Source organism: Exiguobacterium sp. s78 (genome assembly GCF_018618985.1).
Classification (GTDB): domain Bacteria; phylum Bacillota; class Bacilli; order Exiguobacteriales; family Exiguobacteriaceae; genus Exiguobacterium_A; species Exiguobacterium_A abrahamii.
On the sequence record NZ_JACSNB010000001.1, the window covers coordinates 980418 to 1095760 of the forward strand.

Annotated in this window: 118 protein-coding genes and 2 tRNA genes (2 of these 120 cut by a window edge); 99 read left to right on the forward strand and 21 right to left on the reverse strand. The window is 46.3% G+C overall.

From position 1 onward, the window contains the following. The 3 genes in view from KNQ18_RS04840 to KNQ18_RS04850 are tightly spaced (each overlapping or abutting the next) and all read left to right on the forward strand, a layout consistent with a single transcriptional unit that may run on beyond the window. Window positions 1-466, forward strand: partial view of an ABC transporter ATP-binding protein gene (locus KNQ18_RS04840; RefSeq protein ID WP_029342029.1) — the 3' end only. The gene continues 1064 nt to the left of window position 1, outside the view; the window shows 466 of its 1530 coding nt (coding positions 1065-1530); its start codon lies beyond the left edge, outside the window; its stop codon occupies window positions 464-466. Then, window positions 463-1533 (forward strand): ABC transporter permease, encoded by a 1071-nt coding sequence (locus KNQ18_RS04845; RefSeq protein WP_029342028.1) that lies wholly within the window; start codon window positions 463-465, stop codon window positions 1531-1533. Before KNQ18_RS04840 ends, KNQ18_RS04845 begins: the two co-directional genes overlap by 4 nt. After that, window positions 1533-2492: an ABC transporter permease gene (locus KNQ18_RS04850; RefSeq protein ID WP_023468662.1), complete on the forward strand. Its 960-nt coding sequence runs from the start codon at window positions 1533-1535 to the stop codon at window positions 2490-2492. The genes KNQ18_RS04845 and KNQ18_RS04850 overlap by 1 nt, the downstream gene beginning before the upstream one ends. A gap of 129 nt (window positions 2493-2621) precedes the next feature. Here the strand turns inward: KNQ18_RS04850 and KNQ18_RS04855 are convergent, their stop codons facing one another. Then, entirely contained in the window at window positions 2622-2870 is a 249-nt protein-coding gene (locus KNQ18_RS04855) for a ferredoxin (protein ID WP_029342027.1), read from the reverse strand. 228 nt (window positions 2871-3098) lie between these two features. Here KNQ18_RS04855 and KNQ18_RS04860 point away from each other — a divergent pair, with 228 nt between their 5' ends. From KNQ18_RS04860 to KNQ18_RS04895, 8 genes are all read left to right on the forward strand, one after another. Then, the gene (locus KNQ18_RS04860) at window positions 3099-4121 is read left to right on the forward strand and encodes a YpbB family protein (protein WP_214805144.1); all 1023 of its coding nucleotides are present in this window, start codon (window positions 3099-3101) and stop codon (window positions 4119-4121) included. Beyond that, window positions 4121-5551 (forward strand): RecQ family ATP-dependent DNA helicase, encoded by a 1431-nt coding sequence (locus KNQ18_RS04865; RefSeq protein ID WP_251133295.1) that lies wholly within the window; start codon window positions 4121-4123, stop codon window positions 5549-5551. Before KNQ18_RS04860 ends, KNQ18_RS04865 begins: the two co-directional genes overlap by 1 nt. Before the next feature lie 43 nt (window positions 5552-5594). Next, entirely contained in the window at window positions 5595-5789 is a 195-nt protein-coding gene (locus KNQ18_RS04870) for a hypothetical protein (RefSeq protein WP_023468658.1), read from the forward strand. A 71-nt stretch (window positions 5790-5860) separates the two neighbouring features. Then, entirely contained in the window at window positions 5861-6745 is an 885-nt protein-coding gene (locus tag KNQ18_RS04875; RefSeq protein WP_195864802.1) for a MerR family transcriptional regulator, read from the forward strand. Between the two features lie 56 nt (window positions 6746-6801). Next, on the forward strand, window positions 6802-7392 hold the full coding sequence (locus KNQ18_RS04880) for an adaptor protein MecA (RefSeq protein ID WP_195864803.1): 591 nt from the start codon (window positions 6802-6804) through the stop codon (window positions 7390-7392). A gap of 139 nt (window positions 7393-7531) precedes the next feature. Beyond that, window positions 7532-8476 (forward strand): D-alanine--D-alanine ligase, encoded by a 945-nt coding sequence (locus KNQ18_RS04885; RefSeq protein ID WP_214723570.1) that lies wholly within the window; start codon window positions 7532-7534, stop codon window positions 8474-8476. A 134-nt stretch (window positions 8477-8610) separates the two neighbouring features. Beyond that, on the forward strand, window positions 8611-9876 hold the full coding sequence (locus KNQ18_RS04890) for a Glu/Leu/Phe/Val family dehydrogenase (RefSeq protein WP_023468654.1): 1266 nt from the start codon (window positions 8611-8613) through the stop codon (window positions 9874-9876). 121 nt (window positions 9877-9997) lie between these two features. Next, entirely contained in the window at window positions 9998-10987 is a 990-nt protein-coding gene (locus KNQ18_RS04895) for a YpdA family putative bacillithiol disulfide reductase (protein ID WP_214723568.1), read from the forward strand. 53 nt (window positions 10988-11040) lie between these two features. On the opposite strand, the gene KNQ18_RS04900 is transcribed toward KNQ18_RS04895, so the two are convergent. Continuing rightward, window positions 11041-12009 (reverse strand): asparaginase, encoded by a 969-nt coding sequence (locus KNQ18_RS04900; RefSeq protein WP_214723566.1) that lies wholly within the window; start codon window positions 12007-12009, stop codon window positions 11041-11043. A gap of 168 nt (window positions 12010-12177) precedes the next feature. On the opposite strand from KNQ18_RS04900, the gene prsW reads away from it, so the two are divergent. The 26 genes from prsW to KNQ18_RS05030 all read left to right on the forward strand — a co-directional run bounded on the left by prsW (window position 12178) and on the right by KNQ18_RS05030 (window position 33244). After that, window positions 12178-12855 carry a glutamic-type intramembrane protease PrsW gene (gene prsW / locus KNQ18_RS04905; RefSeq protein WP_023468651.1) on the forward strand — a complete coding sequence of 226 codons (678 nt, stop codon included), beginning with the start codon at window positions 12178-12180 and terminating at the stop codon, window positions 12853-12855. A gap of 19 nt (window positions 12856-12874) precedes the next feature. Then, entirely contained in the window at window positions 12875-13531 is a 657-nt protein-coding gene (locus KNQ18_RS04910) for a flagellar brake protein (protein ID WP_214723564.1), read from the forward strand. Between the two features lie 76 nt (window positions 13532-13607). Then, window positions 13608-14282, forward strand: coding sequence for a (d)CMP kinase (gene cmk, locus KNQ18_RS04915; RefSeq protein ID WP_214723562.1), 675 nt, complete (start codon window positions 13608-13610; stop codon window positions 14280-14282). Next, a complete protein-coding gene (locus KNQ18_RS04920; protein ID WP_214723560.1) occupies window positions 14279-14878 on the forward strand; it encodes a lysophospholipid acyltransferase family protein in 600 nt (199 codons plus the stop codon). The genes cmk and KNQ18_RS04920 overlap by 4 nt, the downstream gene beginning before the upstream one ends. A 102-nt stretch (window positions 14879-14980) precedes the next feature. Then, on the forward strand, window positions 14981-16114 hold the full coding sequence (gene rpsA / locus KNQ18_RS04925; RefSeq protein WP_050677442.1) for a 30S ribosomal protein S1: 1134 nt from the start codon (window positions 14981-14983) through the stop codon (window positions 16112-16114). A 123-nt stretch (window positions 16115-16237) separates the two neighbouring features. Beyond that, window positions 16238-17548 (forward strand): ribosome biogenesis GTPase Der, encoded by a 1311-nt coding sequence (gene der / locus KNQ18_RS04930; protein ID WP_029342014.1) that lies wholly within the window; start codon window positions 16238-16240, stop codon window positions 17546-17548. Window positions 17549-17562: 14 nt separating this feature from the next. Next, window positions 17563-18588 carry an NAD(P)H-dependent glycerol-3-phosphate dehydrogenase gene (locus tag KNQ18_RS04935; protein ID WP_058704888.1) on the forward strand — a complete coding sequence of 342 codons (1026 nt, stop codon included), beginning with the start codon at window positions 17563-17565 and terminating at the stop codon, window positions 18586-18588. Between the two features lie 39 nt (window positions 18589-18627). After that, a complete protein-coding gene (locus KNQ18_RS04940; protein ID WP_034786022.1) occupies window positions 18628-18804 on the forward strand; it encodes a DUF2768 domain-containing protein in 177 nt (58 codons plus the stop codon). Next, window positions 18801-19535 carry a hypothetical protein gene (locus KNQ18_RS04945; RefSeq protein ID WP_029342012.1) on the forward strand — a complete coding sequence of 245 codons (735 nt, stop codon included), beginning with the start codon at window positions 18801-18803 and terminating at the stop codon, window positions 19533-19535. Before KNQ18_RS04940 ends, KNQ18_RS04945 begins: the two co-directional genes overlap by 4 nt. Window positions 19536-19620: 85 nt before the next feature. Then, on the forward strand, window positions 19621-19893 hold the full coding sequence (locus KNQ18_RS04950; protein WP_012370671.1) for an HU family DNA-binding protein: 273 nt from the start codon (window positions 19621-19623) through the stop codon (window positions 19891-19893). 140 nt (window positions 19894-20033) lie between these two features. Further along, window positions 20034-20612, forward strand: a complete 579-nt coding sequence (locus KNQ18_RS04955; protein ID WP_023468642.1) for a heptaprenyl diphosphate synthase component 1 — start codon at window positions 20034-20036, stop codon at window positions 20610-20612. 22 nt (window positions 20613-20634) lie between these two features. Further along, window positions 20635-21342 carry a demethylmenaquinone methyltransferase gene (locus KNQ18_RS04960; RefSeq protein ID WP_050677440.1) on the forward strand — a complete coding sequence of 236 codons (708 nt, stop codon included), beginning with the start codon at window positions 20635-20637 and terminating at the stop codon, window positions 21340-21342. Between the two features lies 1 nt (window position 21343). Continuing rightward, window positions 21344-22306 carry a polyprenyl synthetase family protein gene (locus KNQ18_RS04965; protein WP_023468640.1) on the forward strand — a complete coding sequence of 321 codons (963 nt, stop codon included), beginning with the start codon at window positions 21344-21346 and terminating at the stop codon, window positions 22304-22306. A 93-nt stretch (window positions 22307-22399) separates the two neighbouring features. Next, the gene (ndk, locus tag KNQ18_RS04970; protein WP_058704890.1) at window positions 22400-22816 is read left to right on the forward strand and encodes a nucleoside-diphosphate kinase; all 417 of its coding nucleotides are present in this window, start codon (window positions 22400-22402) and stop codon (window positions 22814-22816) included. A 192-nt stretch (window positions 22817-23008) separates the two neighbouring features. Beyond that, window positions 23009-23785, forward strand: a complete 777-nt coding sequence (locus tag KNQ18_RS04975; RefSeq protein WP_023468638.1) for a CheR family methyltransferase — start codon at window positions 23009-23011, stop codon at window positions 23783-23785. A 19-nt stretch (window positions 23786-23804) separates the two neighbouring features. Continuing rightward, window positions 23805-24959 carry a chorismate synthase gene (gene aroC / locus KNQ18_RS04980; protein ID WP_035396818.1) on the forward strand — a complete coding sequence of 385 codons (1155 nt, stop codon included), beginning with the start codon at window positions 23805-23807 and terminating at the stop codon, window positions 24957-24959. Further along, window positions 24956-26017, forward strand: coding sequence for a 3-dehydroquinate synthase (gene aroB / locus KNQ18_RS04985; RefSeq protein WP_215083959.1), 1062 nt, complete (start codon window positions 24956-24958; stop codon window positions 26015-26017). Before aroC ends, aroB begins: the two co-directional genes overlap by 4 nt. Beyond that, window positions 26008-27264 carry a 3-phosphoshikimate 1-carboxyvinyltransferase gene (gene aroA, locus KNQ18_RS04990; RefSeq protein ID WP_215083960.1) on the forward strand — a complete coding sequence of 419 codons (1257 nt, stop codon included), beginning with the start codon at window positions 26008-26010 and terminating at the stop codon, window positions 27262-27264. Before aroB ends, aroA begins: the two co-directional genes overlap by 10 nt. Window positions 27265-27299: 35 nt before the next feature. Continuing rightward, window positions 27300-28562, forward strand: coding sequence for a tetratricopeptide repeat protein (locus KNQ18_RS04995; protein WP_214723552.1), 1263 nt, complete (start codon window positions 27300-27302; stop codon window positions 28560-28562). Between the two features lie 28 nt (window positions 28563-28590). After that, window positions 28591-29121 carry a ReoY family proteolytic degradation factor gene (locus tag KNQ18_RS05000; RefSeq protein ID WP_214723550.1) on the forward strand — a complete coding sequence of 177 codons (531 nt, stop codon included), beginning with the start codon at window positions 28591-28593 and terminating at the stop codon, window positions 29119-29121. A 181-nt stretch (window positions 29122-29302) separates the two neighbouring features. After that, window positions 29303-29743, forward strand: a complete 441-nt coding sequence (locus tag KNQ18_RS05005; protein ID WP_058704895.1) for a DUF2487 family protein — start codon at window positions 29303-29305, stop codon at window positions 29741-29743. 104 nt (window positions 29744-29847) lie between these two features. Beyond that, window positions 29848-30354: a ubiquinol-cytochrome c reductase iron-sulfur subunit gene (locus tag KNQ18_RS05010; RefSeq protein ID WP_023468631.1), complete on the forward strand. Its 507-nt coding sequence runs from the start codon at window positions 29848-29850 to the stop codon at window positions 30352-30354. A 3-nt stretch (window positions 30355-30357) separates the two neighbouring features. Continuing rightward, window positions 30358-31029, forward strand: a complete 672-nt coding sequence (gene qcrB / locus KNQ18_RS05015; protein ID WP_012370658.1) for a menaquinol-cytochrome c reductase cytochrome b subunit — start codon at window positions 30358-30360, stop codon at window positions 31027-31029. A gap of 40 nt (window positions 31030-31069) precedes the next feature. Further along, window positions 31070-31861, forward strand: coding sequence for a menaquinol-cytochrome c reductase cytochrome b/c subunit (locus KNQ18_RS05020; protein ID WP_058704896.1), 792 nt, complete (start codon window positions 31070-31072; stop codon window positions 31859-31861). A 54-nt stretch (window positions 31862-31915) separates the two neighbouring features. After that, the gene (locus KNQ18_RS05025) at window positions 31916-32518 is read left to right on the forward strand and encodes a DUF1405 domain-containing protein (protein WP_251133297.1); all 603 of its coding nucleotides are present in this window, start codon (window positions 31916-31918) and stop codon (window positions 32516-32518) included. Window positions 32519-32563: 45 nt separating this feature from the next. Further along, the gene (locus KNQ18_RS05030; protein ID WP_023468628.1) at window positions 32564-33244 is read left to right on the forward strand and encodes a zinc metallopeptidase; all 681 of its coding nucleotides are present in this window, start codon (window positions 32564-32566) and stop codon (window positions 33242-33244) included. Window positions 33245-33286: 42 nt separating this feature from the next. Here the strand turns inward: KNQ18_RS05030 and KNQ18_RS05035 are convergent, their stop codons facing one another. Further along, window positions 33287-34174, reverse strand: coding sequence for a YitT family protein (locus KNQ18_RS05035; RefSeq protein ID WP_064299676.1), 888 nt, complete (start codon window positions 34172-34174; stop codon window positions 33287-33289). Window positions 34175-34344: 170 nt separating this feature from the next. Here KNQ18_RS05035 and bshA point away from each other — a divergent pair, with 170 nt between their 5' ends. From bshA to KNQ18_RS05050, 3 genes are read left to right on the forward strand one after another with little or no spacing between them, the layout of a single operon-like run. Further along, on the forward strand, window positions 34345-35487 hold the full coding sequence (gene bshA, locus KNQ18_RS05040) for an N-acetyl-alpha-D-glucosaminyl L-malate synthase BshA (RefSeq protein WP_050677434.1): 1143 nt from the start codon (window positions 34345-34347) through the stop codon (window positions 35485-35487). Beyond that, the gene (locus tag KNQ18_RS05045) at window positions 35474-36607 is read left to right on the forward strand and encodes a CCA tRNA nucleotidyltransferase (RefSeq protein ID WP_251133298.1); all 1134 of its coding nucleotides are present in this window, start codon (window positions 35474-35476) and stop codon (window positions 36605-36607) included. Before bshA ends, KNQ18_RS05045 begins: the two co-directional genes overlap by 14 nt. Further along, a complete protein-coding gene (locus KNQ18_RS05050; RefSeq protein ID WP_149427577.1) occupies window positions 36577-37548 on the forward strand; it encodes a biotin--[acetyl-CoA-carboxylase] ligase in 972 nt (323 codons plus the stop codon). Before KNQ18_RS05045 ends, KNQ18_RS05050 begins: the two co-directional genes overlap by 31 nt. A gap of 37 nt (window positions 37549-37585) precedes the next feature. Here the strand turns inward: KNQ18_RS05050 and KNQ18_RS17400 are convergent, their stop codons facing one another. Next, window positions 37586-37708: a hypothetical protein gene (locus tag KNQ18_RS17400; protein WP_256429275.1), complete on the reverse strand. Its 123-nt coding sequence runs from the start codon at window positions 37706-37708 to the stop codon at window positions 37586-37588. A gap of 88 nt (window positions 37709-37796) precedes the next feature. Between KNQ18_RS17400 and panB the strand changes: the two genes are divergently transcribed. The 10 genes from panB to nth all read left to right on the forward strand — a co-directional run bounded on the left by panB (window position 37797) and on the right by nth (window position 47295). Beyond that, window positions 37797-38636 carry a 3-methyl-2-oxobutanoate hydroxymethyltransferase gene (gene panB, locus KNQ18_RS05055; protein ID WP_050677432.1) on the forward strand — a complete coding sequence of 280 codons (840 nt, stop codon included), beginning with the start codon at window positions 37797-37799 and terminating at the stop codon, window positions 38634-38636. Next, window positions 38633-39463, forward strand: coding sequence for a pantoate--beta-alanine ligase (gene panC, locus KNQ18_RS05060; RefSeq protein ID WP_149427576.1), 831 nt, complete (start codon window positions 38633-38635; stop codon window positions 39461-39463). The genes panB and panC overlap by 4 nt, the downstream gene beginning before the upstream one ends. 2 nt (window positions 39464-39465) lie before the next feature. Continuing rightward, window positions 39466-39849, forward strand: a complete 384-nt coding sequence (gene panD, locus KNQ18_RS05065; RefSeq protein WP_029341994.1) for an aspartate 1-decarboxylase — start codon at window positions 39466-39468, stop codon at window positions 39847-39849. 102 nt (window positions 39850-39951) lie between these two features. Beyond that, window positions 39952-42768 (forward strand): ATP-dependent DNA helicase DinG, encoded by a 2817-nt coding sequence (gene dinG / locus KNQ18_RS05070; protein ID WP_353049767.1) that lies wholly within the window; start codon window positions 39952-39954, stop codon window positions 42766-42768. 62 nt (window positions 42769-42830) lie between these two features. Next, complete coding sequence (locus tag KNQ18_RS05075) at window positions 42831-43001, forward strand: YpmA family protein (RefSeq protein ID WP_012370646.1); 171 nt, start codon at window positions 42831-42833, stop codon at window positions 42999-43001. After that, window positions 42998-43465, forward strand: coding sequence for a hypothetical protein (locus tag KNQ18_RS05080; RefSeq protein ID WP_075642522.1), 468 nt, complete (start codon window positions 42998-43000; stop codon window positions 43463-43465). Before KNQ18_RS05075 ends, KNQ18_RS05080 begins: the two co-directional genes overlap by 4 nt. Before the next feature lie 14 nt (window positions 43466-43479). Beyond that, entirely contained in the window at window positions 43480-44661 is a 1182-nt protein-coding gene (locus tag KNQ18_RS05085) for a pyridoxal phosphate-dependent aminotransferase (RefSeq protein WP_058704903.1), read from the forward strand. Between the two features lie 29 nt (window positions 44662-44690). Further along, a complete protein-coding gene (asnS, locus tag KNQ18_RS05090; RefSeq protein WP_174316766.1) occupies window positions 44691-45980 on the forward strand; it encodes an asparagine--tRNA ligase in 1290 nt (429 codons plus the stop codon). Between the two features lie 75 nt (window positions 45981-46055). Further along, on the forward strand, window positions 46056-46634 hold the full coding sequence (locus tag KNQ18_RS05095) for a DnaD domain-containing protein (RefSeq protein WP_023468616.1): 579 nt from the start codon (window positions 46056-46058) through the stop codon (window positions 46632-46634). A gap of 4 nt (window positions 46635-46638) precedes the next feature. Beyond that, the gene (nth, locus tag KNQ18_RS05100; protein WP_214805137.1) at window positions 46639-47295 is read left to right on the forward strand and encodes an endonuclease III; all 657 of its coding nucleotides are present in this window, start codon (window positions 46639-46641) and stop codon (window positions 47293-47295) included. A gap of 187 nt (window positions 47296-47482) precedes the next feature. On the opposite strand, the gene KNQ18_RS05105 is transcribed toward nth, so the two are convergent. Together KNQ18_RS05105 and KNQ18_RS05110 are read right to left on the reverse strand one after the other, a co-directional pair. Continuing rightward, a complete protein-coding gene (locus tag KNQ18_RS05105; RefSeq protein WP_023468614.1) occupies window positions 47483-48397 on the reverse strand; it encodes a DUF3800 domain-containing protein in 915 nt (304 codons plus the stop codon). Window positions 48398-48572: 175 nt separating this feature from the next. Continuing rightward, window positions 48573-48875 carry a DUF1798 family protein gene (locus KNQ18_RS05110; RefSeq protein WP_023468613.1) on the reverse strand — a complete coding sequence of 101 codons (303 nt, stop codon included), beginning with the start codon at window positions 48873-48875 and terminating at the stop codon, window positions 48573-48575. Window positions 48876-48949: 74 nt separating this feature from the next. On the opposite strand from KNQ18_RS05110, the gene recU reads away from it, so the two are divergent. The 7 genes from recU to KNQ18_RS05145 all read left to right on the forward strand — a co-directional run bounded on the left by recU (window position 48950) and on the right by KNQ18_RS05145 (window position 57395). After that, window positions 48950-49576, forward strand: coding sequence for a Holliday junction resolvase RecU (recU, locus tag KNQ18_RS05115; RefSeq protein ID WP_035396916.1), 627 nt, complete (start codon window positions 48950-48952; stop codon window positions 49574-49576). A gap of 20 nt (window positions 49577-49596) precedes the next feature. Next, window positions 49597-52263, forward strand: a complete 2667-nt coding sequence (locus KNQ18_RS05120) for a PBP1A family penicillin-binding protein (protein ID WP_214723544.1) — start codon at window positions 49597-49599, stop codon at window positions 52261-52263. A gap of 103 nt (window positions 52264-52366) precedes the next feature. Beyond that, a complete protein-coding gene (locus KNQ18_RS05125) occupies window positions 52367-54631 on the forward strand; it encodes a DEAD/DEAH box helicase (RefSeq protein WP_050677424.1) in 2265 nt (754 codons plus the stop codon). Beyond that, window positions 54628-55833: a ribonuclease H-like domain-containing protein gene (locus tag KNQ18_RS05130; protein ID WP_064299683.1), complete on the forward strand. Its 1206-nt coding sequence runs from the start codon at window positions 54628-54630 to the stop codon at window positions 55831-55833. The genes KNQ18_RS05125 and KNQ18_RS05130 overlap by 4 nt, the downstream gene beginning before the upstream one ends. Beyond that, window positions 55830-56390 carry an SLOG family protein gene (locus tag KNQ18_RS05135; protein ID WP_215083961.1) on the forward strand — a complete coding sequence of 187 codons (561 nt, stop codon included), beginning with the start codon at window positions 55830-55832 and terminating at the stop codon, window positions 56388-56390. The genes KNQ18_RS05130 and KNQ18_RS05135 overlap by 4 nt, the downstream gene beginning before the upstream one ends. A 5-nt stretch (window positions 56391-56395) precedes the next feature. Continuing rightward, window positions 56396-56710, forward strand: coding sequence for a cell division regulator GpsB (gpsB, locus tag KNQ18_RS05140; RefSeq protein ID WP_023468607.1), 315 nt, complete (start codon window positions 56396-56398; stop codon window positions 56708-56710). 130 nt (window positions 56711-56840) lie between these two features. After that, entirely contained in the window at window positions 56841-57395 is a 555-nt protein-coding gene (locus tag KNQ18_RS05145; RefSeq protein ID WP_214770637.1) for a hypothetical protein, read from the forward strand. Window positions 57396-57439: 44 nt separating this feature from the next. Here KNQ18_RS05145 and KNQ18_RS05150 read toward each other — a convergent pair whose 3' ends face one another. Next, complete coding sequence (locus KNQ18_RS05150; protein ID WP_023468605.1) at window positions 57440-57757, reverse strand: hypothetical protein; 318 nt, start codon at window positions 57755-57757, stop codon at window positions 57440-57442. Between the two features lie 33 nt (window positions 57758-57790). Next, a complete protein-coding gene (locus KNQ18_RS05155) occupies window positions 57791-59365 on the reverse strand; it encodes an FAD-dependent monooxygenase (RefSeq protein ID WP_214805129.1) in 1575 nt (524 codons plus the stop codon). A 79-nt stretch (window positions 59366-59444) separates the two neighbouring features. Between KNQ18_RS05155 and yvfG the strand changes: the two genes are divergently transcribed. The 11 genes from yvfG to KNQ18_RS05210 all read left to right on the forward strand — a co-directional run bounded on the left by yvfG (window position 59445) and on the right by KNQ18_RS05210 (window position 69490). Beyond that, window positions 59445-59675, forward strand: a complete 231-nt coding sequence (gene yvfG, locus KNQ18_RS05160; protein WP_217448908.1) for a protein YvfG — start codon at window positions 59445-59447, stop codon at window positions 59673-59675. Then, the gene (locus KNQ18_RS05165; protein WP_133207477.1) at window positions 59672-60283 is read left to right on the forward strand and encodes an NUDIX hydrolase; all 612 of its coding nucleotides are present in this window, start codon (window positions 59672-59674) and stop codon (window positions 60281-60283) included. The genes yvfG and KNQ18_RS05165 overlap by 4 nt, the downstream gene beginning before the upstream one ends. A gap of 60 nt (window positions 60284-60343) precedes the next feature. Next, window positions 60344-60553, forward strand: coding sequence for a hypothetical protein (locus KNQ18_RS05170; protein ID WP_023468601.1), 210 nt, complete (start codon window positions 60344-60346; stop codon window positions 60551-60553). A 685-nt stretch (window positions 60554-61238) separates the two neighbouring features. Next, window positions 61239-61874, forward strand: a complete 636-nt coding sequence (locus tag KNQ18_RS05175; protein WP_214770634.1) for a 3D domain-containing protein — start codon at window positions 61239-61241, stop codon at window positions 61872-61874. Window positions 61875-62057: 183 nt separating this feature from the next. After that, the gene (locus KNQ18_RS05180) at window positions 62058-62789 is read left to right on the forward strand and encodes an ABC transporter ATP-binding protein (RefSeq protein WP_050677660.1); all 732 of its coding nucleotides are present in this window, start codon (window positions 62058-62060) and stop codon (window positions 62787-62789) included. Beyond that, complete coding sequence (locus tag KNQ18_RS05185) at window positions 62786-64303, forward strand: ABC transporter permease/substrate-binding protein (protein WP_214723536.1); 1518 nt, start codon at window positions 62786-62788, stop codon at window positions 64301-64303. The genes KNQ18_RS05180 and KNQ18_RS05185 overlap by 4 nt, the downstream gene beginning before the upstream one ends. Then, on the forward strand, window positions 64300-65172 hold the full coding sequence (locus KNQ18_RS05190; protein WP_149427566.1) for a diacylglycerol/lipid kinase family protein: 873 nt from the start codon (window positions 64300-64302) through the stop codon (window positions 65170-65172). The genes KNQ18_RS05185 and KNQ18_RS05190 overlap by 4 nt, the downstream gene beginning before the upstream one ends. Window positions 65173-65342: 170 nt before the next feature. Continuing rightward, window positions 65343-66686 carry a sodium-dependent transporter gene (locus KNQ18_RS05195; protein ID WP_058705457.1) on the forward strand — a complete coding sequence of 448 codons (1344 nt, stop codon included), beginning with the start codon at window positions 65343-65345 and terminating at the stop codon, window positions 66684-66686. A 251-nt stretch (window positions 66687-66937) separates the two neighbouring features. Next, window positions 66938-67681 (forward strand): 5-bromo-4-chloroindolyl phosphate hydrolysis family protein, encoded by a 744-nt coding sequence (locus tag KNQ18_RS05200; protein WP_050677413.1) that lies wholly within the window; start codon window positions 66938-66940, stop codon window positions 67679-67681. Next, entirely contained in the window at window positions 67668-68876 is a 1209-nt protein-coding gene (locus KNQ18_RS05205) for a toxic anion resistance protein (protein WP_149427564.1), read from the forward strand. The genes KNQ18_RS05200 and KNQ18_RS05205 overlap by 14 nt, the downstream gene beginning before the upstream one ends. Window positions 68877-68923: 47 nt before the next feature. Continuing rightward, on the forward strand, window positions 68924-69490 hold the full coding sequence (locus KNQ18_RS05210; protein ID WP_064299687.1) for a deoxycytidylate deaminase: 567 nt from the start codon (window positions 68924-68926) through the stop codon (window positions 69488-69490). 269 nt (window positions 69491-69759) lie between these two features. Here the strand turns inward: KNQ18_RS05210 and KNQ18_RS05215 are convergent, their stop codons facing one another. Continuing rightward, the gene (locus KNQ18_RS05215) at window positions 69760-70245 is read right to left on the reverse strand and encodes a hypothetical protein (RefSeq protein WP_064299688.1); all 486 of its coding nucleotides are present in this window, start codon (window positions 70243-70245) and stop codon (window positions 69760-69762) included. 140 nt (window positions 70246-70385) lie between these two features. Between KNQ18_RS05215 and KNQ18_RS17465 the strand changes: the two genes are divergently transcribed. The 3 genes from KNQ18_RS17465 to KNQ18_RS05230 are packed head-to-tail and all read left to right on the forward strand — an operon-like array spanning window position 70386 to window position 72941. Beyond that, window positions 70386-71576, forward strand: a complete 1191-nt coding sequence (locus KNQ18_RS17465) for an HD domain-containing protein (RefSeq protein WP_215083963.1) — start codon at window positions 70386-70388, stop codon at window positions 71574-71576. 11 nt (window positions 71577-71587) lie between these two features. Continuing rightward, window positions 71588-72547 carry a CobW family GTP-binding protein gene (locus KNQ18_RS05225; RefSeq protein WP_023468590.1) on the forward strand — a complete coding sequence of 320 codons (960 nt, stop codon included), beginning with the start codon at window positions 71588-71590 and terminating at the stop codon, window positions 72545-72547. Continuing rightward, on the forward strand, window positions 72540-72941 hold the full coding sequence (locus KNQ18_RS05230) for a reverse transcriptase-like protein (protein ID WP_064299690.1): 402 nt from the start codon (window positions 72540-72542) through the stop codon (window positions 72939-72941). The genes KNQ18_RS05225 and KNQ18_RS05230 overlap by 8 nt, the downstream gene beginning before the upstream one ends. Window positions 72942-72963: 22 nt before the next feature. Here KNQ18_RS05230 and KNQ18_RS05235 read toward each other — a convergent pair whose 3' ends face one another. Further along, window positions 72964-74268 (reverse strand): hemolysin family protein, encoded by a 1305-nt coding sequence (locus KNQ18_RS05235; RefSeq protein WP_055968472.1) that lies wholly within the window; start codon window positions 74266-74268, stop codon window positions 72964-72966. 117 nt (window positions 74269-74385) lie between these two features. Here KNQ18_RS05235 and fumC point away from each other — a divergent pair, with 117 nt between their 5' ends. Continuing rightward, a complete protein-coding gene (gene fumC, locus KNQ18_RS05240) occupies window positions 74386-75780 on the forward strand; it encodes a class II fumarate hydratase (RefSeq protein ID WP_215083965.1) in 1395 nt (464 codons plus the stop codon). A gap of 80 nt (window positions 75781-75860) precedes the next feature. Continuing rightward, window positions 75861-77378, forward strand: coding sequence for a GGDEF domain-containing protein (locus KNQ18_RS05245; protein WP_215083968.1), 1518 nt, complete (start codon window positions 75861-75863; stop codon window positions 77376-77378). A 50-nt stretch (window positions 77379-77428) separates the two neighbouring features. On the opposite strand, the gene KNQ18_RS05250 is transcribed toward KNQ18_RS05245, so the two are convergent. From KNQ18_RS05250 to KNQ18_RS05260, 3 genes are read right to left on the reverse strand one after another with little or no spacing between them, the layout of a single operon-like run. Beyond that, window positions 77429-77905 (reverse strand): dihydrofolate reductase, encoded by a 477-nt coding sequence (locus KNQ18_RS05250; RefSeq protein WP_064299692.1) that lies wholly within the window; start codon window positions 77903-77905, stop codon window positions 77429-77431. After that, on the reverse strand, window positions 77902-78696 hold the full coding sequence (locus tag KNQ18_RS05255; RefSeq protein ID WP_029341960.1) for a thymidylate synthase: 795 nt from the start codon (window positions 78694-78696) through the stop codon (window positions 77902-77904). Before KNQ18_RS05255 ends, KNQ18_RS05250 begins: the two co-directional genes overlap by 4 nt. A 48-nt stretch (window positions 78697-78744) precedes the next feature. Continuing rightward, a complete protein-coding gene (locus KNQ18_RS05260; protein ID WP_047395521.1) occupies window positions 78745-79362 on the reverse strand; it encodes a hypothetical protein in 618 nt (205 codons plus the stop codon). A gap of 225 nt (window positions 79363-79587) precedes the next feature. Between KNQ18_RS05260 and KNQ18_RS05265 the strand changes: the two genes are divergently transcribed. Further along, complete coding sequence (locus tag KNQ18_RS05265) at window positions 79588-81258, forward strand: glycoside hydrolase family 13 protein (RefSeq protein ID WP_215083970.1); 1671 nt, start codon at window positions 79588-79590, stop codon at window positions 81256-81258. A gap of 53 nt (window positions 81259-81311) precedes the next feature. On the opposite strand, the gene KNQ18_RS05270 is transcribed toward KNQ18_RS05265, so the two are convergent. From KNQ18_RS05270 to KNQ18_RS05280, 3 genes are all read right to left on the reverse strand, one after another. After that, entirely contained in the window at window positions 81312-81683 is a 372-nt protein-coding gene (locus tag KNQ18_RS05270; protein ID WP_133207467.1) for a PilZ domain-containing protein, read from the reverse strand. Window positions 81684-81742: 59 nt separating this feature from the next. After that, the gene (locus tag KNQ18_RS05275; RefSeq protein WP_029341956.1) at window positions 81743-82441 is read right to left on the reverse strand and encodes a queuosine precursor transporter; all 699 of its coding nucleotides are present in this window, start codon (window positions 82439-82441) and stop codon (window positions 81743-81745) included. A 126-nt stretch (window positions 82442-82567) separates the two neighbouring features. Further along, window positions 82568-83050 (reverse strand): GNAT family N-acetyltransferase, encoded by a 483-nt coding sequence (locus KNQ18_RS05280; protein WP_215083972.1) that lies wholly within the window; start codon window positions 83048-83050, stop codon window positions 82568-82570. Between the two features lie 204 nt (window positions 83051-83254). On the opposite strand from KNQ18_RS05280, the gene KNQ18_RS05285 reads away from it, so the two are divergent. Together KNQ18_RS05285 and KNQ18_RS05290 are read left to right on the forward strand one after the other, a co-directional pair. Next, entirely contained in the window at window positions 83255-83569 is a 315-nt protein-coding gene (locus tag KNQ18_RS05285; protein ID WP_023468579.1) for a hypothetical protein, read from the forward strand. A 41-nt stretch (window positions 83570-83610) separates the two neighbouring features. Then, complete coding sequence (locus tag KNQ18_RS05290) at window positions 83611-84402, forward strand: class I SAM-dependent methyltransferase (protein ID WP_251133299.1); 792 nt, start codon at window positions 83611-83613, stop codon at window positions 84400-84402. A 56-nt stretch (window positions 84403-84458) separates the two neighbouring features. Here the strand turns inward: KNQ18_RS05290 and putP are convergent, their stop codons facing one another. Then, window positions 84459-85931: a sodium/proline symporter PutP gene (gene putP, locus KNQ18_RS05295; RefSeq protein WP_023468577.1), complete on the reverse strand. Its 1473-nt coding sequence runs from the start codon at window positions 85929-85931 to the stop codon at window positions 84459-84461. A 261-nt stretch (window positions 85932-86192) separates the two neighbouring features. Beyond that, window positions 86193-87368, reverse strand: coding sequence for a MalY/PatB family protein (locus KNQ18_RS05300; RefSeq protein ID WP_215083984.1), 1176 nt, complete (start codon window positions 87366-87368; stop codon window positions 86193-86195). A 439-nt stretch (window positions 87369-87807) separates the two neighbouring features. Between KNQ18_RS05300 and KNQ18_RS05305 the strand changes: the two genes are divergently transcribed. From KNQ18_RS05305 to KNQ18_RS05320, 4 genes are all read left to right on the forward strand, one after another. Next, a tRNA-Thr gene (locus tag KNQ18_RS05305) sits at window positions 87808-87878 on the forward strand. A gap of 89 nt (window positions 87879-87967) precedes the next feature. Next, on the forward strand, window positions 87968-88855 hold the full coding sequence (locus tag KNQ18_RS05310; RefSeq protein ID WP_215083986.1) for a helix-turn-helix domain-containing protein: 888 nt from the start codon (window positions 87968-87970) through the stop codon (window positions 88853-88855). 12 nt (window positions 88856-88867) lie between these two features. Beyond that, window positions 88868-89764 carry a helix-turn-helix domain-containing protein gene (locus KNQ18_RS05315; protein ID WP_215083988.1) on the forward strand — a complete coding sequence of 299 codons (897 nt, stop codon included), beginning with the start codon at window positions 88868-88870 and terminating at the stop codon, window positions 89762-89764. Between the two features lie 47 nt (window positions 89765-89811). Further along, on the forward strand, window positions 89812-90687 hold the full coding sequence (locus KNQ18_RS05320) for a helix-turn-helix domain-containing protein (RefSeq protein WP_149427556.1): 876 nt from the start codon (window positions 89812-89814) through the stop codon (window positions 90685-90687). Between the two features lie 136 nt (window positions 90688-90823). Here KNQ18_RS05320 and KNQ18_RS05325 read toward each other — a convergent pair whose 3' ends face one another. Next, the gene (locus tag KNQ18_RS05325; RefSeq protein WP_149427555.1) at window positions 90824-91453 is read right to left on the reverse strand and encodes an FMN-dependent NADH-azoreductase; all 630 of its coding nucleotides are present in this window, start codon (window positions 91451-91453) and stop codon (window positions 90824-90826) included. Window positions 91454-91598: 145 nt separating this feature from the next. Here KNQ18_RS05325 and KNQ18_RS05330 point away from each other — a divergent pair, with 145 nt between their 5' ends. After that, complete coding sequence (locus KNQ18_RS05330) at window positions 91599-93440, forward strand: putative bifunctional diguanylate cyclase/phosphodiesterase (RefSeq protein ID WP_483299399.1); 1842 nt, start codon at window positions 91599-91601, stop codon at window positions 93438-93440. 81 nt (window positions 93441-93521) lie between these two features. Here KNQ18_RS05330 and KNQ18_RS05335 read toward each other — a convergent pair whose 3' ends face one another. Then, window positions 93522-94199 (reverse strand): amino acid ABC transporter permease, encoded by a 678-nt coding sequence (locus KNQ18_RS05335; RefSeq protein ID WP_149427553.1) that lies wholly within the window; start codon window positions 94197-94199, stop codon window positions 93522-93524. A gap of 2 nt (window positions 94200-94201) precedes the next feature. Then, entirely contained in the window at window positions 94202-95044 is an 843-nt protein-coding gene (locus KNQ18_RS05340) for a transporter substrate-binding domain-containing protein (RefSeq protein WP_064299704.1), read from the reverse strand. Between the two features lie 294 nt (window positions 95045-95338). Here KNQ18_RS05340 and gltB point away from each other — a divergent pair, with 294 nt between their 5' ends. From gltB to KNQ18_RS05430, 18 genes are all read left to right on the forward strand, one after another. Next, window positions 95339-99811, forward strand: coding sequence for a glutamate synthase large subunit (gene gltB / locus KNQ18_RS05345; protein WP_215083993.1), 4473 nt, complete (start codon window positions 95339-95341; stop codon window positions 99809-99811). Further along, on the forward strand, window positions 99808-101274 hold the full coding sequence (locus KNQ18_RS05350) for a glutamate synthase subunit beta (protein WP_215083995.1): 1467 nt from the start codon (window positions 99808-99810) through the stop codon (window positions 101272-101274). The genes gltB and KNQ18_RS05350 overlap by 4 nt, the downstream gene beginning before the upstream one ends. Window positions 101275-101431: 157 nt before the next feature. Then, window positions 101432-101725, forward strand: a complete 294-nt coding sequence (locus KNQ18_RS05355; RefSeq protein ID WP_050678288.1) for a PTS sugar transporter subunit IIB — start codon at window positions 101432-101434, stop codon at window positions 101723-101725. Further along, a complete protein-coding gene (locus tag KNQ18_RS05360; RefSeq protein WP_215083997.1) occupies window positions 101718-103730 on the forward strand; it encodes a BglG family transcription antiterminator in 2013 nt (670 codons plus the stop codon). Before KNQ18_RS05355 ends, KNQ18_RS05360 begins: the two co-directional genes overlap by 8 nt. A 192-nt stretch (window positions 103731-103922) precedes the next feature. Continuing rightward, window positions 103923-105353 carry a PTS mannitol transporter subunit IIBC gene (locus KNQ18_RS05365; RefSeq protein ID WP_075642502.1) on the forward strand — a complete coding sequence of 477 codons (1431 nt, stop codon included), beginning with the start codon at window positions 103923-103925 and terminating at the stop codon, window positions 105351-105353. 34 nt (window positions 105354-105387) lie between these two features. Beyond that, window positions 105388-105825: a PTS mannitol transporter subunit IIA gene (locus tag KNQ18_RS05370; protein WP_200934376.1), complete on the forward strand. Its 438-nt coding sequence runs from the start codon at window positions 105388-105390 to the stop codon at window positions 105823-105825. 2 nt (window positions 105826-105827) lie between these two features. Further along, window positions 105828-106970 carry a mannitol-1-phosphate 5-dehydrogenase gene (locus KNQ18_RS05375; RefSeq protein ID WP_214723494.1) on the forward strand — a complete coding sequence of 381 codons (1143 nt, stop codon included), beginning with the start codon at window positions 105828-105830 and terminating at the stop codon, window positions 106968-106970. Window positions 106971-107208: 238 nt separating this feature from the next. Beyond that, window positions 107209-108006: a hypothetical protein gene (locus KNQ18_RS05380; protein WP_050678284.1), complete on the forward strand. Its 798-nt coding sequence runs from the start codon at window positions 107209-107211 to the stop codon at window positions 108004-108006. Between the two features lie 68 nt (window positions 108007-108074). Then, window positions 108075-108599, forward strand: a complete 525-nt coding sequence (locus KNQ18_RS05385; RefSeq protein ID WP_023468557.1) for a TraR/DksA C4-type zinc finger protein — start codon at window positions 108075-108077, stop codon at window positions 108597-108599. A 198-nt stretch (window positions 108600-108797) separates the two neighbouring features. Continuing rightward, on the forward strand, window positions 108798-110318 hold the full coding sequence (adh, locus tag KNQ18_RS05390; RefSeq protein WP_023468556.1) for an aldehyde dehydrogenase: 1521 nt from the start codon (window positions 108798-108800) through the stop codon (window positions 110316-110318). Window positions 110319-110340: 22 nt separating this feature from the next. Then, window positions 110341-110703 (forward strand): DUF779 domain-containing protein, encoded by a 363-nt coding sequence (locus KNQ18_RS05395; protein ID WP_023468555.1) that lies wholly within the window; start codon window positions 110341-110343, stop codon window positions 110701-110703. A gap of 185 nt (window positions 110704-110888) precedes the next feature. Then, on the forward strand, window positions 110889-111899 hold the full coding sequence (locus KNQ18_RS05400) for a S66 family peptidase (RefSeq protein WP_214770578.1): 1011 nt from the start codon (window positions 110889-110891) through the stop codon (window positions 111897-111899). A 15-nt stretch (window positions 111900-111914) separates the two neighbouring features. Beyond that, window positions 111915-112256, forward strand: coding sequence for a hypothetical protein (locus KNQ18_RS05405; protein ID WP_050678281.1), 342 nt, complete (start codon window positions 111915-111917; stop codon window positions 112254-112256). 21 nt (window positions 112257-112277) lie between these two features. After that, window positions 112278-113210 (forward strand): alpha/beta hydrolase, encoded by a 933-nt coding sequence (locus tag KNQ18_RS05410; protein WP_215083999.1) that lies wholly within the window; start codon window positions 112278-112280, stop codon window positions 113208-113210. Between the two features lie 42 nt (window positions 113211-113252). Continuing rightward, window positions 113253-113336: transfer RNA gene (locus tag KNQ18_RS05415), tRNA-Leu, on the forward strand. A 202-nt stretch (window positions 113337-113538) separates the two neighbouring features. After that, window positions 113539-114306: a transporter substrate-binding domain-containing protein gene (locus KNQ18_RS05420; RefSeq protein WP_023468551.1), complete on the forward strand. Its 768-nt coding sequence runs from the start codon at window positions 113539-113541 to the stop codon at window positions 114304-114306. A gap of 31 nt (window positions 114307-114337) precedes the next feature. Beyond that, window positions 114338-114982: an amino acid ABC transporter permease gene (locus KNQ18_RS05425; protein WP_023468550.1), complete on the forward strand. Its 645-nt coding sequence runs from the start codon at window positions 114338-114340 to the stop codon at window positions 114980-114982. Then, on the forward strand, window positions 114979-115343 hold the 5' portion of the coding sequence (locus KNQ18_RS05430; protein WP_023468549.1) for an amino acid ABC transporter ATP-binding protein. The gene runs 364 nt beyond the window's last position; only the first 365 of its 729 coding nucleotides appear in the window; the start codon lies at window positions 114979-114981; its stop codon lies beyond the right edge, outside the window. Before KNQ18_RS05425 ends, KNQ18_RS05430 begins: the two co-directional genes overlap by 4 nt.

Here is a 115343-nt window from a genome sequence, read left to right on the forward strand (position 1 = left end):
TAACATGGTCTTACAAACGTATTACAAACAACCGTATTCAAAAGCAGGCATCATGAACTATAAACAAGTCATGGAAAAAGCAAAAACGCTCATCGAGAAGTTCGACGTCCGAACTCCAAGTCCAGAGACGTTTGCTCGTGCCTTGTCAGGTGGTAACCAGCAAAAAGCGATCATTGCGCGTGAAGTCGATCGTTCACCAGACCTATTGATTGCAGCACAGCCGACACGTGGTCTTGATGTCGGAGCAATCGAGTTCATTCATGAACAGTTGGTTCTTGAACGCGAAAAAGGTCGCGCTGTCTTGTTGATTTCATTCGAACTCGAAGAAATTCTTCAAGTATCAGATCGGATTGCCGTTCTTTATGAAGGAAAAACAGTTGCCTTCTTGGATCCAAAAGAAACGAATGAGATCGAGCTTGGCTTCTTGATGGCCGGCGGTAAGAAAGAGGAGGTAGGTCATTCATGAAGTTAGAGCGTTTTTACGGCATCCTCATTCCGATTCTTTCCATCATCCTTGGAATGGTCGTCGGGGCGATCGTCATGGTCATCGGCGGGTATGATCCGATTGCCGGTTTTGATCAGTTATTCTATGGTATTTTTGGCGAACCATACAGCATCGGTGAAACATTGCGAGCAGCAGCTCCGTTGATCTTTGCCGGTCTTGCTGTCGCGTTTGCTTTCCGGACTGGACTCTTTAACATCGGGGTTGAAGGTCAGGTTCTCGTCGGGTGGATGGTCGCAGTTTGGATCGGGATTGAGTTTGATCTACCGATGGCGATTCATTTACCGCTTGCTTTAATTGGAGCAGGTTTAGCAGGTGCACTTTGGGCATCGATTCCTGGTATCTTAAAAGCGAAGTTTCATGTGCATGAAGTCATCACGTCAATCATGATGAACTATATCGCATTGTATGTGACGAATGATATTTTACGTCATGTCATCGGTATTACGAACGAGCGGACGGAGTCAGTCAAGGAATCAGCATCCCTTGCTTCACCGTTCTTACAAGAGATGACGGATTTTTCACGATTGCATAACGGGATTTTCATCGCAGTCATCGCTGCCCTCGTCTTCTGGTTCATTTTGTGGAAAACAACGCTTGGTTATGAACTCCGAGCAGTTGGATTCAATAAAAATGCTGCAGAGTATGCAGGGATGGGCGTTAACCGAAACATCATCTTATCGTTCGTCATCTCAGGTGTGTTCGCAGGTCTCGCTGGAGCGATGGAAGGTCTTGGGACGTTCCAAAACATGACATTGAACGCGTCCTTCACAGGTGTTGGATTCGACGGAATCGCGGTTGCCTTGTTAGGTGCGAATAACCCGATCGGTGTCGTTCTCGCGGCGTTACTGTTTGCAGGACTCAACATCGGTGGTCTGTCGATGCAACAGATTGGTATTCCACCGGAACTGATCAAAATCATCATCGCATTCATCATCATCTTCGTGGCTTCGGGTTACGCGATTCGTCTCGTCATCGAGAAGTTCACGGTTAAGAAAGAATCTAAAAAAGCGAAAGGAGCCGGTCAATAATGGGCTTTCTTGAAGTACTTTATATCATCGTGCCAATCGCACTCGCCTATTCGGCTCCGTTAATCATTGCAGCACTTGGCGGCATTTTCAGTGAGCGTTCTGGCGTCGTCAATATCGCGTTAGAAGGATTAATGGTCATGGGTGCCTTCACAGGTGTCGTCACGGCATTGACTTTATCGAAAATGGGCTTAGGTGCTGCGAGTCCTTGGCTTGCGATGCTCATCGCGATCGTCGTCGGAGCGGTCTTCTCACTGTTCCTTGCGATTCCAGCAATCCTCTTCCGAGCAGACCAAACGGTTCTTGGAGTAGCGATCAACTTGCTTGCGGTTGGTCTTGCGATCTTCCTTGTCCGTGCACTTTACAGTAAAGGACAGACAGATTCGATTCCAAACCGGATTTCGAAAGAAAATGTACCATTCTTGTCTGATATTCCAGTCTTGAAGATGTTCTTCGCAAACGTCTACTACACATCGTATATCGCGATCGTTCTCGCGTTCGTCGCATGGTACATCATCTTCAAGACACCATTTGGTCTTCGTTTACGTTCTGTCGGGGAACACCCGATGGCAGCGGACACGATGGGAATCAACGTCACGAAGATGCGTTTCATCGGCGTTATGATCTCTGGTGGTTTCGGCGGTCTTGCTGGTGCTGTCTACGCGACGTCGATTTCATTGAACTTCAGTGTGACGACGATTCTCGGTCAAGGCTTCCTCGCGATTGCGGCGATGATCTTCGGAAAATGGAACCCACTCGGTGCCATGGGGGCAGCCCTCTTCTTCGGGTTCGCTCAAGCGATTTCGATCATCGGTCAGCAATTGCCGTTACTCGATCAAATTCCACAAGTGTATCTGTTGATTGCGCCGTATTTATTGACGATCTTAGCACTTGCTGGTGTCGTTGGTCGTGCGGATGCACCAAAAGCTGTCGGTGTACCGTATATCAAAGGTAAACGCTAAATTTTTACTAATCATAGACCGGATGTTGCCAATTGGTGACATCCGTTTTTTTTAGATGATCGATAGATTGAATGAGAAAAAGTCCAATAAAAAAAGATGCTTCGCGAGGAAACATCTTTTTTTATTCACTTATTCGAATTTTAACGCATCGCCTTCGAACGATTCATCTGCTACTTTGATTGAATCCGTCGGGCAACCTTCGAATGCATCAATCATATCGTCGAATAATGCTTCTGGAATTTCGGCAGTACCATTGTTATCATCAAGAATGACATACGCCAAACCCTCATCATCATAATCATAGATATCTGGTGCCGCTGCTCCACAAGCACCACAAGCGATGCAAGTATCTTTGTCGACAATCGTAAATTTAGCCATTGAACGGTCTCCTCTCTATACGAAAACATTATTGAAACACGCTGTTCTCATCTATATGTCATTGTATCGGACTCATCGTTGCATTTCAATGACGAAGCACAAGTGACAGCAGAAAATGTATATATCATCACATGCCCGCAAACGGCCTCTCTAAAACGTAACGATGAAACAGGAATAGCATATCATCTTTGATTTGGAAACGACATACAACAGGAGGGAGCGTGACATATGGAAGTTTCTTTACTCGAGCGTATTTTTCTGGAATCGATCCAGCGCCTTCGAAATGAACGATCTGACCGCAGTCTTTATCATGTTTTTCAAGGAAAGAAATCAGCGACTTCTCTGCAAGATGCTCATTTTTATGATTTAGAGTCGGTATTCGGTACTGTATTAGTCAGTAAACAGCGATTCGAAACAATCTTGGCTGAACTTGCGCAGAAGAATTGGATTGAGCGGCAAGAGACACTGCGACTGACGTACGAAGGCGCGCGACTAGTAGAGCAAACGGATCGTGCGACCATTGATCAACTAGGTGGTGAACTTCGTGGTTATGCTGAGATGATGTGGAAACGACTCAGCCTTTTGGTTCAAACGATGGTTTGTTTGGAAGCGAAACAGCCGTTTATTCCTGTGCAACAGGAAACCATCATCCGTGAATGGGTAAAAAGTGTTCTTCCGACCATCTCGAATCGAGCAGAATGGTTACATCATATGCACCAAGAGTTGATAGTTCTCCTTGAGCGCTTACCAGAGCGAGAAGCGACATTAATCAGTTACCGCTTGTCTGGCGTGCAGGCAGGATGGTCTTATCCGCAATTAGCTCAAATGATGAAAACGGATGTGGAGAGTGTTCAATACGAATTTACGATCGCTTGGCGAAAGTGCATCGATGACTTAGAAAAAACACCATTTCTAAAGCAAATAGGTGTTGATCTACACACGTCAAAAATGACCCAGTCTGCGCAAACGACATGGGAGTTATTACAACAGGGATTAACCGTTGAAGCGGTTGCGATCCGAAGACGATTAAAAAATAGTACGATGGAAGATCATCTCGTTGAGATTGCAATGTATGCTCCTTCGTTTCCGCTGGATCATTTTGTTACGTTATCTCAGCAAGAAGAGGTTCGACAGATTGCACAGCGACTCGGAACTTACGCGCTGAAGCGGATCAAGAGTGAGATGCAATCCGAGATATCTTATTTTCAGATTCGATTGGTGTTAGCACGTAGTAAATGGGAGGGGATTTAATGGAAGCGTTATTGCATCGTCATTTTGGATACGAAGCATTTCGACCTGGACAACGCCAAATCATCGATTCCATCCTAAACGGAACAGATACACTAGCAATTTTGCCGACTGGTGGAGGAAAGTCTGTCTGTTATCAATTTCCGTCTTATGTACAAAATGAAGGACTGACGTTGATTTTGTCTCCGTTACTCTCGTTGATTGAAGACCAGGTTATGCAAATTAAGCGCAGAGGAGAGCGATCTGTCGCTAAATTAACTTCTGTCGAGACACGAGAAGAGAAGGAGCAGATCTTATCTGTACTCGAACATCTACGATATCTTTACTTATCACCGGAGCAACTGGCGCTGCCGCAGATTCGGGCTCGGCTAAAACAGATCAATATCGCGCTCTTCGTCGTCGATGAGGCGCATTGTATCTCCCAATGGGGACACGAATTTCGACCGGAGTATGCAAGACTTGGTCACATTCGACAAGAACTTGGCCTTCCACCATGTCTCGCTTTAACCGCAACAGCGACGCGTGCTGTTGAGCAAGATATTCGAACACAACTGCGTATGCATGAGCCACAAATCATCCGTCGTTCTGTCAACCGACCAGAAATCCAATACGTTGTCGATCGCGTGGATCGAGAAGAAAAGGATGCGGCAGTCAATCGGTGGATGGAACGCATCGTTCGCCCATGCGTCATCTATACGACAACCCGTAAAGAAGCGGAACGAATTGCTGAAATCATTGACGGCGCGACCTATTATCATGCTGGGTTGACGATAGAAGATCGCCAGCTTGTTCAACAACAGTTTCTTCATGATGAGATTGATTGTCTCGTGTGTACGAGTGCGTTCGGAATGGGTGTCGATAAAGGTAACGTCCGTACGGTCATTCACTATACGATGCCTGCGACGATCGAAGCTTACATGCAGGAAGTCGGACGTGCCGGACGTGACGGTAAAGAGGCGACTGCGATCTTACTTTACGCTGCTCAAGATGAACAACTACAAACGTACTTGATCGACACGCAATATGCGCCCGTCTTGTGGATCGATCAATTGCAACAAGGAATGAATCAAGGCGAATCCTATGCCAAGATGGAAAGTGGTTTTCGTTTTAATCCGGAAGATCCGGCATACCGCTTACTTAAATCACAACTCGAGAATGGGTGGTCGAAGGAACGCATCATCCAGTGGCAAACAGAACGTAAACAATTGAAACGACAAGAGATCAACCAGATGATGGACTACATTCACCGGAACGAATGTCGCCGTTCGATGTTGTTGCATCATTTTGATGAGCAGGCAATCGTACAACCACGTTGTTGTGATATATGTGGAACGATTGAGTGGGAAAGTCCAGTGCAGAGAAGGACGCATCAACCGGTAGATTGGAAATTGCGTTTAGAACAAGTCTTTTTTTCATCACTAGATTCGGTGTAAACTAGACAATATCCTTATATTTTTCAAGAAAAGGTGATGAACATTGAGTAAACAAGATCAGAGACGGTTGCATCAGAACGAAGAGGATCAGTCACTTCCACCGCGTTCTTCGCGTATCGAACATGTTCGAAACGAGCGATTAAAACAACCATTTCGAAAAAATCCGTTAGCAATCACGTTGACGGTGCTCATGATCACGATCATCATCGCCTTCGTCTCCATCGGTTTCATGATGTAAGGGCACATTGTGAACGGAGATTTTTTTCCTTTCAGCGTATACTAGAAAGGAAGGGGAAGGAGGCACGATGCATGGATCGTGGGAAATATAATATCAAAGCAGTCGCTGCGTTAGTGGGACTCAACCCGACGACCATTCGTGCTTGGGAGCGGAGATATCAGGTGCTTGATCCGGATCGAAGTGAATCCGGACATCGCATCTATAGTGATAACGATGTCGCGAAATTACGCTGGATCGTCGATAAACAAAAAGAGGGGTTATCTGTCTCTAAAGCAATCCAGTTGTATGAGATGCCTGTCAATCGGGCTGAAGTACCGCACGATTACGGAGTCGAACTGCGAGATCAGTTATTTCAGGCATTGACGAACTTTGAAGAACGACATGCGCATGACATCATGAATAAAGCATTCTCGATGTTTAGCTTCGATAAAGTGATTCAGGACATCGTCGGTCCACTTTTGCATGAGATCGGAGTGAAGTGGGAGTCGGGGGAGATCACGATTGCGCACGAGCATTTTGCGACGGCATTTCTGAGAGCTCGCCTTTCGACATTGTCGTTACAGATGCCGATCAATCCGTTCTTACCACGAATCGTCTGTGTCTGTGCGCCGGAAGAAGAACACGAACTCGGACTACTTTTCTTTACACTTTATTTACGACAATCTGGATTTGATGTCATTTTCCTCGGTTCCGGTATACCGGTTCAGGATTTGGTGACGGTCACACACCAGCTGCAACCGAAAGCCGTTATTCTTTCCTGCACGTTATCGGATCATTTACCGTTGCTCGATGAAGCGCTGGCACGTTTGATGGCTGATTTTCCGGATCTTGAGATTGGTCTTGGAGGTTATGCGGTCGATCAGCTGCCGGAACGGTATGGTCCACATTTACTTGGTGCAGACGATCAATCTTGGAAAAGTTGGTTAAGTCGACTCACTCCGACAACTGGTGTATAGTATGATTCATAGCGAACGGAGACATCAGGTTTCCGGTTTTGACTGGAGGAGTCTATATGAGGTTTGAACAAATGAAACAAGGACACCTTCGTGTCTTCATCACAAAGCAGGAGTTATCGCTTCACGACGTTCGACCAGAAACGTTGGCTGTCGGGAAGGGACAAGCTTTATTGCGTAATCTATTAGAAGAAGCCGAATCGAATTTTGGTTTTCAAGCAGCGGGAACACTCGAATTTTTCGTTACATTCTTTCCGAATGACGGGATGCTCGTTGATGTACGTCGTGAAGGCGATTTGCCAGAAGAGATGAACGAGGAGTTCGATCAAGTCGAAATCCGTATGACAGTTGATATCGTCCATCACGTCTTATATGCTCTACAATCGCTAGAAGACGTCATTCAAGCGAGTCATGGATTATTGCGACATATGCCTCGTACAGAGACAGGTGGTAGCCTCTACTTCTTCGAGGGAAGCTATTATCTCTATTTCCAAGAACGAATGAATGAGGCGCTCGAGCAGACGGTGACGACGATTTTGTCTGAATACGGTGAACCGAGCCCGAAAAGTCCACTTGTCATGGCGGAGTATGGGAAAACGATTCAGGCGGAACATGCCGTCGCAACGATAGCTGAACAGTTTAATATGTAAAACATCAAGTGCGACATTCCCTCATAGGGGGATGCCGCACCTTTTTGTGTTCTGCTGGAAGTGGCACCATTTTGTATTTTTTCATCGTCAGAAGGATGGTATGATAATCATTGAACGTAAGAAGAAGGAGTGAAGTAGGATGAAAGTGGCAGTATTATACGGTGGGACTTCAGGAGAACGGGAGGTTTCATTAAACAGTGGAAAGTCGATCATGGAAGCATTAAACAGTAAAGGGCATGAGGTCACGGCTGTTGATTTCCACCCTGATCAAGCGCATGAACTCTTCCAGCTGGATGTAGATGTGGCTGTCATCGCTCTTCACGGGAAAATTGGTGAAGATGGACGCGTACAAGCATTGCTTGAACTGGCAGACATTCCATATACAGGTTCAGGTGTGTTAGCGTCAGCGCTAGCGATGGATAAGGCACGTTCGAAAGTTCACTTTGATAAAGCAGGCATTACGATCGCCCGTGATGTGCTGTTAGAGCGTGGAGATGATATCGAAGCAAAAATCGTAGAGTGGAATGGTCAATTTCCTTGTGTCGTCAAACCAGCACAAGAAGGCTCATCAAACGGATTGACGATTGCTCAAGATGAGACGATGTTACGTGAAGGAATCGCTAAAGCCTTTGAAGCGGACGATGCAGTGCTTGTCGAACAGTTCATTAAAGGGCGTGAAGTGACAGTGCCGGTCGTCGGTCATAAAGGTGCAGAAAAAGCATTGCCGGTCATCGAGATCATTCCGAAGAACGCCTTTTATGACTATGAATCCAAATATGCCATCGGAGGTTCGGAGCATATTTGTCCTGCTGAGCTGGATGAGACAACGACAGAAAAACTTCAAGAATGGGCTGTTAAAGCGCACCAAGTCCTTGGCTGTGCAGGATACTCGCGATCTGATTTCCTAGTACCGGAATCCGGAAATCCAGTCATCTTGGAGACGAATACACTTCCTGGTATGACTTCGACCAGTTTATTCCCGGACGGTGCACGAGCAGTGGGAATCGAATATCCGGAATTGGTCGAATATTTCATGGAACTGGCGATCGAACGACATCGTCAAACAAAACAACCAAATCAATGATATCCTAGGAAAAGAAGTGAGAAAGCGCTTACAAATATAGGCGTAACCCCTTTCATTACGTTCGAGAAAAGAGTATACTTTATCCGAACAAGGAAACGGCATAGGGGATGCCACTTATGGGGAGGAACGTTGGAATGATCACTGACCAACAACATGCGAATCACCGCAAGAACGTACTGGAAGCGACACAAGAAATCGTCAAGGAGGCACTAGGGAAACTTGGTTATCCAGACGAGATGTACGAATTACTTAAAGAACCACTCCGGATGTTGACAGTCCGGATTCCGGTACGGATGGATGATGGTTCGACGAAAATCTTCACAGGATATCGTGCGCAACATAACGATGCCGTTGGACCAACGAAAGGTGGAATTCGCTTCCACCCGAACGTGACGGAAGTTGAAGTCAAAGCATTATCCGTCTGGATGAGTCTGAAGGCAGGTATCGTTGACTTACCATACGGCGGCGGTAAAGGCGGAATCATCTGTGATCCACGTGAGATGAGCTTCCGTGAAATCGAACGTCTCAGCCGTGGATATGTCCGTGCTATCAGTCAAATCGTTGGACCGACGAAGGATATTCCAGCACCTGACGTCTTCACGAACTCGCAAATCATGGCATGGATGATGGATGAATACAGTCGAATCGATGAATTCAACTCACCTGGTTTCATTACAGGGAAACCGCTCGTCCTCGGTGGCTCACACGGGCGTGAGACAGCGACGGCGAAAGGTGTCGCAATCATGATTCGGGAAGCGGCTGCTAAAAAGGGTATCTCGCTCGAAGGCGCACGTGTCGTCGTTCAAGGATTCGGCAACGCCGGAAGTTTCTTATCGAAATTCATGTATGATTTAGGTGCAAAAGTCATCGCGATCAGCGATGCGTACGGAGCACTCCATGATCCAAACGGTCTCGATATTCCATACCTACTCGACCGTCGTGACTCGTTCGGTACCGTGACGACATTGTTCAAAAATACGATCTCGAATAAAGAATTGCTTGAACTTGAATGTGATATTCTTGTTCCGGCAGCAATCGAGAATCAAATCACAGAAGACAATGCGCACGATATCAAAGCAGCGATCGTCGTTGAAGCGGCTAACGGTCCGACGACGAACGAGGCGACGAAAATTCTCGCTGAACGTGACATCCTGATCGTTCCGGATGTTCTTGCTTCGAGTGGTGGCGTAACGGTTTCTTACTTCGAATGGGTCCAAAACAACCAAGGGTATTACTGGACGGAAGAGGAAGTACACGAGAAACTTGAAAAAGTACTCGTGAACTCGTTCAACCAAGTCTATCAGACAGCGCAGACGCGTAATGTCGACATGCGACTTGCCGCTTATATGGTAGGTGTCCGGAAGATGGCGGAAGCATCTCGTTTCCGTGGTTGGGTCTAATATGATAATGAACGTCCGCTTCTTCTTTGCGAAGAGCGGGCGTTTTGCATTGCAATTTCTTTCGTCTATGGTAGAGATTTGCTAAGATATAAAAAAAGCAACCGGAAGAGGAGATATTCGAATGTTAGATTGTATCGTAATCGGTGCAGGACCGTGTGGGTTATCGGCAGCGATCGAAATGCAAGATCGGGGACTAGACGTCGAAGTGCTCGAAAAGGGAAATATCGTCGAAGCGATTTATCGTTATCCGACGCATCAAACGTTCTTTTCAAGTAGTGAGAAGTTAGAAATTGGTGGTGTACCGTTCATCAATAAAGAATTAAAACCGCGACGTCTCGACGCGCTCGTCTATTATCGAGAAGTCGTCAAACGAAAACAATTGACGATTCGTCCGTTTGAGACGGTCGAGCGGATTGAACGTCAAGCGGATCATTTTATCATCCACTCGGAGCGTTCCGGGGAAAAAAGAAGCCGAGAAGCTCGCTCCGTCGTGCTTGCGACAGGTTATTATGGTTTACCGAACCGAATGGATGTTCCTGGAGAGGAATTACCTCATGTCTCGCACTACTTTACGGAAGGACATCCGTATTTTGATCAAGATGTCGTCGTTATCGGTGGGAAAAATTCGAGCGTTGATGCAGCGATTGAACTTGAAAAAGCGGGAGCACGTGTGACCGTCCTTTACCGTGGACCGGAGTATAGTCCATCCATCAAACCATGGGTGTTGCCGAACTTCGAATCTCTCGTTCGTTCGGAAAAGGTCAAGATGATTTTTGGAGCGTCAATCGAAGAAATTACGGAGCAAGAGGTGGTTTATCAAATAGATGGAGATAAACAGACCGTCCGTGCTGATTTTGTTTTTGCGATGACAGGTTACACACCCGATGTCGGATTGTTCGCTGACACAGGCATTACGATTGATCGTAAAACAGGTATTCCAAGTCACGACGAAGAGACGATGGAATCGAATGTCCCGGGCATCTACATCGCAGGTGTCGTCGCAGCAGGATATGATGCCAATAAAATATTTATTGAAAATGGACGTTTTCACGGTGCAAACATTGCCAACCATCTCGTTGAACGGCTACGTGGTGCATCGATACAAGCCTAAACAAAACCTCTTGATTTGGAAGATGAATTTCCGGATCAAGAGGTTTTTTTCATTTATTCAACGCGGAATGATTCTTCGAGTTCTAGTTGTGAAGCATCGATTTCGAGTTCGACCATCAGTTTAAGCCGCGCTTTTTGTGAATTCAGTCCATTCGAGAAAATGACGCCGAGTTCTTTTAATTGTTGTCCACCACCCGTATATCCGTAGACGTCTTGAACGATTCCGTTGAAGCAACGGCTGACGATGACGATCGGCATGACGGTAATCAATTCAGCGATGGCATCCACGATACTTGGTGGTACATTTCCTTGACCGAGGACTTCAAGGACGAGTCCATCATAACCGAGTTGTTTCACAGCAAGTAATAGGTCGGGTTCCATACCGGCATAGACTTTAAGAACGGCGACCCGTTTTGAGAGCGAAGTCACCATATGTGTTTGTTTCAAGAGCGGTGTATTGAATAAGTAGACATGATCCTTCGTTACCATCCCAAGATTTCCGAAATGAACGGATTTGAATGTATCGACGGATGACGTGTGCGTTTTTGTGACGTTGAATGCCGAATGGATTTCCCCGTTGAAGACGACGAGGACACCTTTTCCGTGCGCAGCTTCACTGACAGCGACACGAAGTGCCGTAATCAGATTAAACTCACCATCGGATCCGACCTCATTAGAAGAACGCATGGCTCCTGTCAAAACGATCGGAACAGGTGCACCAAGCGTCAAATGTAAGAAATAAGCCGTCTCTTCCAGTGTGTCCGTTCCGTGAGTGATGACGACGCCGTCGTAATGTTCCTTCTTGAGCTCACTCTCGATGAAATGGGCTAGACGCAACATGATGTCAGGTGTCATATGCGGAGAAGGTAAGTTTGCGAAGTGACGCGTCGTAATGTTGGCAATATCTGTTGCACGCGGGAGTGAAGCGTCGAGTGGATTGATATCGTTTGGTAAGACATGACCAGAATGATCCTGTGCCATGGCGATCGTTCCACCCGTATGAATGAGTAATAATGATTTCATGCTAAAGGGTCCTTGTCTACAGACAGAAGACCTTCACCTACTTTCTATGACGGATTCGATTCGTTCTCCCATATTGTAACCTTTTTCCCTCTTGAAACAACGAGGACGTTTTCTTTTTTCCAAGAAACCTTTATTCTTATAAATGAGGAAGAAAGGGGGAGAGGAAGCGTGGTTCAAATCGTTTTCTCCGGAGTTGCCCCAGGCATCGCACTCCTAACTTATTTTTATCTACGTCACGAACATGAATCGGAGCCAGTCGGCTATATCCTTCGAAGTTTCATTTTCGGTATTTTACTCGTCTTTCCCTTGATGTTCATCGACTATATCGTCCAGACCGAATTTGGTGGGCGTGAAGAGGTGCAGTTGATTCGAACAGCTGTTACGGAAGAATTCGCCAAATGGTTTGTCGTCTTTTATACGGTCTATATCCATCAACGGTTTAATGATTATTACGACGGGATCATCTATGCGGTAGCCTGTTCACTTGGGTTCGCAACGCTTGAGAATATCTTATATCTGATGGTGAATGGAACAGTCGAACATATGCTGTTTCGGGCACTCTTACCCGTATCTGGTCATGCTTTGTTTGCGGTCATCATGGGATTCTTCATGGGGATGGCGAAATTCTCGCCTCATCCTTATCGCTGGTTGTCGCTCTCGATTGCGCTTCCGGTATTTGCGCATATCTTATTTAATTTGTTAATATTGGAAAATGGTGGTATATCTTTTTTGCCGATCGTCTTCATGGTCATCCTATGGACGATTGGATTATTTCAAGTACGAGGTGCCAATCGTTTAAATCGGCGATTTAAACGAAAAAAACAACATTCAGATGGCATCGAATAGAGAGTAGGAGCGAAGTAGTATGATGGAAATCGGGGATTTGGTAATGCTTTCGAATAGTGAGGATCGACAAGGTCGCTCAAAGGTGACGGCTGTGACGAATCGATTGATTTGGATTGAAGCACCGAGTGAGGTCGCGACACTCAAAACATTCATCTTGTCAGAGCAAGAAGAAGTTTCATTTTATTTCTTTAAGGAGAAGGGCAAATTATTTGGATTTGATACGGTCGTCGTTGAACGACAAAATGATCCACTTCGCGGTCAACGATATGCTTTGAAACGACCGAAGGATGATCAAATCGAACGCATCCAACGACGTCAGTTCGTCCGAGTACCGCAAATACTCGATGTTGCTGTACACCCTCATAAAACGCAGTTCGAGCCGTTTACAACGGTGACGCTCGATCTATCGGCTGGAGGGATGATGATCTTGTCGGATCAATTACCGGTTCAAAAAGAGGAAGAGGTGGAAATGACATTCATTTTGCCTACAAGTGAGGGCATATCGAGTACGTTAGATGTCATCGCTGAACTCGTCCGAGTTGATCGGCGCGAAGAACGATATGAATTAGCATTTCAATTTACGATGATTCCCGACAGAAGTCGTGAACTTGTATTGCGTCACTGTTATCAAATGCAAATGAAAAGTTCAAGAAGGGGCATGAATCCATTCACCTAACCGCATTTTTTTGCTATGATAACGTTCGGAAGAATGAATCCCTATCAATCATAGGGAAGATGGAAGGATTGGATGGATGATGAAAAAGATTCAAATCGCTTTAGATGGACCAGCGGGTGCTGGAAAAAGTACGATCGCAAAACAATTGGCAGCGCGCCTTGACTATGTATATATCGATACAGGAGCGATGTACCGGGCCGTCACACTGGCAGCACTAGAACAATCGCTTGACCTCAACAATGGTGAAGTGCTCGGCGAATTGATGAAATCGCTTGATATTCGTTTAACACCAGGTGAAAACGGGCAACGTGTCTTTATTGGTGATCGCGAAGTGACGGATGCGATTCGCTCGATCGAAATCACGAATAATGTCTCGTTCGTCGCTCGCCAAAAAGAAGTTCGGGCTGCGCTCGTCACGGCACAGCGGAAATTAGCTGAACGCGGTGGGATCGTCATGGATGGACGTGATATCGGCACAGTCGTATTGCCGGATGCAGAATTAAAAGTCTTTTTGACGGCAACTGTGGAAGAGCGTGCAGCTCGAAGACACCGCGAAAATATCGCGCGTGGGATGGACAGTGACATCACGATTCTTCAAGAAGAGATCGCGTTACGTGATAAACGAGACAGTGAGCGTGAAGTCTCACCATTGCGCCAAGCTGACGATGCGCTTTATCTCGATACGACAGAGATGACGATTGATGATGTCGTCGTCCGTTTGATGGAACTAACGGAAGGTGTTTTAAAATGAAACGTCAAGATACCGTTTACCGGATTGCGCGGTTCGTCGTTTGGGTCATTGCCAAAACAGTCTTTCGAGTGAAGGTAACGGGGCAGGAGAACATTCCAAAAGACGGTTCCTTACTCGTCTGTGCCAATCACAGTTCGAACTGGGACCCGGTCTTCCTCGTCAGTGCGATTCCGCCAAAACGTGCGGTACGTTACATGGCAAAAGAAGAACTGTTCAAAGTTCCTGCCTTAAAACAATTAATGATTGCGGCAGGAACATACCCTGTCGGTCGCGGTCAAGGAGATCGTCAAGCCTTGAAACGGACGATTGAACTATTGAATTCAGATGAGACGGTCGGTATTTTCCCAGAAGGAACGCGATCTGCGCCAGGTGAATTTACAGCAGCACAACCAGGGGTCGGGTTCTTTGCCTTACGATCGAATGCGCAGATTTTACCGATTGCCATCATCGGATCATACCGTCCGTTCAAACGGATGCACGTTGCGATCGGAAAACCGGTTGATATTTCGGATTTACGTGACCAACGCGGCGCAGCGAAATCGATTTCTGACCGAATCATGGACGAAATCAAATCCGTCTACTTCAATCACGCTTAATACCTTGACAAATAGTCAGAATTGTAAGAAGTTAGAAGCAGGATAAACGCATTGACATATGTCAGGCGTTTCTTGTACTCATCGTGAGGAGGTTGTTTTGGAATGGTCGAAGAAATGAAAGATATGCCTGATTTTGAAATTCATCGGGACCAGGTAGTTACCGGAATGGTCGTGAAAATTGAAGACAAGCAAGCACTCATTGATATCGGATATAAAACAGAAGCCATCTTACCGATCAGCGAAGTATCGAGTCTTCATCTCGATGATATTCGCGGCGTGCTGAACGTCGGAGATGAACTACAAGTGAAGGTCAAGAAAATCACGGATGAAGAGGTCGTCGTCTCGAAACGAGAAATCGACGCGCTCAAAGCGTGGGAGCAAGTAGAAGAGAAGTATAAATCAGGTGAGATCTTTGAAGTTGTCGTCAAAGACATCGTCAAAGGTGGACTCGTCGTTGATATCGGTGTCCGCGGATTCATTCCGGCGTCACTCGTCGAACGGCATTATGTCGAGGATTTCTCGGATTACATTGGTCGTTCGATCGAAGTCAAGGTCGTTGAACTCGATCAAGAGAAGAACCGTGTCATTCTCTCGCACAAAGCCGTCGTTGAAGGCGAATTGAACGCGAAGAAAAAAGAGACACTCGAAAATTTAGAAGTAGGTCAAATCCTCGAAGGTACAGTCCAACGTTTAACGGACTTTGGTGCTTTCGTTGATATCGGTGGCGTTGACGGTCTCGTTCATATTTCGGAGATGGCACACCACCGTGTCGAACGTCCTTCGGATATCGTCACGGAAGGTCAAAAAGTCGAAGTCAAAGTACTTGGTGTCGACCGTGATACGGAAAAGGTTAAGTTATCGATCAAGGAAACACAACCTGGTCCATGGCAACAGATGGAAGGGAAGATCGAAGCTGGCGATATCGTCAAAGGACGTGTACGCCGTCTCGTCCAATTCGGTGCTTTCATCGAACTTGCGCCGCAAGTAGAAGGACTTTTGCACATTTCGCAAATCGCGAACCGTCACATCGGTTCACCTTCGGAAGTACTCGAAGAAGGACAGGAAATCGAGGCAAAGGTACTTGAAGTACGTCTTGATGAGCATAAGATTTCGCTATCAACACGTGTCCTTGAAGAGGAAGAATCATCCGCTGACGATTATTCAGATTATACGAATCAATCAGAAGGATTCTCGGTCGCTGACTTGACTGAGGACGATTCTGATAAGAAAGAATAAGCAATGACACAAAGCGGACACAAGCGTGTCCGCTTTTTATATGCGGTTTGTTATGGTATATGACAGTTTGATTTGATACAATAGAACGGCTATGAAGCGAGAGAAGAGAAAGAAGGTGTTGGGATGGCAATTCCAGTCGTGGCGATCGTAGGTCGCCCAAATATCGGAAAGTCGACGATTTTTAACCGGGTGATTGGAGATCGGGTTTCAATCGTAGAAGACAAGCCAGGCGTTACCCGCGACCGTATTTACGGAACTGGAGAATGGCTGAATCGTCATTTTCATTTGATTGATACAGGTGGAATCGAAGTCGGGGATGAGCCCCTACTTCAAATGATGCGTCATCAGGCGGAGCTCGCCATTGATGAAGCGGATGTCATCATTTTCATGGTGAACGGACGCGAAGGAATCACAGCAGCGGATGAGGAAGTCGCGAACATGTTATTCCGTTCGAACAAACCAGTCGTCGTAGCTGTCAACAAAGTCGATAACTTTGAAATGCGTGATTTAATGTATGAATTTTACTCCCTTGGATTCGGAGACTTGTTCCCGATTTCTGGTACACATGGTCTTGGTCTAGGTGACTTACTCGACCGTGTCCTTGAACTCGCACCAGATAAAGAAGAATTAGAATATGACGAAAGCACGATCAAGTTTGCCTTGATTGGTCGTCCGAACGTCGGGAAATCAAGTATGACGAACTCGATTCTCGGTGAAGAACGTGTCATCGTTTCAAACATCGCTGGTACTACACGCGATGCGATCGATACACCGTTTACGCGAGATGAGCAAGAATACGTCATCATCGATACGGCCGGGATGCGAAAACGCGGGAAAGTCTATGAATCAACAGAACGTTTCAGCGTCATGCGTGCTCAAAAAGCAATCGAACGGGCAGATGTCGTCTGTGTCGTGCTTGATGGCGAAGAAGGCATTATCGAGCAAGATAAAAAAGTGGCGGGATATGCTCACGAAGCAGGTCGCGCGGTCATCATTGTCGTCAATAAATGGGATGCTGTCGAAAAAGATGATAAGACGATGAAAAAGATGCAAGAAGAGATTCGGGAAGAATTCCGTTTCCTTGACTATGCACCCATCGTCTTCGTCTCAGCGAAAACAAAACGTCGTTTGCAGACGTTGCTACCGGTCATTCAACAAGCAGCGCACAGCCATGCACAACGGATTCAGACAAGCGTCTTGAACGATGTCATCGTTGACGCTGTCGCGATGAACCCAGCGCCGACGGATAAAGGCGTTCGTCTTCGGATCAACTACGCGACTCAAGTCGCCTCACGTCCGCCAACGTTCGTCTTGTTCGTCAATGATCCAGAATTGCTGCACTTCTCTTATAAACGATATCTTGAGAATCGGATTCGGGAAGCATTTGATTTTACAGGTACACCAATCCGGATTTTAGCTCGTCAAAAACAATAATGGGGTGAGTCAGTATGACCAAAATCGCTGTCATCGGAGCGGGAAGCTGGGGAACGGCGCTCTCGCTCGTCCTAGCCGATAATGATCAGGAAGTCATGCTTTACGGTCGTGAACAAACAACTGTCGACCGCATCAATGAACATCATGAAAACGCGCAATTTTTGCCGGGTGTCATGTTACCACAATCATTGAAGGCGACGACGGATCTTAAAGTGGCGGTTGAAGGCGCAACACATATCTTGATCGTCACACCGTCCTCTGCGATTCGTTCGGTTTCCCGACAATTGAATGAATTGTTGACGGAACCAGTCGTTCTGATTCATGCGTCAAAAGGAATCGAGCCAAAGACCCATCTTCGGTTGTCAGAATTAATCGAAGCAGAGGTCGATCCTGCGAAACGCAAAGCGGTTTGTGTCTTGACGGGTCCATCGCATGCTGAAGAGGTCGCGTTACGTAAACCAACGACAGTGACCATCGCATCGGATGATTTAGAAGAGGCTGGTCGTGTGCAGGAGCTGTTTACGAATGAAAACTTCCGCGTCTATCTGAATGCGGATATCATTGGAGCTGAGCTCGGTGGGGCGCTCAAAAATATCATTGCGCTTGCCGCAGGTATGACGGATGGTCTCGGTTACGGGGACAATGCCAAAGCAGCATTGATTACGCGTGGAATGGTCGAAATCGCACGTCTCGGTACGATGCTTGGAGCTAACCCGATGACGTTCACTGGATTGACAGGAATGGGTGACTTGATCGTTACTTGTACATCGGTTCATAGTCGAAATTGGCGTGCGGGGAATGCCATCGGTCGCGGCGAAAAATTAGAGACGGTGCTAGAAAACATGGGAATGGTCGTCGAAGGTGTTCGCGCGACTCAAGCGGCATATGATTTGGCGGAGACGAAACAGTGTGAACTCCCAATCACTTCCGCCCTCTACCATGTTCTCTTTGACGGTCATACACCGGAAGAAGAAGTCAAAAAGTTGATGCAACGACCACAGAAAAATGAGATCGAGCATCTCTTCACGACGAAAGATTAACGGAGTGGGGTGGAAACCTTGAGTCCAGGATTAATAAAAATGTGGATCTCGTTCGCTGGCATTGGACTCTTTGCGATCAGTGTCTTGCTGGTCACGGTCAGTCGGACGAAGTTGAAGGGGATATGGCAGGTTCTCGTATCGACTTTGGCATTCGTATGTTTCATCGTTGCGTCGATCATCATGGTATTCATTGTCATGGCGGGGCCAAGCGCATGAAGAAGTGGTTCGTGATCCTCATGCTCATTCCGGTGACGTTGTTATCGGGTTGTCTGTTTCCAGACAGTCAGAAACCGTCGAACCGCGTACCGTATCCGCAACAGTTGCGTACCGTACAGGATGCTGTCGATGCGTATCAAAAAGACACGGGTGTTTTGCCCATCAAGACGATGGAAGCAGATACTCCGCTCATGGAGCGTTATCAAATCGAATTAGGGCGGCTCATTCCGCGTTATATGAGTGATCCACCATCGAACAGTTTTGAAGGTGGAGGAACATTCATCTATCTGTTAGTCGATGTCGACACGAAACCGACTGTTAAGTTGATGGATTTACTTGTTGCAGAAGAGTTACAGAAGCTCCAAGTTCGGATTGATGCGTATCGGAAGAAGAACGAAAAGTATCCGTTTAAAGGATCGTTCGGAAAAAACCAGTTTACGCTTGACTATAAAAAACTATTCATCAAAAAAGAACCGACTGTCCCAAGTCCGTATTCAGATGAAAAGTTGTCGATCTATGTCGATGGTCAAGGACGCCTCTTCATCAACTATTTACCTGAGTTGAAGAAAGCTGTTCAAACTGCGAAGAAAAAGCCGAAAGTCGGTCAGGATATTCGGTATTTGCTCTATGAAGATCAACCTTTTGTCCCTGCCTATTCTCAAAGCTACACGATAAACGAAAAAGGCGAACCTGTGTTTTCAGAGGAATCGAGCGAAGAATCTGAAAATTGAACGTTATTTACACGAAAATGTTGTAATAGCAACGTTTATGGGGTATGATTACCCTCGAAGAAGTGATTGGGAGGGGGTGAAAGTAATGAACAAAACTGAACTCATTCAAGCAGTCGTCGAAAAATCAGGTCTTACAAAAAAAGACGTGACGAAAGTTGTTGAATCAACATTCGAATCGATCACTGAGACACTTCAGTCTGGAGAGAAAGTCCAATTGATTGGATTTGGTAACTTCGAAGTCCGTGAGCGTGCAGCCCGTAAAGGTCGCAACCCACGTACGAAAGAAGATATCGAGATTCCAGCAAGCAAAGTACCTGCCTTCAAACCAGGTAAAGCATTGAAAGATGCTGTGAAGTAATCCGGCTACATAGTCGCCCGAGATTTTCTCGGGCGGCTTTTTTGTGGACATTCAGAAGCGTGAAAGCCCGCCGATTATGGTATATTAAAAAAGAAGAACGTCCATCAACGAGATGGCACTGGAGATCGGGGGGTAAAAGCATGGAACAACATGAGCTGCGCGTGGATGAAATCATCACTGCACTCACCACTAAACAAACGACACGATTGGCTCGACATGTGGATTTCCCTTCCATCGATCGTGAACAGATCAGTTGGTTGATTGATGTCGCTCAACATGACACGCTGGATACGGAAGCACTCGTCAAAGCGATTCATTTCGCACAAGTAGCGCTACGTCTGCATGAGCGTGTCAATGAAACGCTACGCGGTTCGAAGGAGCGACAGTTGCTTGTATTAGCAGGGGATTTATTCTCGAGCTACTTTTTCGAACAGCTAGCTGGGTTACCAAAAGAGATTCTCGTTTCACTCGGACGGACGATTCAACGGGTCAACGAAGCAAAGTGTGCCCTTCACGAAATGAATTATGCATCGACGGAAGAACGGGTTCTCTTATGGTTAACAGCAGAGTTCGGATTAATGCAAGGACTCGCGGCAATCACGAAACGAGAATGGCTGACACGACAGGGGCGACAGATCATTCAACAACAGGCAGAACAATTGGATCTGGTCGCACAGAAATTACTGTTATCGCATCTCGAGCAGATGGCGGTAGCATGAGATCTTGGAAAGGGTGAGCGGTGTGCAGGCAAAAGATAAAGAAAAAAAAGTATATGAAGTGTTCCAATCGATATCAACGAACTATGATCAAATGAATTCAGTCATCAGCTTCCGACTGCATAAGTTATGGAGACGCGAGACGATGCGCCGGATGCAAGTCTTCCCGGGCGCTAAATGTCTCGATCTTTGTTGTGGAACAGCGGACTGGACGATTCAACTAGCGAAAGCAGCCGGTCCGACAGGTGTCATCAAAGGACTTGATTTTTCAGAAAACATGCTAAGAGTCGGCGTGGAGAAGGTAGAAGCGCTCGATATGAAAAACATCGAATTGATTCATGGAAATGCTATGGATCTACCGTTCGGTGATAACTCGTTCGATTATGTGACGATTGGTTTTGGTCTACGAAACGTACCGGATTATCTACAGGTCATCAAAGAGATGCATCGTGTCTTAAAACCAGGTGGAACGGTCGTCTGTCTCGAGACGAGTCAACCGACTGCACCGATTTTCCGCGAAGCATATTCATTGTATTTCGGAAAAATCATGCCACAAGTCGGGCGATTGATTGCGAAATCATACGATCAATACAACTGGCTACAAGAATCGACGGAAGTGTTCCTCGACCGCGTCGAACTGAAACAACTCTTCGAACAGGCAGGCTTCATGCAAGTGGAAGTCAAAGCATTCGCGGGTGGGGCTGCTGCGATGCACCTTGGGAAGAAGTGGTGAGATGTCACTGCATTCCATATACCGTGATGTCACGAAGGAAGTTAATTTAGTCGATCGTTTTCTGATCAGTCATATCGCTTCTGAGGAACCAACGATTGATGCGGCTGGAAAGCAACTGTTGAAGGCTGGTGGAAAACGGATTCGACCGGCGTTCGTATTGTTAGCGTCTAAATTCGGTGAGGCAGATCGGGATGAGCTGATTCGTGTGGCGGCAAGTCTTGAGCTCGTCCATATGGCATCACTCGTCCATGACGATGTCATTGATGACGCAGAACTACGACGAGGAAAACCGACCGTCATGCAATATTTCGATGAAGAAGTAGCGCTGTATTCCGGGAATTATCTGTTCGGTGAGGCGATTCGGTTGATCGGTGAAGTCGGAAAGCCGGAACTTGTCCAGGTGATGGTCCATACGATGCGTGAAATTTGCGAAGGTGAGATTGAACAAATCTATGACCAATATGATTGGGAACAGTCAATTAAACGCTACATCAAACGGATTGAACGAAAAACAGCTATTCTCATCGAAGCGAGTTGTCACCTTGGTGCAATTGTTGCGAACTGTTCTGCAGCCGATACGAAAGCGTTACGGTTGTTTGGACGAGATATCGGACTTGCTTTTCAAATTGCTGACGATTTGCTTGATTTCACAGCGAATCGCACAGAACTTGGTAAGCCAGTAGCAGAGGATTTGCGTCATGGACACAAAACGTTACCTGTCTTTTATGGTGCAGAAGATGCTGTCTTTTATGAACGTCTTTCAAAAATCGAGAGTATGCCAACACATGAAGAAGTCGCACCCTTATTATCGTTTCTTCAAACTTCAGGAGCTCTTGAACGAACGCAACAAACAGTCGATCATTATATCCATCGTGCCATCAAACGTCTCGAACCATTACCTAAATCCTCTGCTAAACGATCGCTTGAAGAAGTCGCACGCTACGTTGGAAAACGAAAAGGATAAAGATTGTCAAAAATTTCTTGCTGTTCTTCTCAAAAGCCAGTAAACTGACTATGTAAGCGCTTTTCTAAAAGCATTTCATAGGGGGAACTAGAGATGGAACAGACATTTTTGATGGTCAAACCGGATGGCGTAGAACGTGGATTGATTGGGGAAATCATTGGACGGATCGAACGCAAAGGATTCATCATTCGTGAAATGAAAATGATGAACGTCACAGAAGAGCTAGCAAAAGCACATTACGAAGAGCATGCGGAGAAACCGTTCTTTGGAGAGTTGGTCACTTTCCTCACATCGGGTCCTGTCGTTGCACTTCGTGTCGAGGGTACAGACGTCGTTGCCGTCTCGCGTTTGATGATTGGGAAAACAAAACCACTTGAAGCAGCACCTGGAACGATCCGTGGTGATTTCGCGAACACGATGAGCGAGAACGTCATCCATGGTTCGGATAGTGTCGAGAGTGCGGAGCGTGAGCTTGCCCTCTGGTTTCAAGGACAACCAGTCAACGCGTAATACATGAATAGAAAGACAACGGGGAAGGGATTCGATTTGATCGAATCCCTTTTGTCGTGTTCTTGTAAAACGGAATGACCCAATTGTCTAATTGCTTTTTGGAATGCCTATAGCTTTATGCTACTATAGAAAATAAGTTGAACCGGTCATGGAAATGACCATTCGATATCGAGAGTGAGCGAGGTGTGCCAATTGGAAGATTATGAACTTTTTATTCAACGATTCAAGACCAAATCAGGGATTGATCTCGGTCAGTATAAAGAAGCACAGATGAAGCGGCGATTGACGGCGTTACGTGACAAAAAAGGATATAGTACATTTGCTTCTTATATGCAGGCAATGGATAAGGACACATCGTTATACGACGAGTTTTTAGACCGGATGACGATCAATGTCAGTGAATTTTTCCGTAATCCGATTCGTTGGCAACAATTGGAACAAGATATCTTACCGATCCTAGAGTCGCGAGCACATGGACGAATCCGGACGTGGAGCGCAGCTTGTTCGACCGGAGAAGAACCATACTCTCTCGCGATGATTTTAAGTGAACGGCTCGATCCATCCGCCTTTACGATTCAAGCAACGGATTTGGATGAACTCGTTCTTGAAAAAGCCAAGCTTGGTCGATATGGAGCTTCTGCATTGAATGAAGTCGTCGAAGCGCGTAAAAAGAAATATTTCATCGAGCAAGAGCAAACGTTCGAAGTCGTTCCAGAAATCAAACGACTCGTTCGTTTCAGTAAACATAATCTGTTAGGAGACCGGTACGATACAGGGTTTGATTTAATCATCTGCCGCAACGTGCTGATTTATTTTACAGAAGAAGCGAAAGCGCACGTCTATCGTTCGTTCGTCGAGGCCTTAAAGCCAGGCGGAATCCTATTCGTTGGTGGAACGGAACAAATTTTCCAGCCCGAACGGTTTGGATTAAAGATGAAACAGAGCTTCTTTTACGAAAAAATCGGTTAAACAGGAAGGGATGAAGCGAATGCGTTACATGACAGCAGGAGAATCACACGGAAAAGGGTTGACCGTCATCATCGATGGGATGCCAGCAGGACTCACGATTGATTTCGAAGCCATCCAGCGTGAAATGACACGTCGCCAAGGCGGATACGGACGCGGACGACGCATGCAAATCGAACAGGATCAAATTGATGCACGTGGTGGGATTCGTCATGGATATACGACGGGATCACCAATCAGTTTGTTCATCGAGAATAAGGATCATACGCACTGGACACAAGTCATGCAAGCGGAACCGCTCGAAGAACAGTTGGAGCGCCCGCGGACGTTGACGCGTCCACGTCCTGGACATGCGGATCTCGTTGGTGGATTGAAGTACGGTCATCGCGATTTACGCGATGTACTAGAACGTTCTTCCGCTCGTGAGACGGCAGCACGTGTTGCCGTCGGCGCCTTCGCTAAACAATTACTGAATGAACTCGGGATTGAAGTGTTCTCGCACGTACGGTCGATCGGTGGCATCGATGCACCGTGGAAGGATCCCGTCGAACATCAGGAAACGATTGACGCTTCACCCGTTCGATGTGCTGACGAACAAGCAGGACAACGGATGATGGAGGAAATTGATGCGGCCAAAAAAGAAGGGGATACACTCGGCGGTGAAATCGAAGTCGTCGTGACAGGCATGATGCCAGGCGTCGGGTCCTTCACCCAAAACGATCTAAAGCTCGACAGCCGGATTGCACAAGCTGTCATTAGCGTCAATGCGATGAAATCAGTCGGTTTTGGTGACGGATATGAACTTGGTCGTCGCAAGGGGAGTACCGTCCAAGATGAAATCGTTCATGATGCATCCGGATATCATCGGCGGACGAACCATCTAGGCGGAATCGAAGGCGGGATGTCGACAGGCATGCCGATTCGCGTCCAAATTGCGATGAAGCCGATTCCGACGCTCTATCGTCCACTGCAATCAGTCGATATCGAGACGAAGGAAGCATTCACGGCACAAATCGAGCGAAGTGATGCCTGTGCCGTTCCAGCCGCATCGGTTGTTCTAGAAGCCGTCGTCGCATTTGAGATTGCGGTCGCTATCCTTGAAATGTTCGGGACATCGACACTCGATCGTCTTCAGGCTGCCGTCGCCGCTTATAAAGAGGAGGTTCGGACGTTTTGATCGAATTTGATATCCGGTTGAACACGTCATATCCAGTACTTATCGGAAATGGGGCATTAGCCCGGTTATCGCATCTTTCAGCGCTGAACGAGGCGGACCGCATCTGGGTCATCACGGATGAAACGGTACATCACTTGCAGATGGATCGATTGCAGGATGCGTTAGCGGATGCATCGCCGTCGATCGACGTTCATATCAGCACTGTTGCGCCTGGGGAGCACAGTAAGTCGCTTGCCGTTTATGGCGCTCTACTCGAAGAAGGGGTTCGGTATGGGATGACACGTCATAGCCTGATCCTTGCGTTTGGCGGTGGAATGATTGGTGATTTAGCGGGATTCGTCGCGGCAACCTTTTTGCGCGGCATCCCGTTCATTCAAATTTCGACGACACTGTTAGCGCACGATTCAAGTGTTGGTGGAAAGGTTGGTCTTAACCTCTCCCTCGGTAAAAACTTAGTCGGTGCATTTTATCAGCCAAGTGGTGTCGTGTATGATTTAACGCTCCTTCAGACATTACCAGACCGGGAATGGCGAAGTGGCTTCTTTGAGTTAGTCAAGCATGGGTTCCTTGCGCGACCATCATTTGCGGATTCGTTACTCGATATTTCGCTGGATGCTGTCAAAGGACTCGATTTGGAAGACTGGCTCGCACGAGGTATTAATGTGAAACGGGATATCGTCGAACAAGATGAGACGGAGCAAGGGATGCGTGCCTTTTTGAACTATGGACATACATTCGGTCATGCCGTTGAATATGCGAGTCCTGGTCTTGCGCATGGCGAGGCAGTAGGGATCGGACTCGTCTTCGTCAAGTTCTTGGAAGGAAATGACGAACAGGCGAAGCAGCTTGGGCAATTGCTCCATCGTCTTGGAACGGAATTACCGGATCGACAATCGTTTAAGACCTACCTTGAACTGATGCGTCGCGACAAGAAGAACCACCAAGCAACGATTCGATTCGTCCTTGAAAAAGAAGGGCGCTTCATTTTAGAAGCGATCAGCGAAGAACGATTGCGTCAAGCATTCAATCAAACAGTGAGGTGTCTAGAATGGGCTTAAGAGGAACAGTACAAGTACCTGGCGATAAATCAATGACGCACCGTGCTTTCCTGTTCGGCGGAATCGCCGAGGGAACGACACGTGTCAGAAACGCACTTGAAGGGGCCGATTGTCTTGCTTCACTAGAAGCGATGCAGGCGCTCGGTGCACAGATCGATCGAACACCAGAGGAAATTCGGATCACCGGAACGGATACATTCCAAGAAGCAACGATCGATTGCGGAAACTCGGGGACGACGATTCGTCTCTTGAGCGGTATCCTAGCAGGCGGTCAAGCGACGTATGCACTCGATGGCGACGCTTCCTTGCGTAGACGTCCGATGAAACGGATCACGGAACCGCTTGCCTTATTCGGAGCGAACATCACAGGTGAGACGGCGCCGCTTCACATCACAGGAACGCCGCTTGTCGGAACGACGTATACGTTGCCAGTCGCAAGTGCACAAGTGAAAAGTGCCGTGTTGCTCGCAGGTCTGCGTGCGACGGGTGAGACGACAGTCATCGAGCCGATCCTGTCACGCGACCATACGGAACGGATGTTGCCGCAGTTCGGTGTTGACGTAGCGATCGATGAACGCGAGGATGGTCGGCACATTCGTGTTCAAGGTCCTGTACGCTTACAAGCAACGTCACTCGACATTCCAGGCGATCCATCGTCAGCAGCGTTTTGGTGGACGGCAGCAGCAATCGGGCAGGATAGTCGCATCACGACGACCCACGTCTTGATGAATCCGACACGGATTGGTTTTTTACAGACGTTACGCCAGATGGGTGCAAGTGTCGAAATCAATCATCGTTCAGAAGACGGTGGAGAGGAGACGGCAGATGTGACCGTCGAGACGACATCGTTACAAGCAATCACGGTCGAAGGTGATCAGATTCCATCCTTGATTGATGAGATTCCGTTACTCGCTTTGCTTGCGACGCAAGCGGAAGGACGAACAATCATTCGTGATGCACAAGAGCTTCGTGTCAAGGAAACGGATCGGATCGAGACCGTCGTGACGGCATTACAGCGTCTTGGAGCGAACATCGAGGCAACGGATGACGGCATGATCATCGAAGGACCGACACCTCTGCAAGCAGCGGAAGTCGACAGTGCAGGTGATCACCGGCTCGCGATGATGTTGACGATCGCGGCGACGATCAATCCAGAAATTATGGTTCATGGACGCGAAGTAGTTGAAGTCAGCTACCCAACGTTCTATGATGATTTAAAGAAACTTCAATCCGACCAATCTGAGTAAGCAATAGGCGGATGACAGAAAGTGGGGCGTTTGCCTTGAATGAACAACTATTGAATGGCATCATCGAAGAATTAGAACATGGTCACACCTCAGAAGCGTTAGCAGCATTAGAAAAACTCGAAAAGACAGGAACGGATGAGGACCGCCTCGCTGTTGCCGATCTCTATATCGAACTCGGTTTGTCTGACCGAGCGGTCGATCTCTTGGCGCCGCTTTACGTCGAATATGCGGGTAACGCGGGAGTAGCCTTGTTACTAGCAGAATGTTATATCGATTTGGATCGCGAAGAAGAAGCGATCTCCGTCCTCGAACAGGTCGACACAATGGACACGGAATATGGTCCACGTTCTCTCGTATTACTCGCTGACCTCTATCAGTCGCAAGGTCTTGACGAAGTAGCGTTAGCGAAGCTAAAGGAAGCGCGTAACCTTGCACCGGACGAACCGTTACTGGCATACGGTTTGGCTGAGCTCTACATGACGCTCGGTGCGTTTGATCAGGCGGTACCGTTATTCGCCGAAATCGCGGAGCGACCAGAGTTACGTGCTGAATTGCCGCTCGATGCCCTTTACGCGGAATCACTCGCGATGACAGGACAATTTGAAGATGCGATTCCACTGTACGAACGTGCTGTCGCAGAACGCTCCGACCTGCATACGCTGTTTGGTCTTGCGATGACGGCTCACCGTGTCGGTCAACATCAAAAAGCGGTCGAGACATTCCAGCAATTGATTGCACAGGATCCGGACTATACGTCGGCGTACGTACCATATGCGGAAAGCCAAGCCGAACTTGGTTTGACAAAAGAAGCACTGAACGTCATCAAACAAGGAATGGAGCGCGACGATTACAATGATGAGTTGCGGACGATGGAAGCCTTGTTCCTTCTAAAACTCGGCGATCGCGCTGGAAGCGTCCAAGCGCTACGTGAGGCGCTTGCCTTGAATCCGGAATCGATCGTCGCAGCGGAACGTTTGCTGTCGTTACTTGCTGAAGACGAGGACCACGAAGCGATGATCGAGACGATCTCTGCCATCGAAGAACACGTCACGGCTCCGATTCTAACATGGTACCGGGCACGCGCTTTGTATGCCTTAGAGGAATACACACAAGCGATGGAGAATTATGCGATAGTCGAAGGTGCATTCACGGAAGATGCGCTCTTCTTGAAAGAGTATGGATTCGCACTCGTCGAGGAAGGACGGCGTGAAGAGGGACAACGTCTTCTCCGCCGCGCTGCTAAGTTGACACCAGAAGATAACGAACTCGTCGACTATGTTGAACGAATGGATGGATGACTTCACGGGAGAAGGGAGTAGGATTGAGATGATAGAGAGAAAGCAGCGATTCTTACGCCGCATCTTGACCTATTACACGTTAAAGCGACGGGAAGCGAAATGGATCATCGATTATTGGCTGCGCAATGAGGCAAAACTCGAGCAAGTACACTTCGTTCAAAATGCGACCTTCGCTCCGAAGGCAATCATCATGACGACATACGGATTCGACGCAGAACCGTTTCTCTTCAAAAAAGGGGATGTCACGACGTTAGATCCAGAAAAAGCGTATCATGACATCCGCCTGACCTCGGAAGATGTCTATATCGAGTTGAACTTCCAAGGTATGATGATGGATGACGAGTATTTGTCTTTACTAGAAGAAAATCCGTTTCGCCCAGAAGTTGCTGTTGAACCGCGCTTAGCAGATGAAGCGACACATTTCATCGCGGTCACGGTCAATCGGCAGGAAGAAGAACGTTTAGTCCGCTTGATTGATGAAGCGCTGGATGCACGCGATCAACATCGATTCCACTCTCTTTCCGAACAGTTACGGCTCGTTCGAAGTCAACTTCCTTAACAGAAGGACTCTATTGCCCAGCAGAGGTAGTAGGGTCCTTTCGTATGTGAAGATTTGTGCAAAATATGAAGAAAAATAGAGTGGAATTTCATAAAACGTTCACATTAAGAGAGTAGGAGGAAATGCGGATATGATACATTAAATGTGACGAATTGTAAGTACGAAGAAAGGGGGAAATGACTTGCGTTTCAAACCATCCGACGTACAGCGGACACGAAGCGAGCAAGCGTACATCGATACGCTGATCGTGCCTTTGCTTCCGATCGGTTTCGATGAGGCGATGCATGCTTACGCGGAATGCGCAGACATGACATTGACGGTGGCGTCCGAAGTCGAACGCCAGCTATCCGGACGGGCGTTGCTCGTTCCTGCTCTGACCTATATCGATGCACCGTCGATCGAACAGTTGGAAGGATGGCGTCAAGCGGCTGCTTCCGGGCAATTCCGTTTCATCACCTTCATCACTGCTGATTTAAGGTGGAAGGAGACTGCCGCCGAAGAGATTATCTACGTGCCACGTCTAGCTCTTGAGACGATGAGTCGTGACCAACAAGGTCAGATGGTCGGGAATTTTGTAGGACAAGTTCTCGAACAGTTAGGAAACCGTTGGACCGCGCTATGAAGCGGTTGACGCAATGATTTTATTAAGATACTATTACCATGTGAGAAATTTGTGTGAAGTACTGTCGTCTTGGGGCACAGCGTACATCACAAGGGGGGATCGAGATGGCTCAAAACGGGTCTAACGTAACACGTCGTCAGTTCTTGACGTATACATTGACAGGCGTCGGCGGTTTCATGGCGGCGACGATGGTCATGCCGATGGTCAACTTCGCAGTTGATCCAGTCCTGAAGAAATCAGGAGCAGGCGATAAAGTAAAAGTAATGAAGTTGTCGGATATCACGACAGAACCAAAACGGGTCGACTTCAAGAAACAAACGCAAGATGCATGGTATGAGTTCGAAGAAACGTTGTCAGCTTGGGTGTTCAAAGATGATAAGGGAGAAATTTTAGCCCTCTCACCAATTTGTAAACACTTAGGTTGCCAAGTCAGCTTCGGTTCAGATCCGACGCACCCGGAGCAATTCTATTGCCCATGTCACTTCGGTCGGTACACGAAGGATGGCGTCAACGTTCCAGGAACGCCTCCGACGAAACCACTCGATGGTTATGAAATGCAGCAGAAAGATGGTTTCCTCTACCTTGGTAAACCAGTCGAAAGAGGTGCGTAAGCGATGATGCAAAAAATCTATGATTGGATCGATGAGCGCGTTGACATTACGCCGCTCTGGCGAGATATCGCCGACCATGAAGTACCGGAGCACGTCAACCCGGCACATAACTTTTCAGCTTTCGTTTATTGTTTTGGCGGATTGACGTTCTTTACGATCGTCATCCAGATTCTTTCGGGGATGTTCTTGACGATGTATTATGTACCGGACATCATCAACGCACACGCGTCCGTCTACTATCTTCAAAATGAAGTCGCACACGGACAAATCGTTCGTGGTATGCACCACTGGGGTGCGTCGGTCGTTATCGTAATGTTGTTCCTACATACATTACGTGTCTTCTTCACTGGTTCATACAAGAAACCACGTGAATTGAACTGGGTCGTCGGAGTTCTCTTGTTCTTCGTCGTCTTAGCTCTCGGTCTGACAGGATACCTATTGCCTTGGGACATGAAAGCGTTGTTCGCGACAAAAGTTACGATTCAGATTGCTGAAAGTATTCCGGTCATCGGTGGTATCGCGAAGACCCTCCTTGCGGGTGGAGAAATCGTCGGCGCAAGTACAATCGCTCGATTCTTTGCGATTCACGTCTTCTTCCTTCCTGCAGCATTGTTCGTCTTGCTCGGGGCCCACTTCATGATGATCCGTAAACAAGGGATCTCTGGACCACTTTAAACCGACTATCATCTAGACAACAAAAAAGGGGGAGAACACGATGCATCGTGGTAAAGGAATGAAATTCGTCACCGATTCACGGGTGTCGATCAACAACCGGATGCCGAACAAGTCGAAAGACTACTCGGAATATCCAGGTCGAACGGAAGCGTTCTGGCCAAACTTCTTACTTCGCGAATGGATGGTTGGAGCGGTCTTCTTGATCGGCTTCATGACACTGACAATCGTAGAAGCAGCACCACTTCAAAACATTGCCGATCCGACGAATACGTCGTACATTCCACTTCCGGACTGGTACTTCCTATTCCTCTATCAGCTCTTGAAATACCAATTCGCTGCAGGTCCATACATCTTGATGGGAACGGTCATTCTCCCAGGTCTTGCGTTCACAGCACTTCTCGTCGCGCCATGGCTCGACCAAGGTCTTGAACGTCGTCCTGCGAAACGTCCGATCGCAGTCAGCATGATGCTCCTCGCAGTCGTCTCGATCGTCTTCTTGACTTGGGAATCTGTTCAAACGACTCACTGGGATACAATCCATAAACAAGGTGAGTTGACGATGAACGAAGGACCAGAAATTGATACAGCGGCAAAAGGATACGAAATTTATTCGAACCAGTCATGTGTCAACTGTCATGGTAAAAACCTCGAGGGTGGAGCAGCAGCTCCGGCACTCGTCGGTACGAAGAAGACAGAAGAAGAGATTTATGAAATCGCAGATAAAGGGATCGGTTCGATGCCTGCTGGTCAGTACAAAGGATCAGATGCGGATCGTAAAGAACTCGCGAAATTCATCGCTTCATACGGTGAAGGCGGCGAAAACAATAAATAAGCCAAAAGCCGGGGGAGCAATCCTCCGGCTTTTGTCGATGATGAGGTGAAACGATTGCAAGGTATTTTGACATTACTCCGACATAAAGCCGTACTCTGGATTGTCGGGTTGATCAACTTAGCAGGCACATTATACGGTTACTACTGGTATGAACCACAACTTGCGACATCGAAGTGGTATTACTATCCGTTCATTCCGGATAGCCCGACTGCATCCCTGTTCTTTACGATCATCGTCTTTCTCTGGATTTTCGGACGACGTTCCCGACTATTTGAAGCGCTCGCGTTCGTGACATTGATTAAATATGGGGTCTGGGCAGTCGTCATGAATGCGTTGATGTTGAGTCAACTCGGAACGGAGGATCCAATCTTAACAGCAATGGCACTGATGTTGATGGTGTCGCACGGAGCGATGGCGTTCCAAGCGTTGTTATACAGTCCGCTGATGACGTTTCGCGTCAAGGATCTTGTCCTCGTCGCCATCTGGGTCATTCACAACGATGTCGTCGATTACGTCCTCGGACAATGGCCGCGTTACCCAGCGCTTGCGGAGCATATCCAGTGGATCGGCTACGGCTCTTTCTGGTTGACCGGATTGTGTCTTTTGATGGGATATCTACTTGTCGCGCGCGATTCAATTGACAATAAGATCACTTGAACATAAAATAGACCTATAATCAAAAAAAGAAAGGAACGATGTCTCGTGGCAAACTATTTGATCTATCTCGCGATCATCATCATCGTCCCGATCTGGGCTCAGATGCGGGTGCGGAGCACCTATAAAAAATATCAAGATGTTCCGATTCAGAGTGGGGTGACGGGAGCGCAGGTCGCAGACTTCATCATGAAGCAGAACGGGATCACGAACGTCCGTCTCGAGCCGATCGGTGGAACGATGTCCGATCATTATGACCCGACGAACAAAGTCGTTCGTTTGTCGGAAGACGTCTATTACGGTTCGACGGTCTCAGCTGTTTCGATTGCAGCGCACGAAATCGGTCACGTCATTCAAGATGCGACGGATTACAACATGATGCGTGTCCGTCACCGGATCGCACCTGTCGCGTCGATCACATCGAACTTATCGTTTCCACTGTTGTTGATCGGTCTGTTCGCTGGTTTCAGTGGTCTTGCGATGCTTGGTGTCGTCTTGATGCTTGGTGCCGTCATCTTCCAACTCGTCACGTTACCGGTCGAGTTTGATGCCTCAAATCGAGCGATGGCGCAGTTGACGGAGCATGGCATCATTGATGCCGAAGAAGAACGTGGTTCACGTCGTGTCTTGAACGCAGCGGCTTGGACGTACGTGGCAGCAACACTCGTTGCTGTTGCCGAGTTCCTTCGTCTCGCACTGCTCGTTTTCAACCCGTCAAGTGATGACTAAAACGAAAAACACGGATTGCTCGTTTGAGCGATCCGTGTTTTTTTACGTTTCTTTGATTGGGACCCGATTTTCGTCGAACGTGAAACCTTCTCCTGTTACTTCATAGACGTCATGCAACGTGATGAAGGCGTGCTGGTCGACACTTTTAACGAGCGTCTTCAAGCGATTGATCTCATTGCGAGCGACGACGACGTACAGTACTTCGAGATCCCGTCCGGAGTAACCGCCTTTTGCGATCAGACGGGTCGTGCCACGATTCATCGTCGCATGAATACCGTCGGCGATTTCCGTCCGGTGATCACTGATGATCATCGCTGCTTTACCAGCATAAGTGCCCTCCTGCATCCAATCGATGACGCGGGCGCCGACGTAAACGGCAAGTAACGTATACATCGCTTGTTTGTAGTCGAGATACGTCAAGGATGCGACGATGACGAAGAAATCGAAAATCAAGAAAGTTCGACCGATCGACCAACCGAAGTAGCGTTTCGTCAAACGCGCGATGATATCGACGCCACCTGTCGTACCACCATTGTTGAAGATGATACCAAGACCAACGCCGATGAAGACACCGGCAAAAAGCGCAGCAAGCACCATATCGTCGCGCAGGTCGATGACGAGTGGTGAATATTTGGCAATTAATCCATACCAGAAGGAAAAACTGAATGTACCGACCAACGTGTAGACGAAGGTCGTCCGACCAAGAATTTTATAACTGACGAAAAAAAGTGGGACATTCAATACTAAGTTCGTGATCGATGGAGACCATCCGAACAGTCCTTTTAAGATCAAGGTAATCCCAGTAAAACCGCCTTCTGCTAACTCATTTTGAACGTTAAAATGATAAATACCAAAAGCAAAGATGAATGATCCGATCAAAATCCAGAAAATGTTCTGGATCCGAATCGGAAATTGGAATGGAGGTGCCATTTCCGTATGCTCCTTTCAAATCAAGACTCTTTCTCTAGGGTAACGGCACGGTCGGAAAAAGACTAGCTTTTCCTATGAAAATCAGTCGAAAAGTGATCAGTATGGTCATTCCGATTGATATTGCTTAGAATAGAGACGAATAGAAGTCATAAAGAGAGTGTGGTTTTATCATGAAAAAAGCAATTGGGATTCTTTGTTATCCATCCGTCGGCGGGAGTGGGGTCGTCGCGACGGAGCTCGGTATGAAATTAGCGGATCGTGGACATGACGTCCACTTCATTACGTCGAGCATGCCGTTTCGCCTGACGGAATATCGGCCAAACATCACGGTCCACTTGGTTGAAGTCAACCAGTATTCCGTTTTTAAATATCCACCATACGACATTACGTTAGCGTCAAAAGTCGCAGAAATCATTGATTTATTCGATCTCGATGTCATCCATGCTCATTATGCCGTTCCGCACGCGGTCTGTGCAGATCTCGGACGAAACATGGCAAAGAAAAAAGGTGTCGCCGTCGTGACGACGTTACACGGAACGGACATCACCGTCATCGGGCAAGATTTAGAGATGCAACCGGCCATCCGGTACGGCATCGAACGATCAGACGCGGTCACGGCCGTCTCCGAGAGTCTAGCGCTTGAGACGAATGCGACGCTCAACGCACACTACGACATCGATGTCATTGCGAACTCGATTGATGAGAGTGTCTATTATCCGATGCGGGATGAACGCTTGAAGCGGCATTACGGCATCGAAGCGGACGAAGTCGTCGTCATTCACATCTCGAACTTCCGACCGGTCAAACGAATCGATGATACGCTTGCGGCGTTCGCCATTGCAGCGAAAGACCGGAAGATGCGTCTGTTGCTCGTCGGGGATGGTCCAGAGATGGGACAAACGAGACGTCGCGCAAAGGAACTCGGCATTTACGACAAAGTGATCTTTGCAGGTAAACAGGAACACGTCGCGCAATTGCTCGCCATTAGTGATATTCATGTCCTGTTGTCTGAAAAAGAAGCGTTCGGACTCGTCGTCCTTGAGGCGATGGCAATTGGTGTCCCGAGTGTCGTCTCGACAGCAGGTGGCTTACCGGAAGTCATCCAGGACGGATTAACCGGATATATCGTTCCGACTTACGACGTCAAAATGGCTGCGGCACGAATCGGTGAACTCGCGGATGACCCGATGTTACGGGAACGGATGGCAGAAGAGGGCATTCGTGATACGCGTCGTCGTTTTGATTCGAATGAGATCGTCCGTCGTTATGAACAAGTCTATGAACGGGTGTGTGCGCGTCATGAACTTGCTTGAAGGCGCACATCATATCATTCAGACGATCGAACAAGCGGGTGGTGAAGCCTATATCGTCGGTGGCGCCGTTCGCGACATGTTACTCGACCGGACACCAGGAGACTATGATTTAGCGAGCTCGATGTTACCGGAACAAATCATCGACTTATTCCCTGTCGTCATTCCGACAGGACTCGAGCACGGAACCGTGACGGTCGTTCTCAACCACGTGCCGTACGAGATCACGACGTTCCGCTCGGAAGCAACGTACAGCGATCGCCGGCGACCGGATGCGGTAACGCTTGGTGTTAGTTTGGAAGAGGATTTGACCCGGCGAGACTTTACGATCAACGCGATGGCACTCAGACCATCAGGACGTGTCGATCTGTTCGGAGGAGCGCGTGACATCGAAGAGCGGATCATCCGGACGGTCGGCGAACCAGCCGAACGTTTTAATGAAGATGCGCTTCGAATGATGCGGGCGTTCCGCTTCATGAGCCAACTGGATTTCTCGCTTGACGAGGCAACTGAACAAGCGATTGTCGAACTCGCTCCGCACCTAGCGGCCGTTGCGATTGAGCGGATTGCGATCGAGTTCGAGAAACTCTTACTTGGTCCTGGAAAACAGCGGGCGTTACAGGCGATGCTCCGGACTGGAATCGAACGCTACCTCCCCGGCATGACTTCAGAAATCGTCACAGGACTCGCGCAGCAGTCGTTTCAGGGTGTTTCAAAGGATGCTGTCTGGACACTCGTACTCGATGCCGGTCTCGCGAAAGATCAATTGACACGCTGGAAACGATCGAAACATCAAGTGCAGCTCGCAACGCGTTTAATACCTCTGTTACACCGACCGTTACAAGACTGGGATCGTTATCAATTGTCGGACGAAGAACTGATGATCCTTCGGGAAATGACAGGAACGGATTATCCAGAGCGATCAGACTTACCGATTCGCAGTCGTAAAGAGCTTGCTGTAGACGGAAAAGACATGATCCGCCTCGGTCTCCAAAAACAACAGATCAAAGAAGCACTTTTGCATTTGGAATACAGTGTCGTCACCCGCGCTTGCCCAAACGACCGCGTAACATTATTGAAGGAGGTAGAGCGATGGCGCACTCAGTCCGAGAACAAATCTTGATCGCACTTCGTCAGCGGACGTGGTACTCCGGACAGGAATTAGCAGAGACGTTAAATATTTCACGTACCGCTATTTGGAAACATATGCAAACTTTGAAGGAAGAAGGATACCAGATCATCTCGAATAAAAAACAAGGCTATCAATTAGTCGATGAAGGCGATTTGCTGACACCGATTGCGATTGAACAATGGTTAACGACAGAACGTCTTGGTCGCCACATCCTTCATTTCGAAGAACTGGACACGACGCAGCGGATTGCACATGAGCAAGCGCAACAGCAAGCGCAGGAAGGAACACTCGTCGTATGCGATCACCAGACGAATGGACGCGGACAGCTAGGGAGAACGTGGCATGAGGCGAAAAATGAGGGCATCGCGATGAGTCTACTCGTCCGACCAGATGTACCGATGCACCAAGCAGGTCAATTAACGCTCGTAGCAGGTATTGCACTTGCACAGTCTCTCCGGACATTCGATGTTCCAGTTACGATTAAATGGCCGAACGACATCTTGATCAACGGTCGTAAGGTGGCAGGCATTTTGACGGAAATGCAGACCGAGGCGGATCGGATCAGTTCAGTCATCATTGGCATCGGCATCAATGTGCATCACGAGCAGTTTCCGGAAGGGATCGAGGACCGTGCTACCTCGCTCGTCCGAGAATCAGGAAGAACTTTCCGACGTGCGGAGGTCGTCGCGACTTTCTTGAATCGATTTGAACGACTATACACGCAGTGGCTCGAGCTAGGATTCGGATCTTTCGTCTCGGAGTGGGAAACACTCGCAGATCGCTTACATGAACGAGTGACGCTACGGACACGTCAGATGACCGCTTCCGGAACATTGCTCGGTATTGACGAGACGGGCACGATTCGGATTGAGACGGAAACGGGGGAGACCCGTTTCCATTCGGCAGAGCTGATTTACTGGGAAAAAGAATAAAGGTTTGAATCAGACGGTTTGCAGAGAGCTTTTCCCGTCATGTATAATAAAGCCACGGATGGTATCCGCTTGCCGGAACCATACCGAATTGACAGGTGCCAGTTTTAGCTGTTTCAACTGCCTTGATCTTAACGGACAGGGACAGAAGGACGATATTCAATTATTCCGCCTTCTTTTCCGCATGCATTTATTTTGGAGAAGAAGGCGTTTTCCTTTTGTCCTCCCTACACACGTAAGGAGAGAACACGATGCACACAATGGGTCCATTACTCAAAAAACAACAAGCTGGAGAGAAGCTCGTCATGTTGACGGCGTATGATTATCCTTCAGCAAAACTATCGGAAGCAGCAGGAGTCGATATGTTGCTCGTCGGCGATTCCCTCGGGAACGTCATCCTCGGCTATGATTCAACGATTGCTGTCACGGTCGACGACATGGTTCATCATGCGCGCGCGGTACGCCGCGGCGCACCACAGACGTTCATGATCGTCGATATGCCGTTCGCAAGTTATCATGGTTCATTTGATCGCACGCTTGAATCAGCGGCGCGTATCTTCCAAGAATCGCAGGCAGATGCCTTGAAGCTGGAAGGGGCAGGGGAGATCTTAAAGACGATTCGTCGTTTGACGGACGCTGGGATGCCTTGCGTCGCGCATCTCGGATTAACACCACAATCCGTTGGTGTCCTTGAAGGATTCAAAGTCCAAGGGAAATCATTAGAAGCAGCCGAACAACTGATTGCAGACAGTTTGGAAGCAGAGCGTGCCGGAGCAAAGATGCTCGTCCTCGAATGTGTGCCGCATCCGCTCGCGAAACGCATTCAAGAGCTCCTCTCGATTCCGGTCATCGGAATCGGTGCCGGTGCAGACGTCGCCGGTCAAGTACTTGTCTATCATGACATCTTGACGTATGGTGTCGGTCGTTTACCGAAGTTCGTCAAAGCCTACACGGATTGGAATACTTCAGGAACGGAAGCGATTGCTGCTTACGTCAAAGACGTCAAAGCCGGTGCCTTCCCTGAACTAGCACACTCGTTCCAGATGGACGAAGAACTGATTGGTGCGCTTTATGGAGGGACTAAAGAATGAAAATCATCCAGGACGTCCAGACGTTACGCGAACGTTTAGCGGGAGCCGGTTCAATCGGTTTTGTACCGACGATGGGATTCTTGCATGAAGGGCATGCCTCCTTGCTCAAACAAGCACGACAAGAGAACGATGTCGTCGTCTTGAGTATTTTCGTCAACCCGACACAATTCGGACCAAACGAAGATTTGGATCGTTATCCACGAGACGCGGAACGCGATCAGAAGATTGCGGAGGCAGAAGGGGTCGATTATCTGTTCTATCCGACGAACGAGACGATGTATCCGCTGGATATGGCTCGTGTTACGGTCCGCTCCGGTGATGATGTCTTATGCGGCGCATCACGACCAGGACATTTTGATGGTGTGTTGACGGTCGTCAGCAAACTATTGAACGTCGTCCGTCCAACCCGTGCATATTTCGGTTTAAAGGATGCACAACAGCTCGCATTGATTGAAGCGTATGTCGCTGATTACTTTGTTCCGGTTGAGATCGTCCGTTGCCCGATCATTCGCGAAGCGGATGGTCTAGCAAAATCGTCACGCAATGTCTATCTATCGGAAACAGAGCGGGCGCAAGCACCGGGCATCCAGCAGGCGTTGCAACAAGCGAAACAAGCACTCGATCAAGGGGTGCCTGTTGAAACGGTTCTCGATCGGACGCGCGAAGCACTTCAATTCGAAGGGACGACGATCGATTACGTCGAAGCCGTCGACTATCCATCACTAGGACCCGTTACGGAACAAACGACTACGATTCTCTTGGCTGTCGCCGTGCAGTTTGCATCGGCACGTTTGATCGATAATTTACTATATACGAGAGGAGCATGACGATGTTACGCACATTCATGCACGCTAAACTACACAAAGCTCGGGTCACCGAGGCAAACTTACACTATGTTGGTTCGATTACGATCGATGAAGATTTACTCGATGCTGTCGGGATTCTTGAAAATGAAAAAGTCCAAGTGACGAACAATCAGAACGGTGCACGGATTGAAACGTATGCGATTAAAGGTGCTCGTGGTTCAGGTGTCATCTGTTTGAACGGTGCGGCAGCTCGCCATTTCCAAGTCGGAGATGAGGTCATCATCATGGCGTACGCACAACTATCGACGGAAGAAATCGCGACACATGTTCCAAAAGTGGCTGTTCTAAATGAACAGAACGACATCAAACAAATGTTGTCTCAAGAAATCGCCCACACGATCTTATGAAATTTTAGAGACCCGATCATGTCAGCGGGTCTCTTTTTTTGTTAAGATGAAGAATGAAATGCCATCCGGTCATGGAGAGGATGGATAAAAGGTGGAGGATCAGTGTTGAAGAAAAAGTACGTCGTAGTCGACCTGGAAACGACAGGTCATTCCATAAAGGCTGGCGATGAGATGATTGAGATCGGCATGGCGGTCATTGAAGATGGACAGTTGACAGAACAATTGTCTGCCTTCGTGCGTCCGACCCAACCGATTCCTCCGTTCATTTCCCAGTTGACGGGCATCACGGATGAGGATGTCAAAGAGGCCGAGACATTCGATGTCATCGCACCGCGTGTCTTATCATTGCTCGATGGTGGTGTCTTCGTCGCACATAATGTGCAGTTCGATTTAAACTTCTTAAACGATGCGTTAGAAGAGGAAGGATACTTGCCGTACACAGGTCCTGTCATCGATACGGTCGAACTCGCACGAATCTTACTTCCGACAGCAGAAAGCCACGCGCTGTCGCATCTGTCAGAGTCATTACACCTTGCCCATCAAGAAGCGCACCGGGCAGGGAGTGACGCTTCGGCGACGGCTGAATTGTTGCTTGAACTACTCAAACGACTACATACGTTGCCGCTTGAGACATTGAAGCACTTAAGACGTTTATCACCACGCCTGTTCAGTGCCATCGAAGAGGAAATCGACCATGCGATTCGTTTAGTCGGCATCGAGGAGGATTCACAGTTTGATCGTTTTCGAAAAATCGCTTTGAAAAAGCGTCAGACGATCGAACGCTTAACGCATCCGCCCGTTCTTGAACCGTTCGGACCATTCGTTGATGAATTGAATGCCGTGACGTTCCCTCGTCTATTCGAAGGATATGAAGAGCGACGTGGGCAGCTCGAGATGATGCGTCATGTCTATCAATCGCTCGATCAAGAAACGCCGTTACTCGTCGAAGCGGGAACGGGAACCGGGAAATCGCTCGGTTATCTTGTTCCGGCAGCGCATTACGCGCTCGAACATGAAGTCCCGATCGTCGTCAGTACGCACACGATTCAATTGCAGGAGCAACTGTTCGCGCGTGATTTACCGCTCTTGCGTCAACTGTTCGATGCGCCGGTCCAGATTGCATTGCTTAAGGGACGAAGTAACTATATTGATTTACGGAAATTCGAATTTTTCTTGAATGATCAAGAGGATGCTTATAACTTCACGCTCGCAAAAGCGATTCTGCTCGTCTGGTTGACGGAGACGGAAACGGGAGATCTAGAAGAAGTCAGCTTACCAGGCGGTGCAGCGCAAGGCAATATCGGCATTAAACAGTTGATCCAGTCTGATAGCCAATCGCAGCTCGGACGATTTGACCCGTGGTACAGCCGGGACTTCTTCCAACATGCGATTCGCCAAGCAAAGGATGCGACGATCATCGTCACGAACCATGCCTTGTTGTTTAGTGACCTGCAGTTCGAAGCAGGGGTCTTACCGAAAGGAAGTCCGTTGATTCTTGACGAGGCACACCAAATCGAAGAAGTCGCGAGCCATCATTTTGGTCTCGTCTTTGATGGACATACGTTTGATCGTCTGTTCCGACAACTCGGGTATTCGTCCGATAAAAAATTATTACACCGCTTGCTCGATCTGTCGGAAGAATGGGACATCGCCGAGATGGTCGAAGCCCATAGTGAGACGGTTGATGAGGCACTAACGACGTTACTCGAAGAAGCAGACGGGCTGTTAATGATCATTCAAGCATACGGGCTCGAACTGGCTTCCCGCAAAGCACGACGGGAAGGAATGGTCAGCATTCGCTTCAAGCGACTCGACCGTTCGATGCGTGCCGTCCAGGAAAGTGCCAAGCGGGTTGAATTGGTGTTGCGGCGTTTGCGTCAAGCAATCCGGGCGATTCATAAACTGTTCCATGAACACCGGGAGCAGATGAGTTATCGCGAACGTTCACTCGTCGCGGATTTAAAAGCGATCACGTCACAAATCGAAGAAGCGGAGCTCGCCATCTTCGAGACGATGCTTGCCCCGCACGATGAGACGGTATCTTGGATCGAGACGTCTGTTAAGAACCGGAAACTAACACGGGTCTACACACAACCAATCGACATTTCAGAGCGATTGCGACGGGACGTCTTTTCGAAGCGGACGTGTATCCTGACGTCTGCGACGCTGACTGTCTCGAACAAGTTCCAGTTCATTGAGAACCGTTTAGGGCTCGATGCGTTTGAGACACGTCGTTTCGTCGTTCCGTCGCCGTTCGGATATGCTGATAACGTGCGATTGATGATTCCGACGGATCTCCCACTCCTACAGGATGTACCATTGCCGGAATTCGCAGAGACGATTGCGGAAGCCATCTTACAAATCGCAGAGGTGACGGAAGGACGGATGCTCGTCTTGTTTACCTCAAATGACTTGCTAAGACTGACGCATGAAGCGACGAAACCGCTGTTACCTGACCGGTTTACGTTACTCTCGCAAGGAGTCACGCAAGGTTCACGGCAACGACTGATGAAACAGTTCAAGCAACTCGACGCTTGTATCTTGTTCGGGACGGCTAGCTTTTGGGAAGGGGTCGATATCCCAGGAGATGATCTCAGTTGTCTCGTCATCGTCCGACTACCGTTCGCGCCACCGGATCAACCGATCGTCCAGGCACGCTCGGAACGGATCGAAAAACTCGGGAAATCATCATTTTTCGAATACAGCTTACCGCAAGCGATCATTCGCTTTAAGCAAGGCTTTGGTCGCTTGATCCGGACGACGAACGACCGAGGTGTCGTCTTCGTACTTGATCGCCGGATTGAGACGACGCGTTATGGAAAACGGTTCGTCACGAGTCTGCCGAAAGTACCTGTTTTATCAAAACCGCTTGATGAACTGACGGCAGAACTAGAATTGTTCTTGAATGATGGCGATTAAGTCTATTCAGATAAACCCTATCGCATTATAATAGATAGAGAAAAATGAGGGAGGACATACAGATGGATTCAAAAATTGAAACACTTGCGACCGTCAAAGTGAACCGCCATGACGATACGTATAAAATCGTCGACTTGTTGAATCGGACACTGAAAACGGAAGATTTAATGTTCGGTCTTGCTCTCGATGAAAAAGACAAGGAGCAGATGGTCTTTACCATCTACCGCACATGAAGTGGAAAATCACGCTTGGTCTGCTAAGTGCACTCATTCTTTTGACTGTACTTGGCACCGCCGTTTATCAGGTGACGATCGCTGAGGCAAAAGACCGGGAACAGAGCGTCGCCGAACAAGCAGAGGCGCGTCTGAAAAAAGAACTCAAACCGACGGACGTCCGGTTCGAATCTGTCTTTAACGGGAAACGTCAATATGTCGTTTTTACGATGAAGCAGAACGAACAGGCGGTACGGGCGTTCGTTCCGAAAAAAGGAACGATTGAGACACGACCAGTTGCTGATGGTATTGCCATCAAAACGGTCATCGCGGATCATCCGGAACTAGGAGACATCGTGTCTGCTAAGTACGGCTTTGAGGATCGTGCCGTCATCGAGATCGTTTCAAAGACGACGACAGGTTATGATTATTCGTATTACACGTATCAAGAAGGTTCTTTCATCAAACGATTACGAATCAAGTAAAGGGAGTGGGCGACATGTTATCGAAACGCGTACGACAATTGACACCATCTACGACGCTAGCCATCACAGCGAAAGCCAAGGCACTACGTGAAGAAGGTCAAGACATCATCGGTTTAGGTGCGGGAGAGCCCGACTTCAATACACCGGAATTCATCATCCAAGCAGCATTCGAGGCAGCAGAAGCGGGCGATACGAAGTATACGCCGTCTGGCGGAACGGTTGCCTTGAAGGATGCAATCATCGAAAAGACACGCCGTGACTTATGGATGCCATACGAACGCTCAGAAGTCATGGTCGCTTCAGGAGCAAAGCATGCACTATCAACGTTGTTCCAAGCGATTCTCGATCCAGGCGATGAAGTCATCGTCCCAGCACCATACTGGGTCAGTTATCCAGAGCAAATTAAACTCAGTGACGGCGTACCGGTCATTTTAGAAACGGACGAATCGTCTCGCTTCAAAGTGACACGGGAATTGCTCGAGCAACACATTACCCCAAAAACGAAAGCACTCGTCTTGAATTCACCATCGAATCCGACAGGAATGGTCTATTCGAAAGAAGAGCTCGAGATGGTAGCAGATGTTGCGATCAAGCACGATCTACTCGTCATCAGTGACGAGATTTATGAAAAGTTGCTCTATAACGGTGCGACACATATTTCGATCGCGTCCTTGCCAGAGATGCGCGAACGGACGGTCATCATCAATGGTGTCTCGAAGTCCCATGCGATGACAGGCTGGCGGATCGGGTATGCAATCGGACCGAAAGAGATCATCTCAGCGATGACGAACTTAGCGAGCCATTCGACGTCGAACCCGACATCGATTGCGCAAGCAGCATCGGTTGCTGCGTATGCAGAAGGCGATGCACCGGTCGAAGCGATGCGTGTCATCTTTGAGGAACGACTTGAGAAAATCTATGCACGACTCATTGAAATCAAAGGATTGACGTGTCTGAAGCCAGAAGGGGCATTCTACTTGTTCCCACATGCAAAGCAAGCTGCCGAGATGTGTGGATTCGATAATGTCGATGACTGGTGTACAGCTGTTTTATCTGAAGCGAAGGTCGCCTTGATTCCAGGTTCAGGATTTGGTGCACCGGACTATGTTCGCCTATCTTACGCGACGGATCCGGCACGTGTCCTAGAGGCACTCGACCGGATTGAAGGATTCATCACGGCACATACAGCCGTTTAATAGAGAGAGGATGTTGACTGTTGAAAGCAATGATTCGGGATGTAAACAAATATGTAGGAGAAGAAGTGACGATCGGGTGTTGGTTAGCAAACAAACGCTCAAGCGGTAAAATCGCCTTCCTCCAACTTCGGGATGGCTCTGGATTCATGCAGGGTGTCGTCGTCAAAGAAACAGTCGGCGAAGACTTATTCAAGCAAGCAAAAGGCTTAACGCAGGAATCATCACTATGGGTGACAGGTGTCATCAAATCAGATGGCGGTCGGACAGCGATCGGTCATGAAATGGAAATTTCAAAAATCGAAGTCATCCATGAAGCGATCGATTATCCGATCACACCAAAAGCACACGGAACGGACTTCTTGATGGATAACCGTCACCTCTGGTTGCGTTCAAAGCGTCAGCATGCGGTCATGGTCGTTCGGAACGAATTGATTCGTGCGACGTACGAATTCTTTAACCAAGAAGGATTCATTAAAGTGGATCCGCCAATCTTGACAGGTAGCGCACCAGAAGGAACAACAGAATTGTTCCACACGAAATATTTCGATGAAGATGCGTACCTTTCACAATCGGGTCAGCTTTACATGGAAGCGGCAGCAATGGCACTTGGAAAGGTCTTCTCGTTCGGTCCAACGTTCCGTGCTGAAAAATCAAAAACACGTCGTCACTTGATCGAATTCTGGATGATGGAGCCTGAGATGGCATTCCACGATCACGAGATGAACCTCGAAGTCCAAGAAAACTATGTTTCGCACCTTGTGCAATCGGCACTGAAAAACTGTCGTGCGGAACTTGAGTTGCTTGGACGTGACTTGACGGTCCTTGAAAACATTAAAGCACCGTTCCCGCGCGTCAAGTACACGGAAGCAATCGACATGCTCAAGGAGCAAGGATTCGACGATATCGAATTCGGCGATGACTTTGGTGCACCACACGAGACAGCAATCGCAAACAGCTTCGCACGTCCTGTCTTCATCACGCACTGGCCAAAAGCAATCAAACCGTTCTACATGAAAGAAGATCCGGAAAACCCAGACTTCGTCTTGTGTGATGATTTGATTGCCCCTGAAGGATACGGGGAAATCGTCGGTGGTTCACAACGTGAAGAAGATCATGAAAAACTCCTCGCTGAGATGAAGAAACATGGTCTTGACGAGACAGGTGCTTATAAATGGTATCTCGAAACACGCCAATACGGTTCTGTTCCACACAGTGGCTTCGGTCTTGGTTTAGAGCGGACAGTCGCTTGGATCACAGGTGTCGAGCACGTTCGGGAAACAATTCCGTTCCCACGTTTGCTAAACCGCCTCTATCCATAAGCAGTAAGGAAAAACATCGACCCATCGTCTCGACGGGTCGATTTCTTGTTTAGACTAGAGAATCGAGGAAATACGATGAATCATAATTTAGTGCAATTATTCGAGGAAGGGACGGTCGTCTTACCGAAACGATTGTTCACCGAGGCAAAACGGTTAGGCATCAGTTTTGTCGAGTTCACGTTGATTGGTCAATTGTTTGCTTGCCGGGCAGAGGGCATGGAGATGCCGTCACCGGAAGAGTTAAGTAATCGACTTGGACTATCCGAGACGGAAACGATCGAGACGACACTCGGTTTATTACAAAAAGGATTACTGGCAATGGAGAACGTCAATGGGTCTGAACGTTATTCGCTTGTTCCGCTTTACGAAAAGCTGATGGCTCCACCGGAACAGGAAGCACCGAACTTTGATACGATCAACCCGTCCGTCTTCCAACAATTCGAGCGGGAACTCGGGATGATGTCACCGTTTCAGATGGAGCAGATCATTCAGTGGTTGACGATCGAGAACATTTCGGAAGAGCTAGTACTTGCCGCACTTCGAGAAGCGGTCTATCATAATGTCCGCAAAATGACCTATATCAATCAAATTTTACGGACGTGGGAACGTGAAGGGATCAAGACGCTTGAGGATCTCGCAGGGCGGGGAGGTTAAGGAGATGTTACGAAAGGCAGAAATCGATCGGATTGAAGCAACGTTAGAAGAGATGTTTCCAGATGCATTTTGTGAGTTGATTCATCGCAACCCGTTTGAACTGGTCGTAGCTGTTGCACTCAGTGCACAAGCGACCGACGTACTTGTCAATCAAGTGACGCCTGGTTTGTTCGCAGCGTATCCGGATCCTGCGTCGCTTGCTGCGGCACCCGTTGAGGAAATCGAGGACAAAATCAAACGACTTGGATTGTACCGGAATAAAGCCAAAAACATCAAGGCGCTTGCGGCACAACTCCTTGCGCAACACGACGGAGAAGTCCCGACGGAACGCGCCGGGCTCGAAGCCTTACCTGGCGTAGGACGCAAGACGGCGAACGTCGTCTTGTCTGTCGCCTTTGATGTACCGGCCTTTGCGGTCGATACACATGTCGAACGTGTCTCGAAACGCCTCGGGATCTGTCGCTGGAAGGATAATGTCACGCAGGTCGAAGCAACACTGATGCGTCGTTTCAAACGGGAGCGTTGGTCAAAGCTCCATCATCAATTCATCTTCTTTGGGCGTTATCACTGCAAGGCGCAACGTCCGAACTGTGAAGCGTGCCCGTTACTCGACATGTGTCGAGAGGGGAAAAAGCGGACAAAAGGAATAGCTAGACCCTAAAAGGGACAGACTATAAAAAAGAATGACTCGTCATACGCAACTCCTACAGGAAAAGCGCATTTTGCGCTGTCAGAGACAAACAAGACCTGAGGAAAGAGCGTGAAAAGACGAGTCATTCTTTTTTATTAGATAAGGGTGACAGATCATTCTGCCACCCTTATCTTTGTAGAGACTAATTTTTGAGTCATTACCCATTCCAAGGAGTATCGGACCATTCACGACGCTTTTTCGTGATCGGTACTTTTTTGAATCCCCAGTTTCGGAAATCTTGGTCCGGACTATCGCGTCGAATGTAAATCTTATCTTTGATGGCTTTAAAAATCCGGTTTTCGTCCCCATAATGGACAAACCGTGGTTTTACCTCGATGACACCACGACGGACGCGAGATAAAGGTAAGCAGACCAAGTCGGCAATCTCAAGACCAGATTGGTAGAGGTCGCTGTCTTTTTCAGCAAAGATGAAGCCTTTGATTTTTTGACGGCTTTTTTCGACGTCGAGATGGACCGTTCCCGAATTGAAGATATCGAAGAACGCCTTTTGAATGAGCAAGTTTTGATAATCATCACGGCTTTCAAGAACGACACGCGCACTCGTTGCTTCTGTCTCATCGAGGAAGGAATAAAACGACTTCATCAGATGGGCGAAGGCAACGACATACGGATCCTTTGGTGTCGAGAAAAAGTCTTGTAGCTTCTGTTTATCGACTTCGACGCTGACGATCGTACAATCGATATCAACTAAAAATTCTGGTAAGGCGATCCAGAAATGACGTAACATATCGATCGTGATACCATCTTCTTTACCATACGGATGCTCAGCTTTTAAAATCTCCTTCAAATGAAGGGGAATATGCGGATCTTCAAAAACTTTTGCCTTAAAATCCATCAAACGTTGACGAAGCGGACTTGGTTCACCGGTCTCGTCCGAATCGATGGCATATTTATATTCCATCAAGACACCCGTTAAATTGAATTGTGTATTACCCTTCGGTGTCCCAGTTTCGTCGACGAACATAATGTATTTCTTCGGGGCAGGGGTCGAATTCTTAGGAAATCCTTTGACGTCAACGCCTTTGACGTTCGATTGTACCCGTTTGTTCAAATGAATCTCCTCCAATTGCACAATAATTACACAGTCTTTTCGAAAGAAATGCTCTTGATGCCACTTTACACGCTAGGCGGCTGAAAAGCCATAGCCTGATAAGTGAAACCGTAGAAACATTCCCTCGTATGATTAGGTGTTCGACTTAAGGAAGATAATTCCTGTTTTTAAATCGTTATTCTTCACCATTCATTAAGCGATCGATATAACGAACGGATTTAATCGTTTCATTGAAGCGTTTCAGACTCGTTTTCGGCTGAAATGCTTGGACGGAAATTTGCTTCAGTTGATCAACGGCGCTTTCGACCATGCTAGGTCGTAAGTAAGGACTATCTTGGGCATTCGTTTGCCACTGTGCAATCAGTTGATCCGCTCGTTCAACGAACGGTACGACGTCTCGATTGAAGTCATATTCGGTTCCGGCACGTCCTTCTTGATAAATACGTTCAATCTCTTGTAATAACGGTTCAATTGTCATTGGTTTTTAACTACTCCTCTCGGCCGATACGGTACAATCACATATCATGGTACAATAAACGCGATAGGAGGGGAATCGTTTTGAATTACCCGAACGGTAAAAAATTTCAAAAGCCACTCGAGTCGCATGGAACCCGAATCAAGAAGGCGCGATCAACCGATTCCACCTTTTCGAATCGAGGGATGACGCTCGAAAAATTATTGAATGAAAGTAATACGTTTTACCTGACCCATAATCGGGCAATCATTCACAAGAAACCCACTCCGTTACAAATCGTCCAAGTTGATTATCCGAAACGGTCGGCAGCGGTCGTCAAGGAAGCCTATTTCAAGCAACCGTCGACGACGGACTATAACGGTGTTTATCGCGGAAAATATATTGATTTCGAAGCGAAGGAGACGACGAATAAAACGTCCTTCCCGATAAAAAATTTTCACCCCCATCAAATCGCACACATGCGTCAATGTGTCGAACATGGAGGAATTTGTTTTGTCATCATTCGTTTCAGTCTGTATAATGTGCAATATGTGCTTTCAGTCGAGCACGTGTTCCCCTGGTGGGATCAGCTAGAAAGCGGACGAAAATCAATTCCGCTGACGGTCATTGAACGAGACGGTATCAAAGTCGAGACTGGCGCGTACCCTGCCATCGATTATTTAAAGGCAGTGGACGAACTATATTTCAATTCAGACACTTTTTGATTGAAGGAGAAGGATAGCATATGGAAAGAAGTCGTGTCGCACGTCGTGAAGAGACGAAGTCATCTGAGAAAAAGATGAAACGGACGAAACGTCCCCAAAAGAAAAAGTCAGGTGGAGGTTCCGGTGGGAAAGGTCCACTTTGGAAAAAGTTATTGCTGATCGCTACCGGATTATTCATCGTCATGATGTTAGTCGGAGGCGGATTTGCCGCTTACGCGATTGCTACGGCACCTGAGCTCGATGAGACAGAACTTCGAGATGCTCTGCCATTGAAAATCTATGCGAGCAATAAGGAAGAGATTACGAAAGGCGGAACGAGTCGAGAATACGTGTCAATCGATGAAGTACCGGAAGTCGTTAAAGACGCATTCATCTCGATTGAGGACCGTCGTTTCTATCAGCACAACGGAATCGATTTCCGTCGTCTGGGCGGAGCCATCATCGCGAACGTGACGGATGGTTTCGGATCGGAAGGAGCTTCGACGATCACACAACAGGTCGTCAAACAATCATTCCTTAGCTTCGATAAAACGGTCACGCGGAAAGTCCAAGAACAATGGCTCGCAATTCGTTTAGAGCAGGACTATACAAAAGATCAAATTTTAGAGATGTACTTGAACAAAAACTACTACGGTCAAAACTCGTTTGGGATTCAGACGGCTTCAAAAGCTTACTTCAACAAATCAGTTGATAAGTTGAATTACGCGGAAGCTGCGATGCTCGCAGGACTGCCACAACGTCCGACCGCATACGATCCAATTAAAGGAGATCCAAAACTGACGAAATGGCGCCAGACACAAGTTCTTGATGCGATGTTGACGACAGGCGTCATCTCACAAGCGCAACGAGACAAGGCAGTCAAACAACCGATCTCAAAATTAATCAATCCGGCGCCAAAGTCGACGAAGGATGAATCGTACGACAGCGTCATCTTCGATATGGTATCAAAAGAGTTAGAAGATGATTTTGGTTTAGAAGGAAAAGACATCTACGGTCAAGGGTTGAAGATCTATACTTCGATCGATAAACCGATGCACGACTATATGAATGAAGCGATCAAGAAAGATCAAATCGTTCAATTACCGGAATATGCGGAAACAGCTGCGACAGCGGTCAACACGCAAACTGGAGAAATCCTTGCGGTCGTTGATGGTAAAAATCCAGGTAAAGGCACAGCGCGACGAAACTTTGCGAATGAACCGCATCAACCGGGATCGTCCGCAAAACCATTCTTCGCTTACGGACCAGCGATCGAAAATGATAAGTGGTCGACTGCGAAACAATTGACGGATAAACCGACAGAAGTCAACGGAAAAGAGATTGGTAACTATTATGATGGATACCGTGGCACGAATACGATCCGCCACTGGTTAAAAATCTCGGCAAACACACCGGCCATCCAAACGTATCAAGAAATCGGCGGTGATTCAGTCGAGGCGTTCGCTGAAAAATCTGGCTTAAAGATGAAAGACGATGAGTCGATTTCGCCTGCGTATGCGATTGGTGGGATGAAACACGGTTTCAATACGACACAGATGGCAGGAGCGTATGCCACACTTGGTAATGGTGGCGATTATATCAAGCCACACGTCATCAAATCGATTGAGTATAGTGATGGATCGAAAATCAAATCACCAATCAAATCGAAAAAGGCAATGGAAGACTATACAGCGTATATGTTGACGGACATGTTGCGTGACGTCTTAAAACCAGGTGGTACGTTCCCGAGTGCTGGATTGTCATTTGATGCAGCCGGTAAGACAGGAACGACGAATGCCTATAAAGATGTCTGGTTCGCAGGATATACATCGGATGTCTCAATCAGTGTCTGGACTGGGACGACGAAATCCGGAAACAACAATGGAGCCGGACTTAGCGGTCCGTACAACAGTACGATGGCACAGCAAATCTGGAAAGATTTCATCACGAAGACACGTGATCGTACGCCAGCACCATTTGAACAACCTAGTTCTGTCCTCAGTATCGGAAACGAATTGTACGTGAAAGGGACGAAGGAACCTGTCGTTGAAAAAAAGACGGTACCCGCTCCGACTGGATTACAAGCATCTTACGATGAAGACACAAAGAGCGGTGAACTGACTTGGAACTATAATGACGCCGCGCTTCGTGCCAATGGGTATGACGATGTATCGTTTGAAGTGACGATGACAGATGCTGACGGTGAAACATCGACGATTGGTACGAGCACGACGAATCGAATTGCCATCAATGGTTTGAAACCAGGACGGTCAACGTTCCAAGTCGTAGCGAAAGCGTCTGGAGAGGAATCTGGTCCGGTCTCGACGACGGTAACGGTTACCGATCCTGAAGCAGAAGAACCGACGACGGATGAACCATCGACGGATGAACCTGCAACGGACGAACCATCGACAGATGAACCGACGACGGATGAACCTGCAACGGACGAACCATCGACAGATGAACCGACGACGGATGAACCTGCAACGGACGAACCGACAACGGACGAACCGACGACGGACGAGCCGACGACGGATGAACCGGCAACGGATGAACCGGCAACGGATGAACCGACGACGGACGAACCAGCAACAGATGCACCGAATTCGAATGATGGAGCAAACGCGCAAAACAATTCGAATGGTTCGACGGAACGAAACAACAATACCAACAATCCGAATAACAATGGAGATGACTCTGAAGATTAATAAAGGAGCGTCACTTGTAAAGTAGACAAGACCAAAGACGAGTAGTTCGTTCTTTGGTCTTGCCTCTTTTTTTGTATAATGAGAAGTGGAAGGAAGTGAAGGCATGCAAGCGAAACAAACGCTCGTTGCATTTCTCGAAGAATTGAAACAGGACCGCTCGTTCATGGAGCGGATTACGTATATGAAAACGATGGAAGCGACAGCTGGGCGGTATGTCGATTTTCCAGAACGACTACCGGAGCGTTTACGACAAGCTCTTCGAACACGTGGGATCACGCAATTGTACCGTCACCAAGGGTTAGCGTTTGAACGTGTACAAGCGGGAGAGTCGACGGTCATCGTCACACCGACTGCCTCCGGAAAGACCTATTGTTTTAACTTACCGGTCTTATCGCACCTGCTCGAGCATCCGAACGCGCGGGCATTATATCTCTATCCGACAAAAGCCCTCGCACAGGATCAAAACAGTGAATTACTTGAATTGATCGATCAATTAGAGGCGCCGATCCGATGTTTTACCTATGACGGAGATACGTCACCGACGATTCGAACAAAAGTACGAAAAGCTGGTAATATCGTCATCACGAATCCGGATATGCTACATTCCGGCATCCTACCACACCATACGAAATGGATCGAACTGTTCGAGAACTTGAAGTATATCGTCATTGATGAATTACACACATATCGTGGTGTGTTTGGTAGCCATGTCGCCAATGTCATTCGTCGCCTGCGACGGATTTGTCGGTATTATGGTAGTGATCCCGTCTTCATCATGACGAGTGCGACGATCGCCAATCCGCAGGAACTAGCAGAACGACTGACAGAAAAAACAGTCGGTTTGATTGATGATAACGGTGCGCCAACAGGACGTAAACATTTTCTCGTCTATCAACCACCCATCGTCAACGCACAACTCGGCATTCGACGTTCAGCGACGCTTGAGACGAAACAACTGGCGATGCGCTTCATCAAGAAAAAGTTCCAAACGATCGTCTTTGCACGGTCACGCGTTCGCGTTGAAGTCTTACTGACGTATCTACGAAGCATCTATCCTCATGAACTCGGTCCTCGATCCATCGAAGGGTACCGGGGCGGTTATTTGCCGAGTGAGCGACGGGATATCGAACGACGGTTGCGTCAAGGAGAAATCACCGGTATCGTCTCGACGAATGCCCTTGAACTTGGTGTCGACATCGGTCAACTGCAAGTCTGTATCATGAATGGTTATCCGGGAACGATTGCTTCGCTCTGGCAACAGGCAGGGCGTGCGGGACGTCGACAAGATGATGCACTAATCATTCTCGTCGCTTCTTCCGGTATGCTCGATCAATATGTCGCAGAACGACCAGAGTTATTCTTGAATCAATCCCCGGAAGCAGCCCGACTTGATCCGGATAATCTGATCATTGCCGTCGATCACGTCAAATGTGCAGCGTTTGAACTGCCTTTTACGAAAGGAGAATCATTTGGGACTCTCGAGACGGAAGATATCCTCGAATACTTAGTCGAAGAGCGTGTCCTGCACGAACGTGGCGATCGATTTTATTGGATGAACGATGCGTTTCCGGCTCATGGAATATCGCTTCGGTCGAGTGATCAAGAGAACGTCATCATCGTCGATCAGACCGAGGTACCGAATCGAGTCATCGGTGAAATGGATACGTTTAGTGCGATGACATTGTTACATGACGAGGCCATTTATCTTCACGGAGCCGATCAATACCAAGTTGAGCATTTGGATTTTGAAGAGAAAAAAGCGTTCGTCCGTGCCGTGGACGTTGATTATTATACGGATGCTAATTTTTCAGTCGACCTTTCCGTGCTCGAAGAAGATGAACAGTATGCAGAGGGAGAATATAGTGTTGCGCGCGGAGATGTCAGCGTCCGCGGAATGGCAACGATGTTTAAGAAGATTAAGTTCGGTACGCATGAGAACATCGGCTCTGGTCCGATTCACTTACCGGAACGAGAAATTCATACGACAGGTGTTTGGTTCACTTTACCCGATCACGCACGCTCTTCGACAGAGCTCGAACAAGTGTTAGAAGGGGTCGCGAATAGTCTCAGACGTGTCGCACCGCTTTATTTGATGTGTGATGCCAGTGATGTCTTCGTCGTGCCGCAAGTCAAGGCGACACACACGCAACAGCCAACTGTTTATCTATATGATCGTTATCCAGGGGGTGTCGGTCTCGCGGAGTCGATTTATAAGCAACGCGGTGTCATGTTGCGTGCCGCCCGTGATTCGATCGTCACATGCCCGTGTCAGGACGGTTGTCCTGCCTGTATCGGTATGGTTGGCGTAGCAGACGAGAAAGAACGAACGATTCAGTTGTTAGCAGAAATGGAGAAGGAACTATCATGAAAAATCGTCTTAGACGTATGCTGAAATCTACATCAGACGCCGCAACGGAGGATCAAGTGTCTTCCGCTCCTGAAGTGGAGACGCTGAAAACACCAATCGGGTGGACTGACGAACAGCAAGCCTGGATTGATCGTGGGGCCGATATCTTGACGTTCGAAGAAGAGTGGATCGTCAGGATCGACAAGCGATATGCATTAACAGATCGACATGGAGACCGAAGCTTTGCTGAAGTGTATGAGTCCTTACAATTGCCGCATCCGCCGCTTGCGTTAGATGTCCCGCTCGAGCAGGTCATTTTCTTTGATACAGAGACGACAGGATTACGAGGAACCGGAACGACGATCTTTTTACTCGGGTTCGCGCGCTTTGAGCAGGGCGGATTGCTGATGCGACAATATTTCTTACCGCATCCGCACTTTGAAGCTGCCTTTTACCATCACTTCCTGCACGATATCGGAGATGATGTCCGCTTTGTGACCTATAACGGGAAAAGTTTTGATTGGCCGCAAATCAAGACACGTCATGTCTTCGTTCGGGAACGTGTTCCGCGTTTGCCGAAAGTCGGTCATCTCGATTTACTTCATGTCGCGCGACGAATCTTTAAAGGAATGTATGATTCCTATCGATTGACAGCGATGGAAGAGCGAATCGGATTTGAACGGGAAGGGGATTTACCTGGATTTTTGGCGCCGATGCATTACTTTCAGTACGTCGAACACCAGCATCCGGATATCATGACAGGGGTCTTGCAACATCATCTGGATGACTGTCTGACGCTTGTCGGACTGTATGATGCGTGCAATCGACTCGTCACACATCGAGCAGAGGCGCCTTCTCCGATTCAAGAAAATATCGCGATTTGGCTGGCAGATCTCGGAATTCATGAAGGATCACACGCTCATTTTCAGCAAGTCAAAGAACTATCAGCAGAAGGATGGTTGCGCCAAGGATATTTGCATAAAAAAATGAAGAACCATGAACAAGCTCGGGATTGTTTCTTGAAGAGCGACAGTTATTTAGGGTACGTTGAGCTTGCGAAGTGGGCAGAGCACATTGCAAAAGATCCAGTGCTTGCTTATGATTATACGGAACGAGCACGACAACACGTCGAGCGACATCATTGGTTGATTACTAAAAAAGAACGAATCTTGGCAGAGCTGGATCATCGAGGACGTCGGTTGAAAAGGAAGTGTGACGCGTGAAAGTTGTCGCCATCACAGGATACAAACCCAATGAACTAGGTATCTTTGATCAAAAACACCCTGGTATCCGGGTCTTAAAGGCAGCATATCGTGAGCGAATGATTCGCTTAATTGAGGATCGAGGCACAGAGTGGTTTATCACGAATGCCTCACCGGGTTGCGAAATCTGGGCATGCGAGGTCGTGCTTGAATTAAAGGAAGAGTATCCCCATATTCGTCTCGGTATTCTTTTGCCGTTCTTGGAACAGGAAGCACGCTGGAAAGAGACAGTTCAAGCGCAGTACCTTTCCATTCTTGAACAAGCTGACTTCGTCGAAGCAATCAGCCAGAAACCGTATACGGATCCATCGCAGTTACGTAATAAAACCGAGTTCATGATTCAAAAAAGCCAAGGATTATTGTCGGTTTTTGATGAAGAACATGGAGGATCAGCGAAATTTTTAGTAGAGCGTGCTAGAATAGAAATGGAACAATCCGATTATCAGTTGTTTTTAATTACACAAGATGATTTATCTTGGCTCGAACAAGAATTACAATACAATGATCAGTGGGAGTGAAGAGGATGTATAAGCCATTGTTGACAGCGGACGATATTTACAAAAAGGAATTCAAAACCGGCCTCCGTGGCTATGTCATCGAAGATGTCGATGGATATTTGGATCAAATCATTAAAGATTATGAAGGATTCGAACGTGAGATCGAACGTCTGAAGAAAGAGAACGAGGCGTTAAAACAAGCACCAGCACAACCGGTAAAACGTGAAGAGCGCCGCGTCGAGCAAGCGGAGCCACAAGTATCAAGTTCATCGAACTATGACATGTTACGTCGTATTTCAAATCTAGAGAAGGCTGTTTTCGGACGTCCGCACCAAGATTGACGCATCAAAAAAGACATTTCTGTCAGATCAGAAGTGTCTTTTTTGATTTCCTTCTTTTTGAAAGAATCGTCATCTGAATGAAAACGGTGTTAAGATAACTAATAATACATACTACAAAGGATGATGAACCATGTTACAAGTCATGACTGCTTCTGTTCCTCAACCACCGCGCCGTCGTTTTTTTGCAAGCAAACAAGTGAGTCCGACGACGAGTGAAACGGATGCACTCTGTAATGAAATCCGTCATGTTTGTCGTTTTGATTGGATGTTGTTTGATCGGATTCGTCTTTCTGACACGATAGTCATTCCTTTTGCGCTAATCGGACCAAAAGGATTGTTCCTCGTGTTACAAAACGATGCGGTCGTAGAATGGATGACGGAGGAATCTTGTCATGTCACGGATGCTGAGCATGGAAGAAAAGTGTTTGCACCTCATCCCATCCATCGGTCGAAACAAATCGTTCAAGCGGTTCGAAAAACGCTAAAAGAACAAGGGATCATCATTCCGATTCATGGCATTACACTTTTTCCGAATGCACCACAGATGCGGACGGAACGAATTAAATTCCCGACGGGGCACAGCTTTAAAGATGTGCGGGCGTTCATCGTCTCTAAGAAATCCTCCCCTGTTCAAGAGCAAGAACGAAAACAAGTTGCGTTTTATCTCGCGCAACAACAGGAATGAACAAAGGCAGTGAAGCGCTCGCTTCACTGCCTTTTCGTTTGAATTCATCGTCTTGGTCGAGACGCAAGAATGTCTTCAGCTTGATCCAAGTCTTCTTTCAAGACATACACCGCTACGCGATCATCCAAGTCTTTACTGAAACGTCGGAATAAAAACGAAGTTTTGACGCCGCGTTCGACTCGAATCTCTAAGTCAGCTGCTTCGAGTCGCGCAGCGTCCTTTAATAAATCTTCTCCTTTTTCACCAAATGCTTCCCCGATCAGTGACCATCGAAGGTTTTCCTTCGTTCGTCTGCTGACGATGACGAGAAATGCAATGACCAAAAGAATGATTAAAACCGTTCGAACTAGCTGTATATCCATCTTTGCCTTCACCTCACCTACTATCATACCGAGTTAACGCGCATAAAGTAAACGTTCAACATAGCGGGAGAACGATTTACTTTTCAAACCTTGTTGGCGATACGCGATATAACCGTCAGGGCGAATTAAATATAATCCAGATTGCTTGATGCCAAAGCGTCGTGCCAGTTCACCGCCTTGATCGACGACACCATCCTCTTTAAGGGATTGATGGATCGGTACTGTCTCAAATAGATCGGGATAAGTATAGGCGAGTTCCTTGAATGGCTCAAGAAGATCATCGGTTGCATTTTTTGGTAAGAACAGTAGTAATAAGAAATTCCGATCGGCACGACGTAACAATAGTTCGTTCTTTTTCGTCCGCGGGTGAACGACTTCACTGTAAGGCATCGGTTCGCCTGGTTTTGGTGTCAATGGACTAAAGTGTCCTTGTGTGACGAAAGTCGAACTCGCTGGGTAGTGGCTGTTGAGCTGTGCAATTCGGTTCGTCACGAAATGATGTAAGGGTGCGATCTTTAGACTATTTCGAATGACTTTTTCCTGCAAGGGCAATAAAAAAGGAATATTGATTTGCAAAAGTTCCGTCGCAAGATTGGTTGATCGTAAGATCCCTTGTGCCGCTTCTCGACGTTCGACGCTGTAAGAATCAAGTAATGGAAAACTCGCCTTGAACTGATGGACACACCATAGTTTCCAAGCGAGGTTCATCGCATCAGCAATTCCGGTATTCATTCCTTGACCACCGACGGGTGAATTGATGTGTGCCGCGTCCCCGATCAAATAAATCCGGTGGTGACCGAATTTCTCGATGATCCGATTATGGACACGAAACATCGAATACCAATGGACTTTTTTGAGCTCAAACGGTACTTTTGCTCGATTTTGTAAAAAGTCATCAATCGCTTTATGGTCGGTCGGAACAGGTCCGCTCGTTAGATTGCCGGTAATCCGGAACAAGTTCGACTGGAGAGGGAACGACTCGATAACGCCATGATCAGAGAAAAAGATATGAACTTCCTCAGAAGAGAGCGGCCAGTCGACCTCGATGTCAGCCAGTGCCCACGATTCTTTGAACGACTTCCCGCTGAACGGAAGCCCGAGTTCACGACGGACGAAACTGTTTGCACCATCTGCTCCGATGATGAAGGAAGCGTCGACCGTCTCTGTTTCTCCTTTATGTTGTAAGGATGCTGTAACGAAAGTTGGAAATTGAGCAAACCCTGTTAATTCTGTTTCGCGCTCGACTACGTGTCCATATTGGGCGAGTTGCGCTTCAAGAATCCGTTCCGTCTCACTTTGAGGCAACAGCGTAACGAACGGAAAAGGTGTATTCAAATCCGTAAAATCAAGTTTTGCCTGCCATGCACCATTGACATAGAGGTTTCCTTGATTGATTTTGATTGCATTCTCCATCAAGTCTTCTGCAACACCAAGCCTTGCGAACAACTCCAGAGAACGCGCTTGAATCCCGATCGCTTTTGAGACGACAGATGGTCCGCTTGCACGTTCGACGATGCGAAAGGATAATCCATAGCGTGAGAGTGCGAGTGCGAGTGTTAAACCGGTTGGTCCGGCACCGATAATGAGGACATCTAATTTTTTATTCACGGATAACCCCCCTTAATTTACATCTTAGCCAAAACTCGTTACCATTAAACTATTGATGACACGCTTGACGTGTGAAAGGATGAAACTTGTGAACGAACAACTTTTTACGACAGAACGATTGATTGCGAATTTTAAAGAATATATCCGTCAGAATGAGGCACATCTGACGAAACGACATGCGTTAAACGCCTATTACAAGACGGTAGCAGGATCGATTTTATCGGACCGGATTGCTAAGAATGCGGATCTCATCGTCCGTATGCGCCATCTGGAAGAGGCGTACCAACACGTTGCACAAGAAGGGCGATGAAACAGGTGAACTTAGCCGATATCCGAAAGCATTACGTAGATTCTGAAGAACGTTTACCTCGTCATGCGGCAGCTGTACTCGTTCCGTTAGTTGAACAGAATGGCGAAGTCTATTTGTTATTTCAAGTACGAGCTAAGACATTACGTTCGCAACCAGGTGAAATCGCTTTTCCAGGTGGTCGGATCGATGGCGGTGAATTACCGAAAGCAGCGGCTGTCCGCGAAACGGTTGAAGAATTAAATGTCAGTGCTTCTGAAATCGAAGTGATTGGAACGCTTGAACCACTCGTGACACCGAACCGGTCGATCATTTATCCGTATCTTGGTATTCTCCATGCGACAGACTTTAATCCTTCGCCGGCTGAAGTCGATCATGTGTTTCTTGTGTCATTAACGGAATTGATGACTTCAAAGCCGATTAAAGGAGATATGGAGTGGCGGATTCGCCCTGGTAAGGAAGTGCCGACCGAACGAATGGCGAATCGAGAAGCCTATCTGGATCGTACGTATACAGTCACGGAGCATTTTTATGAGCACGGGGACTATCTGATTTGGGGACTAACTGCTAAAATCTTGCGCCAGTTCTTAGCTCAATTGACGCGTGACTAGCTTTTTCGGTCGTTATTTTATATGATTAACTGTAATTGAACGTGTCAGGAGATGAGTAAAATGGAAGAAACAGAAGAGTTATTCGATTATATCGTTGGCGATATGGTAAAAACGAAAGAAGGCTGGGTGGCGGAAGTAACGGCAGTATTGACAAATACGGTCGTTGGTGATGTATCCCACACGAAAAACTTTGAGGCACTCGGCTTAGAGTTTGAAAAACAAGTTTTATTAAAGTCAGAGATTGAATTGCTAGAGCGCAAAACAAAATAATACATGAAAGCACACCACATAATTGGTTTGCTCAGACTTAAGACAAAGCGTAATTTTTCTCTTAACGAGAAAGATTGCGCTTTTTTGTTCATCTCGAATCGTTTTCCTGGAACAAGCATTGCGCCGCTTCACTTCATTGCAGGGTCGCTCCTGCTTGTTTTCCCCTAGGAAGCGATTTCGATTGAACAAAACGCTTCTCGCCTCTTTCTTTCGGTATAAAAAAGTATAAACGAAGAAGGAGAAAGACTTCCCATAATGGGTAAAAGAGATCACCATCATCGATTAAAACATACCACCATCATATTGGAACAACTGGTTCCGCAGGACCATCTTGTTTGCAAACTCAGCACACCACATAATTGGTGTGTTTTTTTATGTTCATCCAGCGGACTGAATAATAATGAAATCCTACATTCTTTTGATTTTTGAAGAATTGGACAAAATGACTGAAAACATCGAAAAGATACATTTATTACAAAAGAGTAACAAAGATTAATTCGTAACAGAACGGTTACAAAATATAAAAACGTTGATACACAACGATTGAGAGCGTTTTTTGTAAGCGTGTAACCATTTCGTTACTTTTTGACAGATATATTTCAATTCATAGTGTTCGCTTTTCAAACTATTTGTCACCGTGATACGTTGTGCGGGTCGTAAAACGGCGAGAAAGGTTGGCATCAACATGAAACGAACATCATTCCTTTTATCCCTTTGTTTAGCGGGATTCATATTTATTCTTTTGCCGCATCACGAAGCGTCGGCAGCACAAATCGGGATCGGTACGGAGAAGACGATCGTACAAAATCCATTAGAGATGAAACGTCAAGCTGCTCAAGAAAAGCGTGAACAAGCAGAGGCGAAAAAACAAGCGCGTCTAAAAGCCTTGGCTAAGCAAAAAGCAGAAGCAGAGCAAAAAGCAAAAGCAGCACAAGAAGCCAAAAAGGAAGCACGACAGGTAAAGAAACAAAGTCGAACGCAAGCAAACGCTGACCGTTCCACAAAACGTACGGAAACATTTGAGACGACAGCGTATACGACGAATCCAGAAAACAATGGAAGCCGTTTGTATAATGGTCGCGCCTTAACGGCATCGGGTTATGACGTCACGAATACGATTACATACGAAGGACGTCGCATCGTTGCTGTCGATCCATCGGTCGTACCGCTTGGAACTAAGGTACATGTAGAAGGTTTCGGCGATGCGATTGCGCTCGATACAGGTGGTGCGATTCGCGGGAAAATCATGGATCTTCTTGTCGGTTCAAAACAAGAAGCTTTAGAATGGGGTCGCCGTCAAGTCACGGTGACGTTCGAATAAGAGAAGTTTACGGTTAGGCGGTGGAAAGTTTCCATCGTCTTTTTGTTTTGATGAAGAATAAAATATCGATCTGTTCGATGATGGATTTAGAAAACAGGGGAAAGAGTAGACGGAATAGGTTTTAGAATGTCCAAGAAAGGGGAATTTTACAAAGATAATAAACCGGGAAACGAGGGATGGTTCGTGATTGAATTCAAGGATGTCGGCAAAACGTATGCAGACGGAACAAAGGCAGTGCAACACGTGAATTTTACGGTTGAACAAGGCGAGATTTTTTGTTTGATCGGTCCTTCAGGGTGCGGTAAAACAACGACGATGAAAATGGTCAATCGATTGATTGATCATACGGAAGGACAAATTTGGATCGATGGTGAACCGATCATGTCGATCAATGAGCATGAACTTCGACGGCGAATTGGCTATGTCTTACAACAGATCGCTCTCTTTCCACACATGACGATTGAGGAAAACGTCAGCGTCGTGCCTGAGTTATTGAAGTGGAAAAAGGAGAAAGTAGTACAACGAGTCGATGAATTATTTCGGTTGACTGGGTTAAACACATCACTTAAGAAAAAATATCCAAGTGAACTCTCTGGTGGACAGCAACAACGTGTCGGTGTCATGCGGGCACTCGCAGCAGAACAAGACGTCATCTTGATGGACGAACCATTTTCTGCTCTTGATCCCATTTCACGTGAGCAATTACAAAATGATTTGTTGCATCTAAACGAAGAGCTTGGTAAAACAATTTTATTTGTCACGCACGATATGAACGAAGCGTTGAAACTAGGCAGTCGCATCTGTCTGATGAACGCTGGAGAGATCGCTTTCATCGGTACGAAGGAAGAGGTACTAGCCAGTAACGATCCATTCGTTCAAGAGTTCATGCGTCAAGTCAGGGGGAGTGTCGAATGAATGGATTGATCGAAACGTATCAAGACCGGAAGACTGAATTGCTTCAAGCGCTAATCGAGCATATTCAATTATCGGTCATCTCCTTGCTCATTGCCTGTGTAATCGCTATTCCGCTTGGGATTTACTTATCACGTAACAAACGTCTGAGTGAGTGGTCGATTGGTGTAACCTCTGTCATCCAGACGATTCCATCACTCGCGTTACTCGGTCTGATGATACCACTTGTCGGGATCGGTACAGTCCCGTCCATTATTGCACTTGTCTTATATTCCTTATTACCAATCGTTCGTAATACCTACACGGGTCTTGCCGAAGTCGATCCTTCGATCAAGGAAGCAGCACGAGCGTGTGGGATGACCCCGATGCAAAGTCTTTGGAAAGTCGAACTCCCGTTGGCTTTGCCTGTCATGATGGCTGGGATTCGAACAGCAATGGTACTGATCATTGGTACAGCAACGATTGCTGCCTTGATTGGTGCTGGGGGATTAGGCTCGATCATTCTCCTCGGGATTGACCGCAATGATAACTATCTATTATTGCTGGGTGCGATTCCAGCAGCACTCCTCGCACTTTTATTTGATGGATTGTTACGTCAAACGGAAGTAGCGACACGTAAACGACAAACAGCACGTCTCGTGACGGCAGTCGTCTTGATGGTCGCGATCGTCGCCGCACCATTTGCGTTCGGGCGTAGTGAACGACCAGATCTCGTCGTCGCCGGAAAACTAGGTGTAGAACCGGAAATTTTAATGAATATGTATAAGATTGTCATCGAAGATGAAACGGATTTGACGGTACAAGTCAAACCAAACTTCGGGAAGACGACGTTTGTCTACAAGGCACTCGAGTCAGGAGATATCGATGCGTATCCAGAGTTCACAGGAACGGTGCTCGCTAGTTTGACGAATGAAAAACCGAAGTCGAATGATGCAAAAGAAGTGTACGAACAAGCAAAAGCCGGTCTTGAAAAACAAGATTTAGCCTTGCTACCACCGATGAACTATAACAATACCTATGCTGTAGCTGTTCCAAAGAAATTAGCAGAACGCTACGATTTGAAGACGATCTCTGATTTAAAACAGGTCGCGAATCAGTTGACGGCTGGATTCACGTTAGAATTTAAGGATCGACAGGATGGGTATAAAGGGATTCAAGATAAATATGATGTCAATTTCCAGAAGGTCGTCACGATGGAGCCGAAATTGCGTTATAAAGCAATCGAATCAGGGGAAATCGATGTCATTGATGCCTATTCGACAGATCCGGAGATTGCGAAATACGACATGGTCGTCTTAAAAGATGATCAGCAACTATTCCCTCCATACGAAGGAGCTCCTCTTCTGCGACAAGAGACGATCGAGGAGTATCCAGAAGTAAAACAAGCACTTGAGCAATTGTCAGGTAAAATTTCAGATGAAGAGATGTCAAAAATGAATGAAGCTGTCGCATACGGCGGGAAGACGGCGAATGAGGTCGCTCGTGATTACCTGAAGAAGGAAGGCGTCATTCAATGAAACTTTTACTGATCAGTAACCCGACAGCTGGGACAAACGGCACGGGGTTACTTGGAGAAGTCATCGAACCATTAAGTATATTATTCGATGAAATCGTCATCAAGAATACGAAGCAAGCTGGAGATGCGATGCAATTTGCGGAAGATTCGTCCGCATTTGATGCGGTCGTCGTCATCGGCGGAGATGGGACGGTTTTCGAGACAATCAACGGGGTCGCAAAACTGGATGATCGCCCGATACTTGGCATCATTCCTGGAGGGACCTGTAACGACTTCGCTCGAACGCTTGGTTTACCGATGGCTCCTCGGCTTGCTGCGGAAGCAATCGCGATGCAACACGTTGTTCAGGTCGATCTCGGACAAGTCGAAAATAGCTATTTCTTGAATTTCCTTGGTGTCGGTCTTGTCGCAGAGGCATCGATTGGCATCGATACAGAAGAAAAAGCGCGTCTCGGGAAGATGGGATATTATCTATCGACGATTCGCTCAAGTCTAGAAGCACAACCCTTCGAATATGAACTGATTTTAGATGAAGGTCGTCACATGACCGGCGAAGCAGTTCTCATTCTGGCGGCAAACGGAGAATCACTCGGTGGAATCGAGACGAACTTATCAGATGGAGCCTATAATGACGGGAAACTTGATTTAGTGATCGTCGATGAAGTAAACTTGACAACCATTCGAGATGTGATTCTTCAAAAAATTGGTCTTGCCAATGATCCTTCCTTTACACATATCTTGACGAGTGGTTTTCAGCTGAAAACAAAAGATGCAAAAGTCATTGATACAGATGGTGAGAAAGCCATCCATACGCCGGTTACAGTTAAAGTGTTGCCGGAGTACCTGCGCATGTATGGAGGCACACAATAATAAAGTACGAATGAAGAGAAGGTCGTCATAAAAAACGACCTTCTTTTTTATATTTCAGTACATATATGCGGTTATGCTTTGACGCTTTAAAGAAAATATTTGATAAAGGATGACTTTCACAGATTCTTTCTGTACAATGAAAAAGTATTTTGAAAAGGAGGTGGAGCACCATGAAAGGAAACGCATGGGCTTCAAAAGTTGGATTTATTTTAGCAGCAGCGGGATCCGCCATTGGTCTGGGGGCCATCTGGAAATTCCCGTACACGACTGGAACGAACGGAGGAGGCGCGTTTTTACTCTTGTTCCTCGTGTTTACCTTATTACTTGGACTGCCCGTTTTAATTGCCGAGTTTTTAATCGGTCGTACGAGTGGAAAAACAGCACTTCAAGCGTTCTCGGCACTTGGTCATAAGAAGTTCACATTCATTGGTGTACTTGGTGTCATCGCCTGTTTCTTGTTGCTCTCTTTCTACAGCGTCATCGGAGGATGGGTCTTGATTTATACCATTCTTGGTTTCACAGGTCGCCTGACGACGATGGACAGTGGTGCGCTTGGTGAATTGTTCGGAACGATTTCCGCCTCACCGTTATATGTCATTTCAGGGCAATTGATTTTCCTCGCTTTGACATGTTGGATCGTCTTACGTGGTGTTCAATCCGGTATTGAAAAAATGAGTAAAATCATGATGCCATTATTATTCGTGTGCTTCATCATCCTTGTCGTTCGATCATTGACACTTGATGGTGCAATGGAAGGTGTTAAATTCTTCATACAGCCTGATTTTTCGGTCCTCAACCGAACTTCTGTCCTGAGTGCGCTTGGCCAAGCGTTCTTCTCCTTATCGCTCGGTGTATCGGCGATGCTGACGTATGCTTCCTACATGAAGGAACGTGGCGAGATTAATCGTTCCGCCGCATGGATCGTCGCGATGAATGTCGCGGTCTCATTATTAGCTGGATTCGCGATTTTCCCAGCTGTTTTTGCTTCGGGTCTTGACCCTGCAGAAGGACCGGCATTGCTTTTCATCGTATTGCCGACTGTTTTCAGTCAGATCCAGTTTGGCTCGTTGTTCTTGACACTGTTCTTCCTTCTATTTGCTTTCGCATCGATCACTTCATCGATCGCTATGCTTGAGGTCGTTGTTGCTTCATTAACGGATCGTAAGGAAAATGCGACATCGCGTGATAAAAAGCGGACGACATGGCTTGCGACACTTGCGATTGCGATCGTCGGAATTCCGTCCGCACTCTCGTTCGGTATGTTGAGTGATGCTCAATTCATGGGGAAAACGTTCTTTGACAGCGTTGATTTCCTTGTCTCGAATATTTTAATGCCGATTGGTGCTTTACTGATTTCGATTTTTGCTGGGTACAAGCTCGATCGTACTCTTGTCGAACAGGAACTCGTGACGAGTCCATTCATGAAAAAAATCGTACCTGTGTGGCGTGTGAGTGTTTGTTACTTGAGTCCGATCGCGATTTTGATCATCCTTGTATGGCCATTATTCGGATAATTGATCACTTTTTTAGGGTAGTCGACAATTTTGTCGACTACCTTATTTGTTGTCAAAAGAATCATGCGAAAGAAAGAACGGATAGTTCATTCTTCGGTCTGATGCGATATTTTTAAAAGTATGTTGAAATATAAATACACGAGGCGTAACATTTCGGAAAAACGGGAAACTTTTTGTTAGACGTTACGTAATGTTAAAATAAAGACACGTAAACCTGATAGAAGAATCAGTACGAAGGAAGAGGGGATGACATGAAGTCTTCATGGTGGATATTTGGTTCCATCGGTATGATGTTCGTATTTCTACAATTGGCCGATACGTTCAACTTCTCGGGAATCTTCATCGCTCTTGGTTTGTGGTTCATTTGGAGCGGTTATCGAACAAAACCAGGTCGACGATATCGGACAGAACGGAAATCGACCGAAATTAAGCGAAAAAATGTGAAAAAGAAATTACTACTTGATGACGAAGACGAGTTCGTCGGAAGTGTCATTTTAAAACCGGAACGAGCGACACGCCGATTTGAAGAGACGGATGATTTAGAACTTCAAGTATTGCAACGGACGATCGAAGAAGGATTCACAAAAATCCAGACGTACGATCAAATTGTTCCCTCCATTCGAGATGGTGAAATCAGAAGTGAGATGCGAATCGTTTCGCGTGAAGCACATGTCTTGTTCGAAGAGTTATATGAAAGTCCGCGCGACGTCAAAAAAGTTCGGGACTTCTTTACGTTCTACCTGGATTCCTTATTGTCAATTTCAGAAAAATATGCCGATTTGGAACGCCGTGGTGCTCAAGTTCAATTGGATACGAAAAATCAATTGATTTCGAACTTGAAAATGATCGGACAAAAATTAAAGCAACAACAAACCTTGTTGCTTGAAGGGGATACCGTTGATTTAGAACGGGAACTCTTGACGATTGAAAAGGTGTTGACGCAAGAGACTGAACAACGAAAACAGGAGGAGAGTTACCGACATGACCCATTCTGATAAAGATACATGGCAACAATGGCCTGATGAGCAAGATCAACCGACGATTTCTGATCCGTCGGTCGATCTGAATGTAGCAGAGACACCACCGAAAATGCCTGTGCAACCAGTAGAAGAGATGATTCCTTCAGATGTTCCGTCAGAACAACGACAAAAGATTGAACGTCTACTGCAGGTGATTGATCTTCAAAAAACGGATGCCGTCATGCAATTCGGGGCGCCCGTCCAGCGTGAACTATCCCAATTCTCTGATCAAGTCTTAAGTGAAGTGAAGATGAAGGACGGCGGGGAAGCAGGAAAATTGCTGAGTGACTTAATGCAACGTGTCCGCCAAATGGACCCAGATACACTCCAAGAAAAAAAGAGCTTCTGGTCGAACGTACCGGTCATTGGTCGGGCGAAGAAAAAAGCGGAGACGTACTTCTTACAATACGAGAAGATGAGTGCGTATCTAGAAGAAGTCGTACACAATCTTGATCGATCAAAATTTGGATTGATGAAGGACATCACGTTACTCGATCAAATGTATCAAAAGAACAAGCGCTATTTTGAAGAATTAAACGTCTATATTGCGGCTGGTGAGACGAAAATCGCTCACGTTCGCCAACATGAAATCGAACCGTTACGAACAGAAGTTGAAGTATCGCGGGATCAAACGAAGTTACAGGAATTGAATGACTTGATTCAATTGACGGATCGTTTTGAAAAGAAAATCCATGATTTAAAATTATCCCGAACGATTAGCTTGCAGATGGCACCGCAAATTCGTGTCATTCAACAAAATAACCAAATTCTAGCGGAAAAAATTGAATCAGCAGTCGTCAATACGATTCCACTTTGGAAGAACCAAGTTGTCCTATCTTTGAGTCTGTCGCGTCAAAAAGCAGCGCTTGAAATGCAGAAGGATGTCACCAATACGACGAACCAGTTACTTGAGCAAAATTCGAAGTTGCTGAAGGAATCGTCGATTGAAATTGCGGAAGAAAACGAAAAAGGTATCGTATCCGTTGAATCGTTAAAAGTGGCGCACCAAAACTTGATCGAGACACTGGATGAGACATTACGCATCCAACAAGAAGGAAAACAAAAGCGCCGCGACGCAGAGCATGAACTAGAGCGAATGGAGAATGAATTGAAACAAAAAGTCATCGAAGTCGCCTCAAAAAGCAGAGAATTACCGAATCGACCATACTAAGGAACACGACATTTCGTGTTCCTTTCCTTCATGAAAGGAGAGTTTGAATGAATAATGAAGAGAAGCAGTTGAAATGGGATACGACATGGTTATTATTCGCACGGATGATGGCAGACCGTCATTCAAAATGTGCCTCAAAATCCGTTGCCTGTGTCATCGTCAAAGATGAAAAGCCGATTTCAATCGGAATAAACGGAACACCTAGTCAGCATGTGAATTGCAACGAAATTTACTTAAAGCAAGATGGTATTCTCTATACATCGCGTCCTGACCACCCGATTGTTGAAGAATTGATTGAACGAAACGGGATTCTCTTTTATCGGTGCGAAAATCAGGAAGAACACCATGAATGGTCGAAGCAACATGAGATTCATGCTGAAATCAACGCGCTCGGTAAGCTAGCAGCTGATTCGACGAGCGCTCGTCATGCAACAGCTTATGTCACACATAGTCCGTGTCATGCGTGTAGTTTAGCGCTCATCGCTTCTAAAATCGATCGTGTCGTTTATTCGACAGGTTATGAATATGGGGACGGATTGAATCTCATGCGACAAAGTGGAATCGAAGTCATCCACTTGCCACTCGCAAACGAATATTTTCTTGAAAAAATTTAACGAAAAAGGGTTGTAAACGCTTCCATTGCATTGTATGATGAAATCAAGCATTGCCATGGTAATTATTCACTCTTCCATTCGGACTGATTTTCAATCGAAAATCGGTCCACTTTTTTTTAGAAAAGAATTGACAGACCTTGAATAGTTTGGCATGATGACTATAGAATATGACGAAGCGGAACGCCGCATTTTCATACAAAACCAATCAAGGAGCTGGAATGCCAGGTCGTTGAATGAAAAATCCTGACTCACATGAGTCAGGATTTTTTTTATGGATGAACAAGTGTCGCTTCCTTGAGGCGTTTAGCACGGATTGCACATTTTGTGGCGACCGCACCTGAAAGGATCGTCATGAATCGCTGACAGAGGATGTCTGGTTGCGATTGATGTAAGAATAGTTGATGTAATAGTCGGTTGAATGCGGCGTCTAGCGAAGACAAGTGCCGTTTGATTGCAGTGGGAGACATATCTTGAATTTCTTCTGCTTGATAGCCGGCATCACTTTGGAAAGCAGAGAGGATGAGAAGCTCTGTTTGCGCATCAGCCAACGTTAGCCCTTGTTCTTGGACATAATGACAAGCTTCACGCAATTCATGAATCAACAAATGTTCCAAAGCATATGACGTATGCATTTGATATGGATCGTACAACTGGACAGCTTGCCGAATTTGATCGCGGGTCACGATTTCGGATACCGTCCATTGATCGAGTGTGCCAACAGCTTCACTGTATAGTTGAGTAAGTGGTCGAATCATCGTTTCTCCTCCTTAAGCATAAAATGGACTTCCAGTTTCATCATAATTCATTTAGAAAACGCTTACAATATCTGTTTACTAGTAGTCGTGATGAAATCGTGTCTGCTATGATATGAGTGAAGAAAAAGGAGTGAGATGACGTGATTCAATTATTCAAAGCACTTCCGGAAGTGACGATGCCTTCTTATGAAAATGATACTTTTTCCATCCATCAATCGAATCAACCGATTGGACTTTCGATAGAGACGCTTGTTTCGGGTGAACGAATCGAAGAAGTTTTACTCGTTGCCTCGGGTGAAATCCGCACAGGTCAAACCGGACGAGAATGGCTGCAGTTCATGTTCAATTCGCCCGCTGGATCTTGTAAGGGGAAACAGTGGATCAATCAAGGAACGGCAGAAGAAGGACTTCGTCCATATCTCGAAACACGAATCGTTCGGGTCGAGGCAAAGGTAGAGGAATATCCGCCGCAATCCGGAAACAAGTCATTGACCGTTCAGCGCGTCACTCCGATTCATGACGCCTCACCGACGCAGTTCCTACCACAATTACCAGCAGATGAATCGCTTGAAACGTATCGTGATCAGTTGCTTGGACTAGTCGGTCAACTTGATTCTCCTTACCAAGAAATCGCGCTCTCGATTCTGCGACAGTACTGGGCGGATTTTTCAACACGACCGGCTGCGCTGTTTCATCACCATGCCTATATCGGTGGTTTGCTGAAACATACTGCTTGTATGATGACGATTGGTCGAGGAATTTGTGATAGTGAACAACCATACTTGATGCTACTCAAATGTATTCAAGAAGCAGAAGCCGATCATAAAAATGAACTCTTCCAAGCAGCTGAACGAGAGATACGTCAATTTTCTTGGGATGACAGTTTTGATGCCCTCTATCAAGCGGCAAAAGGGATTGCTCTGTTAGATCAACGACCGAATCCGAATGAGTTGTTGCTCGGTATTTTATTGCACGACATCGGAAAGCTATGGGAGTATACGCATGCGGGTGCATCGACAGATCGTTTTTCAAGACTGTTGCACGTAACAGAAGAAGAGGAAGAACTGGCAGGTATTGCGCTTGATCCGGACGGTGTATTGATGGGTCATATGCCATATGGTTGTTTTGTTCTCGAACAAGCACTTCGAGAAGAAGATATCCGATTACCGCGTGCTGTTTATCACCGTCTCATGCATATGGTATTATCACACCATGGTAAACGCGAGTGGGGATCAAGTGTTACGCCGCAAACGACAGATGCTTGGTATCTTCATGCGATTGATCTACTCGATGCACGAAAAGAAAAATGGCGTCAGCAACAAGGACGCTAAGGAGTGAAATCATGCAAGACAAAATACGTACGACCGTCATTACTGGTTTTTTAGGTGCCGGTAAAACTACGCTACTCAATCATCTCGTTTCTCAACCGACAGAAAAGTTTGCCTTGCTCGTCAATGAAGTAGGTTCTGTTCATATTGATGAAGCATTGATTGAACGAAGTGACGAAGAGATGATCGAATTGACGAATGGCTGCATTTGTTGTTCGATTCGCGGTGATTTACGGGATGCGTTGCTACGGATCGCAAAACGCCGTCGAGATGGGGAGTTATCGTTTGATCGATTATTGATTGAGACGACAGGCGTTGCTGATCCAGGGCCGATTCTACAGACATTCTACTTTGAGCCGGCTGTTGAACAGTCCTATCAGATTTCAAGTGTCGTTACGGTCATCGATGCGTATCACTTGGAACGTCAACTGACGTTCCAAGAAAATGTGAAACAAATCGGCTTTGCTGACGTCCTGATCTTGAATAAAATGGATTTGATTGACGAGTCAAAGCGCGAAACGTTGTCCGCTTTACTTCGCGAACGAAATCCTTCTGCAGCTATCATTGAAACGGAACAGGCTCAACTTGAATCGGACCGACTGTTTGAAACGTTCCATTTTCCAAAAGAAGAGCAAGTACGACTCAGTCAACAAACGGATCAGATTCATCAATCGGTTGAGGATTTCACGGCATTGACGATTGTCGAGGAACGACCCTTGAACCGAAATCGATTTGGAATGGTCCTACGTGAGGTGTTAGAAGCGTATGCGGAAGATCTCTATCGCTATAAAGGAATCATTCATTTTGCAGATACGGATCGAAAGGTCATTTTACAAGGTACTGGCATGATTTATGGCACAGCAATCAGAGAACCATTTAGCGAACAACCAAAGACGACGCTCGTCTTCATTGGGAAAGGGCTAGATGAACAAGCGATACGAAAAGGAATCGAGGCGGCAATTGAACATGGTTGAACTTTATTTTGACGGTACGGTCCGTCCTTCAAATGATGAAGCGGCGGTTGGGCTTTTCAGTAAAAATTCCGAGGGCGAAGTCACGGAAAAAATGTATCAAATTCAAGCGATCAATAATCATGAAGCAGAATTTATTGCTTTTGCGAAAGCCGTCGAATGGGCGCACGAACTGATTGCACAAGGCGAGAGCGTCATTTCGTTTCGGACGGATTCAGAAGCCGTTGCACTCGCGGTCGAACGCGAATTCGTCAAGAACAAACGAACGCAGACGATTTTTGATCCTGCCTTTGCACGTTATCAACTCTTACCACTCGCTTTCGTGAAGTGGATTCCACGGTCGGAGAACAAAGCAGATCGTGTCGCACGAGAGGCGTTACGATTATACGAAGCATGATTGACGACAAACACCCCTATCCTCACGGTAGGGGTGTTTGTTCATGTTCGATGCGCTCGATCAGAATTTGGTCGACGCGTCGTCCGTCTAAATCAACGACTTCAAACCGGTACGGTCCAATTTCGACAGTACTCCCACGGGAGGGGACATCACCTAACGTATATAGAATCAAACCAGCAACCGTATGATAGGCGTTCAACTGTTCACCGGGTAAGTCTTCTGTATAACCGAGCGTCCGCTTTAAATCATCGATGTGCAATAGACCATCCGCTAGGAAGGAGCCATCCTTTCGCATGACGAGTTCCGGTTCTTCCTCAACGCTTGAAATTTCGCCAACGAATGCTTCGAGGATGTCAAATAAGGTGATCATGCCGAGGAAACCACCGTATTCATCAAGAACAAAGGCGATTGATACCGTCTCTTTGCGCATCCGTTCAAGCAAAACGGTTGCTTTTAATTGACGGGGAACGATCAGTGGTGATTGAATCAGTCGTTCAAGTTCTTGAACAGGTCGTTCCGTTGATAGCACCTCTTTCGCATCGATGAAACCGACGAAGTGATCCAAGTCACCATGACCAACCGGTAAGTTTCGATGTCGCGCTTGCCGGAGCTCTTGTAAGATCGTATCGGAGTCATCCGCTAAGTCAATCCATTCGGTAACGGTACGCGGCTCCATCAGTTCGTAAGCGTACAAATCATGAAAATCAAACACACGAGAGACTTGCTCCGCTTCAGACCGATTGAAGGTTCCCTCTTGCGTACCACGAATCAGTAATTGCCGGACTTCGTCTTCCGTCTCGTCTTCTGTTTGCAGGCGATCCAGACCAATCAAACGGAAGATGGAACTCGTCGACTTACTTAGAACCCAAATGAATGGTCGAAGCACAATCGAGAAAAAACGCATCGGTGGGGCAAGCCACATCGTGACCCGTTCTGGACTGACAAGGGCGACACGCTTAGGAACGAGTTCACCGATGACGAGTGAAATATAGGTGATGATCGTTACGACTAGAATATAGCCGATCGTACTGGCATAAGGGGCGAGCCACGCGAATTGAGCAAGCCACTTGATGACCGGTCCTGAGAGAGCGGCACCACCAAAGGCACCATTGACGATGCCGATTAACGTGATGCCGACTTGAACAGTCGATAACAGATCGGTTGGTCGATCAAGTAACTCTAACGCAACATGGGCTGACTTTTTGCCATCATTCGCTGCTTTCTCTAATTTCGACCGTTTTGAGGAAAGCAAAGCGAGTTCGGTCATCGCAAAAATACCGTTTGCTAGAATCAAAAGCAGTACAATCGTTAAGTTAATCAACCACATGAAATCTTCACTCCTTTTTCGATAATAAACTATTCCCCAAAACTGTCTCTCTCATTCCCATTCTGTCTACTTTTGCGTTAAACTAAAAGAGAAATAATCAAAAGGGGGAATTTGTTTATGGAATACCGTGTAGAACGTGACACGATGGGGGAAATTCGTGTACCAGAAGCGCAGGAATGGGGCGCACAAACACAACGTAGTCTAGAAAACTTTAAAATCGGAACGGAAAAAATGCCGATTGAAGTCATTCGTGCCTTTGCAGTCCTGAAAAAAGGAGCGGCTCTTGCGAATCGCGACTTGGGCGTGCTTGAGGCAGAAAAAGCAGGTGTCATCGCTGAAGTATGTGACGAGATCATCGCGGGGAAATTCGATGATGAGTTTCCGCTTGTCGTTTGGCAAACGGGTTCAGGTACACAGTCAAATATGAACGTCAACGAAGTGATCGCTCGGGTCGCGACACGCAAGTTGAAAGAACAAGGCAGTGAGACGACGATTCATCCGAATGATGACGTCAACAAATCACAAAGTTCAAATGATACATATCCGACAGCGATGCATTTAGCGGCGAAGATAGTCTTGTTGGAATCACTATTCCCAGCAATCGATGCTTTGCATGCGACACTTGACGAAAAAGCGAACGCGTTTGCAGATATCGTCAAGATCGGACGGACACACTTGCAAGATGCTACACCCATCACACTCGGTCAAGAAATCAGCGGTTGGGTCCGGATGCTTGCACTTTCGAAGCAAATGATCGAACGGACGCTTGATCCGTTAACGGAATTAGCAATCGGCGGTACGGCTGTTGGAACGGGCATCAACGCACATCCTGAGTTCGGTGATTTGGCTGCGCAAAAGATGAGTGAAGAAACGGGATATGAATTCACGAGTGCGGAAAACAAATTCCACGCCCTAACAAGCCACGATCAACTCGTCTTTACGCATGGTGCGGTCAAAGCGTTAGCGATGGACGCGATGAAGATCGCAAACGACGTTCGCTGGCTCGCATCAGGTCCACGAGCAGGGATCGGCGAAATCACGATTCCAGAAAATGAGCCGGGAAGCTCAATCATGCCTGGGAAAGTCAATCCGACTCAAAGTGAAGCGTTGACGATGGTCGCTGCGCAAGTCCTTGGAAACGATGCGACGATTGGTTTTGCTGCAAGTCAAGGAAACTTCGAACTAAACGTCTTCAAGCCGGTCATCATGTATAACTTCATACAATCAGTTCGCTTACTGACAGACGCCTTGCATTCGTTCAATGACCACTGTGCGATCGGAATCGAACCAGAACAGTCCGTCATCGCTGAGAACGTCGAACGTTCGTTGATGCTCGTCACTGCACTCAACCCGCACATTGGATATGAGAATGCGGCGAAAATTGCAAAGGCAGCCCATCAATCCGGGTCAACCTTAAAAGAAGCAGCACTTGCGACTGGTCTACTAACAGAAGAACAATATGATCAATGGATCGTACCAGCAGATATGGTCCGTCCGAACTTAAAAGCGTGAGTTGAAAAAGCGGGGGAATTCCCTCGCTTTCTCTTTATCCGAGGACGGTTCTTCGGATGTATGGAAAGAGAGGGGATTGGATGGAACGGAGTCGAAAACGGATAGAAAAACAACTGCAACAGACGATCATCATGGTGGAGACGTTACTTCGGATGCCGACCGTGCCACGGACAGAATTACTCGCATTAGCAAGCTGGCTTGAAGGGCTCGGGAGAGAGGAACTGTTTAAAGGACTTGCCGATCAAGTGAGTCGGGAAAAAGCGACGTGGGAACAAATGAATGCGGTCATCACTCAGCCGATCGTTAAAGAATTACTGCGGCCAATCGTCGATCAGTTGTCTGAACGCTCACGCGCCAATCGGATTCGAAAAGAATTGGTCGTCACTGTGACAAGACGTTTTCTTGAGAATATCAAATGGAAGAAATCGCTCGAACAGGAGCGCTATATGTCACGATTCTTCAGTTCGGTGGAAGACACGTTGTCGATATCACATGATATTGCTATGGATGCTGTCATCATCGACCATGCATCTATCGCGGAATCCTTAGAGTTGACTCAAAAACTGATCAAACAAATGGAGTCAGCATTCGTTCCCGTCATCATCGTAGGTCCGAACCGGTCTGACATTCGTCAAGTCAGCTATGAGATGGGAGCTGATGACTACTGGGATGAGACAGTGACGAATGAAGAACGACATGTTCGTCTAGCGAGACTATTACGAAAATTAAGGGTCGTATCTTCGACGATCTTAGTCGATGAACTGACGGGAGCTTATAACCGGAAATACCTCCAAAGTGCCTATGATCGTCGCGTAGCACGTCTCGAACGTGAACAGCGGACATTTGGGTTAGCGATTTTTGATATCGATCATTTTAAGCGGATCAATGATTTACATGGACATCCAACGGGGGATTTGGTCCTCTCCGAACTAGCTACCGTCGTTCAACAAGCCGCTCGTCTCGATGATGAATTCATTCGTTTCGGTGGTGAGGAATTCATCTTATTGTTTTCAGCAGAAACAGTATCGCAAGCAGTTGTGAGTATGAATAAAATTCGCGAGCGTGTCGAGCGCCATATTTTTGCGAACGGATTAAAAGTAACAGTTTCGATTGGTCTCTCCTTTGCTTTTGATCTCCACACATCCCTGGCGCAAGCAACAGCAGAGGCAGATGAAGCTCTATATCAAGCGAAACGTAATGGTCGTAATCAAGTGGTGTCCTATTCGACAGCGATATCGATCGAAAAAATACCAGTCTATATCCGTGTCGAGGAAGGATTCCTTAAACAGCTACATACGCTTGATATGCCGGATCATCCGAAATACCATATTGAGGTGATTCCGCTAGATGATCAACGGACGTCGCCAATACAATTGGCGATTCTTTCACTCGATCAGTTAGCAAGCGAGAACTTTGTACGATTAGAGGAGTGGAGACAACAACGGGAATCGATCATTGATGCTTTGGTCGTGACAAATCAAGAAGACGATCGTTTAGCCAATGCGCTATCATGCGGTGCGACAGACTATATCATGACCTCACAGATCGATTCTGATATGGAGGAATGGATTGCTGAATGGATCATGCAAATTCCTTAAAAAAACAGCCACATTCGTCCGTCATACGGAGCAATGTGGCTGTTTTTTAGTTACTGATCATATCGACGAATGATGAACGGATAATCGTTTCCCTCGACCGCATCATAATGTGTTTCGGAAGTAATCTGAAATGAAGATGGGATTTCGGGATAATGTACATCTCCAGAAAGAACCGTATCAATTTCAGTGACATACAGGCGGCGAGCAAGAGGAAGCGTTTGAGCAAACAACTCTCCACCACCAATCAAAAAGACTTCTTCTTCTGAATCGACGTATGGTTGTAAAGCAGATAGATCATGCCATACCGTTACACCTTCGGCTGCAAACGTCTGATCGCGCGTAATGACGATGTTCTCTCGACCGGGCAACGGTCGTCCGATGGATTCGAACGTCTTTCGTCCCATGATGATTGGTTTGCCAATCGTTGTACGTTTGAAGTGAGCCAAATCAGCTGGAAGATGCCAAGGCATCGCATTGTCACGACCGATGACATGATTTTTTGTATACGCTACGATATGTGTGATCATACGGCTACCACACCTTTAATGTGAGGATCAGGATCATAGCCTTCAATGATGATGTCTTCGAAGCGGAAGTCTTCGATACGATCGACTGTTCGAGCGAAGCGCAGCGTCGGTAATTTTTTAGGGGTACGCGTCAACTGAAGATTGACTTGTTCCACATGGTTCGAATAGATATGAGCGTCACCGAGCGTATGAACGAAGTCTCCGACTTCAAGTCCACACACATGAGCAATCATATGTGTCAGTAACGCATAAGATGCAATATTGAATGGTACGCCTAAGAAAACATCAGCTGAACGTTGATACAATTGGCATGATAGTTTTCCGTCAGCGACATAAAATTGGAACAAGAGATGACAGGGCGGTAAAGCCATCTCATCGACTTGTCCAGGATTCCAAGCACTGACGATCAAACGACGAGAATCCGGATTCGTCTTGATCTGTTCAATGACTTGTGCCAGCTGATCGACCGTCGTGCCATCTGGACGTGGAAAAGAGCGCCATTGTGCTCCGTAAACAGGACCTAGATCTCCGTTCTCATCTGCCCATTCGTTCCAAATCCGCACACCATTTTCCTGTAGATAACGAATATTCGTATCACCCGAGATGAACCAAATCAACTCATGGATGATCGACTTCATATGTAACTTTTTCGTCGTAATGAGAGGAAAGCCATCTTGAAGGGAGAAGCGCATTTGGTGACCAAACACGCTGAGCGTCCCCGTTCCCGTCCGGTCTTCCTTTTTTGTTCCGTGTTCCAAAATGTGTTCGCAAAGTGCATGATATTGTTCCATCGGATGACAGCTCCTTTTCAAAAAATCCAAATTTCATTGTACCATAAATTAAGATTTTGAGGATGTCGGTAAATGTCTTGCGAATAGATAACGGAATAAGCCAAAGAGCGGAATCACGTCTTGCCACTTTAATGACTGTGCATTCCGAAGACGAATGCGCCGGAGCAAATAGACTTGTAGAATGTAGAATAATAACAAATCGACGGTCATCGTTCGAACGAATTGATTGGTCTCAAAGTAGATGCGGAATATACTCCAATCAGACCGAGCAAGAGCAATCCAAAGCAATAATGTCGTCACGACGCTAAGTAAGGCGACGACGGTCGGAATCCATCCTCGACGACGAAAAGGAAGAAAAGTTTTCCTAGGAATAGCGAGAGCGACATAAGGCATCAACACGAAGGCACCTAAGAAGAAGGATCCAATACTTGCGACGAGCGGTCCGGGTCGCATGAATCGTTTCTCATCTAGAAATAGTAAAAAGAAAGCGAACGGATAAATACCGAGTAAGGCAAATAAACTTAAAGCAGAAGTATCAAATTGACTTTGGTCGAAACGTAAAAACGAAATCAAGAAACCTTCCGGAAAGACACGATTATTTCCAAATAATAAGATGAAGACAATAGCAATCGCCCAGACAAGGAAGAGCAAATATCGACGATACATTTATCCACACTCCTTTCTCATACCTTTCTTTCCCATCATCTTGGATGTAGTAAACACCTGTATTTCATATTTCATGATATCAAATATGTTAAGGTTCTTGCTTGAGCACCTCTCATGGACATGTTAAGATGACGTTGTGAGAATTGAAAGCGCTTTTACAAATTGATGCAATCGTTTGCTCAATATTGTAGCACGTTACGTACATAAAAGAGGAGAGTGTTGAGGATGGAACGTAAATGGTGGCATGATAGTGTCGTTTATCAAATTTACCCACGTAGTTACAATGATTCAAATGGGGATGGAATCGGTGACTTGAATGGGATCATCGAAAAGTTGGATTATTTGAAGACGCTTGGTATCGACGTCATCTGGCTAAGTCCTGTCTACGATTCACCGAACGACGATAATGGCTATGACATCCGTGATTATGAAGCCATCATGAAGGAATTCGGAACGATGGATGATTTTGATCGTCTTCTAGATGAGGCACATGCACGAGATATCAAAATCGTCATGGACCTCGTCATCAATCATTCGTCAGATGAACATCAGTGGTTCGCGGAATCGCGTCAAAGCAAGGACAATCCGTATCGGGATTATTACATGTGGCGCCCAGCAAATCCAGACGGTTCGCTACCAAACAACTGGGGATCGATTTTCTCTGGACCTGTCTGGGAATATGATGAAACAACGAATGAATACTATCTTCACTTATTCTCGAAGAAGCAGCCTGACTTGAATTGGGAAAATGAACAGATGCGTCACGATGTGTACGGGATGATTCGTCGGTGGTTGGATCGAGGGATTGACGGTTTCCGAATGGACGTCATCAACTTGATTTCGAAGACACCTGGACTACCAGATGCGACGGTCCATCCAGGAGCACTGTATGGAGATGGTGGAGAACATTATATCAATGGACCACGTGTTCATGAATTTTTACACGAAATGAATGAAGCCTCTTTCGGTAAATACGATGTCTTGACAGTCGGTGAGATGCCAGGAGCGACGACGGATGATGCCATTCTATATACAGATCCGGCACGTAAAGAGGTCAACATGGTCTTTACGTTCGAACATATGGATCTCGATTCAGGTCCGAATGGGAAGTGGGACGTCATTCCGTTTGATTTACTCAAACTCAAGCAAAATTTCACCAAGTGGCAGACGGCGTTACATGAGACGGGCTGGAACTCGCTCTATTGGAACAACCACGATCAACCCCGTGTCGTCAGTCGATTCGGTAATGACACGACGTACCGCGTCGAGTCAGCTAAGATGCTTGCTACATTGTTGCATTTGTTAAAAGGGACACCATATATCTATCAAGGCGAGGAAATCGGCATGACGAACGTCGCTTTTGAAGACATCGCGGACTATGAAGATATCGAAATTCGGAACATGTGGAAAGAACGTACGGAACAAGGGGCATCACCGGCTGAACTACTACGTTCTATCCATATCAAAGGACGCGACAATGCGCGGACACCGATGCAGTGGGATGCGTCGGAGAACGCTGGTTTCTCGACGGGAACACCATGGTTAAAGGTCAATCCAAACTATCCGGAAATCAACGTCGAACAGGCGCTTGCAGATGAGCAATCCATCTTTTATTACTATCAACAGTTGATTCGTCTACGACATGATCATGAACTCATCGTGTATGGTCGCTATCAACTCTTACTCGAAGATCATCCGGAAGTATACGCCTACTCACGGACGCTTGAAGGGGAGACATGGTATGTCTATTGTTCGTTTGCGGATCATGATGTGAACATTCCGTCTACGCACGATACGTCAGACCGCGTCATCGGAAACTACGAAGAGACAGTCATGACAGATGAACTTACGTTACGACCATATGAAGCTGTCGTTTTCAGAACGTTTGACGCCTAAATTGTTTCGATAAAAAATGGCATTGCCCTTACATATGTAGGGGCAATGCCATTTTAATCATTAAGAAGGGATCGTTCTGATTGTGCGATCTGTTTCACTTGTGAAATGATTTTTTCACGATCAGTTGTAGTCGAATTGAGATGGATACCGTACAACCGCTCAGGACCGGAAGGCTTCTCATGCAATAAAAACCCTTCGATGCATAGTGGCAATTGTCCTTCAATCAATGAGAATTCAACGACGATTTTCATTGATTTGTGAAGTGGAAGTTTTAGTTCTGTGCTGATTGCTAGTCCGTTCGGTGAGATATTATGAATCTTCATCAACCCTTTCGGTGTACGCTGTTCATCTTTGAGTAAATAAAATTCACCAATTATAGGAGTCTTCAGCGTATATCGAAACGGTTCATTGCGTTTGATTTTCATGTAAGCACCTCCACTCCCATTATCCGACAATTTCGTCAAGTCTTCTAGTTTTTTTTAGGTCATGCAGCAGCGTCTGTCGATTGTTTCGTTGGGTGGATACGTTTTGCTAAATACATGAATGGTGTCGCGAACCAAGCGACGACGAATTTCGCAAGATACGTCGTAATGAAGATTTGCCACCAGATGGAGAAGGGCATATCGTGAAAGGCAATCGCACAAAACGTCAACGTATCAAGCAATTGACTTAATACGGTTGACCCTGTCGTCCGTAACCAAAGCTTACGTTCGCCTGTCTTCTGACGGATCTTTGAATAGATAAAGACATCGAATAGTTGCGAGACGAGATAAGCGGCAAGACTACCAACAGCAATCCATGGTAAGAGTCCAAACAATAAATGCAAGGAATCGGATGTTTCAAGTGCAGCCTTATCAGCAAGTGGTGTATACAAGAGACTGAACTGCATGAGAACGGTCGTCGTGATCAGGGAGAAGAACCCCATATAGACGCCTTTACGAGCGACCTGTTTTCCGTATTTTTCATTGAGGATATCTGTCGCTAGATAACAACTGCCATACACGACGTTCCCTAACGTGAAGACGAAACCAAAAATATCGACGGTTTGTGTAACTTGGATGTTTGCAATGATTGTTGCGATGGCAATCCACATCAACAATCCTGTCTTACCAAATAAATAATAACTGAAAATCAATAATCCCATCGTCAAAAAAATGGAAGGGATCCATAACCATTCGTTCATGAGATGTACTCCTTTCTGTTCATACAGATGAAAATTGTACGCTGAAATTCATCAACTGTCAAAGGTGACGAAGCGATGAGGGGCATTAAAAAAAGACCATGAGTTTCATGGTCTTTCGGATGGTCTTTAGCCCATTCGTTGCAGAGAGTACCGACGACGTCTTCCTTTGACGTAATAGTTCTCTGTCGACGTAAAATCATTCGCTTCCAAAATGCGTTTTGCAAACGAAGCGTGTGGTGATTGTTCAAGGACACGCGCGCGTACTTCGTGACGATCTAGTAACCCAGAATACGTCAATGCTTCAGCAACTGCTTGAGTAGCTAGACCCCGACGCGTATAGGGATCAAACACCATGAAGTCGAGTTGGAAGTAGTGACCCATTTTTAAGAGCAGAACCCGCCCCATGATCGTATCCGCTTCAACGATATCAAAGTAATAATCTTCAGGATAGCTGTGCTCGACGGAATCAAAAGCCCGCTCTTCTCCAAGCTCATGGTCATACCCTTTGATTTCTTGCGGAGTCAGTCCATATGCTTGCTCGCCATACTTCAAGAAATGATCGTACTCAGCTTGATCGACATGACGTAATGTTCGACGTCTCAATTCCATCACAAAATCCTCCCTCATCCCAATTGATGCTTCGTTTACATTATAGCGATACCCTCCGTGCAATTGCAAAAATTAACTGGAATCGATCCGCAGGAAGAAATCTAAAAAAAGTCATTCTGTAATCATCTTGTGATTGTTTTAATTACCTCGGAATATGGTAAAGTAATGATGTAGACAACTGCATACTGGAAGGGGCTGGAAAACGTGTTCACAGAACGTGACGGAATCAAATTGCGTCTAGAGCAAATCGAACGATTGTATTCGGACTTGAATCGTGAAGCGAAACAATTGACGGAACGCTTACGCCAATTAGATGAACAAGGGGATGAAGTTCAACATGATCTTTCCCTTAATAAAGAAGACCGCGATCATTTGAAGTCAAGCATCGATGAAACGCTTCAGGCACTCATGAAGCGGACGACGGTCGATGCAAAAGTCGAACAGGAAAAGCAAGAAGACCTGATTTCGAAAAAAGCATTGATTGAAGATATCGAAGGATTATTGAAGAAAAAGAAATAAGCTAGCTCCGGCTAGCTTATTTTTTTATGGAGGAACGCATTATGAAACCAACCATTGGACTGACGACATGTCTTCGTCCGACTGACGACGTGCATCATCGTGTGAAGCAGTTGTTAGCGGATGAGACGATACATTTTATCTATGTCGTGCGTCAGAAAAAAAGCATAGAACACTTGCAACAGGAGACAGGATTACCGGTGCTTGTCGTCGATAAACAACGGCTTGATTTATATCCACTAGGTGAGACCACATCGTTCTTTTTCCATCCTTCAAGTGCGGTGTTTCGCATCAAACAAATTGATGCAGGAGGAGGCGATCCTCTCGTTGCGATCGGACGCTTATCGGAAGGGATGCGTGTGCTTGACTGCACACTTGGTCTTGGAGCAGATGCCATCGTCATGAGTCATTCCATCGGAGAGCGGGGGCGGATCATCGGGTTAGAAAGCCGGGTTGAGACAGCATTTGTCGTCAAGAATGGATTAAAACGGTGGGAAGAATCTTACGAACCGATCAATCAAGCGATGCGACGAATCGAAGTGAAAGTCAAACACCATTTAGCCTTTTTGAAAGAATGTCCGGATAACTCCTTTGATGTCATCTACTTTGATCCTATGTTCGAACAGACCGTCGAAGAATCGACGCATCTCGACGCTTTACGAACGCTTGCGAACTATGAAGCTTTATCTGTGGAAGCGATGGTGGAGGCGAAGCGTGTGGCACGTCAGCGTATCGTTTTAAAAGCACATTATGAGAGCCCATTGTTTGAACGGTTTGGGTTCGAACGAACAAAGCGTAAAACGTCGAAGTTGCATTATGGCGTGATTGAACTGTAGATCAAAAAAAGACCTCTGCCAATCATACGGCAGAGGTCTTACTCGTTATTCGCTGATTATTGAACAGCGTCTTTTAATTCGTCTTCCATCTCTTCAAACGTTTCCTGAACGGCATTGACTGGTTGTTTCGTCATCAAGCTGACAACGACCGTAAAGATCAAGCTTGTGAAGAATCCAGGTACCATTTCGTAAAGCGTCGTACTAAGTCCGAGTTGAACCCAGATGATGACAGTCAAGGCACCTGAGATGATACCAGCCAGTGCACCTTGTTTCGTCATCCGTTTCCAGTAGAGAGAAAGCAAGATGATCGGACCAAAGGCAGAACCGAATCCAGCCCATGCATAACCGACAAGTGCAAGAATCGTCGCTGACGGATTCCAAGCGAGTACACTTGCAACGATTGCTACGAGAAGCACAGAGATTCGACCAGTAAAGACGAGTTGTTTATCCGTTGCATCCTTTTTCAAGAACGTTTTATAAAAATCTTCTGTCAACGCACTCGAAGTAACGAGCAACTGTGATGAAATCGTCGACATGATTGCTGCAAGAATCGCAGCCATCAAGAACCCAGTGATATAAGGGTGGAACAGTACGTCAGAGAAGCGGATAAAGACCGTTTCCGGGTCGCCAAGTCCGTTCCCTTGACCTTCGAAATAGGCGATTCCGACGAGTCCTGTCATCATCGCACCAAGAATCGAGATGAACATCCATCCGATCCCGATACGACGGGCGCTTTTTAAATCCTTGACTGAGCGAATCGCCATGAAACGGACGATGATGTGTGGTTGACCGAAGTAACCAAGTCCCCAGGCAAGGAATCCGATGATTCCAAGAACTGTTGTTCCTTTAAGTGGATCAAACAACGAAGGGTCTAATTTTTCAGCGTAGTTGTATGCACCATCGACTCCGCCGACGTCTGTCAATGCGACGACAGGAACAAGCACGAGTGCGATGAACATGATACAGCCCTGGACGAAGTCGGTCCAACTAACTGCGAGAAAACCGCCAAATAACGTGTAGGCGATTACGACCGCAATCGTCAAGAGCATACCATAGTGGTAATCAAATCCGAATGAGCTGACAAATAATTTTCCACCTGAGACGATTCCAGCTGATGTGTAGAACGTGAAGAAGATGATGATGACGAGTGCTGATACAGTACGAAGCACACGTGATTTGTCTTCAAAACGATTCTCTAAGAAATCAGGGATTGTAATCGAGTCGTTCGCCATTTCCGTATAAAGTCGAAAACGTGGTGCGAGTACTAAATAGTTTACGTAACATCCAATCAATAATCCGAGTGCGAGCCAGAGTGCTGAAACACCTGTCGCGTACATGGCGCCGGGAAGTCCCATGAGCATCCATCCACTCATATCCGATGCACCAGCAGAGAGTGCTGTGACACCTGGACCGAGATCGCGTCCGCCTAACATGTAATCTTCTGTATTCGTCGTTCGCTTGTAGGCAAAATAACCGATTGCCAACATGAGAACAAGATACAGGATGATTGAAATCCATTCTTGCGTCATAAAGTTAAATCCTCCAAATGCAATAGTTTTTTTCAGCGATCAAGCATGTATTGACTCATTCGCCAAATGATATGTTCCCCACCTTACAGGGGATAAAACGACTTTGCAAGTCACGTCAAATTCATGAAAAGTACCGCTACGCCTAGTGCCTTAAGGGATTGGGACGGTTTTAGTCCCTGTTGAAGTTCTACTAGTTCGAATGTTCAGAATAATTAAATGAAAAATAAATGACCCTAATAAATTAGGATCATTCGTGTCATGTTAATGGGTCCAAAACTGTTGGTATGCGGAGCTTAAACGGTCTAATGCCTGATCTAATTGTGCACGAGGACACCCGATATTTAACCGTTCAAATGTTTCTCCGCCAGATCCGAACGAAGAACCATGTGTTAGAGCGATTTTTGCTTCCTTGACGAGCCAATCTGCTCGTATTTTACTATCTAGTTTGAGTGCTTTGAAGTCGATCCACAACAGGAAAGTTGATTCTGGAATGACAACGTCTAATTTTGGCATCTCTTGGCGAATCCGACGAATAGCATGGTCACGATTTCCTTCTAAATACACAAGTAATTGTGAAAGCCATTGCTCACTCGCAACATCACCATACGCTGCTGTAATAGCAGTTGAAGCTAATGCATTCGGGTGAACGAAATGACGCTGCTGGATACGCTCGATCTGTTGACGAATCGAGATGTCAGGTACGATCAGATAAGACGCATAGAGACCCGGAATATTGAACGTTTTGGATGGTGCACTTACTAAAATGAGTTTTTCATAATCCAAACCAAGAATAGGCGTGTGCACGGAACCTGTATAGACGAGGTCCGCATGAATCTCATCGGATACAACATAAACATCATGTTGCTTCGCGAGTTCGACGATTTGTTGTAATTCTTCTCTCGGATAGACTTTACCGCTTGGATTATGCGGGCTACAGAGAATCATCATACGTGCTGTTCGCATTTGTCGTTCGAGAAGTGGAAAGTCGGTCTGGTACGTCTCACTGTCTAAAAGAAGCGGACTTTCAATGAGTTGTCGTTGATTAGACTGAATGATTTGATGAAATGGAGGATAGACCGGTGTTTGGATGATGATTTCATCACTTGGTTCAGTCAATGCTAGGACAGTATGCGCAAGTCCAGGAACGACACCGCTTGAATAAAGAATGGAATCAGTAGTGATTGATACGTCATACCGCTTTTGAAACCAATGCTGAATCGCTCGTTTTGCTTCGTCTTCAAACATCGAGTAACCGAAATGACCTGTAGCAGCACGTCTTGTCAATCGTTCTGTCAAATGGTGTGGTGGACGGACGTCCATGTCGGCAACCCACATCGGAATCAGCTCATCTGATCCATACAGCGAAGGGAGCCCGTCCCACTTGACGGATCCTGTATTTCGTTTCTCGATCGTTTCATCGAAATTGATTTGTTCCATCAGACTTCACTCCTGTTCTTTAATAATTGAATGACTCCATTTCACCATAGCGGATAGGGAGAGAGTGGGGCAAGTCGAAAAAAATAAAGGTTTAACATTTATACGATCAGGTAATTACTAAACTCGAACCTACCATAACGAAACGGAGTGATGAGCATGTTGCATTCTAAAGTAGTCGTCGGGCGATCGCCTGAGGAGTTAGAGGAGAGACTAAATGAATTTTTTGAAAATAATGGGGTCGGATCGAACGCCATCATTACATTAAAATTTTCAACATTCGTTGCGTCTAAAGCGGATGAACATTATTCAGTTTTAGTCGTCTATGATAACTCGCTAACGAAAACTACATTGTAAATTAGTGACAAGAAGTTGAGCTGAAAAAGCATCGACTTCTTGTTTTGTCTTTTTTTATAAGTTATACTAGAATCAGGTTTTGCAAGCTTCCGTAGGTTAATGGCAGACCTCAGCAATGGTAATGCTGCAGTGCGAGTTCGATTCTCGCCGGAAGCATAGACACGTCTTCCGTCTCAAGTGATATATACTTGAAACGGAAGACTTTTTTCATGAGTTCGATATTTTTGATTTGAGGAGTGACCTCTATGCATCCAGTCATTCATTCTGTTGGTGATAAAATCAAACAAGAACGAAAAAAACAAGGAATGACACAAAAAGCACTTTGTGAAGGAATTTGTAGTCAGGCTGAAATCAGTAAAATCGAAAATGGTCGAAATTCCCCAACGATTGATTTGTTACAGCAGATTTGTCGAAGACTACGCATCCCGATTTCATTGTTTTTTGAAGATGAAATCGTCTCGCAAAAATTAAATGAAATTGATCAAAGAATGCTGCGCCATATGAGAGAGAAAACTTACTCAGCTATGGAGAAGGATTTAGAAAAATATGCGAAATCAAATACTGAATTTGAAATTCAAGTGTTAATTCGATATCATCAAAAGCTATTATTACATGAGAAAGGAAACATCGATTTTAGAACATGTATTTCTGCGTTGTTAAAATTAGTCATTGAAGAAAGTTTAGTTGAAAAGTCATTTCTTCTCTACACCAGAATTCAGATGGCAATCGCTGTTTTATATACGAATCACGAGGATTACACGCATTCTCATCAAATTTACGAAGCGTTATTAAAACTACCTTACCGTACACGCGAGTATAAAAAAATTAAAATGAAAATCATATATAATTACTTACGTAACTTATATCGGTTAAAGCGATTCGAGGAAGGGTTAAAAGAAGTTGAACACGCTATAAAAGAAACCAAAGAGCTAGAAGATTTAACATACATTGGTCACTTTTATTATCAAAAGGGCTTCTTTTTAGAAGCGTTAAACGCTTCCGAGAAAAGTATTAAAGAAGCGTATACAATTGCTTACTCATTTTTCACCGCGACGAATAATCACGCATACCGAAAAATTCTTGAAACACATTTATCAGATCTATTGCTATTTCCTGTAGATGAAAGTGAGTGAGGAATGATAAAGATGGATGATTTAACTTCATCAATCGGTGCAAAAATTAAACAATTACGTATCGAAAAGCAATTGACTCAACAAGCACTATGTGAGGGTATTTGTAGTCAGGCTGAGATTAGCAAAATCGAGAACGGCTTAAATTCACCAACCGTAGAATTATTGCAAAAAATTGCCGCTCGTTTAAATAGTCCGATTGCACTTTTATTCGAGAATCCTCAAGCTAATGAAGAAATAGCTTTTTTTGATAAATTTATTTCAGATCAACTTCGAGAAGAGAATTTTGATCAAATCATACAATTCATTTCAAAGTATGATTACAAAACGAATATGAATTTAATCATATTAAGTGCTTACTTTAAGATCATTGTGGAGATGAAACAAAATAGATTTGATTTTAGAACAGCCACGTCCTTATTAAGTAATCTTTTAAATGAGTATGATGTTTGGAACGAATCCATTTCGTTATTCATTCGGATTAAAACGGCAATTGCAAATATATATGCTGAACATGAGTTATATCATTTAACTACAGGTACTTATTCCGATATTGAAACGCTATTAGAGCAACTTAAAACTTCCCAATATATTACTTCTTTGATAAAAATCTATTTTAATCATGCTCAAATTCTTTTATATCAAGATTTATTTGATGAAGCGAACGTGTTTATTCAAAAAGGAATTAATTTATGCTTAGATTCTCAACAGACTTTTCTGTTAGGGCATTTTTATTTTCAATTAGGAAATTATCAAGAAGCTGTCGGTAACGCTTTATTTCAAAAGACATATACGATAGCTTATACATTGTTACACGCATTTGAATTTCAAACGACGAAACAATTAGTCGTTGACTTAAAGAAAGATTATTTATTGTTTACTTTTGAGTCTACCGTTAAACACGAAGCATGATTCAAAACACAATGTGACGTTTTAAGATATTTGGAGGATTTGATAAAATGGTTAATGCTAATCCAATTGGAGAAAACTTAAAACGATTTCGTGTTCAAAAGGGGTATTCTCAAAAAGAACTATGTGCTGATTTATGTAGTCAAGCTGAAATTAGTAAAATTGAAAACGGCTTAAATTCTCCGACTGTTGATTTATTACAACAACTTGCTGTAAGGTTGCAAGTTCCCATCTCTTTGTTGTTTCAAGAACATACCGATGAGGAAAAGTTCTTTCAACTAGATCGATTCTTATCCGATTTGCTTCGAGAAGAGAAATACAAAGAGGCGTTAGAGCGAATTCACCAGCAAGAAAAGGATAGCATTGTCGAAATCGACATTTTAAAAAGCTACATCAAGACGATCATTGACCTAAAGCAAAATCGAATCGATTTTCGGTCAGCGGCAAGCCTACTCAGCAACTTGTTGATTGAAAAAGAAGTCTGGTCTCAGTCCATTCAATTGTTCATTCGAATCAAAATGGCGATTGCGAATATGTATTCAGAGCAAGACTTATTTCATTTAACGGAATCCGTGTATCAGGAATTAGAAAATGAAATCGAAGTTCTTCAGTCCACTATCCATCTAAATTCGCTATTGAAAATTTACTTCAATCATTGTCAAATCCTTGAGTACCAAGGGAAATCTGAGGAAAGTATTGTCATCGCAAAAAAAGGATATGAGTTATGCTTGATGCATAATCATACATTTCTCTTCGGTCATTTTTATTATCAACTCGCTCATTATAATGAACATCTAGGTGAGAAAGATACAACACTCCAAAAACAGTACTCAGTCGCCTATGCACTGTTTCATGCGTTTGAACACGACGTTCGGAAAAAGATGATTCTTCGTATGAAAGAACAGTATTTATTGTTTGTACTTTAATTATAAAAATGCTTATCGATGCCAAAAAATACCTTGTCGGTCTAAAAATCACCGGACAAGGTATTTAAGAGAGTCTTCAAATAGAAGATGGTCATTTCTTAGTTCACTTTTAGTATCAGCGAAGATTCTTCCCCACTTAAAACTTACGACCGAATTGTCGGCACTCTTGCAGTGCTTGTTCGATTAATTCAGAGGCACGTTCCGGGTATTGCTGATGTCCTTCGAGAATGACAGTCGATACATCATCAATTCCGAAAAATGCTAATAGATCGAGCATGTAGCGAACAGCGTGCTCACTCGATGCTTTCTCTTTTGTCGAATAATCACCACCACGTGAATGAATCAACAGGACTTGTTTGTCTTCAACAAGTCCGATCGAACCTTCTGCCGTATAACGAAACGTTTGCCCAGCTTGGGCAAGGTAATCCATATAATTGTGTAGTGGTGCCGGAACCGTCAAATTCCACATCGGAAATGAGAAGACGACCTTGTCGGCGTCTAAGAACCCGTTTAAATATTCCTGAAGTTGCTGCGCATGTGTCGCATCCTCTCCAGTTAATTCCTCGCCTTTAAAGAGACGACCTGCCGCACTCGCAAGTTTCAAGTCAAAGAAGGGAAGACGCTCTTCAAATAAATTCAAAACCGTAACTGTATCATCTGGATGTGATTCGCGATACGCGTTCAAAAAGGCATCGTTCAATTCAGAGCTAATGCCTTTTTTTTGATGTGTGCTATCGTTCGCTTCAATGAATAGTAAATGTGACATAAACATTACTCCTTTCTATACTTATCTATTCCCATTCTGCTCAAAATCATGACTTCTCCACATTTTATTATTTTTAGAAAATTCAGGTTTTATTTTGGTTCTGATAAGGAAAATAAACGACAGGAACTAGAAAGAGGGGATGGCGGTGAATACACAGCGACGTTCTTCCAATAGTCTGCAATATCATCGAGAAATTCGAGCAAATTATCAGTTGTTCGGGATGATCATTTTTGTGTTGACGAGTTGTGGTGCCGTTTTATACATCGTGGCGAATATATTCAGTCGCTCCGGTTTAGATGGAGACGATTGGGTGCGAGCAATCGTCATTGCAAGTGCTGGAATCGTGCAATATTTTATCGGTAAAAGTACATTGTCGGATCGATTGAAGCCACATATGATGTCGAGTATTTTTTTATTGATTCCTTATATTTATTATCCATTCATTGATCGAGGTGTTCAGTCCGTTTGGGCATGCGCACTACTTTTTATTTTAGCGTCTCTTGTTGTTATTAACCGAACGATGTTGTTATACGCAACGAGCATCACGACGATCTCCTTACTCTATATCTGGTATCAAACCCCTTCATTAGAAAACGTTACGATGTTTGCATCTGATCATATCGCACGAATTGGACTTATCTTAATTGCGACGATCATCAGTTTATTAATCCACAATCAATACGTCACCCGTCTTGAACGTAATATTGACTACTTAGCACGTTTGCAAGAACAAGCATTTACGGATACTGTGACAGGTTTGTCGAACCGTTCTTCTTTTGTCATAGAAGTGGACAAGAAAAAACGAGAAGGCGACATGATTTGTCTTGTTGATCTGGATGATTTTAAAACCGTCAATGATGCTTTTGGTTACCGGACAGGTGACCGCACTTTGCACATCATTGGTCGTCGGTTAATGAATCGCTTTTCAGATTGTACGATTGCGAAAGCGAGTGGAAGTGCTTTTTTACTGCATGCTCCAAACCATTACGATGCACGAACTCTTTGTGACGATATTTTATCGAGTGTATCAGAGCGCGTTCAAATTGACTTTAAACAGATTAACGTCACTGCAAGTATCGGTGTTTCCTATGTAAATGACGAAACGACGGACCATGTCATTAATGATGCGGAGATTGCCTTATTCACAGCTAAATCCAATCGGAAAAATACGTATGCAATTACAGATTTAGCGACACAAAATGAACGAAAACGGGCGCTTCAATTAACACGCGACTTATACGATGCAGAGCTGGATCGCGACTTTTTTATTTTATTTCAACCTCAGGTCAATGCAAAAACGCGTCAAATTACAGGAGTCGAAGCATTGATTCGTTGGAATCATCCGGAATATGGTCTCGTTCCGCCAAATGAGTTCATTCCACTTGCGGAGCGGACACGTTTCATTGAGACATTAGGCGTTTGGGTCATGCGTCAAGCTTGTTTCCAAGGAAAAGCATGGTTGGAAGAGGGGAAGGAGCCGTTAACGATTTCTGTGAATGTCTCACCGTGGGAATTACGTCAATCTGATTTTATGGATCGCGTATTGGGGATTTTAAAACAGTCTGGCTTCCCTCCGTCATTACTCGAAATCGAGATGACAGAACACATCTTCATTGAAGGAACAGAGCAAATCATCGAGACATTAAACGCACTTCATTTATACGGGATCCGGATTGCGCTCGATGACTTCGGAACGGGATTCTCATCGATGCAATCGTTAGTGGAGTTACCGTTCGATCAATTGAAGATTCCAAAAGAAATCGTTCAAGAAGCCATTCATTCAGAGAAGAAACGAGCAATGATCGAGACGATCATTCAGTTAGGAAAGCGATTAGATATGACAATTGTAGCTGAAGGGATTGAATTAGAAGAAGAGGCGGTATTGCTCGAGCGATTGGGATGTCATACGTTGCAAGGATATCTCTTCCATCGCCCGTTACAACCAAGACAATTAGAACACTTTTTGACGATATATCGAGAAGGCTGACGATATGGTATATCAAAAAAAGAAAGGAAACAGGCGATGGACATAGTCCATCGCCTGTTTGTATAACTGTATATCAATGAATCACAGATACCGCGCAAAACGACGTTCGAGAACCTCTTGAATGACTGCGATACAAGAACAGATTCCCCAGTAAATGAACGCAACGACAAAATAGACGGTCATATAATCGAATTCGCGCCCACCGACGATTTTTGCTTTTTGAAAAATCTCAGGAACTGTAATCATGGCAGCAAGCGATGAAGCTTTAACCAGATCAAGCAAAACGTTTGAGAGTGGTGGGATGGCAATCCGGATCGCTTGTGGCAAAATGATGCCGACAAACGTCCGATACCTGGATAAACCGAGTGACGCTGACGCCTCTTCTTGACCACGATCAATCGACAACAAGGAGGAGCGAATGATCTCCGCCATGTACGCAGCACTGTTCAAACTAAAACCGGTGATGGCTGCTGTTAACGCGTCAAGTTGAATATTGATGACCGGCAGTCCAAAATACAACATGAACAGCAACACGAGAATCGGAACACCACGCATGAACGAGATATAAGCGCTCGCTCCGATGCGTAAAAGTCGAAGGTGAGACAGACGGCAAAGGGCAAGGATTAACCCGATTCCGAGACCAATGACCATGCTGAGCAAGGAAATCCATAGCGTCTGTCCCAGTCCACTCAAAATATAAGGAAACGATTCGACCGCCAATTCCGGATTGAAGACGGACCGCCAATCAATTGAAGACATCGTTAGTTCACATCGACGATCGTCGTTTTGACGTCAGGCATTTGGGAGACATCTTTTCCGGCATAGAATTGCTTCGAAATTTCCTTTAATGTGCCATCTTCCTTCATTTTATCGAGTTGTTCGTTAATGTTGGATTGAAGTTCCTTGTTATCTAAATCCATGATTAAACCAACCTGACTTGGATTATAAGCGATATCAGGATGAATCGTAATATCGAAGTCCTTGAAGAAATCGACAGCGAGTGTTTGCAAGTAGTAATCATTCAAGATAACGTCTGTTCGACCATTTGAGACATCTCGTAGATATTGATCGTTCGTCGCGTTATCGTACGTGACTTCTTTTGCACCGAATTTTTTAGCGATTTGCATATACGTCGTTGTAGCTTCTCCGGCAGCTTTTTTCCCTTTTAAGTCTTCAAGAGACTTGATGCCTGACAAATCACTTTTACGGACGATTGCCGTACCATACGTATATTTATATGGTTTTGAGAACGCGAATTTTTCTTTACGATCATCGGTGATCGTAATGTCGTTAGCGGCAAGATCAACTTGACCCGTATTGACACTTGTCAACATACCGTCGAATGACATCTCTTTGAATTTCACTTTCAAATCAAGACGTTTTGCTACTTCTTTGACGACTTCGACATCAAATCCAGTCAACTTATTGTTTTTCTCTTCATGATAAGATGTCGGAAAAAGTGTACCAGCCGTCGCGACGACGATCGTTCCTTCTTTTTGAATCTTATCATATGCGGTTGCCTTCTCCTCTTGCTGACCACATGCGCTTAATAAAATCGAGCTTCCTGCGATCAAGAGACCCGTAAATTGCATTGTTTTTTTCATCGTATTATTCCTCTCTTTATTTCCATGATCAATAACTCTTTTCATAGTTAAAAATACCACGGAATCATATGTTCGGGCAAAGTAATACGCGCACAAAGTGTAGAATTCAACCAAAAAAAATATTGAATGAATATCCAAGTTTATGTAAGCGTTATCAATGTTGATATATGGTAATTCTAACTTCAAAGGTTGGACAAAATGGTGATTATGCATAGTAGCGAATAAACATAAAAGGGTGTAAAGTATAATTTAACTGAATATACAGAAAATTAAGAAGGCAAGGAGAGTGCTACTATGACATTTCATCAATACCCTGAACAGCAGGGATTATACGACCCTCGTATGGAACATGATGCGTGCGGGATCGGGGTTTACGCACATCAAACAGGACGAGCGAGTCATGAAATCGTTGAACATGCATTGGCCATGCTTTGTCAAATGGAACACCGTGGTGGACAAGGAAGCGATGCGAAGACCGGAGACGGAGCGGGTATTTTAACGCAATTACCAGATCGTTTATTTCGTGAAACGGTTCGTCACATTTCCTTCCCTAAAAAAGGGGATTATGGCGTTTTCATGATGTTCTTACCACGTGAGGAACGAGAACGGGTGCGACTCGAACGAACGTTAGAGTCAATCATTTTGACGGAAGGACAAGACGTCTTAGGATGGCGTACCGTACCCGTCCAGTCCGAAGTGCTTGGGTCGGGTGCCCGCCGCACGGAGCCAGTCATTCGTCAATGTTTCATTGGTGCACAGGCGATGGAAGGATTGACATTTGAACGAACACTCTTTTTGATTCGTCGCGCATTTGAACGTGAATCGGAGCAACTCGGTCTTGAACAATACGTCCTGAGTAGCTCGAGTGAAACAATCGTTTACAAAGGACTCGTGACGACGGATCAATTGCGTGCGTACTTCGATGACTTACGAGACGAACGTTATCAATCAGGATTTGGTATTGTGCATTCGCGTTTTAGTACGAATACGTTCCCAAGTTGGAAACGTGCCCATCCGAACCGTTATTTGATTCACAACGGCGAAATCAATACGTTGCAAGGAAATATTCGTGCGATGCGCGGTCGAGAACGTCGACTTGCTGAGACGACATATGGTAATCGGGCAGAGGAAGTGTTACCGATTCTAGATGAGACAGGTAGCGACTCGTCGATGCTTGATAATGCGTTTGAGTTTCTTCATCTGTCCGGACTCTCACTCGCTGAGACAGCACTGATGCTCGTACCGGAACCATTCGAACATGCTGAGATCAGACCAGCGAAGCGCGCGTATTATGAGTACCACAGTAGCATGATGGAGCCATGGGATGGTCCGTCTGCAATCGTCTTTACGAACGGAAAACAGATCGGTGCGACGCTTGACCGAAACGGTTTACGTCCAGCGCGATATGTATTGTTACGCGATGGTCACTTCATGTTGTCGTCAGAAGCAGGAGTACTCCCTCTTCGTGAACAAGACATCCTGTACAAAAAACGATTAGCACCGGGTGAACTGCTTTTACTCGACTTTGCGTCCGGTCAGTTGATCGCAGACGAAGAGATTAAACGGGAGCTAGCGACACGTCATCCCTACGCGGAGTGGCTCGCGCAAGAAGTCGTTTCCCTTTCAAGTAACGACTTCAAGGAAACACTCGTTGAACTTGGAACGAAACAACGACACTTCGGATATACTCGTGAAGATATCGATCAATACTTGATCCCGCTCGTCGAAGAACAAAAGGATCCGTTAGGTGCGATGGGGACGGATATACCGCTAGCGGTCTTAAGTGAACGCCCTCAATCCTTGTTCCGATATTTCAAGCAACTGTTCGCACAAGTCACGAATCCACCAATTGACGCGTTACGCGAAGAGATCGTCACCTCGACGCTGACATGGCTTGGTCGACAAGGGGAACTGCTGACGCCGAACCGCGCTAACTGTCGTCGTGTTCGCTTAGAGACCCCGATTCTGCGACCAGACGAAGCCCATGCGCTTAAACAAAGTGGACTTAAGCAAAAAACGATTTCGACGACGTTCACCGACTCGCTTGCAGAAGCGCTCGACATGATCGTTGATGAGGCTGTGACCGCTGCACGAAACGGGTATGAATTATTGACATTATCGGATCGTCTCGTACGCCCCGGCACATTGCCGATGCCCATCCTCTTAGTGACGAGTGCGATTCATCATGCGCTGATCCGCAGGGGATTACGTACAAATCTCAGCTTGATCGTTGAAGGGGGAGAGATTCGTGAAGTCCACCATGTCGCGACGTTGCTCGGATATGGTGCGGATGCGATTTATCCGTACCTGGCATATGCGACGCTTGAAGAAGCGGTAGGGGATCGTTTTACGGATGTAGACAAACGTTACCAAAAAGCAGTCACGGAAGGCGTCGTCAAAGTCATGTCGAAGATGGGCATTTCGACGGTCTTCAGCTACCGTGGTGCGCAAATCTTTGAAGCAGTCGGAATCGATCGCTCCGTCATCGACCAGCATTTCACTGGTACGGTCTCTCAATTGAGCGGGATGACGCTTGAACTGATGGAAGAAGAAGTCCGACGAGCACAACAGGTTGCAGATGAACGGATTTATTTAGAGTCCGGTAGTGTCTTCCGGTACCGTCAAGCAGGAGAACATCATGCCTTTAACCCAGCAACGATTCATTTGTTGCAACACGCATGCCGGACGAATGATTACCGGCTTTATCAAAAGTACGCTCAACGCATTCAGGAGGAACCGGCAACGGTGCTACGACATCTGTTGACGTTCAAGGAGACGAAGGCGATCCCAATTGAAGAAGTTGAGCCTGTCAGCGAAATCGTCAAATACTTCAAGACGGGTGCGATGTCATACGGCTCGTTATCAAAAGAAGCGCACGAGACGCTTGCGATCGCGATGAACCGCTTAGGCGGAAAGAGTAATAGTGGTGAAGGCGGTGAAGAGGAGGAACGATACGAACGGGATGAAAATGGTGACTTCCGGATGAGCCGAATCAAGCAGATCGCCTCTGGTCGTTTTGGGGTGACAAGTCATTACCTCGTTCACGCGGACGAATTACAAATCAAGGTGGCACAAGGTGCGAAGCCCGGAGAAGGTGGTCAATTGCCTGGTGAAAAAGTCTATCCGTGGATCGCACGGGTGCGTGCATCGACACCGGGTGTTGGATTGATTTCCCCACCACCACATCACGATATCTATTCGATTGAAGATTTGGCCCAGTTAATTCATGACTTAAAACGTGCCAATGATCAAGCCCGGATTAGCGTCAAACTTGTCGCAAAAGGTGGCGTTGGGACGATCGCGGCTGGAGTTGCGAAGGGGCTTGCGGACGTCATTGTCATCAGTGGTCATGACGGCGGCACGGGTGCCTCGCCGAAGACGAGTATTCAACATGCCGGACTGCCATGGGAGCTTGGTCTTGCTGAGACGCACCAAACGTTGACATTAAACGGGTTGCGCGAGCGTGTCGTCCTTGAAACCGACGGAAAGCTATTGACTGGTCGCGACGTCATCCTCGCCGCGATGCTCGGAGCGAATGAGTATGGGTTTGCGACAGCTCCGCTCATCGCCGTCGGATGTATCATGATGCGTGCTTGTCATCTCGATACGTGTCCTGTTGGTGTCGCGACGCAAGATCCAGAGCTCCGTAAGAAATTCACGGGATCTGCCGATGACGTCGTCCATTTCATGACGTTCATCGCAGAGGAAGTACGAGAACATTTAGCGAAGCTCGGTGTTAGCCGACTACAAGATCTCGTAGGGCGGACGGACCTACTCGAACCATCGGAGCGACAACGGACGCATTGGAAGGCGAAGAGTCTTGATTTTTCGCGTCTCCTCGTTCACGTGACACACGGTCCGGCTGAACAACAACAGCATCATGTCGAGCGTTCTTTTGACGCGCGTGAAATCTCGCCGTATTTGGAGGCGGCAGATTTCAGTCAGCCTCAGACACTACGTTTAACGATTCAAAATACAGACCGTGCGATCGGAACGCAGACCGGTGCCATGCTAACAAGACGGTTTGGGGCCCTTGGTCTGCCAACGGATCGATTGAAACTCGAACTGAATGGATCTGCCGGACAAAGTTTAGGTGCGTATTTACCACGCGGAGTAACGCTTGATGTCACGGGAGAAGCGAATGATTACGTCGGGAAAGGATTGTCCGGAGGTATCATCGCCGTTCATCCTCCACGTTCGATTTCGTTCGTCTCGTCCGATCAGTCGATCATTGGTAACGTCGCACTTTACGGGGCAACGAGTGGAGAACTCTATGTCAACGGTCAGGCAGGTGAACGATTTGCGGTTCGAAACAGCGGAGCAGTCGCTGTCGTCGAAGGAATCGGTAACCATGGACTCGAGTATATGACCGGTGGATCCGTTGTGGTCCTTGGCGATGTCGGAAAAAACTTTGCTGCCGGTATGTCAGGTGGTGTCGCCTATGTCTTGCCGCGTAATCCTGAACAATTTTTACAACGTGTCAACCGCGAACTCGTTTCGACGGGACCTGTCACGCATGTCGAAGAGATTGCTCGACTGAAGACGTTCATCGAACGTCACGTTGCACGGACCGGTAGTGAGCAGGGCGATGCGATTCTAGCGAACTGGGATCATGTCATTCATTCGTTCATCCGCGTCATTCCTTCGACGTATGAGAAAGTGACGACGTTGATGGCTGATTTCGCAAAACAAGGACACAACACCGAAGAAGCGATGTTGCTCGCATTTGAGACACATCTAGGGCGCAGAACAGGAGGGGTACGATGAAACGACGCGATCAATTCATGACAGTTGCTCGTTCGGGTGGGACGGAACGACATCCAAGCGAACGGGTGGGTGACTTTAAGGAATATAAGACGGCTTTGACGGAAGCGGAAGCGAGTCAACAAGCAAGTCGATGTATGGATTGTGGCACCCCGTTTTGCCATGTAGGGGAAGTATTTGATCAAGTGAAGATTGGTTGTCCAGTCTATAACTTGATTCCAGAATGGAACTTGCTCGTAGAAGAAGGACGTTTTCAAGAGGCACTCGATCGCCTTCTTGAGACGAACAATTTCCCAGAATTCACGGGTCGTGTCTGCCCAGCGCCATGTGAAGGATCGTGTACGTTGTCGATTCATGAACCTGCGGTCGCGATCAAAGATATCGAACGGACGATCATCGACATCGGCTTTGAAAAAGGATGGGTCGTGCCCCGAATTCCAGCAATACGATCGACACGTTCGATTGCCATCGTTGGATCTGGTCCTGCCGGTCTTGCGGCTGCCGATCAGCTGAATCAAGCCGGTTACCAAGTGACGGTCTTTGAGCGGGAAGATCGGATTGGCGGATTACTCACGTACGGTATACCAGCCATGAAACTCGATAAAGAGGTCGTACAGCGCCGTGTTGATTTGCTTGAAACGGAAGGGATTCACTTCCGGACGAACGTCACGATCGGCGCAGATATCACTCTCGAGACACTTGAAGCGGAGTATGACGCGGTGATCTTATGCGTCGGCGCGACGGAACCGCGCAAATTAACGGAAGCGCCAACGCGTGGAGTCGGTTATGCGATGGATTATTTGACAGGGGTGACACGTCACGTGCTCTCGCAAGAACCGTTGTCTCCTGATCATGACGCGAAAGATAAAGATATTCTCGTCATCGGTGGAGGCGATACAGGAGCGGACTGTGTGGCAACAGCACTCCGTCAACGCTGTCGCTCCGTCGTCCAATTCGGTAAACATGAACAACCGGGTACGACGCGTGCGACAGGAAACATGTGGCCGGATACACCGTCACTCTACTCAATCGATTATGGGTATGCAGAAGCTTTTCAACAATTCGGTCGGGATCCTCGTGAATACTTGATCGCCATCAAGCGATTCACAACAAGTGAATCGGGTCAAGTCACCGGTGTCTGGACGATTCAGACGACGAAAACAAAAAATGAATCGGGTACAGTGATCTTTGAGGAAATCGAAGGTAGCGATCGTTACTTCCCAGTCGATCAAGTCTGGATCGCCATTGGATTCAGTGGTGTCGAAGAGAATGTACTCGAACATTTAGCGGTCGCTTCGGAACGCGGGAAAATCAAGACGACGCGTTATGCGACGAACCGGCCAGGCGTATTTGCTGCAGGTGACGCAAGACGTGGTCAATCATTGATCGTCTGGGCGATTCGCGAAGGTCGTGAAGTAGCGGAAGCCGTCGGACACTATTTAAAAGCAATGCAACAAACAGGCTAAATCACATGGTCTGGATTTCTGGCATCATCAGAAATCCAGGCTTTTTTGTGTTTGGCAAAGAAATCTGCCAGTTCAAAAATAACTATTGATTTTGTTTCAAGGTGAAACACCGAAAATATTTCTGCTATTCTTATAAAATGAAGAGGAGGTATGACAGATGAATTCAGAAATCATCTATTTCGTATGCGAGAGTGGAATGGCGAGTAGTGTCATGGGTGCTACGATTTTAAGAAAACGCTTACTTGAATGCGGTATTACGACAGACGTTAAGACATGTCGGATCGCAGAACTACCTGATCAGGCATCTTTTATCGTCGGAGAAACGCAACTCGTCCATCGACACGTATGGAAAACACATTGTTCTGTGCATCCAGTCGATCGGGTTCTTGATCCGACTGCATATGATGTCATCCTCGAATCTTGGCAGAAAAGAGTGAGGCTGCATGACTGAATTTACACCACGGGAACATGATATATTATTTTTCCTCTTATCACGCGAAGAACCTGTTCAAATACAAGAGATCGCGGAAACGCTCGAGACATCGGAACGAACGATTCAACGTGAACGCGATCGTCTTGCCCAATCTTTAGAAGATCATGACTTGCGTTTGACATATGTCCGCGGCAGAGGCCTCTTAATTGAAGGAACAGACGAAGCCAAACATGTATTACGGGACCAACTCTTGTTGTCACATAAACAATTACCGAACGCTGAAGATCGCCAAGTCGAGTTAGCGTATCGGCTACTACAAGAAGAAGGGATGGTCAAATTACAGGCGATCGCCCATGCGATGTATGTGGCTCCGAGCACGGTCAGCCAGGATTTAGAGCGGATTGATGAGTGGTTTCTGCAATATGACCTTGAAATCAAGCGCAAAAAAGGTATTGGTGCTGAAGTCATCGGTGAAGAAATCAACAAACGCCGTTTACTGATTTCATTGATTTTTACGCAATGGGATGTTCTCGCTTTCTATCGGTTGTTACAAGGCGACGCTGGGCAATTACCTCATCTGTTACGCTTGAATCGAACATCTTGGCTTGAGATGATCAATCAAGCGTACGCGGTCATTGCGCCATTGACGAAAGAAGGGCGTCTCAATGACCGACAAATCATGCGTGCGACACTCAGCTTAGCTTTACAAGCGTTGCGCAAAGATCAGTTTCCGATGCGTTACGAGTTAAAAGCGTATCCGGTCGAAATCCTCAAATGGGTGGAACGCGTCGAAGAGCGACTACCTGACACATTGTCGATTGCCGAACGCCAATGGTTATCAGAAGAGTTGCGTGCTTTCTTTCAATCGGACGCAGGAGATACGGAAGAACTCGTCACGCGTCTTCGTGTGAAACGATTGATTGAACGTGTTTCCTTAATGTATGGAACGAACTTCACGAAGGATCATGCGCTAGAACGCGGACTCGTTTCGCATATTCAATCGTACACACGTCAAAATAGTGTCAATCCATCTTATGTCATCAAACAAATCGAACGGGAATATCCGCGCTTGTTTGATGCGGTCAAACAAGCAGCACTGTCGATCTTCACCGATGTTACATTCGAAGACGTGGATTTAGCTTTTTGGGTCATGCACTTCGGAGCTGTCCTGAGTAAACCGACACCTAAACTACCATATCGTGTCCTCGTCGTTTGTTCTGCTGGACTCGGTTCTTCGAAGTTACTAATGAATCGATTGCGTCAAGAATTCGCTGAACTCGAGCACATCGATAACTCGTCGTTGTTTGGCATCGAACGGTTACCGATCGAATCGTACGACTTCGTTTTATCGACCGTACCGTTGCCTGACATCCGCCCACCACATCTTCTCGTTAACCCGTTACTTCCTCAGGATGAGGTCGAACGGATCCGGAAATTAATTCTCGCCTTGCCTAAATCCTTTCAACCGGCACCACGGCAGACGAAAACGGAATGGCTCGATCTTGAGCAACTGCATCGGCTCGTCGCATCGTCAATCCAAGTATCGAATGGATTCAAGATGGAACGGTTGGAGCGGATGGACGATGGGATTGAATCGCTATTGTTTGAAATCAGTACACGAATGGTCGAGCAAGGATTAGCGAAGTCAGCTGTGTCACTCTCTGGACAATTGCTGCGTCGTCATGAGATGTCAGGTCTCGGTATTCCGGGAACACGGCTCGCACTATTTCACGGACGCGATGCGACGATTCAACGAGGGGGATTTCTTATCTTTGAATTGCCTGAACCGATCGACTTACTCGGAATGGATCAACAGTTGCAATCCGTCGAACGGCTTCTCGTCTTGGTCGCACCGGAAGAGACCTCGAATGAACTGCTTGAATTACTCAGTTCGATCAGTGCTGCGATCATCGAGAGTCCAGAACAAATGGATCAATTCGAGTTCGGGGAGGAACAGACGATTCGTCTGCTTTTGAATCGAACGTTTCGAACGGTCATTGATCAATTCCTAGGTCACACTTGAAAAATCCCTGTCACTCAATTCCTGAAGTGACAGGGATTTTTTTAGGTCAGGCAGGCTTCTTTCCAGTCTGTCCAACTTCTTGGACAAAGACTGAACTAGGAAAGATTGAGTAAGCGCTTGCAGTGCTCTTACAATAAGGTCATAGCAAAGCAATCATCTTATCAACTCATACACGAAATGGAGGCTAACGCAATGGCGACAGCTCAAAATGGAGCACGGGGCATCCGTGTACAAGTTCAACGGTTCGGAAGCTTTTTAAGCGGTATGGTCATGCCGAACATCGGTGCATTTATCGCCTGGGGGATCATCACGGCACTGTTCATCCCAACTGGATGGGCACCAAATAAGGAACTCGGTGAACTCGTCGGTCCGACGATCACCTATCTCTTACCGTTGCTGATCGGATACACAGGCGGGAAATTAATGCATGACGTCAGAGGGGGCGTCGTCGGGACGCTCGCGACGATGGGGGTCATCGTCGGAACAGAGATTCCGATGTTCCTCGGTGCCATGATCATGGGACCACTTGGCGGATATGTCATCAAAAAGTTTGATCAGTTGATCGAAGGAAAAATCAAACCAGGTCTCGAGATGCTCGTCAACAATTTCTCGGTCGGAATCATCGGTGGTTTGTTGATGCTCGGTGGATTCAAAGTGTTCGGACCACTCATGACAGGTCTTGACGACATCATGGCTGCAGCAGTTGGTGCGATTGTCAGTGCACACTTATTACCGCTTGCCAGTTTGTTCATCGAACCAGCAAAAATTTTATTCTTAAACAACGCAATCAACCACGGTATCTTAAGCCCTCTTGGTCTCGATCAAGTGAATGAAGCAGGAAAATCGGTACTGTTCTTACTCGAAGCCAACCCAGGTCCGGGTCTCGGATTGTTACTCGCTTACTCGTTCTTCGGTTCTGGTGCAGCAAAGAAAACAGCACCGGGTGCTGCGTTCATTCAATTCATCGGTGGGATTCACGAAATCTACTTCCCGTATGTCTTGATGAAGCCGGTCTTATTGCTTGCGATGATCGCAGGCGGTATGAGTGGGATCCTCACATTCGTCCTATTTGATGTCGGTTTAGTCGCACCTGCTTCACCGGGTAGTATCATCGCTGTCCTTGCAATGGCATCCCGCGGCTCTTACGTCGGATTGATCGCCGGTGTCCTTGTCTCAGCGTCTGTGACATTCGTTGTCTCGACAGTCTTATTGAAAACAAGCAAAGCAAAAGAGACATCACTTGAAGAAGCAAGCGCGAACGTCAGTGCGATGAAAGGAAAACAATCAATTGCCTCGACACTCGTTTCAGCTGATGCCAAACCACTTGCGGAAGTCGAACATATCATTTTCGCTTGTGACGCTGGTATGGGATCGAGTGCGATGGGGGCATCTGTCCTTCGCAATAAAATCAATAAAGCGGGCTTACCGATCAAAGTGACGAATACGTCGATCAGTCAACTGCCGCAAAACGCCGAACTGATCATCACGCATCGTGATTTGACGGAGCGGGCGAAGGAACAAGTCCCAACGGCAGAACACCGATCAGTCGATAATTTCCTGAATGCCGGGTATTATGATCAACTCGTCCATGAGATCGAAACAGCACGGAATAAGATTTCTTAAAAATAAAGAGAGAGACACTCAAGGAGGAATAAACATGACAACGACAATGAACCTTTCACCGGAACTTGTATTACTTGACCAACAATTCGCAGACGAGACGGCAGCCATTACGGCTGCCGGTCAACTCCTCGTCGATCACGGATATGTCGAAGCGGGTTATATCGATTCAATGCAGGAGCGTCATGCCTTATCGACGGTCTACATCGGCAACCATGTCGCGATTCCCCACGGAACAGAGTCGGCTAAATCACAGGTCAAGAAAACGGGGCTATCGATTCTACAAGTACCGCAAGGCGTAGCATTCGGAACGGAACAAGCACGACTCGTCATCGGCATCGCTGGCGTTGGGGATGAACACCTCGAGTTGCTATCGAATATCGCGGTCATTTGCTCCGATGAGGAGAACGTCGAGCGTATCGTGGCAGCGACATCAAAAGAAGAAATCATCGCCTTATTGACAGCGGAGGTGTAAGCATGAAAGCCATCCATTTTGGTGCCGGTAACATCGGACGTGGGTTCATCGGCTTACAACTCGTCAAGACGGGTTACGAAGTCTGTTTCGTAGATGTCAATACGACGGTCGTCGATGCATTAAAAACGAGACAAACCTACGAAGTAGGTTATGCCTCTGAACAAGGAGGACGTGAACGGGTCAACGGCGTGACAGCACTCAACAGTTTATCTGAACCGGATCAAGTCATTGCAGCGATTCGCGATGCAGACGTGATTACAACAGCTGTCGGCCCGAGCTTGTTATCGAAAGTAGCTCCTTTGATCGCGGAAGGGTTACGTCAACGTGATCAACAGACACCTGTCTACGTCATTGCGTGTGAGAACATGATCGGTGGGTCAAAACACTTGCAAGCAGAGGTGGCGAAACATCACCCCGTAGCGGAGAACTGGTATTTCCCGAATGCAGCGGTTGACCGGATCGTACCGCTTCAACATCACGAAGACCCGTTGTACGTCGAAGTGGAAGAATTCTTCGAATGGGTGATTGAGACGACTGGACTACCGGAAGCTTATCCACGGATCGAAGGCGTCACCTATGTCGAGAACATCGAACCGTTCATCGAGCGGAAGCTGTTCACCGTTAATACGGGACATGCGATCGCTTCTTATCTCGGAGCACTATTCCATAAAGAGACGATCGCTGAAAGTCTAACGGATCCACGCATCCGTCGTGGTGTCCAGACAGCACTTTACGAAACAGGATGGCTATTACTTGAAAAGTACGGCTTTAATCCGGTCGATCATAGTGCGTATATCCAAAAGAATATGAAACGCTTTGAAAACCCGCGGATTCATGATGAAATCATACGTGTCGCTCGTTCACCGATTCGTAAACTGAGTCCAAGTGACCGACTCGTCAAACCAGCAAAGGAATTGATGGAGCGTGGCATCGAAGCAGATGGATTAGCGCGTGGGATCGCAGCAGCTCTAACCTATTTCGATCCAAATGATTCAGAATCTTCAGAATTAAATGCATATATTACGAAACATGGAATCGAAGATGCGCTAAACGCGTATTTACAATTATCGGCAACGGATCCACTTGGATCTCGAATCATCGAACATTATGAAGCGATGCAACACCAAGTCAATTCGATTGCTTAAGAATAAGTGTTCTCAACACCTTTCACGGGATGTGAAAGGTGTTTTTGTATATCGAATTAAATGCGACGTGTCGTCATCGAAATGATCAGTTTTTGAAATTCTTCTATCACAATTTGATTACAATTTGTATATTAAATTTGGAATATTCGAAAACGAATATTTAGCGATTAAAATACATTGTACGCTATATGAACGGAACATCTCTATTCCGATTTTTCAGGTAAGAGAAGGTGATCATATGTTGAATTATAAAGTGAACGTATATAGATTAAACGGAGCACGACCAAAAACTACAAAAGGAACCGGACCAAAACATTTGATTTATTCGAGTCAATTTTCTTCGCGTACGCCAGTCCATTTATTGCATCAACTCATCTTGAATCGACTATTGGTTGAACAAGAAAAAAACCTTGATTTGACGTACACGATCGAAGTAAATGCGGTACTTGATCAATTCGTGATCGACGTCCGTGTCTTTTCGACAGATACGGTCAGTGTCCAAGTTGAGCGTGACTTGATTGAAATCATTGAACGCGAAGAAGTCCGTCATATCCCGGCTCTTGAAATCGGGAAACCTGATTTTGCTGAATTCGCCCACATCGTCTTAAAGGTGAAGGAAGGTGGACCACGCCTTTCACAAGAGGATACGCAACGAATTTTCAATGAGTCTGGTGTTCGAGGACGAATCATCCTGCACAAGGAGCGCATCGATAGTCATGAGCCCTCCCATTCGATTCAGTTGTTGATTGGTGGGGCCGAGAAGTGTTTGTATAGTCTTTCGCAATATCAGCTTGATCCACTCTTCCGTAAACATGGTTTGACGATTCAATCCTTGAATCTGTTACCGTTTGATTTATTCATGATTCGTGACAAAATTGCGATGCTGTCTTCGGCAGATGCTTCGCAACTGTGGATTGATGACATCACGACATCCAAGAACGGACGATCACATCAGATTTGTTTTAACGATGGGAATGAATGCATGACGGTCATCTGTGATCTTCATGGATCAATTCGTTCTTATAAGTGTTCGTGATGGTTTAACTCTTCTTCGAATAGGCTACATTCTTAACAGAGGTTCTAACGAAGGGGAGTCGAACAATCATGTTATCTAAACAACAGACGGAAGAATTCAAGCAACGGTTATTAAAGGAAAAAGAAAAGACGACATCAAACATCGAACAACGCGATACCGACTACGATGAAGGTGAATTGTCGAGTTACGATAATCATCCTGCCGATTCCGGCGATGAATTGTTCTTGCGGGAACGCGATCAAGCAATCACGGACATGCAAGAGGATATGCTCTCTGATGTGGACCGTGCCCTAAAAGCGATCGAGGACGGAACGTATGGCATTTGTAAGGTCTGTGGAAAAGAGATTGAGATTGAACGTCTTGATATCATTCCGGAAACGTTATTATGCATCGAGCATGCAAAAGAAGAAGCAGAACAAAACGAGAACGATCCCAATTCGCGACCAAGCGAAGAAGACGTACTGGATCCATCTGTCACAGCCCGCGGCAAAGACATCGACGGTGATACGGACGGATTCTCGAAAGTGAGTGACTTTGGTAGTTCTGATACACCGTCTGACCAAGAAGACGGAATTGACCCGACACGGTCTTGACCGGCAAAACATCTCCCGAAAATGGAGATGTTTTTTTTCTCGAAAAAAATCACAAATATTTACCGGAATTTTTTGACTTTTCATATAATTTTGGTACGATGGTATCGAGAGGGCTGTTTTTAGCCTATATTAAAATGTAAGCGCATACAAGCATCCGTCTCACTGCTTGACCATTTTAGTTGAGGGAGGAAATAAAGCATGATTTATGACATTCCGAACAAGCAAGGGTCAAAGGTACAGTACAAGGAACGGTATGAAAATTACATCAATGGAAAGTGGACGGCACCTGTCGGGGGAGAATATTTTGATAATGTAACACCTGTTACCGGTAAAGTATTGTGTCAAGTCGCTCGTTCCGGTAAGGAAGACATCGAACTGGCTCTTGACGCAGCACATGCGGCAAAAGAAGCATGGGGGAAAACGTCTGTAACGGAACGCTCAAACATTTTAAATAAAATCGCGAATCGGATGGAAGAAAACCTCGAGATGCTCGCTTATGCAGAGACACTTGAGAACGGGAAAGCGGTCCGTGAGACACTCAACGCCGATCTACCGCTCGCGATCGATCACTTCCGTTATTTCGCGGGGGTCATCCGTGCCCAAGAAGGTTCGGTCGGTGAACTCGACCAAGATACGGTCGCGTATCACTTCCATGAGCCACTTGGCGTCGTTGGTCAAATCATTCCGTGGAACTTCCCACTCTTGATGGCTGTCTGGAAACTAGCGCCAGCACTCGCGGCAGGGAACTGCGTCGTCTTAAAACCGGCAGAACAAACACCAGCGAGCATCATGGTACTCGTTGAGCTCATTGAGGATTTACTCCCACCGGGTGTTCTTAACATCGTCAACGGTTTTGGTCTTGAAGCAGGGAAACCGCTCGCTTCAAGCAAACGAATCGCAAAAATCGCCTTTACGGGAGAGACGACGACAGGACGTTTGATCATGCAGTACGCATCGCAAAACTTGATTCCGGTCACCCTCGAGCTCGGTGGGAAATCACCGAACATCTTCTTTGAGGATATCATGCAGGCAGACGATGCTTTCTTTGATAAAGCAATCGAAGGATTACTGATGTTCGCGTTGAATCAAGGAGAAGTCTGTACGTGTCCGTCGCGTGCCTTGATTCAAGAATCGATTTACGAGCCGTTCATGGAACGTGTTCTTGAGCGCGTTAAAGCCATCAAGATCGGAAATCCTCTTGATTCGGACGTCATGATGGGTGCTCAAGCTTCGAACGAACAGATGGAGAAAATTCTTTCATATCTTGAAATCGGTAAGTCGGAAGGCGCAGAATGTCTCATCGGTGGGGAACGCAACATGCTTGAAGGGGATCTCGCAGAAGGATATTACATCCAACCAACGATCTTCAAAGGACACAATAAGATGCGAATCTTCCAAGAGGAAATTTTCGGACCGGTCCTGTCGGTTACGACATTCAAGACGGAAGAAGAAGCGCTCGAAATTGCGAATGATACGTTATATGGTCTTGGTGCCGGCGTCTGGACACGTGATATGAACCGTGCTTATCGGTTTGGGCGTGCGATCGAAGCAGGACGCGTCTGGACGAACTGTTATCACCAATATCCAGCTCACGCGGCGTTTGGTGGTTACAAAATGTCAGGGATCGGACGTGAAAACCATAAGATGATGCTCAACCATTACCAACGGACGAAAAACCTACTCGTTAGCTACAACCCGAATAAACTCGGTTTCTTCTAAGTCGGAAAGGACGTGGATGCAAATGGTGGAACGTGTTCAGGCGACAGCAGCTTGTCTAGAGTTAATCGACCAGTTGAGAGAAAAACACGGTCCGTTGATGTTTCATCAATCTGGTGGTTGTTGCGATGGCAGTTCCCCGATGTGTTTTGCGCAGGGTGATCTATTCCTGGGAGATCAGGATAAAAAACTGGGAGAGATCGGTGGTTGTCCGTTTTATATTCATGAAGATCAATATGAGTACTGGAAACATACGCAACTCATCATTGATGTCGTGGATGGTCGAGGCGGAATGTTCTCTCTTGAAGGTGTCGAAGGGAAACGTTTTTTGACACGCTCCCGTGCGTTCACGCAAGAGGAATACGCTGAACTATCAGCATCAAGCTAAGGAATCAAACACGGTTTCGTCGAGTTGACTTGTTCATTCAGGTCGCTCGTACGGAATCGTGTTTTTTTGTTCGTATCACGACGTTCGAACAGGATAAAAGTTGGTAATGCGGCATAAGAACGGTATAATGAACTCATATTTTGACGAGAAGATAGTTTCACACTATGACATTATAGGGGGTCACCATGAAATATCCATTTTTAGGTTGGACAGGTCAAACGATCGGAGTGACGGCGCCCTCCTCCGGATTACGTGAACAGCAACAGGAATGGGTCGAACAAGCAGTTGAACAGGTACAAGCACGGCAAATGAACGTCCGTTTAGGCGAAACGATTTGGTCGCATCAACTTGCTGAGAGTGCACCGGTCAAACAACGGGCGGAGGAATTGAATCACATGATGACGGATGAGACGATTGATGCCGTCATCCCGCCATTTGGTGGGGAACGCGCCATTGATCTTTTACCCGAGTTGACGCTAGCTACTTACCAAACAAAATGGTTGCTTGGCTATTCCGATATCAGTACGTTATTGCTCAGTCTGACGCTTCAGACGGGAATCGCGACAGCACATGGTCCGAATTTCGTTGAGCTTCGGAGTGAAGAATGGGACGAGACGACAAGTGCCTGGCGACGGGTGCTCGCGACGCCAACTGGAGGAACCGTCACACAATGGGCTTCCGACCGTTATCAACCCGAGTGGACTGATGAAGAACGTCCAACAGGTTCGTTATTTCAGCTAACGGAAGCGACGGAATGGAAAGCACTTGATGAGCGAACAGAAGTGACTGGACGGTTACTTGGTGGGTGTCTGGAGACGATTCGCCATCTGATTGGGACACCGTATGGAGATGTGCAGCGTTTCCAGCGTGAAGAGATCAACGGAGAACCGATACTCTGGTACTTTGAGGTGTCTGAAGCGAATTCGGCAGAGGTACACCGGACGCTGCGACAAATGGCGTATGCTGGGTGGTTCGACCATGCGGCTGGCTTTTTATTCGGGCGTACGTCTGCAAGGATTATAGAAGACCTGACATGGCTAGACGTATATCAATATCTCGCGGATGAGACGGGCTTACCAGTCTTATATGATCTTGACATCGGTCATCAACCACCACAGTTGACGTTAATCAATGGAGCGACGGGGACGGTTCGTATTCAAGGGAAAGATTCACGAATCGATCTGACGTTCAACTAAAAAGGAGAGCACGCAATGGCACGTCGTAAGTTTCAAGCATTAGGCGTTTATAAACGCGTCCATATCAATCCGGAGACACGTCGAATGACGTTACCTGAACCATTTTACGATGCACTTCGTCTAGAAGATGAATTGCTGATTGCACAAGTCGGAGATGTTCTCGTCATGCGACGTCCGGGGGAGGTCGTCGAGACAGAAACGGAATTATTGAGCGAACTCGTAGAAGATGGATTCACGGGTACAGAGCTTGTCCAGGAATTTGCCTACCGGCGTCAGCAACAAGAACAACGATTACGTCAACAAGTCTTGCAGGATGAAGAGGATGACCATGCTGCTCAACTGAAGATCGAGCTATAACGGAAAGAAGGAGTGGGGCAGATGCGTCGCAGAACAAAAATTGGAATCGGAGTCATCGGATCCGGATTAGTAGCAGCGAGTTATTATTTTTATGAGATGGCAATCGCCACGAATCCAAAGCCATTCTTATCGAATAACCGAGATTTAAGTGACGAGATGGTCCGATTGATGCAACCTGGTCAGACGTGGATCAAGGAGCAACCGCTTGAGCGGATCGAGATTGAAGCGAAAGACGGTTTAACGTTACGCGGGCATTTTCTTCCGTCACCTGTTCCGTCAGATCGGATCGTCATTCTCGTGCACGGGTACGGAGGCGTCGGAACGGATTTAGCCGGATTCGGCTATCTGTACCATCAGGCCGGTTTCCATGTCATGATGCCCGATAATCGTGGACACGGAATGAGTGACGGTCACTATATCGGATTCGGATGGCATGATCGGGAAGATTGTCTCAGTTGGTCGAACTATCTGATTGAACGGATCGGACAGGATGCGAAACTGTTCTTGCATGGGGTGTCGATGGGAGGGGCGACCGTATTGATGACGAGTGGCGAACAACTCCCACCACAAATCAAAGGAATCATTTCTGATTGTGCCTATACGTCCGTCAATGCTGTCCTTGCGTATCAGATGAAGCGGATGTATCGACTACCACACTTTCCGTTCTTAGGCATGACGAGCGTATTGACGAAGCTAAAGGCAGGTTATACGTTCCGTGAAGCATCAGCGTTGAAACAAGTCAAAAAAGCACAGGTACCGATTTTGTTCATCCATGGTGGGGCGGATACGTTTGTACCGACAGATATGGTATATGAGCTGTATGAAGCTTGTCCAACGGAAAAAGAGCTCGTCGTCATTCCAAATGCCGCTCACGCGATGGCCTATTTTGAGGATCCGGCATTGTATGATGATGTCGTGGAGAAGTTCGTTCGCAACATCTTGCGAAATGATTGACAACTCAGTTCGTTACCCGCTATATTAATATCATAAATCAACGTCGTCGTGGCGGAACTGGTAGACGCGCTAGACTCAGAATCTAGTGGTGGCAACACCGTGGAGGTTCAAGTCCTCTCGGCGGCATAAATGATTGAAGGAGGCAATCCCAGCAAGGAGTTGCCTTCTTTTTTGTTGCTGAATAGAAAACGATTACAACGAATAAAAATTCAGAAATATTTATCTTTTTAGAATTTTTCTGGTAAAATACGTTTTAAAGAGGGTACTCTTCAGGGAAAGTACTAAGTGAAGTAGACAATCTTTAACACATAGGAGAGGGGAAACAAACATGAAAAAAGGGAGTATCTTGCTAGCGCTCTTGATGAGCTGTGTTCTCGTACTTGGTGCATGTAGCATCGGTTCGAAAGAAGAAGAGTCGTCTGAAGGAAAGACTTATAAGGTCGGCATTGACGTCACGTATCCACCATTCGAATATAAAGACGGGGATACGTACAAAGGAATCGACATCGATCTCATGAAAGCAATCGCGAAGGATCAGAACTTCAAGATTCAATTTGAAGCGATGGACTTTAGCGGCATTATTCCGGCACTTCAAGCAAATCAATTGGACGTTGCCATTGCTGGTATGAGTATTACGCCAGAACGGAAGAAAGTCGTCACATTCTCGGATCCATACTTCAAAGCTGGTCTTATTCTAGTCGTCAAAGAAGATGAGAATGGTATTAAATCCGTCAACGATTTAAAAGGGAAAAAAGTAGCCGTCAAAAAGGGAACGACGGGTGCGAAATATGCAACGGATAACGCAGACAAACTGGGATTCACGGTCACACAGTTCAATGACAGTCCAGCGATGTTCCAAGAAGTGAAGAACGGTAACGCTGCTGCTTTGATTGAAGATTATCCTGTCATCTCATATGCAAACAAACAACAAAACCTTGGATTAAAACTTGTCGGAGACCGTCTCAACGGGGACAACTACGGAATCGCTGTCTTAAAAGGTGAGAACGAGGATCTGATGAAGAAAATCAACAAAGGACTTGCGAATCTGAAAGAAAACGGTGAATACGATAAAATCGTTGACACGTATCTGAAATAAGTCGCAAGGCGATAAGGGAGTGGGATAGCCAATGGAAGTGGTCAAAACCGCATTTCCATTTTTCTTGGAAGGGCTTCAAGTCACATTGTATATTTTCATCATCGCGGTCATCGTCGGCTTTCTGATTGGCTTAGTCGTCGCATTGATGCGGTTATCACCATCAAAAATCTTAAACGGGATCGCGATCGTCTACATCGATGTCATTCGCGGAACGCCGTTCATCGTTCAGTTATTCTTCATCTATTTTGGACTCAATTCGCTCGAATGGTTATCGATGGACCGGATGTATGCAGGGATACTGACGGTCGCAATCAATGCCGGTGCTTATTTTGCGGAAATCATTCGAGCTGGTATCCAGTCGATTGATAAAGGACAAACAGAAGCTGCGCGTTCACTCGGGATGACAGGGCGTCAAACGATGGTACAGATCATCTTACCGCAAGCATTCCGACGGATGTTACCAACGATTACGAACCAATCGATCATCAGCTTAAAAGATACATCGTTGTTGTCGATTATCGGAATCGCTGACTTGACACAACAAGGTCAAGTGCAGCAGTCAACGACGTTTGAACCATTCATCGTCTGGTCCGTCGTCGGATTGATGTACTTCGTCATCATTTATCTCTTGTCCTTAGTGGCGAAGTTCTTGGAACGGAGGTTTACATTACGATGAGTATCATAGAAGTAAAGAATCTAAAGAAATCATTCGGTTCGAATGAAGTCTTAAAAGACATCAACGTCTCGATTGCCGAAAAAGAAGTCGTTTGTGTCATCGGTCCGTCGGGATCTGGGAAAAGTACGTTTTTACGCTGTTTGAATCGATTGGAAGAGATTACAGGTGGCACGGTCATCGTCGATGATTTCGATATTACGAGTCCAAAGGTCGATATCAACAAGGTCCGGGAAGAAGTCGGGATGGTCTTTCAACATTTTAATCTCTTCCCGCATAAGACCGTGCTAGAAAACGTCACGCTTGCACCAATCAAAGTGCGTAAATCGGATAAAGAACAGGCGAAACAGCGGGCACTTGAATT

Coding starts and splice junctions, on each gene's coding strand:
- KNQ18_RS04845 (WP_029342028.1), top strand. CDS start 463: ATGAAGTTAGAGCGTTTTTACGGCATCCTCATTCCGATTCTTTCCATC.
- KNQ18_RS04850 (WP_023468662.1), top strand. CDS start 1,533: ATGGGCTTTCTTGAAGTACTTTATATCATCGTGCCAATCGCACTCGCC.
- KNQ18_RS04855 (WP_029342027.1), bottom strand. CDS start 2,870: ATGGCTAAATTTACGATTGTCGACAAAGATACTTGCATCGCTTGTGGT.
- KNQ18_RS04860 (WP_214805144.1), top strand. CDS start 3,099: ATGGAAGTTTCTTTACTCGAGCGTATTTTTCTGGAATCGATCCAGCGC.
- KNQ18_RS04865 (WP_251133295.1), top strand. CDS start 4,121: ATGGAAGCGTTATTGCATCGTCATTTTGGATACGAAGCATTTCGACCT.
- KNQ18_RS04875 (WP_195864802.1), top strand. CDS start 5,861: ATGGATCGTGGGAAATATAATATCAAAGCAGTCGCTGCGTTAGTGGGA.
- KNQ18_RS04880 (WP_195864803.1), top strand. CDS start 6,802: ATGAGGTTTGAACAAATGAAACAAGGACACCTTCGTGTCTTCATCACA.
- KNQ18_RS04885 (WP_214723570.1), top strand. CDS start 7,532: ATGAAAGTGGCAGTATTATACGGTGGGACTTCAGGAGAACGGGAGGTT.
- KNQ18_RS04890 (WP_023468654.1), top strand. CDS start 8,611: ATGATCACTGACCAACAACATGCGAATCACCGCAAGAACGTACTGGAA.
- KNQ18_RS04895 (WP_214723568.1), top strand. CDS start 9,998: ATGTTAGATTGTATCGTAATCGGTGCAGGACCGTGTGGGTTATCGGCA.
- KNQ18_RS04900 (WP_214723566.1), bottom strand. CDS start 12,009: ATGAAATCATTATTACTCATTCATACGGGTGGAACGATCGCCATGGCA.
- KNQ18_RS04910 (WP_214723564.1), top strand. CDS start 12,875: ATGATGGAAATCGGGGATTTGGTAATGCTTTCGAATAGTGAGGATCGA.
- cmk (WP_214723562.1), top strand. CDS start 13,608: ATGATGAAAAAGATTCAAATCGCTTTAGATGGACCAGCGGGTGCTGGA.
- KNQ18_RS04920 (WP_214723560.1), top strand. CDS start 14,279: ATGAAACGTCAAGATACCGTTTACCGGATTGCGCGGTTCGTCGTTTGG.
- rpsA (WP_050677442.1), top strand. CDS start 14,981: ATGGTCGAAGAAATGAAAGATATGCCTGATTTTGAAATTCATCGGGAC.
- der (WP_029342014.1), top strand. CDS start 16,238: ATGGCAATTCCAGTCGTGGCGATCGTAGGTCGCCCAAATATCGGAAAG.
- KNQ18_RS04935 (WP_058704888.1), top strand. CDS start 17,563: ATGACCAAAATCGCTGTCATCGGAGCGGGAAGCTGGGGAACGGCGCTC.
- KNQ18_RS04940 (WP_034786022.1), top strand. CDS start 18,628: ATGTGGATCTCGTTCGCTGGCATTGGACTCTTTGCGATCAGTGTCTTG.
- KNQ18_RS04945 (WP_029342012.1), top strand. CDS start 18,801: ATGAAGAAGTGGTTCGTGATCCTCATGCTCATTCCGGTGACGTTGTTA.
- KNQ18_RS04950 (WP_012370671.1), top strand. CDS start 19,621: ATGAACAAAACTGAACTCATTCAAGCAGTCGTCGAAAAATCAGGTCTT.
- KNQ18_RS04955 (WP_023468642.1), top strand. CDS start 20,034: ATGGAACAACATGAGCTGCGCGTGGATGAAATCATCACTGCACTCACC.
- KNQ18_RS04965 (WP_023468640.1), top strand. CDS start 21,344: ATGTCACTGCATTCCATATACCGTGATGTCACGAAGGAAGTTAATTTA.
- ndk (WP_058704890.1), top strand. CDS start 22,400: ATGGAACAGACATTTTTGATGGTCAAACCGGATGGCGTAGAACGTGGA.
- aroC (WP_035396818.1), top strand. CDS start 23,805: ATGCGTTACATGACAGCAGGAGAATCACACGGAAAAGGGTTGACCGTC.
- aroA (WP_215083960.1), top strand. CDS start 26,008: ATGGGCTTAAGAGGAACAGTACAAGTACCTGGCGATAAATCAATGACG.
- KNQ18_RS05000 (WP_214723550.1), top strand. CDS start 28,591: ATGATAGAGAGAAAGCAGCGATTCTTACGCCGCATCTTGACCTATTAC.
- KNQ18_RS05010 (WP_023468631.1), top strand. CDS start 29,848: ATGGCTCAAAACGGGTCTAACGTAACACGTCGTCAGTTCTTGACGTAT.
- qcrB (WP_012370658.1), top strand. CDS start 30,358: ATGATGCAAAAAATCTATGATTGGATCGATGAGCGCGTTGACATTACG.
- KNQ18_RS05020 (WP_058704896.1), top strand. CDS start 31,070: ATGCATCGTGGTAAAGGAATGAAATTCGTCACCGATTCACGGGTGTCG.
- KNQ18_RS05035 (WP_064299676.1), bottom strand. CDS start 34,174: ATGGCACCTCCATTCCAATTTCCGATTCGGATCCAGAACATTTTCTGG.
- bshA (WP_050677434.1), top strand. CDS start 34,345: ATGAAAAAAGCAATTGGGATTCTTTGTTATCCATCCGTCGGCGGGAGT.
- KNQ18_RS05045 (WP_251133298.1), top strand. CDS start 35,474: ATGAACTTGCTTGAAGGCGCACATCATATCATTCAGACGATCGAACAA.
- KNQ18_RS05050 (WP_149427577.1), top strand. CDS start 36,577: ATGGCGCACTCAGTCCGAGAACAAATCTTGATCGCACTTCGTCAGCGG.
- panB (WP_050677432.1), top strand. CDS start 37,797: ATGCACACAATGGGTCCATTACTCAAAAAACAACAAGCTGGAGAGAAG.
- panC (WP_149427576.1), top strand. CDS start 38,633: ATGAAAATCATCCAGGACGTCCAGACGTTACGCGAACGTTTAGCGGGA.
- panD (WP_029341994.1), top strand. CDS start 39,466: ATGTTACGCACATTCATGCACGCTAAACTACACAAAGCTCGGGTCACC.
- KNQ18_RS05075 (WP_012370646.1), top strand. CDS start 42,831: ATGGATTCAAAAATTGAAACACTTGCGACCGTCAAAGTGAACCGCCAT.
- KNQ18_RS05080 (WP_075642522.1), top strand. CDS start 42,998: ATGAAGTGGAAAATCACGCTTGGTCTGCTAAGTGCACTCATTCTTTTG.
- KNQ18_RS05085 (WP_058704903.1), top strand. CDS start 43,480: ATGTTATCGAAACGCGTACGACAATTGACACCATCTACGACGCTAGCC.
- asnS (WP_174316766.1), top strand. CDS start 44,691: ATGATTCGGGATGTAAACAAATATGTAGGAGAAGAAGTGACGATCGGG.
- KNQ18_RS05095 (WP_023468616.1), top strand. CDS start 46,056: ATGAATCATAATTTAGTGCAATTATTCGAGGAAGGGACGGTCGTCTTA.
- nth (WP_214805137.1), top strand. CDS start 46,639: ATGTTACGAAAGGCAGAAATCGATCGGATTGAAGCAACGTTAGAAGAG.
- KNQ18_RS05110 (WP_023468613.1), bottom strand. CDS start 48,875: ATGACAATTGAACCGTTATTACAAGAGATTGAACGTATTTATCAAGAA.
- KNQ18_RS05120 (WP_214723544.1), top strand. CDS start 49,597: ATGGAAAGAAGTCGTGTCGCACGTCGTGAAGAGACGAAGTCATCTGAG.
- KNQ18_RS05125 (WP_050677424.1), top strand. CDS start 52,367: ATGCAAGCGAAACAAACGCTCGTTGCATTTCTCGAAGAATTGAAACAG.
- KNQ18_RS05130 (WP_064299683.1), top strand. CDS start 54,628: ATGAAAAATCGTCTTAGACGTATGCTGAAATCTACATCAGACGCCGCA.
- gpsB (WP_023468607.1), top strand. CDS start 56,396: ATGTATAAGCCATTGTTGACAGCGGACGATATTTACAAAAAGGAATTC.
- KNQ18_RS05145 (WP_214770637.1), top strand. CDS start 56,841: ATGTTACAAGTCATGACTGCTTCTGTTCCTCAACCACCGCGCCGTCGT.
- KNQ18_RS05150 (WP_023468605.1), bottom strand. CDS start 57,757: ATGGATATACAGCTAGTTCGAACGGTTTTAATCATTCTTTTGGTCATT.
- yvfG (WP_217448908.1), top strand. CDS start 59,445: ATGAAACTTGTGAACGAACAACTTTTTACGACAGAACGATTGATTGCG.
- KNQ18_RS05165 (WP_133207477.1), top strand. CDS start 59,672: ATGAAACAGGTGAACTTAGCCGATATCCGAAAGCATTACGTAGATTCT.
- KNQ18_RS05170 (WP_023468601.1), top strand. CDS start 60,344: ATGGAAGAAACAGAAGAGTTATTCGATTATATCGTTGGCGATATGGTA.
- KNQ18_RS05175 (WP_214770634.1), top strand. CDS start 61,239: ATGAAACGAACATCATTCCTTTTATCCCTTTGTTTAGCGGGATTCATA.
- KNQ18_RS05185 (WP_214723536.1), top strand. CDS start 62,786: ATGAATGGATTGATCGAAACGTATCAAGACCGGAAGACTGAATTGCTT.
- KNQ18_RS05190 (WP_149427566.1), top strand. CDS start 64,300: ATGAAACTTTTACTGATCAGTAACCCGACAGCTGGGACAAACGGCACG.
- KNQ18_RS05195 (WP_058705457.1), top strand. CDS start 65,343: ATGAAAGGAAACGCATGGGCTTCAAAAGTTGGATTTATTTTAGCAGCA.
- KNQ18_RS05200 (WP_050677413.1), top strand. CDS start 66,938: ATGAAGTCTTCATGGTGGATATTTGGTTCCATCGGTATGATGTTCGTA.
- KNQ18_RS05205 (WP_149427564.1), top strand. CDS start 67,668: ATGACCCATTCTGATAAAGATACATGGCAACAATGGCCTGATGAGCAA.
- KNQ18_RS05210 (WP_064299687.1), top strand. CDS start 68,924: ATGAATAATGAAGAGAAGCAGTTGAAATGGGATACGACATGGTTATTA.
- KNQ18_RS05215 (WP_064299688.1), bottom strand. CDS start 70,245: ATGATTCGACCACTTACTCAACTATACAGTGAAGCTGTTGGCACACTC.
- KNQ18_RS05225 (WP_023468590.1), top strand. CDS start 71,588: ATGCAAGACAAAATACGTACGACCGTCATTACTGGTTTTTTAGGTGCC.
- KNQ18_RS05230 (WP_064299690.1), top strand. CDS start 72,540: ATGGTTGAACTTTATTTTGACGGTACGGTCCGTCCTTCAAATGATGAA.
- KNQ18_RS05235 (WP_055968472.1), bottom strand. CDS start 74,268: ATGTGGTTGATTAACTTAACGATTGTACTGCTTTTGATTCTAGCAAAC.
- fumC (WP_215083965.1), top strand. CDS start 74,386: ATGGAATACCGTGTAGAACGTGACACGATGGGGGAAATTCGTGTACCA.
- KNQ18_RS05245 (WP_215083968.1), top strand. CDS start 75,861: ATGGAACGGAGTCGAAAACGGATAGAAAAACAACTGCAACAGACGATC.
- KNQ18_RS05250 (WP_064299692.1), bottom strand. CDS start 77,905: ATGATCACACATATCGTAGCGTATACAAAAAATCATGTCATCGGTCGT.
- KNQ18_RS05255 (WP_029341960.1), bottom strand. CDS start 78,696: ATGGAACAATATCATGCACTTTGCGAACACATTTTGGAACACGGAACA.
- KNQ18_RS05260 (WP_047395521.1), bottom strand. CDS start 79,362: ATGTATCGTCGATATTTGCTCTTCCTTGTCTGGGCGATTGCTATTGTC.
- KNQ18_RS05265 (WP_215083970.1), top strand. CDS start 79,588: ATGGAACGTAAATGGTGGCATGATAGTGTCGTTTATCAAATTTACCCA.
- KNQ18_RS05270 (WP_133207467.1), bottom strand. CDS start 81,683: ATGAAAATCAAACGCAATGAACCGTTTCGATATACGCTGAAGACTCCT.
- KNQ18_RS05275 (WP_029341956.1), bottom strand. CDS start 82,441: ATGAACGAATGGTTATGGATCCCTTCCATTTTTTTGACGATGGGATTA.
- KNQ18_RS05280 (WP_215083972.1), bottom strand. CDS start 83,050: ATGGAATTGAGACGTCGAACATTACGTCATGTCGATCAAGCTGAGTAC.
- KNQ18_RS05290 (WP_251133299.1), top strand. CDS start 83,611: ATGAAACCAACCATTGGACTGACGACATGTCTTCGTCCGACTGACGAC.
- putP (WP_023468577.1), bottom strand. CDS start 85,931: ATGACGCAAGAATGGATTTCAATCATCCTGTATCTTGTTCTCATGTTG.
- KNQ18_RS05300 (WP_215083984.1), bottom strand. CDS start 87,368: ATGGAACAAATCAATTTCGATGAAACGATCGAGAAACGAAATACAGGA.
- KNQ18_RS05310 (WP_215083986.1), top strand. CDS start 87,968: ATGCATCCAGTCATTCATTCTGTTGGTGATAAAATCAAACAAGAACGA.
- KNQ18_RS05315 (WP_215083988.1), top strand. CDS start 88,868: ATGGATGATTTAACTTCATCAATCGGTGCAAAAATTAAACAATTACGT.
- KNQ18_RS05320 (WP_149427556.1), top strand. CDS start 89,812: ATGGTTAATGCTAATCCAATTGGAGAAAACTTAAAACGATTTCGTGTT.
- KNQ18_RS05325 (WP_149427555.1), bottom strand. CDS start 91,453: ATGTCACATTTACTATTCATTGAAGCGAACGATAGCACACATCAAAAA.
- KNQ18_RS05335 (WP_149427553.1), bottom strand. CDS start 94,199: ATGTCTTCAATTGATTGGCGGTCCGTCTTCAATCCGGAATTGGCGGTC.
- KNQ18_RS05340 (WP_064299704.1), bottom strand. CDS start 95,044: ATGAAAAAAACAATGCAATTTACGGGTCTCTTGATCGCAGGAAGCTCG.
- gltB (WP_215083993.1), top strand. CDS start 95,339: ATGACATTTCATCAATACCCTGAACAGCAGGGATTATACGACCCTCGT.
- KNQ18_RS05350 (WP_215083995.1), top strand. CDS start 99,808: ATGAAACGACGCGATCAATTCATGACAGTTGCTCGTTCGGGTGGGACG.
- KNQ18_RS05355 (WP_050678288.1), top strand. CDS start 101,432: ATGAATTCAGAAATCATCTATTTCGTATGCGAGAGTGGAATGGCGAGT.
- KNQ18_RS05360 (WP_215083997.1), top strand. CDS start 101,718: ATGACTGAATTTACACCACGGGAACATGATATATTATTTTTCCTCTTA.
- KNQ18_RS05365 (WP_075642502.1), top strand. CDS start 103,923: ATGGCGACAGCTCAAAATGGAGCACGGGGCATCCGTGTACAAGTTCAA.
- KNQ18_RS05370 (WP_200934376.1), top strand. CDS start 105,388: ATGACAACGACAATGAACCTTTCACCGGAACTTGTATTACTTGACCAA.
- KNQ18_RS05375 (WP_214723494.1), top strand. CDS start 105,828: ATGAAAGCCATCCATTTTGGTGCCGGTAACATCGGACGTGGGTTCATC.
- KNQ18_RS05380 (WP_050678284.1), top strand. CDS start 107,209: ATGTTGAATTATAAAGTGAACGTATATAGATTAAACGGAGCACGACCA.
- KNQ18_RS05385 (WP_023468557.1), top strand. CDS start 108,075: ATGTTATCTAAACAACAGACGGAAGAATTCAAGCAACGGTTATTAAAG.
- adh (WP_023468556.1), top strand. CDS start 108,798: ATGATTTATGACATTCCGAACAAGCAAGGGTCAAAGGTACAGTACAAG.
- KNQ18_RS05395 (WP_023468555.1), top strand. CDS start 110,341: ATGGTGGAACGTGTTCAGGCGACAGCAGCTTGTCTAGAGTTAATCGAC.
- KNQ18_RS05400 (WP_214770578.1), top strand. CDS start 110,889: ATGAAATATCCATTTTTAGGTTGGACAGGTCAAACGATCGGAGTGACG.
- KNQ18_RS05405 (WP_050678281.1), top strand. CDS start 111,915: ATGGCACGTCGTAAGTTTCAAGCATTAGGCGTTTATAAACGCGTCCAT.
- KNQ18_RS05410 (WP_215083999.1), top strand. CDS start 112,278: ATGCGTCGCAGAACAAAAATTGGAATCGGAGTCATCGGATCCGGATTA.
- KNQ18_RS05420 (WP_023468551.1), top strand. CDS start 113,539: ATGAAAAAAGGGAGTATCTTGCTAGCGCTCTTGATGAGCTGTGTTCTC.
- KNQ18_RS05425 (WP_023468550.1), top strand. CDS start 114,338: ATGGAAGTGGTCAAAACCGCATTTCCATTTTTCTTGGAAGGGCTTCAA.